At 53.1% G+C, this 115,343-nt stretch carries 108 protein-coding genes and 2 pseudogenes (2 of these 110 only partly in view); 38 read left to right on the top strand and 72 right to left on the bottom strand.

All coding sequences use genetic code 11. The features are described 5' to 3' along the window. The 3 genes in view from OM794_RS04405 to OM794_RS04395 are tightly spaced (at most 58 nt apart) and all read right to left on the bottom strand, a layout consistent with a single transcriptional unit that may run on beyond the window. A protein-coding gene (locus OM794_RS04405; protein WP_226247983.1) for a DUF4401 domain-containing protein crosses the window boundary here: on the bottom strand, nucleotides 1–254 show its 5' end (the start). 829 nt of this gene lie to the left of the window's left edge; the window shows 254 of its 1,083 coding nt (coding positions 1–254); it begins with the start codon at nucleotides 252–254; its stop codon lies off the left edge, out of view. Then, nucleotides 251–1,225: a DUF2157 domain-containing protein gene (locus OM794_RS04400; protein WP_226247981.1), complete on the bottom strand. Its 975-nt coding sequence runs from the start codon at nucleotides 1,223–1,225 to the stop codon at nucleotides 251–253. Before OM794_RS04400 ends, OM794_RS04405 begins: the two co-directional genes overlap by 4 nt. Nucleotides 1,226–1,283: 58 nt before the next feature. Then, on the bottom strand, nucleotides 1,284–2,939 hold the full coding sequence (locus tag OM794_RS04395) for an FMN-binding glutamate synthase family protein (RefSeq protein ID WP_226247979.1): 1,656 nt from the start codon (nucleotides 2,937–2,939) through the stop codon (nucleotides 1,284–1,286). A gap of 173 nt (nucleotides 2,940–3,112) precedes the next feature. On the opposite strand from OM794_RS04395, the gene msrP reads away from it, so the two are divergent. The 3 genes from msrP to OM794_RS04380 all read left to right on the top strand — a co-directional run bounded on the left by msrP (nucleotide 3,113) and on the right by OM794_RS04380 (nucleotide 6,641). Beyond that, the gene (msrP, locus tag OM794_RS04390; protein ID WP_226247977.1) at nucleotides 3,113–4,129 is read left to right on the top strand and encodes a protein-methionine-sulfoxide reductase catalytic subunit MsrP; all 1,017 of its coding nucleotides are present in this window, start codon (nucleotides 3,113–3,115) and stop codon (nucleotides 4,127–4,129) included. Next, nucleotides 4,129–4,746 (top strand): protein-methionine-sulfoxide reductase heme-binding subunit MsrQ, encoded by a 618-nt coding sequence (gene msrQ / locus OM794_RS04385; protein WP_226247974.1) that lies wholly within the window; start codon nucleotides 4,129–4,131, stop codon nucleotides 4,744–4,746. Before msrP ends, msrQ begins: the two co-directional genes overlap by 1 nt. Before the next feature lie 101 nt (nucleotides 4,747–4,847). Then, on the top strand, nucleotides 4,848–6,641 hold the full coding sequence (locus tag OM794_RS04380; protein WP_226247972.1) for a S8/S53 family peptidase: 1,794 nt from the start codon (nucleotides 4,848–4,850) through the stop codon (nucleotides 6,639–6,641). A gap of 10 nt (nucleotides 6,642–6,651) precedes the next feature. Here OM794_RS04380 and OM794_RS04375 read toward each other — a convergent pair whose 3' ends face one another. Continuing rightward, on the bottom strand, nucleotides 6,652–7,230 hold the full coding sequence (locus OM794_RS04375; protein WP_226247970.1) for an NAD(P)H-dependent oxidoreductase: 579 nt from the start codon (nucleotides 7,228–7,230) through the stop codon (nucleotides 6,652–6,654). Between the two features lie 183 nt (nucleotides 7,231–7,413). On the opposite strand from OM794_RS04375, the gene OM794_RS04370 reads away from it, so the two are divergent. Beyond that, nucleotides 7,414–8,316, top strand: coding sequence for a LysR family transcriptional regulator (locus OM794_RS04370; RefSeq protein ID WP_226247968.1), 903 nt, complete (start codon nucleotides 7,414–7,416; stop codon nucleotides 8,314–8,316). Nucleotides 8,317–8,493: 177 nt separating this feature from the next. Here OM794_RS04370 and OM794_RS04365 read toward each other — a convergent pair whose 3' ends face one another. The 4 genes from OM794_RS04365 to OM794_RS04350 all read right to left on the bottom strand — a co-directional run bounded on the left by OM794_RS04365 (nucleotide 8,494) and on the right by OM794_RS04350 (nucleotide 11,591). Beyond that, nucleotides 8,494–8,829: a transcriptional regulator gene (locus OM794_RS04365; protein ID WP_226247966.1), complete on the bottom strand. Its 336-nt coding sequence runs from the start codon at nucleotides 8,827–8,829 to the stop codon at nucleotides 8,494–8,496. A gap of 422 nt (nucleotides 8,830–9,251) precedes the next feature. Continuing rightward, on the bottom strand, nucleotides 9,252–9,941 hold the full coding sequence (locus OM794_RS04360) for a YoaK family protein (RefSeq protein ID WP_226247964.1): 690 nt from the start codon (nucleotides 9,939–9,941) through the stop codon (nucleotides 9,252–9,254). A 158-nt stretch (nucleotides 9,942–10,099) separates the two neighbouring features. Continuing rightward, entirely contained in the window at nucleotides 10,100–10,993 is an 894-nt protein-coding gene (locus OM794_RS04355; protein ID WP_226247962.1) for an NAD(P)/FAD-dependent oxidoreductase, read from the bottom strand. 148 nt (nucleotides 10,994–11,141) lie between these two features. Next, on the bottom strand, nucleotides 11,142–11,591 hold the full coding sequence (locus tag OM794_RS04350; protein WP_264167790.1) for an Rrf2 family transcriptional regulator: 450 nt from the start codon (nucleotides 11,589–11,591) through the stop codon (nucleotides 11,142–11,144). A gap of 221 nt (nucleotides 11,592–11,812) precedes the next feature. Between OM794_RS04350 and OM794_RS04345 the strand changes: the two genes are divergently transcribed. From OM794_RS04345 to OM794_RS04335, 3 genes are read left to right on the top strand one after another with little or no spacing between them, the layout of a single operon-like run. After that, nucleotides 11,813–12,031, top strand: coding sequence for a DUF1656 domain-containing protein (locus tag OM794_RS04345; protein WP_226247960.1), 219 nt, complete (start codon nucleotides 11,813–11,815; stop codon nucleotides 12,029–12,031). A 39-nt stretch (nucleotides 12,032–12,070) separates the two neighbouring features. Next, complete coding sequence (locus OM794_RS04340) at nucleotides 12,071–12,943, top strand: HlyD family secretion protein (RefSeq protein WP_226247958.1); 873 nt, start codon at nucleotides 12,071–12,073, stop codon at nucleotides 12,941–12,943. 3 nt (nucleotides 12,944–12,946) lie between these two features. Beyond that, a complete protein-coding gene (locus OM794_RS04335; protein WP_226247956.1) occupies nucleotides 12,947–15,028 on the top strand; it encodes an FUSC family protein in 2,082 nt (693 codons plus the stop codon). Between the two features lies 1 nt (nucleotide 15,029). On the opposite strand, the gene OM794_RS04330 is transcribed toward OM794_RS04335, so the two are convergent. Together OM794_RS04330 and OM794_RS04325 are read right to left on the bottom strand one after the other, a co-directional pair. Beyond that, nucleotides 15,030–15,812 (bottom strand): potassium channel family protein, encoded by a 783-nt coding sequence (locus OM794_RS04330; protein WP_226247953.1) that lies wholly within the window; start codon nucleotides 15,810–15,812, stop codon nucleotides 15,030–15,032. A 137-nt stretch (nucleotides 15,813–15,949) separates the two neighbouring features. Next, complete coding sequence (locus OM794_RS04325) at nucleotides 15,950–16,882, bottom strand: LysR family transcriptional regulator (RefSeq protein WP_226247951.1); 933 nt, start codon at nucleotides 16,880–16,882, stop codon at nucleotides 15,950–15,952. A gap of 140 nt (nucleotides 16,883–17,022) precedes the next feature. Here OM794_RS04325 and OM794_RS04320 point away from each other — a divergent pair, with 140 nt between their 5' ends. After that, nucleotides 17,023–17,415: a RidA family protein gene (locus OM794_RS04320; protein WP_226247949.1), complete on the top strand. Its 393-nt coding sequence runs from the start codon at nucleotides 17,023–17,025 to the stop codon at nucleotides 17,413–17,415. A 398-nt stretch (nucleotides 17,416–17,813) separates the two neighbouring features. Here the strand turns inward: OM794_RS04320 and OM794_RS04315 are convergent, their stop codons facing one another. The 7 genes from OM794_RS04315 to OM794_RS04285 form a co-directional block, all read right to left on the bottom strand. After that, nucleotides 17,814–18,317 carry a DoxX family protein gene (locus OM794_RS04315; RefSeq protein WP_226247946.1) on the bottom strand — a complete coding sequence of 168 codons (504 nt, stop codon included), beginning with the start codon at nucleotides 18,315–18,317 and terminating at the stop codon, nucleotides 17,814–17,816. 136 nt (nucleotides 18,318–18,453) lie between these two features. Further along, nucleotides 18,454–20,637: a xanthine dehydrogenase family protein molybdopterin-binding subunit gene (locus OM794_RS04310; protein ID WP_226247944.1), complete on the bottom strand. Its 2,184-nt coding sequence runs from the start codon at nucleotides 20,635–20,637 to the stop codon at nucleotides 18,454–18,456. Beyond that, nucleotides 20,637–21,635: an FAD binding domain-containing protein gene (locus OM794_RS04305; protein WP_226247942.1), complete on the bottom strand. Its 999-nt coding sequence runs from the start codon at nucleotides 21,633–21,635 to the stop codon at nucleotides 20,637–20,639. The genes OM794_RS04310 and OM794_RS04305 overlap by 1 nt, the downstream gene beginning before the upstream one ends. Then, complete coding sequence (locus tag OM794_RS04300; protein ID WP_226247939.1) at nucleotides 21,635–22,264, bottom strand: (2Fe-2S)-binding protein; 630 nt, start codon at nucleotides 22,262–22,264, stop codon at nucleotides 21,635–21,637. The genes OM794_RS04305 and OM794_RS04300 overlap by 1 nt, the downstream gene beginning before the upstream one ends. A 630-nt stretch (nucleotides 22,265–22,894) precedes the next feature. Further along, complete coding sequence (locus OM794_RS04295) at nucleotides 22,895–24,403, bottom strand: ATP-binding protein (protein ID WP_226247936.1); 1,509 nt, start codon at nucleotides 24,401–24,403, stop codon at nucleotides 22,895–22,897. Continuing rightward, nucleotides 24,400–25,119 (bottom strand): response regulator, encoded by a 720-nt coding sequence (locus OM794_RS04290; RefSeq protein ID WP_226247934.1) that lies wholly within the window; start codon nucleotides 25,117–25,119, stop codon nucleotides 24,400–24,402. Before OM794_RS04290 ends, OM794_RS04295 begins: the two co-directional genes overlap by 4 nt. Before the next feature lie 290 nt (nucleotides 25,120–25,409). Further along, nucleotides 25,410–25,586 carry a hypothetical protein gene (locus OM794_RS04285; RefSeq protein ID WP_226247931.1) on the bottom strand — a complete coding sequence of 59 codons (177 nt, stop codon included), beginning with the start codon at nucleotides 25,584–25,586 and terminating at the stop codon, nucleotides 25,410–25,412. A gap of 484 nt (nucleotides 25,587–26,070) precedes the next feature. On the opposite strand from OM794_RS04285, the gene OM794_RS04280 reads away from it, so the two are divergent. Beyond that, complete coding sequence (locus tag OM794_RS04280) at nucleotides 26,071–26,934, top strand: XdhC family protein (RefSeq protein ID WP_226247928.1); 864 nt, start codon at nucleotides 26,071–26,073, stop codon at nucleotides 26,932–26,934. Between the two features lie 77 nt (nucleotides 26,935–27,011). Here the strand turns inward: OM794_RS04280 and OM794_RS04275 are convergent, their stop codons facing one another. The 4 genes from OM794_RS04275 to OM794_RS04265 all read right to left on the bottom strand — a co-directional run bounded on the left by OM794_RS04275 (nucleotide 27,012) and on the right by OM794_RS04265 (nucleotide 30,657). Beyond that, a complete protein-coding gene (locus tag OM794_RS04275) occupies nucleotides 27,012–27,602 on the bottom strand; it encodes a class I SAM-dependent methyltransferase (RefSeq protein ID WP_265154291.1) in 591 nt (196 codons plus the stop codon). Beyond that, the gene (locus OM794_RS23300) at nucleotides 27,599–28,291 is read right to left on the bottom strand and encodes a DedA family protein (protein WP_413927726.1); all 693 of its coding nucleotides are present in this window, start codon (nucleotides 28,289–28,291) and stop codon (nucleotides 27,599–27,601) included. Before OM794_RS23300 ends, OM794_RS04275 begins: the two co-directional genes overlap by 4 nt. A 102-nt stretch (nucleotides 28,292–28,393) precedes the next feature. After that, on the bottom strand, nucleotides 28,394–29,368 hold the full coding sequence (locus OM794_RS04270; RefSeq protein WP_265154289.1) for an oxidoreductase: 975 nt from the start codon (nucleotides 29,366–29,368) through the stop codon (nucleotides 28,394–28,396). Nucleotides 29,369–29,763: 395 nt separating this feature from the next. After that, complete coding sequence (locus OM794_RS04265; RefSeq protein WP_226251330.1) at nucleotides 29,764–30,657, bottom strand: LysR family transcriptional regulator; 894 nt, start codon at nucleotides 30,655–30,657, stop codon at nucleotides 29,764–29,766. A 109-nt stretch (nucleotides 30,658–30,766) separates the two neighbouring features. On the opposite strand from OM794_RS04265, the gene OM794_RS04260 reads away from it, so the two are divergent. Next, on the top strand, nucleotides 30,767–31,603 hold the full coding sequence (locus OM794_RS04260) for an SDR family oxidoreductase (RefSeq protein WP_226251331.1): 837 nt from the start codon (nucleotides 30,767–30,769) through the stop codon (nucleotides 31,601–31,603). Nucleotides 31,604–31,634: 31 nt separating this feature from the next. On the opposite strand, the gene OM794_RS04255 is transcribed toward OM794_RS04260, so the two are convergent. Further along, entirely contained in the window at nucleotides 31,635–32,567 is a 933-nt protein-coding gene (locus OM794_RS04255; RefSeq protein WP_226251332.1) for an AraC family transcriptional regulator, read from the bottom strand. A 202-nt stretch (nucleotides 32,568–32,769) separates the two neighbouring features. On the opposite strand from OM794_RS04255, the gene OM794_RS04250 reads away from it, so the two are divergent. Continuing rightward, nucleotides 32,770–33,513 carry an SDR family oxidoreductase gene (locus OM794_RS04250; protein WP_226251333.1) on the top strand — a complete coding sequence of 248 codons (744 nt, stop codon included), beginning with the start codon at nucleotides 32,770–32,772 and terminating at the stop codon, nucleotides 33,511–33,513. Nucleotides 33,514–33,655: 142 nt separating this feature from the next. Here the strand turns inward: OM794_RS04250 and OM794_RS04245 are convergent, their stop codons facing one another. Then, the gene (locus OM794_RS04245) at nucleotides 33,656–34,222 is read right to left on the bottom strand and encodes a sugar O-acetyltransferase (RefSeq protein WP_226251334.1); all 567 of its coding nucleotides are present in this window, start codon (nucleotides 34,220–34,222) and stop codon (nucleotides 33,656–33,658) included. A gap of 29 nt (nucleotides 34,223–34,251) precedes the next feature. Further along, nucleotides 34,252–34,434: a hypothetical protein gene (locus OM794_RS04240; protein ID WP_226251335.1), complete on the bottom strand. Its 183-nt coding sequence runs from the start codon at nucleotides 34,432–34,434 to the stop codon at nucleotides 34,252–34,254. 328 nt (nucleotides 34,435–34,762) lie between these two features. Between OM794_RS04240 and OM794_RS04235 the strand changes: the two genes are divergently transcribed. The 4 genes from OM794_RS04235 (at nucleotide 34,763) to OM794_RS04220 (ending at nucleotide 37,260) form a co-directional block, all read left to right on the top strand. Beyond that, nucleotides 34,763–35,578 (top strand): MipA/OmpV family protein, encoded by an 816-nt coding sequence (locus OM794_RS04235; protein WP_226251336.1) that lies wholly within the window; start codon nucleotides 34,763–34,765, stop codon nucleotides 35,576–35,578. Next, a complete protein-coding gene (locus tag OM794_RS04230; RefSeq protein ID WP_226251337.1) occupies nucleotides 35,578–36,264 on the top strand; it encodes a response regulator transcription factor in 687 nt (228 codons plus the stop codon). Before OM794_RS04235 ends, OM794_RS04230 begins: the two co-directional genes overlap by 1 nt. Before the next feature lie 87 nt (nucleotides 36,265–36,351). Further along, the gene (locus OM794_RS04225) at nucleotides 36,352–36,792 is read left to right on the top strand and encodes a sensor histidine kinase (RefSeq protein WP_265154288.1); all 441 of its coding nucleotides are present in this window, start codon (nucleotides 36,352–36,354) and stop codon (nucleotides 36,790–36,792) included. 42 nt (nucleotides 36,793–36,834) lie between these two features. After that, nucleotides 36,835–37,260, top strand: coding sequence for a Rid family hydrolase (locus tag OM794_RS04220; protein ID WP_226251339.1), 426 nt, complete (start codon nucleotides 36,835–36,837; stop codon nucleotides 37,258–37,260). Between the two features lie 76 nt (nucleotides 37,261–37,336). Here OM794_RS04220 and OM794_RS04215 read toward each other — a convergent pair whose 3' ends face one another. Continuing rightward, the gene (locus OM794_RS04215) at nucleotides 37,337–37,633 is read right to left on the bottom strand and encodes a hypothetical protein (RefSeq protein ID WP_226251340.1); all 297 of its coding nucleotides are present in this window, start codon (nucleotides 37,631–37,633) and stop codon (nucleotides 37,337–37,339) included. Nucleotides 37,634–37,879: 246 nt separating this feature from the next. Here OM794_RS04215 and OM794_RS04210 point away from each other — a divergent pair, with 246 nt between their 5' ends. Further along, a complete protein-coding gene (locus tag OM794_RS04210; protein WP_226251341.1) occupies nucleotides 37,880–38,374 on the top strand; it encodes an AAA family ATPase in 495 nt (164 codons plus the stop codon). Between the two features lie 40 nt (nucleotides 38,375–38,414). Here the strand turns inward: OM794_RS04210 and OM794_RS04205 are convergent, their stop codons facing one another. Together OM794_RS04205 and pip are read right to left on the bottom strand one after the other, a co-directional pair. Then, nucleotides 38,415–39,359 (bottom strand): hypothetical protein, encoded by a 945-nt coding sequence (locus tag OM794_RS04205; protein WP_226251342.1) that lies wholly within the window; start codon nucleotides 39,357–39,359, stop codon nucleotides 38,415–38,417. A 379-nt stretch (nucleotides 39,360–39,738) separates the two neighbouring features. Continuing rightward, nucleotides 39,739–40,689, bottom strand: a complete 951-nt coding sequence (gene pip / locus OM794_RS04200) for a prolyl aminopeptidase (protein ID WP_226251343.1) — start codon at nucleotides 40,687–40,689, stop codon at nucleotides 39,739–39,741. A gap of 185 nt (nucleotides 40,690–40,874) precedes the next feature. Here pip and OM794_RS04195 point away from each other — a divergent pair, with 185 nt between their 5' ends. Together OM794_RS04195 and OM794_RS04190 are read left to right on the top strand one after the other, a co-directional pair. Further along, a complete protein-coding gene (locus OM794_RS04195; RefSeq protein WP_226251344.1) occupies nucleotides 40,875–41,393 on the top strand; it encodes a hypothetical protein in 519 nt (172 codons plus the stop codon). A 93-nt stretch (nucleotides 41,394–41,486) separates the two neighbouring features. Continuing rightward, nucleotides 41,487–41,810: pseudogene (locus tag OM794_RS04190) on the top strand (S-ribosylhomocysteine lyase); the annotation flags it as partial. A gap of 77 nt (nucleotides 41,811–41,887) precedes the next feature. Here the strand turns inward: OM794_RS04190 and OM794_RS04185 are convergent. Further along, nucleotides 41,888–42,325 (bottom strand): VapA/VapB family virulence-associated protein, encoded by a 438-nt coding sequence (locus tag OM794_RS04185; RefSeq protein ID WP_211592874.1) that lies wholly within the window; start codon nucleotides 42,323–42,325, stop codon nucleotides 41,888–41,890. Nucleotides 42,326–42,564: 239 nt separating this feature from the next. On the opposite strand from OM794_RS04185, the gene OM794_RS04180 reads away from it, so the two are divergent. Then, a complete protein-coding gene (locus OM794_RS04180) occupies nucleotides 42,565–44,211 on the top strand; it encodes an FAD-dependent oxidoreductase (RefSeq protein ID WP_226251345.1) in 1,647 nt (548 codons plus the stop codon). 10 nt (nucleotides 44,212–44,221) lie between these two features. Here OM794_RS04180 and OM794_RS04175 read toward each other — a convergent pair whose 3' ends face one another. Further along, the gene (locus OM794_RS04175) at nucleotides 44,222–47,341 is read right to left on the bottom strand and encodes an ATP-binding protein (protein WP_226251346.1); all 3,120 of its coding nucleotides are present in this window, start codon (nucleotides 47,339–47,341) and stop codon (nucleotides 44,222–44,224) included. Between the two features lie 274 nt (nucleotides 47,342–47,615). Between OM794_RS04175 and OM794_RS04170 the strand changes: the two genes are divergently transcribed. Further along, nucleotides 47,616–47,912, top strand: coding sequence for a DUF1330 domain-containing protein (locus tag OM794_RS04170; RefSeq protein ID WP_226251347.1), 297 nt, complete (start codon nucleotides 47,616–47,618; stop codon nucleotides 47,910–47,912). Between the two features lie 80 nt (nucleotides 47,913–47,992). On the opposite strand, the gene OM794_RS04165 is transcribed toward OM794_RS04170, so the two are convergent. Beyond that, the gene (locus tag OM794_RS04165; RefSeq protein WP_226251348.1) at nucleotides 47,993–50,119 is read right to left on the bottom strand and encodes a TonB-dependent siderophore receptor; all 2,127 of its coding nucleotides are present in this window, start codon (nucleotides 50,117–50,119) and stop codon (nucleotides 47,993–47,995) included. Nucleotides 50,120–50,413: 294 nt separating this feature from the next. Next, on the bottom strand, nucleotides 50,414–51,613 hold the full coding sequence (locus OM794_RS04160; protein ID WP_226251349.1) for a Bcr/CflA family efflux MFS transporter: 1,200 nt from the start codon (nucleotides 51,611–51,613) through the stop codon (nucleotides 50,414–50,416). 243 nt (nucleotides 51,614–51,856) lie between these two features. Between OM794_RS04160 and OM794_RS04155 the strand changes: the two genes are divergently transcribed. After that, complete coding sequence (locus OM794_RS04155) at nucleotides 51,857–52,258, top strand: cupin domain-containing protein (RefSeq protein ID WP_265154286.1); 402 nt, start codon at nucleotides 51,857–51,859, stop codon at nucleotides 52,256–52,258. A gap of 237 nt (nucleotides 52,259–52,495) precedes the next feature. Here the strand turns inward: OM794_RS04155 and OM794_RS04150 are convergent, their stop codons facing one another. From OM794_RS04150 to OM794_RS04140, 3 genes are read right to left on the bottom strand one after another with little or no spacing between them, the layout of a single operon-like run. After that, complete coding sequence (locus OM794_RS04150; RefSeq protein WP_226251351.1) at nucleotides 52,496–54,010, bottom strand: MFS transporter; 1,515 nt, start codon at nucleotides 54,008–54,010, stop codon at nucleotides 52,496–52,498. Nucleotides 54,011–54,048: 38 nt separating this feature from the next. Beyond that, nucleotides 54,049–57,153: a multidrug efflux RND transporter permease subunit gene (locus tag OM794_RS04145; protein WP_265154285.1), complete on the bottom strand. Its 3,105-nt coding sequence runs from the start codon at nucleotides 57,151–57,153 to the stop codon at nucleotides 54,049–54,051. Between the two features lie 18 nt (nucleotides 57,154–57,171). After that, complete coding sequence (locus tag OM794_RS04140) at nucleotides 57,172–58,332, bottom strand: efflux RND transporter periplasmic adaptor subunit (RefSeq protein ID WP_265154284.1); 1,161 nt, start codon at nucleotides 58,330–58,332, stop codon at nucleotides 57,172–57,174. Between the two features lie 139 nt (nucleotides 58,333–58,471). On the opposite strand from OM794_RS04140, the gene OM794_RS04135 reads away from it, so the two are divergent. After that, nucleotides 58,472–59,206 (top strand): response regulator, encoded by a 735-nt coding sequence (locus OM794_RS04135; protein WP_226251353.1) that lies wholly within the window; start codon nucleotides 58,472–58,474, stop codon nucleotides 59,204–59,206. Further along, on the top strand, nucleotides 59,191–60,282 hold the full coding sequence (locus tag OM794_RS04130) for an ATP-binding protein (RefSeq protein WP_226251354.1): 1,092 nt from the start codon (nucleotides 59,191–59,193) through the stop codon (nucleotides 60,280–60,282). The genes OM794_RS04135 and OM794_RS04130 overlap by 16 nt, the downstream gene beginning before the upstream one ends. A gap of 133 nt (nucleotides 60,283–60,415) precedes the next feature. Here OM794_RS04130 and OM794_RS04125 read toward each other — a convergent pair whose 3' ends face one another. Next, nucleotides 60,416–61,225 carry a sulfite exporter TauE/SafE family protein gene (locus OM794_RS04125; RefSeq protein ID WP_226251355.1) on the bottom strand — a complete coding sequence of 270 codons (810 nt, stop codon included), beginning with the start codon at nucleotides 61,223–61,225 and terminating at the stop codon, nucleotides 60,416–60,418. Nucleotides 61,226–61,332: 107 nt separating this feature from the next. On the opposite strand from OM794_RS04125, the gene OM794_RS04120 reads away from it, so the two are divergent. Beyond that, complete coding sequence (locus OM794_RS04120) at nucleotides 61,333–62,115, top strand: AraC family transcriptional regulator (RefSeq protein ID WP_226251356.1); 783 nt, start codon at nucleotides 61,333–61,335, stop codon at nucleotides 62,113–62,115. Nucleotides 62,116–62,139: 24 nt separating this feature from the next. On the opposite strand, the pseudogene OM794_RS04115 reads toward OM794_RS04120, so the two are convergent. Then, nucleotides 62,140–62,934, bottom strand: a pseudogene (locus OM794_RS04115) (PhzF family phenazine biosynthesis protein). A 414-nt stretch (nucleotides 62,935–63,348) separates the two neighbouring features. Between OM794_RS04115 and OM794_RS04110 the strand changes: the two are divergent. Then, nucleotides 63,349–65,031, top strand: coding sequence for a hypothetical protein (locus tag OM794_RS04110; RefSeq protein WP_226251357.1), 1,683 nt, complete (start codon nucleotides 63,349–63,351; stop codon nucleotides 65,029–65,031). Between the two features lie 352 nt (nucleotides 65,032–65,383). Here the strand turns inward: OM794_RS04110 and OM794_RS04105 are convergent, their stop codons facing one another. From OM794_RS04105 to OM794_RS04090, 4 genes are all read right to left on the bottom strand, one after another. Further along, nucleotides 65,384–65,602, bottom strand: coding sequence for a hypothetical protein (locus tag OM794_RS04105; protein ID WP_226251358.1), 219 nt, complete (start codon nucleotides 65,600–65,602; stop codon nucleotides 65,384–65,386). A gap of 34 nt (nucleotides 65,603–65,636) precedes the next feature. Continuing rightward, nucleotides 65,637–66,161, bottom strand: coding sequence for a helix-turn-helix transcriptional regulator (locus tag OM794_RS04100; protein ID WP_226251359.1), 525 nt, complete (start codon nucleotides 66,159–66,161; stop codon nucleotides 65,637–65,639). 565 nt (nucleotides 66,162–66,726) lie between these two features. Beyond that, nucleotides 66,727–67,665 (bottom strand): Rpn family recombination-promoting nuclease/putative transposase, encoded by a 939-nt coding sequence (locus tag OM794_RS04095; protein ID WP_226251360.1) that lies wholly within the window; start codon nucleotides 67,663–67,665, stop codon nucleotides 66,727–66,729. A 141-nt stretch (nucleotides 67,666–67,806) separates the two neighbouring features. Further along, nucleotides 67,807–68,715 carry a LysR substrate-binding domain-containing protein gene (locus OM794_RS04090; protein ID WP_226251361.1) on the bottom strand — a complete coding sequence of 303 codons (909 nt, stop codon included), beginning with the start codon at nucleotides 68,713–68,715 and terminating at the stop codon, nucleotides 67,807–67,809. A gap of 93 nt (nucleotides 68,716–68,808) precedes the next feature. Here OM794_RS04090 and OM794_RS04085 point away from each other — a divergent pair, with 93 nt between their 5' ends. After that, the gene (locus tag OM794_RS04085) at nucleotides 68,809–69,729 is read left to right on the top strand and encodes a DMT family transporter (protein ID WP_226251362.1); all 921 of its coding nucleotides are present in this window, start codon (nucleotides 68,809–68,811) and stop codon (nucleotides 69,727–69,729) included. Nucleotides 69,730–69,868: 139 nt separating this feature from the next. Here the strand turns inward: OM794_RS04085 and OM794_RS04080 are convergent, their stop codons facing one another. After that, nucleotides 69,869–69,922 (bottom strand): DUF4172 domain-containing protein, encoded by a 54-nt coding sequence (locus OM794_RS04080; RefSeq protein WP_265154626.1) that lies wholly within the window; start codon nucleotides 69,920–69,922, stop codon nucleotides 69,869–69,871. A gap of 178 nt (nucleotides 69,923–70,100) precedes the next feature. Here OM794_RS04080 and OM794_RS04075 point away from each other — a divergent pair, with 178 nt between their 5' ends. Continuing rightward, a complete protein-coding gene (locus tag OM794_RS04075; protein ID WP_138801342.1) occupies nucleotides 70,101–70,886 on the top strand; it encodes a helix-turn-helix transcriptional regulator in 786 nt (261 codons plus the stop codon). Here OM794_RS04075 and OM794_RS04070 read toward each other — a convergent pair. The 7 genes from OM794_RS04070 to OM794_RS04040 form a co-directional block, all read right to left on the bottom strand. Continuing rightward, entirely contained in the window at nucleotides 70,843–71,556 is a 714-nt protein-coding gene (locus OM794_RS04070; protein WP_226251363.1) for an acyl-homoserine-lactone synthase, read from the bottom strand. The genes OM794_RS04075 and OM794_RS04070 overlap by 44 nt on opposite strands. Nucleotides 71,557–71,889: 333 nt before the next feature. Continuing rightward, on the bottom strand, nucleotides 71,890–72,333 hold the full coding sequence (locus tag OM794_RS04065; protein WP_226251364.1) for a hypothetical protein: 444 nt from the start codon (nucleotides 72,331–72,333) through the stop codon (nucleotides 71,890–71,892). A 634-nt stretch (nucleotides 72,334–72,967) separates the two neighbouring features. Continuing rightward, complete coding sequence (locus OM794_RS04060; RefSeq protein ID WP_265154281.1) at nucleotides 72,968–73,723, bottom strand: SDR family NAD(P)-dependent oxidoreductase; 756 nt, start codon at nucleotides 73,721–73,723, stop codon at nucleotides 72,968–72,970. Further along, complete coding sequence (locus OM794_RS04055; protein ID WP_226251366.1) at nucleotides 73,713–74,417, bottom strand: SDR family oxidoreductase; 705 nt, start codon at nucleotides 74,415–74,417, stop codon at nucleotides 73,713–73,715. Before OM794_RS04055 ends, OM794_RS04060 begins: the two co-directional genes overlap by 11 nt. After that, complete coding sequence (locus tag OM794_RS04050; protein ID WP_226251367.1) at nucleotides 74,418–75,881, bottom strand: AMP-binding protein; 1,464 nt, start codon at nucleotides 75,879–75,881, stop codon at nucleotides 74,418–74,420. Between the two features lie 381 nt (nucleotides 75,882–76,262). Then, nucleotides 76,263–77,027, bottom strand: a complete 765-nt coding sequence (locus tag OM794_RS04045) for an MFS transporter (RefSeq protein WP_265154625.1) — start codon at nucleotides 77,025–77,027, stop codon at nucleotides 76,263–76,265. A 576-nt stretch (nucleotides 77,028–77,603) separates the two neighbouring features. Continuing rightward, nucleotides 77,604–77,912 (bottom strand): polysaccharide deacetylase family protein, encoded by a 309-nt coding sequence (locus tag OM794_RS04040; RefSeq protein ID WP_265154280.1) that lies wholly within the window; start codon nucleotides 77,910–77,912, stop codon nucleotides 77,604–77,606. Nucleotides 77,913–78,539: 627 nt separating this feature from the next. Between OM794_RS04040 and OM794_RS04035 the strand changes: the two genes are divergently transcribed. Further along, a complete protein-coding gene (locus tag OM794_RS04035; RefSeq protein WP_226251370.1) occupies nucleotides 78,540–80,261 on the top strand; it encodes a hypothetical protein in 1,722 nt (573 codons plus the stop codon). A 469-nt stretch (nucleotides 80,262–80,730) separates the two neighbouring features. On the opposite strand, the gene OM794_RS04030 is transcribed toward OM794_RS04035, so the two are convergent. From OM794_RS04030 to guaB, 11 genes are all read right to left on the bottom strand, one after another. Then, nucleotides 80,731–81,681: a DUF808 domain-containing protein gene (locus tag OM794_RS04030; RefSeq protein ID WP_226250369.1), complete on the bottom strand. Its 951-nt coding sequence runs from the start codon at nucleotides 81,679–81,681 to the stop codon at nucleotides 80,731–80,733. 215 nt (nucleotides 81,682–81,896) lie between these two features. Beyond that, entirely contained in the window at nucleotides 81,897–82,661 is a 765-nt protein-coding gene (locus OM794_RS04025) for a PhzF family phenazine biosynthesis protein (RefSeq protein WP_226250370.1), read from the bottom strand. Nucleotides 82,662–82,687: 26 nt separating this feature from the next. After that, nucleotides 82,688–82,897: a LysR substrate-binding domain-containing protein gene (locus OM794_RS04020; RefSeq protein WP_226250371.1), complete on the bottom strand. Its 210-nt coding sequence runs from the start codon at nucleotides 82,895–82,897 to the stop codon at nucleotides 82,688–82,690. An 82-nt stretch (nucleotides 82,898–82,979) separates the two neighbouring features. Then, the gene (locus OM794_RS04015; RefSeq protein WP_265154279.1) at nucleotides 82,980–83,249 is read right to left on the bottom strand and encodes a hypothetical protein; all 270 of its coding nucleotides are present in this window, start codon (nucleotides 83,247–83,249) and stop codon (nucleotides 82,980–82,982) included. An 11-nt stretch (nucleotides 83,250–83,260) separates the two neighbouring features. Next, the gene (locus tag OM794_RS04010; RefSeq protein ID WP_265154278.1) at nucleotides 83,261–84,478 is read right to left on the bottom strand and encodes a class I SAM-dependent DNA methyltransferase; all 1,218 of its coding nucleotides are present in this window, start codon (nucleotides 84,476–84,478) and stop codon (nucleotides 83,261–83,263) included. Between the two features lie 14 nt (nucleotides 84,479–84,492). Next, nucleotides 84,493–85,548, bottom strand: a complete 1,056-nt coding sequence (locus OM794_RS04005; protein ID WP_226250373.1) for a hypothetical protein — start codon at nucleotides 85,546–85,548, stop codon at nucleotides 84,493–84,495. Between the two features lie 3 nt (nucleotides 85,549–85,551). After that, nucleotides 85,552–86,247, bottom strand: coding sequence for an AAA family ATPase (locus OM794_RS04000; RefSeq protein ID WP_265154277.1), 696 nt, complete (start codon nucleotides 86,245–86,247; stop codon nucleotides 85,552–85,554). 29 nt (nucleotides 86,248–86,276) lie between these two features. Continuing rightward, nucleotides 86,277–87,146 (bottom strand): ATP-binding protein, encoded by an 870-nt coding sequence (locus OM794_RS03995; protein ID WP_265154276.1) that lies wholly within the window; start codon nucleotides 87,144–87,146, stop codon nucleotides 86,277–86,279. Then, a complete protein-coding gene (locus OM794_RS03990; RefSeq protein ID WP_226250375.1) occupies nucleotides 87,143–88,894 on the bottom strand; it encodes a restriction endonuclease subunit S in 1,752 nt (583 codons plus the stop codon). Before OM794_RS03990 ends, OM794_RS03995 begins: the two co-directional genes overlap by 4 nt. A 308-nt stretch (nucleotides 88,895–89,202) precedes the next feature. Continuing rightward, entirely contained in the window at nucleotides 89,203–90,780 is a 1,578-nt protein-coding gene (gene guaA, locus OM794_RS03985; RefSeq protein WP_226250376.1) for a glutamine-hydrolyzing GMP synthase, read from the bottom strand. A 96-nt stretch (nucleotides 90,781–90,876) separates the two neighbouring features. Next, nucleotides 90,877–92,346, bottom strand: coding sequence for an IMP dehydrogenase (guaB, locus tag OM794_RS03980; protein ID WP_226250377.1), 1,470 nt, complete (start codon nucleotides 92,344–92,346; stop codon nucleotides 90,877–90,879). A gap of 170 nt (nucleotides 92,347–92,516) precedes the next feature. Between guaB and OM794_RS03975 the strand changes: the two genes are divergently transcribed. Genes OM794_RS03975 through OM794_RS03965 form a run of 3 tightly spaced genes read left to right on the top strand, consistent with a single transcriptional unit; the run spans nucleotide 92,517 to nucleotide 95,500 of the window. After that, complete coding sequence (locus tag OM794_RS03975) at nucleotides 92,517–93,107, top strand: DsbA family protein (protein WP_226250378.1); 591 nt, start codon at nucleotides 92,517–92,519, stop codon at nucleotides 93,105–93,107. Between the two features lie 4 nt (nucleotides 93,108–93,111). Then, nucleotides 93,112–94,461, top strand: a complete 1,350-nt coding sequence (gene xseA, locus OM794_RS03970) for an exodeoxyribonuclease VII large subunit (protein WP_226250379.1) — start codon at nucleotides 93,112–93,114, stop codon at nucleotides 94,459–94,461. A 52-nt stretch (nucleotides 94,462–94,513) separates the two neighbouring features. Continuing rightward, entirely contained in the window at nucleotides 94,514–95,500 is a 987-nt protein-coding gene (locus OM794_RS03965) for a hypothetical protein (RefSeq protein WP_226250380.1), read from the top strand. A gap of 88 nt (nucleotides 95,501–95,588) precedes the next feature. Here the strand turns inward: OM794_RS03965 and OM794_RS03960 are convergent, their stop codons facing one another. The 4 genes from OM794_RS03960 to OM794_RS03945 all read right to left on the bottom strand — a co-directional run bounded on the left by OM794_RS03960 (nucleotide 95,589) and on the right by OM794_RS03945 (nucleotide 97,949). After that, nucleotides 95,589–95,732 carry a hypothetical protein gene (locus OM794_RS03960; protein WP_226250381.1) on the bottom strand — a complete coding sequence of 48 codons (144 nt, stop codon included), beginning with the start codon at nucleotides 95,730–95,732 and terminating at the stop codon, nucleotides 95,589–95,591. Nucleotides 95,733–95,799: 67 nt separating this feature from the next. Further along, complete coding sequence (locus OM794_RS03955) at nucleotides 95,800–96,882, bottom strand: DUF3618 domain-containing protein (protein ID WP_226250382.1); 1,083 nt, start codon at nucleotides 96,880–96,882, stop codon at nucleotides 95,800–95,802. After that, nucleotides 96,879–97,316, bottom strand: a complete 438-nt coding sequence (locus OM794_RS03950; RefSeq protein ID WP_226250383.1) for a phage holin family protein — start codon at nucleotides 97,314–97,316, stop codon at nucleotides 96,879–96,881. Before OM794_RS03950 ends, OM794_RS03955 begins: the two co-directional genes overlap by 4 nt. A gap of 21 nt (nucleotides 97,317–97,337) precedes the next feature. Next, on the bottom strand, nucleotides 97,338–97,949 hold the full coding sequence (locus tag OM794_RS03945; RefSeq protein ID WP_226250384.1) for a hypothetical protein: 612 nt from the start codon (nucleotides 97,947–97,949) through the stop codon (nucleotides 97,338–97,340). Nucleotides 97,950–98,391: 442 nt separating this feature from the next. Between OM794_RS03945 and OM794_RS03940 the strand changes: the two genes are divergently transcribed. After that, on the top strand, nucleotides 98,392–99,246 hold the full coding sequence (locus OM794_RS03940) for an SDR family oxidoreductase (RefSeq protein ID WP_226250385.1): 855 nt from the start codon (nucleotides 98,392–98,394) through the stop codon (nucleotides 99,244–99,246). A gap of 198 nt (nucleotides 99,247–99,444) precedes the next feature. Here OM794_RS03940 and OM794_RS03935 read toward each other — a convergent pair whose 3' ends face one another. Next, nucleotides 99,445–100,332: a MurR/RpiR family transcriptional regulator gene (locus OM794_RS03935; protein ID WP_226250386.1), complete on the bottom strand. Its 888-nt coding sequence runs from the start codon at nucleotides 100,330–100,332 to the stop codon at nucleotides 99,445–99,447. Nucleotides 100,333–100,474: 142 nt separating this feature from the next. Here OM794_RS03935 and OM794_RS03930 point away from each other — a divergent pair, with 142 nt between their 5' ends. Together OM794_RS03930 and OM794_RS03925 are read left to right on the top strand one after the other, a co-directional pair. Next, complete coding sequence (locus OM794_RS03930) at nucleotides 100,475–101,800, top strand: aspartate aminotransferase family protein (RefSeq protein ID WP_226250387.1); 1,326 nt, start codon at nucleotides 100,475–100,477, stop codon at nucleotides 101,798–101,800. 54 nt (nucleotides 101,801–101,854) lie between these two features. Further along, nucleotides 101,855–102,421, top strand: coding sequence for a carboxymuconolactone decarboxylase family protein (locus OM794_RS03925; RefSeq protein ID WP_226250388.1), 567 nt, complete (start codon nucleotides 101,855–101,857; stop codon nucleotides 102,419–102,421). Between the two features lie 41 nt (nucleotides 102,422–102,462). Here the strand turns inward: OM794_RS03925 and argA are convergent, their stop codons facing one another. The 3 genes from argA to OM794_RS03910 all read right to left on the bottom strand — a co-directional run bounded on the left by argA (nucleotide 102,463) and on the right by OM794_RS03910 (nucleotide 105,925). Beyond that, nucleotides 102,463–103,776, bottom strand: a complete 1,314-nt coding sequence (gene argA / locus OM794_RS03920; protein WP_226250389.1) for an amino-acid N-acetyltransferase — start codon at nucleotides 103,774–103,776, stop codon at nucleotides 102,463–102,465. Between the two features lie 192 nt (nucleotides 103,777–103,968). After that, complete coding sequence (locus OM794_RS03915) at nucleotides 103,969–105,234, bottom strand: inorganic phosphate transporter (RefSeq protein WP_226250390.1); 1,266 nt, start codon at nucleotides 105,232–105,234, stop codon at nucleotides 103,969–103,971. A gap of 10 nt (nucleotides 105,235–105,244) precedes the next feature. After that, nucleotides 105,245–105,925 (bottom strand): TIGR00153 family protein, encoded by a 681-nt coding sequence (locus OM794_RS03910; RefSeq protein ID WP_226250391.1) that lies wholly within the window; start codon nucleotides 105,923–105,925, stop codon nucleotides 105,245–105,247. 137 nt (nucleotides 105,926–106,062) lie between these two features. On the opposite strand from OM794_RS03910, the gene OM794_RS03905 reads away from it, so the two are divergent. Both OM794_RS03905 and OM794_RS03900 read left to right on the top strand, forming a co-directional pair. Next, the gene (locus OM794_RS03905; RefSeq protein ID WP_226250392.1) at nucleotides 106,063–106,962 is read left to right on the top strand and encodes a CYTH domain-containing protein; all 900 of its coding nucleotides are present in this window, start codon (nucleotides 106,063–106,065) and stop codon (nucleotides 106,960–106,962) included. Between the two features lie 52 nt (nucleotides 106,963–107,014). Next, entirely contained in the window at nucleotides 107,015–107,947 is a 933-nt protein-coding gene (locus tag OM794_RS03900) for an ion transporter (protein WP_226250393.1), read from the top strand. A gap of 66 nt (nucleotides 107,948–108,013) precedes the next feature. Here the strand turns inward: OM794_RS03900 and OM794_RS03895 are convergent, their stop codons facing one another. The 3 genes from OM794_RS03895 to OM794_RS03885 all read right to left on the bottom strand — a co-directional run bounded on the left by OM794_RS03895 (nucleotide 108,014) and on the right by OM794_RS03885 (nucleotide 110,607). Then, entirely contained in the window at nucleotides 108,014–108,790 is a 777-nt protein-coding gene (locus tag OM794_RS03895; protein WP_226250394.1) for a 5'-nucleotidase, lipoprotein e(P4) family, read from the bottom strand. Between the two features lie 191 nt (nucleotides 108,791–108,981). Then, nucleotides 108,982–109,605: an L-threonylcarbamoyladenylate synthase gene (locus OM794_RS03890; protein WP_226250395.1), complete on the bottom strand. Its 624-nt coding sequence runs from the start codon at nucleotides 109,603–109,605 to the stop codon at nucleotides 108,982–108,984. Nucleotides 109,606–109,692: 87 nt separating this feature from the next. Continuing rightward, nucleotides 109,693–110,607 carry a PHP domain-containing protein gene (locus OM794_RS03885; protein WP_226250396.1) on the bottom strand — a complete coding sequence of 305 codons (915 nt, stop codon included), beginning with the start codon at nucleotides 110,605–110,607 and terminating at the stop codon, nucleotides 109,693–109,695. Nucleotides 110,608–110,755: 148 nt separating this feature from the next. On the opposite strand from OM794_RS03885, the gene OM794_RS03880 reads away from it, so the two are divergent. Further along, nucleotides 110,756–111,055 carry a YciI family protein gene (locus OM794_RS03880; RefSeq protein ID WP_022519945.1) on the top strand — a complete coding sequence of 100 codons (300 nt, stop codon included), beginning with the start codon at nucleotides 110,756–110,758 and terminating at the stop codon, nucleotides 111,053–111,055. Nucleotides 111,056–111,213: 158 nt separating this feature from the next. After that, the gene (gene mnmC / locus OM794_RS03875; protein WP_226250397.1) at nucleotides 111,214–113,223 is read left to right on the top strand and encodes a bifunctional tRNA (5-methylaminomethyl-2-thiouridine)(34)-methyltransferase MnmD/FAD-dependent 5-carboxymethylaminomethyl-2-thiouridine(34) oxidoreductase MnmC; all 2,010 of its coding nucleotides are present in this window, start codon (nucleotides 111,214–111,216) and stop codon (nucleotides 113,221–113,223) included. A 9-nt stretch (nucleotides 113,224–113,232) separates the two neighbouring features. Here mnmC and OM794_RS03870 read toward each other — a convergent pair whose 3' ends face one another. Both OM794_RS03870 and ligA read right to left on the bottom strand, forming a co-directional pair. After that, complete coding sequence (locus tag OM794_RS03870) at nucleotides 113,233–113,508, bottom strand: YheU family protein (RefSeq protein WP_226250398.1); 276 nt, start codon at nucleotides 113,506–113,508, stop codon at nucleotides 113,233–113,235. Next, a protein-coding gene (gene ligA / locus OM794_RS03865) for an NAD-dependent DNA ligase LigA (protein ID WP_226250399.1) crosses the window boundary here: on the bottom strand, nucleotides 113,508–115,343 show its 3' portion. 198 nt of this gene lie beyond the right edge of the window; only the last 1,836 of its 2,034 coding nucleotides appear in the window; its start codon lies off the right edge, out of view — the gene reads right to left on this strand; its stop codon occupies nucleotides 113,508–113,510. Before ligA ends, OM794_RS03870 begins: the two co-directional genes overlap by 1 nt.

Below are 115,343 nucleotides of genomic sequence, written 5' to 3'. Positions count from 1 at the left end.
CGAGCTTTGCGAAATAGCCCATAAGCCGCGCCAATCATCGCTAGTCCCAAGCCTAACGACGCCGCCGGGCTCTCCACCACAAACACCACGCCCATGGCGACAAAACCGAGCAGAAACAGCGCCGCCAACCAGCCAGAAAACGCCTGCAGCACGCGCACAACCCAGGGTGTTTCCAGCGACGCTGGGGTTGCTGGCTCGTTTAACACAATGCCCGCTTGGTTCAGCCTGGCTTTTAAATCGTTAATGCTGTTCATGACTGGGACATCTCCTGATGCAGCCGCTTCAGCCAAACCACCGCTCCGGCGCCCATCGCCAGCACCGCGATGGCGATCAGCATCAGACTTCCCTCCTGCCAATCACCCTCCCAGAGCAACAGCCTGGCAAGCAGTAGCGTGGCCACTGTTAATAGCGAAATACAGCCTCCCGCGATCATAAACAGATCAGGCCGCCAGTAGCGGTAAACGCCATATAGCACTGCCAACCAGAGTGGGTAACTCGCCAGCACTGGCGACCACGAGAGGCCTACCTCGATGATCAACGTCATCATTAACAGCGTTATCGGCACCCCGCTCCCTAGTGCCAGCAGGCGTACCGCCCACTGCTGTGGCCAACCCCGGTCATGAGCGCCCCACTCCCAGACTGCCAAGACCAGGGTGTTGAGTATAAAGAGCCCCCACTGCGCAGCCTCACTACTGGCCAAAACGCCAAACGGCCCTCCCCAGGTACGGAAATAGAGCCCGACGGCCAAATTAAGTAACCCCAGCCACAGCACCCAGAGCAGCTCAAAGCGCGCCACCCATACCCAGGGCAGCGTCAGCACCGCCCAGCTAAAAAACAGCTGCCACGGGTCGGCACCAGTTTGGTAGACCTGCCCAATCAGCGCCAGCAGAACGCCCACCAGCAGCGAAGCAGCCGTTAGCGCTACCCGCTTAACCGTAGGAGTGGCTTTGCTCCAAACAGCGATGCCCACCGCCAGCACCACTGCTGCCTGCACCATCCCAAAGCGCAGCCAGCGCCCCATTTCTGTCCAGTTGTAAGCCACGAAAAACAGCACCGCGAAGGCCAGCGCCAAGCCGCCTAGCCACAGCAGCAGGCGATCAATAAACAGCGCCCAGGCGCGGGGAGAAGGATGTAACCCAGACGCTTGCACTGCGCGCGTCATCTGTTCAGGCGGTATCACGCCCTGCTCTATCAGTGATATCAATTCACGGCGGTTAGAGGCCATGGGGGCTCCCGTCTAAACGGCGCGGTGGAAACACAAGCATCGAGGCTAAGTGCCATGATCACTCCAACTTAGTAAAGCGCAGCCGAGCAATCTGCGCAGGCGGTTGGAAGGAGTCAGCTCGGGCATTTTCCCAATAGTGCTTGAATACCGTGTGTTCGCACTTTGCATTGAGCAGTTCATTGGGTTTTAAGAAAGTGAATATCTGATCGTAGGACTGAATCTCGTTTTCCGAGACACGCCGGATAATGTGCTCAGGCCCCAGTTCACTAGGATGGCTAAGCCCTGCGGCCCCCAGCATTTCCGCCAGCGCTTTTAAGGTATTACGGTGGAAGTGGTAGACCCGCGCTGTTTTATCGGCAATATCCAAGTGGCGGCTGCGCTTAGGGTCTTGAGTAGCCACGCCGCTGGGGCACTTGTCGGAGTGGCAGTTAAGGGCCTGAATACAGCCCAGTGAAAACATAAACCCTCTGGCGGAATTGCACCAATCAGCCCCTAGCGCCAGGGTTCGGGCAATGTGAAAGCCGGACATGATTTTGCCCGCCGCACCAATACGAATCTCCTCGCGTAGCCCGACGCCCACCAGGGTGTTATGCACCAGCGTAACAGCTTCGGTTAACGGCACCCCCATACGATTAATAAACTCCAGCGGCGCCGCGCCGGTTCCCCCTTCGCCGCCGTCCACGACTATAAAATCAGGCCGCTCACCGCTTTCCAGCATGGCTTTTACGATCGCAAACCACTCCCAGGGGTGGCCAATCGCCAGCTTGAAGCCGACCGGTTTACCACCGGAAAGCGAACGCAGGCGGGCAATAAAATCCATCAGCTCCAGCGGTGTAGAAAAGGCTGAATGGGCGGCGGGGGAAATCACGTCCTGCCCCATGGGCACTTCCCGCGCTTCGGCAATTTCTGCGGTGACCTTGGCCGCTGGCAATATGCCGCCATGACCCGGTTTAGCGCCCTGGGAAAGCTTGATTTCGATCATCTTCACCTGATCGTCACTGGCGTTGGCAGCAAAGCGCTCCTCGTTAAACGAGCCATCGTCGTGACGGCAGCCAAAGTAGCCAGAGCCTATTTCCCAGACCAAATCACCACCGTGCCTGCGATGGTAACGGGAAATAGAGCCTTCCCCGGTGTCGTGATAAAAACCGCCCTTACACGCCCCCGCGTTGAGCGCCTCAATGGCATTGCCCGAAAGCGAACCAAAGCTCATCGCAGAAATATTCAGTACGCTTGCCAGGTAAGGTTGACTGCAATGACTGCCGCCAACGCGCACACGGAAGTCCGCGTTTTCAATAGCACAGGGGAGGAGCGAATGGTTGATCCACTCATGCCCCGGCTGATACATATCCAGAAGGGAGCCAAAGGGCTTTTTATCGCTCTCATTTTTAGCACGCTGATATACCACAGCACGCTGCTCGCGGGAAAAAGGCCGTTCATCGAGATCCGATTGAATAAAGTACTGACGTATTTCCGGCCCAATGGACTCTAGAACATAGCGAAAATGGGCCAGAACAGGATAGTTACGGCTCACCGTTCGCTGCGTTTGGCGTAGATCATAAAGCCCCAGCCCAGCGAGCATGCCAAAGATCGCCACGCCCCACAGCCATGCTAAAGAGAACACCACCCCCACCAGCGAAACCAACAGCAGGATCAGGCAGGCAACAAAGACGGCATTACGCAGAGGAATACGGGTCAATCCCCGGGCTTCGATCATCTGAACACGAACTCCTTATCAACAGTTCCCCACGGGGCGACCAGCTACCCCGACAGGCTCAATTTAAAACGTAAGGGTTTTGTGTAAGTTTTGGCGAACTTACGACACCCATTAATATCGAATGCTGCATTCACCACGTATGCTACCCACAAAGGCCTTAGTGGAGACACCCAATGCTAATAAAGATTGCCAAACCGAGTGATTTACACGAATCCGATGTCACGCCGGAATCTATCTACCTCTCCCGACGGCGCTTTATGGGCGGTATCGCAGGCCTAGGAGCAGGGCTCGCCCTATCCGGCCACGTCCGCGCTAACGCCGACTACTCCGATGTACCCGAAGGCGATGCACCAGCATGGCTAAAGGAGAAAATCAGCGAAACCCAGTGGCGAGCCGTCACCCCTAGCGATCCTGACAAAGATAAAATTGCCCCCTTTGATGACGCCAGTGGCTACAACAACTTTTTCGAGTTCGGCACCGACAAGGGCGACCCCGCCCGCCATGCGGGCAGCCTGGAAACCCAGCCCTGGAGCGTGGTGGTCGATGGCGAGGTCAATAACGGCGGACGCTTTGCCCTGGAGGACTTCGCCAAGCCCTCGCAGTTTGAAGAGCGCATTTACCGCCTGCGCTGCGTTGAGGCATGGTCGATGGTCATTCCCTGGCTGGGTATTCCGCTGGCCGATATCATCAAACGCGCCGACCCCACCAGCAAAGCCAAGTACGTACGCTTTGAAACCCTGGTAGACCCTGAGCAGATGCGTGGGCAGCGCTCCTCGTTTTCGATCATTGATTGGCCCTACGTGGAAGGCCTGCGCCTGGATGAAGCCATGCACCCGCTGACGATACTGGCCATGGGTATGTACGGCCGGGAATTGCCCAATCAAAACGGCGCCCCTCTACGGCTGGTCGTGCCGTGGAAATACGGCTTCAAGAGCATCAAGTCGATTGTGCGGATATCGCTGACGGAAGAACAGCCGGTGAATTCCTGGCAGAAGATCGCCGCCGACGAGTACGGCTTTTACGCCAACGTGAATCCCGACGTCGACCACCCCCGCTGGAGCCAGGCCACCGAGCGCCGGCTGCCCAACAGCCTGTTCAACCCCAACACCATTGATACCCTGATGTTTAACGGTTACGCCGATGAAGTCGCCGAGCTCTATGCGGGTATGGATTTAAAGGAAAATTATTAATGGCCAGCCCACGTATATGGTTAGCATGGCGCGTGGGCGTGTTTCTGGCCGCGCTAGCACCGCTGCTGTTTTGGAGCTGGCAGGTGGCGAATAACGCCGCAGGCCCAGAACCGGGGCGCTACCTGCTGCTGAATATCGGCATCGGCGGGCTGTGGATGCTGCTGCTCACGCTCAGCCTTACCCCACTTACCAAGCTCACCCGTTGGAAAGGCTTTGCACTGATCCGGCGCCAGCTGGGCCTATGGACACTCGCCTACGCCACCCTGCATATGCTCAGTTACGCGCTGTTTATTCTGGGGCTTAACTGGGCATTGCTGGGTAGTGAGATCGTCAAGCGCCCGTATATTATCGTCGGTATGATCGCGCTGGTTGGCCTAGCCGTGTTGGGGGCGACGTCTAACAAGTGGGCGATGCGTCGCCTAGGCAAACGCTGGAAGTCGCTGCACAAATTCTCTTACGCCATTTTGGGGCTGGTGCTGCTGCACTTCTTCTGGGTGGTGCGCGCCGATATGCAAGAGTGGGCAATGTATGCCGCTATGGCTGCGCTGATTATGGCCACCCGCCTGCCGCCTGTTGCCCGCTCCCTGCCTAAACTGCGTTATCGTTTTAGCCGTTAAAGCCTCAATAGATACCCTTTCGTACCAAACGGGTTCATGTTCTGTTCAGCTAATGCGTTTATGCTGCGTGCAGTCAATCGGATAGCGTTTGGAGTCGTCATATGGCAGCAACGTATTTGGGCGCTGGTCGGCTGGTTTCAGCGCTGGCATTAATGTTGATTGGAACTGTCGCGGTTGCAGAGCAATCTGCGCAAGCTGAACAGCCGTTGCGAGTCGAACAACTGCAGCGCTGTGGCAATCTACTGACGCTGGATATACAAGAGTTCTGTCTTAGCGTCAGTGGGCTTGAGAACAACGACTTTCAGATAAAGCTGAACGGTACAGCACTTCAGCCAGAGGAGATCACCCGCGACAACGACCGGGTGCGGGTAAGCATCAGCAGCGCCGATGCGCAAAGCGGCCCACTGTGGCTTGAGCAGCGTGAGCAGTCCAGCAACCCGGTTTGGCTCACTCTTAACGGCAGCCACGTAGTAGCCGCCACCGATCAAGAGGTGGCGAAGAACATGGATGGCATCACCACCTACGTGGATCTGATCAGCCTGATTATTGAAGAGAGCCACGACGGCGCCGAGGAAGCCCAGCGTTTGGCAGAGAAGTACGACGCCGAAGTCGTCGGTATGATCCCGCCGCTCAATACCTATCAATTGCGCTTGCCCGCCCGCAACCTGGAAGAGCACGATGCGCTGGTACTTAGGCTAGGCAGTGAAGTGAGCGTGGATGCGGTGGTGGTCGAAGAGTCGGGGGCAGAAGAGAGCATTGAGAGCGAAACGGAAAAACCGCCCGCTGCAGATAATCAGGAGTGGGCGTCGAATCGTTTTCTGGATGCCGTGAACTATTACCAGCGACGCTTATCACGTCAGGGGCACGGCGGGGATATCGAGACGCAGCCCATCCGTATTGGCGTCATCGAGCGGGAGGTGGACTTTGACGCCCCGGATTTTGCCGATTACCTGGATGACTGCCGCACTGATTCCACTAGAACCTGCGTGTACGCCCGCGATGCGGCTAAGCCCGACGGGCATGGCACAACGGTCGCTGGCGTATTTGCCGCGGCCTGGAACGAAGGCGGCAACAGTGGTTTTTTACGCGGGCTGGACGATGTGGGCCCTGGCTTCGATGTAATTGTGGATCGCAACTCAGATGCCGGCATAACGGCTAATGTTGCTGCTTCCGTCAATCTGGTAGAGGACGGAGTACGCGTACTCAACTGGAGTTGGGGCATTCACCGAGTAGGGGCAATCGACATTAACGGGAAGGAGGTCGATTCGCTGGTGCGTTCCGGCATCGCCATGAGCGGTTACGAAGAACTGCTCGAAGAGTTCTTCTTATGGCTGCGCCGCGAACACCCCGACGTAGTAGTCGTGAACTCAGCAGGCAACGCGTCGTCATTTTCAGGAAGTGACGATTATCGCCTGCCCTCTTCTTTTATTACCGACCAACTGTTTGTCGTGGGTGGGCATGAACGCAGCGATGAGGATGTGCAGGTTGAAGATCCCCGCTATGTGGTCAAACGGAATGCATCCAATATCGATATGCGGGTGGATATCACCGCAGCGGCCTGTGTGCGGGGCTCTTCTTTAATCGAAGGTGAGCAAGGCGAAGCCCATTGCGGAACATCCTACGCGACCCCGCTGGTGGCCGGTCTGTTGGCGGCAATGATGTCGATTGACCCCGCACTTACCCCGGCACAGTTACGCATGCTACTTCGCCGCAGCGCCATGACGATCGGGGAAGAGTACGATTTCGAGCCGACAGATGCGGATGACCTGACCGCACCTATATTGCCATCGGAGCGGGCCAATGAGCTGAATCACCCGGATATCGGTCTGTCTGCCCGCCTGGATATGTACAAGGCGCTGGATCTGACGGTGCAAAGCTTGGATCGGGATCGCTAGGTCAGATAAATCAGCCAAGCACTCTGCGAAGATGGGTACGATAAGCCGCTTTATCACGATCGACATCCGGCATCTTCATCACATCGTTGGCGATAAAGGTCGGCAATGCCTCTAGGCCGATAAACTCCTGCGATTTGTGGAATGGGAAATAAACACCGTCCACACCACGCCCCTCAAAGAAATTGTCCGGCTCGTCGAAGGCTTCCAAAGGGGCATTCCATGTCAGCGACAGCATGTAGCGGCGCCCTTGCAGCAAGCCGCCACTGCCATACTGCTTAGTGGGGTCTTGCCGCGAGCGGCCATCGCTGGCGTAGAGTGAACCGTGGCCTTCTGTGAACACTTCATCAATGTAACGTTTAACGATCCATGGCGCGCCCATCCACCAGCCCGGCATCTGATACACAATGGTGTCCGCCCATAGGTAGTTCTGCACTTCGGTCTCAAGATTGTAGCCTTGATCAATCACCGTCTCGCGCACCTCATACCCCATTTCCTGCAACGTACTCACTGCCACGCCATGCAGGGTATTGTTGAGCTCGCCGCCAGAGTGGGCAAACGCCTTGCCACCGTTAATCAGTAGAATCTTCATCTCACGCTTTCTCCCAAAGAGGTTCATCATCAAAGCTAACCGGATAGGTTTGACGTTAATGGCGCGTATTGTGGGAGTAACAGCGCGGAAAAAGAAGCGACGTAACAGCAAGACTCTTTTGATATTAAATCAATAATGTTAAACACTCACTAAGACAAACGGCAGCGCTATGAAAAGCAATTTATGAAAAGCACCCTTGAAGAACAGCAGGCATTTGTGACGGTCGTGGATAGCGGCTCTATCACTGGCGCCGCTGAGCGGCTTGGCATGACCGTTTCCGGGGTTAGTCGTACGCTTAACCGCCTGGAGCAAAAACTTGGCGCCACGCTATTACGTCGCACAACGCGCCGCTTGGAACTTACCGAAGAGGGCGAAACGTTTCTAAACCACTGCCGCCATATTCTGGCTGCCGTTGAAGAAGCCGAAGAGGCAATGCAGGATCGCCATAACCAGCCCCAAGGCAGGCTGCGAGTTAACGCCGCCCCCAGTTTTATGCAGTTCGTGATTGTGCCGGTGATTGGCGAGTTCCGTACCCGCTACCCTGGCATTACGCTGGAGCTGGATACCCATGATCGCTTTGTCGACCTGCTCGAACAGCGGGTTGATCTGGCCATTCGCATCGGCAGCCTGGAGGACTCATCCCTGCACGCACGCTTACTCGGCCATAGCCCGCTGCGCCTTCTTGCCAGCCCCACCTATCTTGAACGCAACGGCGTACCGCAAAATATTGAAGACCTTCAACAGCACAGCTTGCTGGGATTTAACCAGCTAGATCATCTCAATCAATGGCCCCTACTCCGCGCCGACGGCAAACTATTACATATCACGCCATCGCTGGCGGCCTCCAGCGGCAGCACGCTAATAGAGCTGGCCATTGCAGGTGAAGGTATTGTTTGCCTGGCCGACTTCATGACCATCTCTCCCCGTCGGCACGGCATACTGGTAGATGTATTACCCGACTGCACACAACTGCAGACTCAAGCCGTCAATGCTGTGTACTACCGCCAAACCACGCTTTCCCAGCGCACACGACTGTTTATGGAGTTTTTAGTAGAACAGCTACCAGGGAAGTATTTGCAGGGGTGAAGGGCGATCTAAGCTAAGCCATCGCATGCCACAAGAGCACTAGCGTCAACGGTAAACATTTCTCCTTCTTTAGATTTCAATGCAAAGCCAATTTTCACCTTGTTTGTCTTTTACTCACGCCATGATCCTTCGGGCAGATCGGTGCCCACCTTACATTGCACTCTTAGACAACATTGTTTAACCCACCACCCACTCATTAAAAGCCTGCTTCTCGGTATCGCTCCCCTTGTGGGCATAATAAACCAGCCTCAGGTGACGCTCTTCATCAACGGTGAGCGTCGTGTGTTCAAGCGCCACAGTACCAAGCGCTTCAATATAAAGATGACGCACTCCCTGACAGGGCGCGTTGACCTCCTGATTTTTCCACCATGCCTTAAACTCCGGTGCCACTTTGGTGAGCTCTTCAACCAATGCCTCGATGGCGGGATCTTTGGTCGCCCGGGCAAAGTCGCGTCGGAAGCTGGATAGCATTTGGCAAACCTGCTCCTCCCAGGGTGATAACCGCTGGCGCATGGCAGGGCAGCTTTTTGGTTGGCCCATTGGTCGACAAATTTAACGGCCCGGTAATGACCTTGGCGATCATGCTGCTGCTCTTTATAGCGCTCATCGCGCTACCTTTTTCGGCATCGGTTCATCCTCTGCTAACGTTTTGGCGGTCGCGCTCAATGAATCGGCGCTCTATTTAGGCAGTGCGATAGGGGCGGCGAGTGGCGGCATTTTGCTTGCCTTCCACCTTCCCGTTTCGACATTAGCGGTGGGCGCGGGGGCAATCGCCGCAACAGGGGCATTAGTACAGTTAGCGCTTGTGGTAAATGCCAAACAGTAGTGTCACAGGATATCTATTAGCGGAGGGCACTCGGGTAAACAGCAGGCCTGATGCCACTGCAATTTAGTAAGTCATAACCCTGTGTTCAGCGAAGGGACGCCACTACCCGTTAGGCTCTTTTGGCGTCCATCAACTTACTTGCGGTACGCACTGTGATAACAATGGCGCTCAAGGGAACGATCATCAAAACGGCCCCTAGCCCCAGCATTGCCTTGAAACCAAACAAATTGAACAACACAAATCCGATGACACACCCAGTCAGAAATGAAAAAATCGTCGTCAAATGTGTATAGAGTTGCTTTCGGCAAGAACGGCGGTCGGTCGTCTCACCGCGTGCCGCCAAGGATGATAAGAACGAGCCTAACGCGATGCCAGCATCCGTTAGTGTACCGGTTACGTGAGTCGACCTCACCCGACCGTTGGAGAGTTGCGTTGACGTCGCGTTATGAACTCCCATCAAGAAGCCCAGTGCTATCAGCACTTCCTCGTTGAAGCGTGTCGAGTAAAACAGCAGTTCGAACACCGACACCGCAGTCAATGCCACGCCTTCCGCCAAGAGAATCAGGCAAAAGATGGTTCTGAGTTTCTGCCCCACGACCACGGCAACGCGTGCGAGCGTACTTCCTATCACAAATGCCAAGAGCAGGGCTGCCAGAAACAACAAGCCATAGGTATCGGGGCTGACTACTTCAGTCGACATTTGTGAGGCGTTGCCACTCATATGCGAAGGGAGAAACCCAAAAGCCCCCAACGCCATGGCATTGAGAATACCGGCAGCTGTCGCCAGTACCAGTGCCAAGCAGCGATCCTCGGTATGAGACCGAGCTTTCTTCTTTTTGATCAACAAACGCCTTCTCCAACGACCTAAGAGTTGGCAAGTACGACACTAATACTAAAGCATAGTTCTAATTTAACTAATTGAGAGTTAGCTGACATATTAACGCCTGAATCCAAGCGTTAAATGCCAAACATCAACGACCGGTGTGTAGAAAGCCCGGCCATGGCGCCATCGGCCACGGCAAAGGTGACCGACCCGGCGGCGCGGGCCACATCACCGCAGGCGAACACGCCAGGAATTGAAGTAGCCTGCATTGCATCTGTTTTGACGATACTCCCCATGGGAGACTCTTCAAGCTCGCAGCCCAACTGTGCTGCCAGTGGGCTAAGGTGAATGCGTGGCGCGACAAACAATCCCACCAGCGGAAACACCCGACCATCCTGCATTACCAGCTCAACGCCATTTGCCTGCTCATTAAGGCGTTCCGCTGCGCCATACTCAACGCGAGTGCCACGTGCCTTTAGCTGCGCCAACTGATCGGCACTGGGTTCAAAGGCATCGTTAAGAAACAGCGTGGTGGCGCCCCAGTCGGGCAGCATTAAACCGTGGTGCATCGCGAGTTCTAAGGTTGCCAGCACACCGATCCCCTCTTTGCCCAGCTCATAGCCGTGACAGTACGGGCAGTGGAAAACGTGTTTGCCCCAAAGCTCGGCGAGCCCCGGTAAGCCTGGCAGCTCATCGGCAACACCCGCGGCCAGAATAATGCGCCGTGCTTGATAGCTGCTGCCATCGGCTAGCGCCACCAAGAAATTATCAGCCTCCCCCGTTACCGCTTCCACCCGCCCCGTGCGCCACTCAACCGTTGGGTACTCCATCAGTTGACTACGGGCCTCTGCTGCTATCTCTACGGGCGGCGCACCATCCTGAGTTAAAAAACCATGGGAGTGAGAGGCAAAACGGTTGCGAGGTTGGTCTGCATCTACCAGCAATATTTTCCTCCTTGCTCGGGCCAGATGTAGCCCTGCCGCCATGCCTGCGTAGCTGCCACCGATAATCACTGCATCAAAGCTCATTGCCCTTCCTCCGTTCACGCCTTGCGATCTAAAGCCGATTTTAATTGGTCAACTTCATGTATCTTTTATTGATACATTAAAAAGCGCACAGAGGTCAATCACAATGTTGCGGGCACTCGTTAGAGTTAATCAGGCAGGTAATGAAGTATTAAGGCGTGGGCAGTTGGTAGCCTTTGCGGGTGGCAATATCATCAAACTGTTCAGCAAGCTCTGCCAGCGTGACCGCTCCTAAGCGTTCGATCAGCAGCGCTTCCGCTTCGCGCATGGCGTCAAACAGCGCAGCATTAACCACCTGCTCTACTGCGCAGTCCGGGTTATCGCGATCGGTGCCGATAGCGAAAATACGCGGTCCGCCTACGGCGTTGTGGATATCCACCAGCGTTACCTTGTGCAAATCGCAAGCGATACGCCAGCCACCGTTGTGGCCTTTTTCAGACTTTACATAGCCCGCTTTACGCAGCCCCGCCATGGTGCGCCGCACCACGGCAGCGTTGGTGCCTAGCATGGTGCCAATCTGCTCAGAGGTAATCGGCTGGGATTCTCGGGCAATGTGCAGCAGCACATGCAGCATGCGAGAGAGACGGCTATCGGTTCTCAAAGGGAATGATCAACTATTCAGCGAAAATAAAGGAAAATCGACGTCATAGCACTTTAACACAGCCGCAACTGTGCTAAACACGCACCCCATCAGTGTCACCCCTAACGCGATGGCACCTGGTTCCCCTTTCCAGGCAATCTATGTTTATTCTCACTATACTGTCGACTTATTTGTTCCCGGCTGGGGTTAAATTTCGTACTGCTAGTCCACTTAAGGTTGTTATGGGTCTTCAAGAAATCGCCGTTGGTGGCATCTACTTAAGCCCGCTGCTGATCTACGCGCTCATTGGCTTTATTGCTACGCTGACTATTCGCTCGCTGCTGCACTGGGTGGTCGGCGAGTACGCGCTCTGGTACGAGGCGTGGTTCGACATCTCACTGTTTGTCATTTTCACAGCAGCCACTACCTTCCTGTTTACCGTGTTGCTTCAAAGCGCTTGATATAACCCATTTTGAGATAGCCCCTTGAGAGAATCGCTGATGCGCCCTTCGCTTCGTATTGTGCTCACTTTAATTATTGTCGCTATCGCCATTGCTGCCGGAGCTTGGCTTTGGCGCTACTACCTTTACACCCCCTGGACCCGCGACGCCCGAGTACATGCTGAGGTTGTTACCATTGCCCCGGATGTTTCAGGCTGGGTACACACGCTTGAAGTGGTCGATACCGATTATGTTGCCCAGGGCGATACGCTGTTTACGATCGACGATACTCGCTACCAAGCGGCGGTTGATAGCGCTCAGGCCATGGTTGAGCACCGTCAGGCCACTCTGGAACTCAGTCGCGCAGAGGAGAGTCGGCGTAACCAGTTGAGCAATAATCGTGCGATTAGCGCGGAAAATCATCAGATCGCCCAGATCAACTCGCGGATTGCCGAAGCCGATTTACAGCAGGCCCAGGCGGAGCTGACCAGTGCCCAGCTTGATTTAGCGCGCACCCAAATAACCGCTCCCGTCAGTGGCCACATACTCAACGTACAGCTTAGCGTGGGTACGTACGTCAACCGCGGCTCTCCCGTCATGGCGCTGATTGCGGATAACTCCTTCTATGTAGTGGGCTATTTTGAAGAGACCAAAATGGACTCAATCAAGGTTGGTGACCCGGTAGAGGTGATTCTGATGAACGGCGACACTCACCTGGATGGACGAGTGGCAGGTATTGGCCGGGGCATCGCCGACAGCAACACAACCCTTAACCAGCAGTTGTTGCCCCAAGTGGAACCCACCTTTAACTGGGTGCGCTTGGCGCAGCGCATTCCGGTGCGTATTTCACTCGCTGAGGTTCCTGATGACACGCTGCTGAGTGTCGGCATGACAGCGACAGTGCGTGTCCGCCCTGCCGAACAGCCTGAATGACCTATGTCACCCTTTATTAGCACCTACCTGACGCCCAACGCCACAGCGGTCAAGTTTGCCATCAAGACCACCCTGGCGATGATGCTCGCCCTTTATGTTGCGCTCTGGCTTGACGTTGAACGCCCCTACTGGGCGCTGATGTCGGCGGCGTTTCTGCAGATTCGTCCCATGAGCGGCATGGTGGTAGAGAAAGGCATCTGCCAGCTTGTCGGCACTTTGATTGGCGCCGTGGCGGGTATCGCGATCATGGCACTCTTCGCCCAGGCCCGCGTACCGGCACTTATCGTACTGACCATCTGGATTATGCTATGCACTTACGTGGGCTCGCTGTGGCGTAATAACTACACTTACGGCTGCCTGATGGCCTCCGTCACGGCCATGCTGATCGTGGTCATCTCCAGCGGCAGCGCGCCCGCTGGGATCTTCGATATCGCCGTGGCGCGCCTTACCGAGCTCGGGCTGGGCGCCATCTGCGCCATGCTGGTCAGCTCGCTGCTCTGGCCATCCCATGTGGGCACCCACCTTGCCACCCAGGCCGACAACGTCATCAACCAAGCCTTCGAGCATGCCGCACTGCGCTTGGAAGCCAGCGACGATATCCCAGCGATGCAGAAAGCCCTGCGTAGTAGCCTCGGGCCGTTAACCCTACTGGAAACCGATAGCCAGGCCGCCCGTTTTGAAGGCCCGGCAGGCCCTGGCCGGGTGCGCGCCACCCACGTACTAACCCGCCGCACGCTGCGCTTTTTCGCCAATCTTCAGGCGCTTCATCAACTGATGCACGACCACGCCGACCGCCTCGCCCCGCAAAGTATCAAACTGGCGGGGCAGATCGCGCAAGGCTTTCGCAATGCTGAACACGTTAAAGGCGTGGTTGAGGCCAGAAAAGCTCTTCAGGCGTTACGCCAGCAGGTTCACGAAAACGAAGAGGAGAGGCGCTTGGCCCCGCTTGACCGGCGCTTGCGATTGGGCCTTCGGGAATCGATCGGGCACGCCATGATCATGCTCGATGCCCGGGAAGCGATTGCCTCTCCGGAGAGCCATAAACTGCGTTCATCACCGCTGGCCTGGCACCGCGACCACCTCGCCGCGAGTATCAACGCTATACGCTCGGGCTTGGTATTCTCGCTACTGGCGGCTTTTTGGATTGTCACCGCCTGGCAGAGCGCCATGATTGCGATGATGCTCGGCACGCTGTTTTCCGCCTTCTTCGCCAGCCGTGACAACCCTATCGCGATCACCATGATGTTCTACAAAGGCATGCTGGCGGCGATTCCCAGCGCCTTTTTATTCGGCCATGTGCTGCTTTCCCAGGCCAATGGTTTTCCCCTGCTAGCATTGATTTTCGGTACGCCGCTGTTTTTGGGATTATTGGGTGCCACCAATCCAGCCACGATGGGGTACTGCCTGGCGTTTACGATTTTCAATATTCTGCTGACCATGCCCGGCAACGGCATGGATTTCTCATTCGATAGTTTCGCCAACCGCGTGGTGGCCGTGGTCATTGGGCTTAGCTGCGTGGTAATGGGCTTTCGTCTGCTGCCGGGGCTAGGTACGCGCCTTAGACGGCGGCGACTGATCAGCGCCATTTCCACAGACATTCATGAGCTAACGCGGCGCTCGATTCGCGACGCCGAAACCCGCTTCAGCGGCCATATGGCGGATCGGATTCTTCAGTTGGCCCAGCACGACGACATGCTGCCTGAAGACCAGCGCCACCTGTTTATTCTTGGTTTGACCGGGCTGGATGTGGGCACCGCGACGCTGCGCCTGCGTGACCGGCTTGATGATGCACCGCATCCTCGAATCCGCGAGGCGCACCACCACCTGCTGCGCACGCTGGCGAGCGGATTTGAAGAGAGCGCCAACGGGCGCCAACCCCAAGGGATTCGTGAAGCGGGCCAGCAGTTGGAAGAAGCGATAGAGGCTTACGGCGACGTGCCCGCTGATCGCCGAGTACTGCTGGAAGGCTTGGTCGAGCGGCTCGAACTGGCTCTGGAGCGCCTAGCGCGCATTATGTCGGAGCGGCCACATCATAAGCCCGCCGCAGATAGAGGGACAGAGACATCAGCGACGCTCCAGAAATAAGCTATTTTTCATCGCTTTCTGGCAACTTATGTGCTTTCTGAAATGCATCACTAAACGCCGCAGCCAAAATGCCGGTAGGCATGGCGATAATCCCAATGCCCGCCACCGCCGTTAGGCCTGCAAAAAATTTACCCAAAGCGGTAATAGGCGTCACATCACCATAGCCCACCGTAGTGAGCGTAGCGATACTCCACCATAGTGCCCGCGGCACGCTTCCAAATGCCTCCGGCTGGGCTGACGCTTCAACGACATAAAGACAGCAGGATGAAAATAGCAACAATAGCCCAGCCACACCCGCGCTTAACCAAAGCTCATAAGAACGCGAGCGGAGCGCAACAGCTAACCCCGCCCAAGCTTGGCTAAATCGCCCTAAACGAGCCAGTCGCAACATACGCAGCAAACGCAATAGCCGTACCAAAAAGGCATTATCATGAGCCAGGAAACCCAGAAAATAGGGCAAAATAGCGACCAGATCGACTAACGCCCAAAACGAAAAGATGTAGCGAAGACGGCCACTCAACCCACGATACCGCGGGTCTTCCCCTATCGAATAAAGCCGCAGTAGATACTCAATAATGAACACCACCACGAATATTGTTTCGAGCGTAGGGAAAAGCCATGGCACGCTTGCGCGCAGGGTAGGCTCCGTCTCCAAAATAGCCGTTAGCGATGCCAGCAAAATAAGCACACCAATCACTTGATTGAGTATTGAAAGCCCAATCTGCTGACGCGCTTCCGGCGCTAACTGCCGATAGAGCGCAGCTTTATGCCTTGTTAGATTCACGCCTCCCCTACCCATTTTTTCAATTCCATTTATGGCCTAACACTTTTAAGAAAATGTAGACATGTTAACTCAAGCTTAGATGACTAAACGGCGTCAATGCGGCCACATATCAGCCGCCCCCCTGAAAGACGTGAATATCAGCGTTTATAGCCCGTTCGACCACCGCCAAGCGTATTTTGAGCCATCAATTCCACGACCCAATCGATAAATACGCGCAGCTTGGCACTAACGTGCCTATTCGGTGGAAAGGCGACGTACATCGGCATTGGATCAAGGTGCCAATCAGCAAACAGACGCACCAGTTCCCCACGCGTTACATGCTCCCTGGCCATGTAATCCGGGAGCCAAATTACCCCTAACCCCGCCAGGCCAGCTGCAAGCCCAGCGTTCCCATCGTCGACCGATATCACATAGCGCCCCTGTACGGTGACACGCTCTGCATTGCGATGCAGAGCGTAGGGGAAAGCCAAACCAGAACGTGCCCAACTAAAACCAACGATGTAGTGAGGCGGGAGCGACAGCTCTTGTGGGTGTGAAGGAACACCAGTTCTCTCCAGATAGCCCGGTGCAGCGTAAACACCGAGGCTTAGATCGCCCACGCGACGCGCTATCAACGATAGGTCGGTAAGCTCTCCGCCGCGCACCACACAGTCCACGCTTTCACCGATCAAATCCACCATGCGATCACTCACCCCCATATCGAGTTGAATATCAGGATAGCGGGTGTGGAACGCGGGCAGGGCTGGAATCAGGATCATGCGCGCAAAAGGGCTGGGAACGTCTACTCTTAGTCGACCGCGAGGCAGCACCGAGGCGTTGGACAAGCTGGTTTCAGCATCATCCATATCGGCCAGAAGCTTGATAACGCGCTCGTAATAGGCGGCGCCGTCAGCCGTTACGTTCACCTTGCGCGTGGTACGGTTGAGCAGCTTTACCCGTAGCCGTGCCTCTAGTTGTTGCACGAGTTGCGTCACGCTGGTTTTGCTCATGTGAAGCGTCTCGGCTGCCTTGGTAAAGCTGCCCGTCTCCACGACCCGAGCAAAGGCCTGCATTGCGTTAAAACGATCCATGAGGGTACCAAACACCTTTGATTGTTTGAAATATACAAACAATGTTGAACAGAATTCGCCGTTTATCCACCTCTAATGACGCCTTAAAGTGACGCCATCGTAGATAAAGGGTCGGCTTCGACCTATTGATGGAGATTCACATGACTAAACGTGACGTTGTTTTCCCCCCAGGCCGCCAAGCGCTTTATGAACAGAACGCCTACTCCGCAGCCGTTCGCTCCGGCGATCTACTGTTCGTGTCGGGCCAGGTCGGCAGCCGTGAAGACGGCTCGCCCGAGCCAGACTTCGCCGCCCAGGTACAGCTCGCTTTCGACAACCTGCAGAGTGTCCTGAAAGCGGCGGGCGCAAGCTTCGAGGATATCGTCGACGTAACGACCTTCCATACGGATCCGGAAGCCCAATTCCCTATCTGGCTAGAAGCCAAGGCGCGCGCGTTCCCGGAAAAACCCTACCCGAACTGGACGGCGGTCGGTGTGACCTGGCTGGCGGGGTTCGACTTTGAAATCAAGGTCATTGCTAGGCTTCCCGAGTAATCAAACCGTACTGCTCAGCGCCGATTTTTTGCTCCCCCGCAGGATCAGGAAAGTTTGGCGCCAGGATTGGTAAGCCCACCAAGCAACTCGACCATCTGCTCGCAGGTGCGGAAGTTCAGTTGAGCGATGAAATCCTCGACCAAATCGACGAGATTGTTCCGCCGGGCGTTGACGTGGCACCGCTGGAGAGGGCGGCCTACATACCCCCGGCGATCGCACAGTCCTCCCTGCGTCGTCGTGCACTCACGGAGCGAGCGGTCATTTGACGTTGTGCGGTGAGATATCGGGGCGGAGGTAGTTTCCCAGGCAGCACCCTTTGGAAACGGCACTCTTTAGCTTCAATAGAATGGTTTCATCAAAGGGTGCTGCGTTCAGCATCACCGCTGGCAATCGAGTGTTTAGAGTTCGAAGCCTAGTCGCCTATCAACGGAGTATCTGCCCCCGCCACGAATGGCGAACAGGAGCGACACGAAGCCCAGCATAATCGGATACTCGATACCGCGATCGATCCAAGGATAAGTCGGCCCGATCGCAAAGCAGATAACGATCATCTGCACCGTAAACACCAGCCCAAGAAGACGCGTGCCGAAGCCGATAGCAATGGCGATGGCGCCAAAGGTCTCAAGTAGCGCAACAAATATCGCCAACTGCGGAGCAAAAGGTAGCCCTAGAACGTTGCCTATCAGGTTCGTCGTCCCTGCCATCGGATCGGCCATTGACCCATGCGGCATACCGAATAGCTTAGGGATACCATGCGTCAAGATCGAAAGTCCGAATGCTACACGCAGCAGTGCGTAAGTGATCGGCTCTCCTCGCGTGTAAAACTGTGCCAAAAAAGGAAATAGCAGCCGAGGGCGTCCATTCCTGGATTGCTCAAATACATTGCGATTTGTGGTAGACATCATTGACTCCATTGGCGTGAGGTTTTACGACCAAAAGGCCGTGATGGTCGTGGCATCCCCACTTTTTTGACGTAGCAATGAGGAGGTTCGGATTCAGGTTCAGCAGTACATGACACGGCAGTAGTCACGATCGCCTTCAAGTCTCTTGCAGCAGGTCTTCGATCCGAATCGGCAGATGCCGGATACGCTTGCCGGTCGCGTGAAAAACGGCGTTGGCGACCGCGGCCGAGGCACCGACCATAGCGACCTCGCCGATCCCTTTAACCCCAGAGGCGTTAAGCTGTGGATCCGGAATATCGAGCAGCTCGACGGTAATGTCGCCGATATCAGCGTTCACCGGCACGACATAGTCAGCGAGGTCGTTATTTTGGATAAAGCCATACCGGGGATCGATTTCGGCAGTTTCTTGTAACGCTGCCCCGATTCCCCACACCACGCCGCCCTGAACCTGGCTGGTCGCTGTACGGTGGTTCATCACTCGCCCACAGTCGGCGACAGAGACGACGCGCGGCACTCGCACGCGCATCGTTGTTGGGTCAACATGCACTTCAACGAAATGGGCGATCCAACTAAACGCAACGAGCTCATCATAAATGGGCCCAGCCGTTGCCGGTGCGCCCTGGCGCATCCGGTCTAGAGCGGCCTGAGTCTGATCCAGGCCCAACTGTTCAATCTCTACCTCGAGCATGGGACGCTTGGTGGACATCAGCTTGCGATGCACGTCATCCCCTGCGCGTAGCTCTCCGACAAGTTCCGTCAGCGCCGCCTTCATCTTTTCTGCCACTGCACGAGTCGCGGGCACCGCACTCCCCGTGCCCCAGGAACCTGCGGTGAGGTGCTGGTCAGCGGCGGTCGTGTCACCCATCTGGATATCCAGCTTGTCTAGGTTGACGGGGAGCACCTCCATCAACTCGGCGGCGATAGCGCTACGCATTCCCTGCCCCATCTCATGCCCGGTAATGAACAGACGTGTTACGCCGTTTGCCTGGATGCGCAACCGGGCGATGGCCGGGCACATGGATCCTTTATACGCACCGGCGGCAACGCCCCAACCAATCAGAGTTCCGTCCTCAGTTGTCATTGTGCGCGGTGCCGAGCTGCGTCGATCCCAACCGAAAAGTTCGGCACCCCGCTCCAGGCAGCGGGCCAGTGTCCGGCTGGAGAAAGGCTTTCCGGTTATCGGATCGCGATCAGTGTCATTGATAAGACGCAGCGCAACAGGATCCATTTCGAGGGAATAAGCCAGTTCATCAATGGCACTTTCGAAGGCAAAGCTCGCCGGGTGCTCATGTGGAGCTCGCATATAGCCTGGAGGGGACGTATCAACGCGAATCAACCGTTCACGGCCAAGCCAGTTGGCAATGCCATAAAGATGGCTCACCATTTCATTGTGAGAGGTTCCATAAAAATGGTCGTAACGAGCATTTTGCTGATCACTTTCGTAGATCGTCGCCACTAGCCGTCCATCTCTTGAGGCGCCAAGCTGTATGCGGTGATTGCTGCGTGGGCGATAGGCGGCAGTATGGAAGAGTTGGGCGCGGGGCATTACCAACTTCACCGGTCTGCCGAGTAAAACAGCTGCCCGTGAGACCAATGCTGACTGAAGTTGGAGAACAGTTTTCTGACCGAAAGCGCCCCCTACATAGGGGCTAATCGCATCGACTGTGGAGGGGTCAAACCCAAGAGCCCCGGCGGTGCCGAACTTAATCGCGCTGGTATTCTGGGTGCCTTCAAGGATGGTCAGTTTACCGGCCCGCCAATACGCCGTCGTGGAAATGAGCTCTATCGGGTTGTGATGATTCTGCGCCTGGGCGTAGGCAACATCAACCGTCACCTCTGCCGCCTGAAGCGCAGCGTGGGCATCACCTACCTCAGCCGTTATCTCGTAGGGTTCTGCGTCGGCGCCCAGCTCGTCCATTGTGGCGGTGAACGCTTCCACGCGATAGCTGACGCGTACCAAACGCGCCGCTTCACAGGCCGCCTCCAGCGTCTCGGCAACCACGAGCGCCACGGGTTGGCCGCGAAAGCGGATCAGTGTGTCCGCCATCGGCTGTAGACCGGGCTGATGGCCGCCTAACGTGGCAGGCGTCACTGCTATATCATTAGCGAAATCCTCATGGGTATAGACTCGCACAACGCCCGGCTCTGCGATGGCTAACGCGGTGTCGATAGCGGTCACGCGCCCCTTGGCAATAGTGGCCGGTACTGTTATGGCGTGTAGCAGCCCATCGAGCGCTATATCGGCAGCATACAGGGCACGTCCTAATACTTTTTCACGGGCGTCGACACGTGGGCGATCGGGGGTGGATTGTAGTGTCATTATGCATTCCTCTGGGCGGCGATCATTAGAGCATCGGCGATTACTTCAGGCCCGAGCGTAAGCTTGAAAGCGTTGTGCTGCCCCGGGCGCGCGTTGGCGAAGGCTGCTTGTCCCGCGGCGAGCGCGCGAGCGCGGGTGAGAGGATGGCCGATCAGCGCCGTCTCAGCTTCAGTGGCACGCCAAGGTATGGACGCCACGCCGCCCAAGGCGATGCGTGCTTGGCGTACGTTATTTCCCTGCATTTCAAGCACAACCGCGGCGGACACTAATGCAAACGCATAAGACTCACGATCGCGGATTTTGTGATAGGTCGAACGCCGGGCAGGCCGCTTGGGAACGGTGATGGCGGTAACGATCTCATCCGATGTGAGGGAGAACTCGATATGAGGCGTATCCCCCGGTAAGCGATAAAGTTCGGCGACGGGAATCGTTCGGTGTCCATTAGGCCCTAAGACGTCCACCGCAGCGCCGAGCGCTAAAAGAGCAATCGGCCAATCGCCGGGGAAAACAGCTGTGCATACATTTGAGGCACCGAACAAGGCCTGACCACGATCCAGGCCCCCAATAGCGGCACACCCTGAGCCCGGCTCGCGTTTATTGCACGGCGAAATACCACCTGCACCATTACGGAAGTAGATGCATCGGGTGCGTTGGAGCAAATTGCCGCCCACCGTCGCCATGTTACGAAGCTGTTGCGAGGCGGCCTTCAAAAGTGACTCCGCCAGTACCGGGTACTCATCCCGAATAACCGGATGCGCAGCGACATCCGCCATTCGGGCCATGGCACCAATGCGCAGTGTGTCGCCCTCTGTCTCAATAGCATCAAATCCGTCGATATCGCTGACATCGATGATATGCGCTGGCGTTTCAATACCCAGCTTCATCAAATCGTAGAGTGTGGTTCCCCCGGCGATGAAACGTGCCCCTTCTCCGGCATTGGAGAAAGCGGCCAAGGCGGCTTCAGGCGTGGTTGCACGCGTATAGCTAATCGACTGCATCAGCTCTCTCCCATCTCTTTAGCGGCATCCTCAATCGCTCTCACAATGCCGACATAAGCGCCACAGCGGCAGATATTGCCGCTCATATACTCACGTATTCGCTCAGGGCTCGTCGCATTCCCTTCATTAACGCACGCGATACCCGCCATGATTTGCCCTGGTGTGCAATAGCCACACTGCAAGGCATCGTGATCGATAAAGGCCTGCTGCATCGGGTGCAGGGTATCCCCATCAGACAGGCCCTCGATCGTCGTTACCTCATGCCCATCAACCTTGGCGGCGAGTGTTAGGCAGGACACTACCCGGCGACCATCGACATGAACGGTGCAGGCACCGCACTGGCCGTGATCGCACCCCTTCTTCGCGCCCACCAGTGCCAACCGTTCGCGCAACATGTCGAGCAATGAGGCACGGGTGTCGATGGTGAGATTGACCGGGACGCCGTTCACCCTTGTTGCAATAGCGGTAGTGGTACCAGGCTCCCATTGAGCAGGAGACGTCCCAAGGGCTGTGTTCTGCTGCGCCCAACTGGGCATGGGCAGAAACGCGCTGGCCGTTAAGAAAGTCCCAAGCCCTAGGGTTTCGCGGCGAGTCATAGGCAGGAAGGATGCGCGTTGATCATCGTTCATACCCTCACTCGCCTGTATATCACCGGGCTGAGTTGGTTTTTGCTGGAACTCTTTGCTCATTGGAAGCCTCGACGTATCGATAATTAGACAAACCCGCAACCACCTAGCCTCAAGTTTCAATACAACAAACTGACGTTGATGGAGGCCAATACATTAATCTATGCAAATCCTATCAATAGGGCGCTCATTCATATCAATTACCGCTTCAGCGAAGAGGCGCCCCTGTTTGTTTTAACCAGCACCGCAGAAAAAGGCATGTGCTTCATCAACAAGCTAATTTATCTGCTAATAGCTAGGTCTCAATGCATTGATGAACCGACCAGCCACGATTACGGTGTTGCCAATTACAAGTATTTTAGGCCAGAGATGTGCCCACGATATGCCGAAGTTTTCGACACTTTGTCGCAAAATGTACCAATCAAACTAAAGCGCAATAAAAGATGGGAGTGAAGCGGATTAAAGCAGATCTATAGGGGTAACTAGCGTCAATAAGAAGGGAAAGGCAACGGTACATAACGAGCCAACATTGACACTTTAAATCTCAGCGTCAACATACAAACTAAAACAACTCAGTCTTGGCCATTATCGATTTGGCCAAGACTGGCGTTGGATAAAGCATGTGGGGCAGAGCTATTTTGGTAAGTGGGTGCTGTGTGCAGAGTTTAATGTTTTCTTGAGCCTCCAGGGGCGCTCTTTTTTCACCGGCGTTGCGTTTGTGCTGCTTTCTCTTGGGAGTGAGATGATGGCTTGCATACCGGTTTCGGTGTTGCACAGTGAGATATCTCCCCCATGCTGCCGGGCGACCGCGCGCACTATTGAGAGACCGAGGCCGCTGCCGCCTGTCTCCCTGCTTCGAGACGTTTCAAGTCGCACAAAGGGTGCGAAAACCTTCTCTACCATGCTGTCAGGAATTCCGGGGCCACGGTCTTCAACGACGATATCAACAGTGGACACGGTGTATCGAAGCGACACCTTTGCCTCTCCCCCATAACGCACCGCGTTCTCAATCAGATTTCTGATTGCGCGGCGCAGGCTATCAGGCCGACAAAGGTATTTCATCTTCATCCCCTCGACATGAGTGACCGGATACCCTAAATCAGATTGGTCATCACAAATACTTCCCACCAGCGCTTCGAGATCTATATTGCGCGTTTCTTCTCTGACAGCTTCTCCATGGGCGAATGAAATCGCGCCTTCTGTCATCGACTGAAGCTCATCAATCGTCGCTATCATCTTGCGCTGGATCTCTTCATCGGTGACGAATTCTGCTCTTAGTCGAAGCGAGGTTAGTGGCGTACGTAGATCATGGCTAATGGCCGCCAGCATCTTCGTGCGATCCTCCACGAAACGATGTAACCGACTCTGCATGTTATTAAAGGATTGAGCCGTCCGCTTGATCTCCTCAGGCCCATCTTCCAATAGTGGAGGCAAATTTTGTCCTCGACCTAATGCTTCAGCGGCGGTCGCCAGATTTCTCAGTGGTCGTGCTATACGGCTGGCGATAAACATGCTGATCAAAGCAAGCATAAGTGCGGTAAGCCCAAGCGACATCAATGCCCTGGACGTCCACAAGTTTTTTGTATCGTGCTGATAATAGGCCGCGTTCAACCAACGTCCATCATCAAGCTGCACTCTGAACCCATACCCCTGGCTGCCCGAAAATTGGAGCACCTTCGCTGGCTGCGGCATCATCCATAAATAGGGCTTTGGCGTCATCCACGGGTCAGCCGCATTGGAAGCGAGCATTTTATTAGCACTCGGCAATTGCGGCGAGGCAGATCCGGCCCATCCTAATGTTCCGCTTGGATCGACGGAGCGATCCAGCGGCTGGGAAAGCCGTTCGAGGGCCTGCAATCTCCAGTCATTTGGATCAATAACATCGCTGTCGTTTAACCAGTACCGCAAGTAGCTGCCTTCACTTGCGCTTAGCGCCTGCTCTCTCAATTCCGGTGATAGCGATTCCATCAAGCGGGTCACTGATGATGCCCGGCTAATAAACTCAGCTTTCGCTCCCGCATCGAATTTCTTGGTGTATTCATCCAATGATATAAGAAAGGTGAGTGCCTGAGAGACGATTAGCGCCACGAGCGTCAGACCGATGATTTGGGTAGCGAGGCGCCTTCGCCAAAGACGAGTCATCCGGGCGTGACCTCGGCACATAGGCTGTAGCCACCCCCCCAATGCGTTTTAATGATCGTCGGGTTTTTAGGGTTCTCCTCAATTTTCTTACGGAGACGGCTAACTTGGTTGTCAATGCTGCGATCAAAAATATCGGCTGTCCTACCCGCGGTAAGATCAAGGAGCTGCTCCCGGCTAAGTATCAAACCAGGCCGCTCGATGAAAACCTTGAGCAAGCGGAACTCCGCTGTGCTCAAGGGAATACCAACGCCATCTTCGCCGACGATTTCCTGGCGCCCCAAATCGAGCTTCCAGTGATCGATGCGCACAACCCTGCGATCTAGCGTTGTGCGGGCTGGAGCGGCGCTAGTGGCACGGCGAAGCACGGCTCTAATCCGCGCCAAAAGCTCTCGCGGGTTAAATGGCTTCACCAGATAATCATCCGCGCCAAGCTCCAGGCCAATAATACGATCAGCATCGTCGGCCATCGCTGTCAGAAATATGATAGGGGTGTTGCTGGACGTTCGGATCTCCTTGCAAAGCGAGATGCCGTCCTCGCCAGGCATCATGACATCCAGAATAATCAAGTCGACGGTATTGAGCTCAAGGATGTGTCGTAAGGCCTCACCACTCTCTGCCACGCTCACCTTGTAGCCCTGTTGCTCAAGATACTCCCGAACCAACTCCCGAATATCGTTATGATCGTCAACCACTACCACGTGGGTGGCATTTTTCATTGCCCTACCCTCTCATGGATATTTTAAAGAGGAGCAAAGAGTTCTCCCTAAAAATGCGCTCAGTGCTATGTGTTGCCTGAGACTCACCGCCTCTTGAGGATTAAGCCTCAGAAGCGGCGAATACGCTACTATTGCTTATATTGCACAAATTCTGCAACCATCATAAGCGGCATACCAGCGAAGTAAAACGCTCATAGGCAGAATGGGTTGATTGACGCCGGGCGAGCCTAAAACCATCTAAAAATCCCAGGCCCGCCCAACGATTAGGTGTCACAAGCTGCCAGAACCTTTTAAGGGTTTCTTTCGGTCAGATCAGACGGTGAAATTGCCCGGGTCTCATGGTCTTGATGCATGGCTATCGCATCGACATAAGTCACTCTGTTATCTTTCGCCGCCCCCCGCTCAGCAAGTGCTGCGCTAGAGACAAGCATTAATGTAATCACTAACGTTGCATTTAACATTTTCATGATTTACTCCTCGTGCCTAAACCGTGGTTTAAGCATCCATAAGTTTTGAGTTAAACCAAACAGTTAAAGTGACCTTCTAGATTAAGAGCACCACTCCTGCTTGGCATTAACAACTACCTTATATCCGTTCAGAACCGTTCAAGGGTTTCAGCTCTACAGCGGATAGGAGAATATTAAGGGGTAGATATACCCACGATATGCCAAGTTTTTCGTTATTTTGTCGCCAGATGTGACAGCCAATCTAAATACAATTAATTAGATATGTTTTCATTTAAACATTCGAGGACATGTGCTGTTTTAGCGCTGAGACAAACTGATACAAGTACGACACACTATAAAAACTCAGCCATAGTAAGGTGCTCTCATGGCGTATCAATCAGGGAGAACCAACTATGTATCTTGAACATGCACAGGATGTTCTTGGGCAGTGGCTCGCTTGGTCTCGGAAAAGCAAGGTGGCGCTTGAGAAGGCGGCGCTGTGCGTATGCCGGGCGCCCTGATGGCCGTGTACGTCACTGGCGAAAGTTGCGGCTATATCTCAGGCGGATGTATTGATGCTGATGTCGTCAACCATGCGCAAGCAGCGCTTCGCTCTGGCCAAGCAGCATGGCTGAGATACGGCAATGGCTCGCCGTTTATGGATTTGCCCCTTCCTTGTGGAGGAGCCATTGAGATTTGTGTCCTTCCAGATGTAGAGGCAGATATCCTATGTGTGTGCCATTATCGGCTGGCCTCGCGCCTGACAGTGACACTCAGCCTCTCGGAAACTGGTGATCTCAGGTTGGGACAATCGATAGACGCTAGCGAATTGTCTTTTCCATATACACCCAAGCTCCGCCTGCGCATCGCCGAACGCGGTGCCGACAGTTTAGCGCTTGCCCGACTGGCAATGGCCAGTGGTATTCAAACCGAGCTGCAACTCCGTGATGGAATCGACATCCAAGATGCCCAGCAACGGGGAATCGACCAAGTTACCAAGTTGACGGTTCCAACATCGCTTCCGGAACTGAATGACGATCCATGGACAGCCTTTCTCCTCGCCTTCCATGATGTCGATTGGGAGCAGCAGCTCCTGGCCCAGGCCCTAAACGGCCCAGCCTTCTATATCGGTGCGATTGGCAGCAAAGCAACTCATGCTCGCCGCTGTGAGGGACTTCATGTGGTCGGCTTTACCGAGCATCAGATCAGTCGGATCCACGGCCCCGTTGGGCTGATCCCATCAATGCGTGACGCGTCGATGCTAGCCGTGTCTATACTCGCCGAGATCGTGGAAGCCTATCAGCATGAAGTAAAACGCTCATCTAACTCGACAGCGCTATCCCCCAGTTTATCTCTGTATCCCAACTAACATCCTCTGCTGACAACACGGTTAAAGCGGGTAGTCACTCAACCATAGTCAATATGCCCACAGAGCACCGTTTATCGCTAATGTATGGAAGATACCCGACGGAAACGATAGACCGTCGCCGGGGGAAAATTGGCTAACGTGCGGCCTAGCCGTTCCGCTTTGATTCCAAGATGATGCTGGATCCGCTGTGAAACGGGGCATCGAGCGCCATAGGTGAACTGATAGAACACGCCCTCTGGCCCCATCTTACGAAACGCCCCCGACAGAACCGCGACCACTTTACGTGGCGACATGGAAAGTAACGGCAGGCCGCTAATGACCGCACCGGCAAGCTTCCCATTAAAAAGGTCGACCATCCGAAGACGAGTGGCGTCCATTCTCAGTATCTGGGCCTGCGGATAGAGAATACTGAGTGCAACCGCAAACTCAGGCATCGATTCAATCAGCGTAAGATCCTCTTGTTTAACACCACGTTCAATCAATGCGCGCGTAAATACCCCGGTTCCCGGCCCAAGCTCTATCACGGGCCCCGTTGCGTGCGAGATTTCAGAAGTGATAAGTCCTGCTAGGGCGCTTCCGGAGGGTATAACGGAAGCGACAAGTAGAGGGTTCCGGGCCCATGCCAAGAAAAAACTCAATGATTCATTCGTAGCCGTGCACTGCTTCATAACCGATGCTCCTGAGCGCAAGTTATAGACGGAAGCAAGTCGGTTGCATGCGCGCTTTTGGTGCTCCTAATGACACTCCTCCGACCTGATACCCTTCGCATAAGCCAAAACAGGACAATTTCTAAACACAACAGAAAACCGAGTGCCACCAGCATGAGAGCCGTCGTATTTTCAGCAGCTGACCAATAGGAAGCAGAGTAACCGATGCTAATAAATAGGCCGTTCCAAATTACGATGCCAGCAGCCGAGGCCATCAGGAAACTCCCTGAGTGACTGCGTAGAAGAGCCGCAAAGGCAGGAGCGAATAGCCTGATGGTAGGCACGAGTTGAAGCGCAAAGGCCAGTACGGTCTGGTTTCGCCGAAAAGATGCAATCCATTGAGTGATGCGATCAGCAGACATGCCGAAGAGGCGCCCTAACCTGCAGAGAAACCTCATAGAGCGTGGTTCACCAAGCCCTCTAAAAACGTAAAAGCAGAGAGTGGCCCCTAAGGTATTACCCGTAACAGTCACAAGGAAGGCAATTGACGGTGACCAAGTTCCTTCCGCTGCGGCAATCCCAACAGTAAGCAGTAATCCATAGGAAGGTATTACCGGCACGAAACGCTCCGCAAACGTGATAGCGAAAAGTGCGATCAAGCCATAGGCACTGAGCCATGCGGTAGCGGTACTAACTGGATCGAAGTTCATAGGCTGTGCTCTCCCGTCACAAACTACTGCGAGCCCCTCTTCACACCGCAGAGGTAGATAGAACGTTTCGCGTACGGCGCACAGCTATCGTTTCAGTAGTGATCAGTGGTAGGTAAGACTTATACTTCGATTATCAGCGACGCTTGAATGCTGAACTTTCTCCAGGGAAAAAAGCACTCCCGTCAATCGTTCCGACGCCTCCCATAGCCTGCTTGCAACCTCTATATCCAGTGATTGTGGAGGAAGTTTTGCCGCGGAAGGATAGCCTCTGGTTTCACCCAGTCTATTAGGGCCGTAATAGGCACCACCCTGCGCGTGCGGTGACGTGGCGGAAAAAAGTGTCGGTAACGCTCCCTGCGCTGCTGGCTGAAACAGGAACCAAAGGTAACGACGGACGATACCCACGGCACTTTTTGCACCAGCGCCATTGGGCAACAGGTCGGTGCGTGAAACACCGGGGTGTGCAGCGATACTCTGGATACCCCAACCTGCGGCGTCACTGCGTCGTTGCAATTCGAGAGCAAACATCAGGCAAGCCAGTTTTGACTGACCGTAGGCAACCATTGGTTTATAGCTACGCTCGGACTGCAAATCGTCGAAGTCAATTGTACCGCTACGAGCGGCGACGCTTGAAAGAGTGACGACACGTGGTTGATTTCCCTTGCACAGCAGCGGCAATAGCTGAGCCGTCAAAGCGAAGTGGCCAAGATAGTTCGTGCCAAACTGGAGTTCGAACTGATCGGCCGTCATTTTCCGATCTGGGGGCGCCATAACCCCTGCGTTATTGATAAGGAGATCGATGCTGTCAAATGAGGCATGTAGATGTTCACCAAATGCTGCAATGGAATCGAGATTAGCGAGATCTAACGCCTCAAACCACACATTCGCGTTGGCAACATCGTGACGAATCCGATCAATGGCCGTCGCCCCTTTCGATGCGTTTCGCCCTGCAAGAATGACGTTTGCGCCAGCGCGAGCAAGCGCCAATGTGGCTTCAAACCCAAGTCCACCTGTACCAGTAACGACCACGGTTCGGCCACGTTGAGGGGGAATGTCAGAAGCAGTCCAGTTGGTCATGGGCCGAGCCTCGCATTAAATAGAAGTAAGATCAGTGAAGTGCCTAACTCAGTTCATAGGCAGTGCCGTATGGAGCAGTATTGAATGGCGAGATTAATTTGTGTTTAAGGCGATGAGTTAGAAGGTGCTACCGCTTTATGTGACGCAGCCCTGCTATCGCAGTGCACCTAATAATCTTTAAGTGCAGGGCAGCGGCGAGACGCTGTCCGCGGAAGGCAAGTTCGGCGCGCTCGGTTTCCAAGCCTGGGAGCATGGCACGGGGCGACGATTGATGTCGTCGCGTCCGGCACCAGCGTTGCTTTACCTTGTTCGGTAAACACAGACCAATGCGATTCACGGCTCTGCGGCTTTGATGGTATGAGTTGTTTTATGAATTAAGTCACAACAAGCGCAAACTAACCCTGCAACTCTCGTAGCAGATTAATAAAAGCCCGTAGGCTGGGCGGCACATGCCTGTTATTGGGGTAGTAAAGACACAGCCCGGGGATGTGGGGGCACCAAGCTTCCAACACGGTGACCAGCCTTCCATCGCGCAAATAGTCGTGCGCATAGGACTCTGGTACATAGGCTATGCCTAAACCATCCGCGGCGGCCTCCACCATCAGTTGGCTGCTGTCCAAGGTCAGCGCACCGGGTACGTCTACCGCCACCTCCTGGTCGTGCTGCTGAAACTCCCAGCGGTAGAGCTTACCGCTCGGCAGCCTTTGTCTTATGCAGTGATGAAAAGACAGGTCGTCCGGGCTCTTTGGTGCCACTCGGCCACGCAGATAGTCAGGGGAGGCAACGGCAAGAAAACGCAGCTCATGACCCACAGGGATGGCGATCATATCCTGGGGAACCGCCTCTCTCAGCCTTACGCCCGCATCAAATCCCTGCTCGACAATATCAACCAGCCTCCCTTCGGCCACGAGATCAAGTTCGACGCCATCATGGAGAGCAAGAAAACGCGGCACCACGGTTTGCAGTAACAGCCGCACGGCCCCTTCACTGCCATTGATACGCAGCCGCCCCGTGATCTTTCCTTCGGCGCTGGAAGCCTCCTCCAGGATTGATTCCAAGTCGCTCAATAGCGGGCTCAGCCTCGATAACAGCCGCTCGCCGCTCTCGGTCAGCGAGACACTACGTGTGGTTCGGTGCAGCAGCCGGGTACCCAACCGTTGCTCAAGCGTGCGCATGGTATGGCTGAGCGAAGAGCGGCTGACTCCCATCAGGTCGGCTGCTTGGCGAAAACTGCGGTGCTCCGCCACGGCCTGGAACGCCTTGAGGTCGGTTAACGTTGGCTTACTCATTGGTGAATTACTTTCACCTCCCCATGCCAATTGATGAGTATTCTCTTACTAGTGTTACTGCCCTAGCCTTTGTCTTGCAACTCTTGATGAATGACTTAGGAGCTATCTCATGTCTAAAACCTGGCTTATCACAGGGACATCCACCGGCCTTGGCCGCCTGCTTACTGAACGACTGCTTGAACGCGGCGATCGTGTTATAGCGACGCTCCGCCGCAAGGGTTCGCTGGACGACTTGCTCGCCTTGCATGGTGATCGCTTACAGATATTGACCTTCGATGTGACGGATACGCCGGCAATGAGAGCCGCTGTTTCACAAGCATTCGCCAAACTCGGTCGAATCGATGTGGTGGTCAGCAACGCGGGGTATGGACTTTTTGGCGCTGCCGAAGAGGCCAGCGATGAACAAATTGAGCGACAAATCGCGACCAACCTCACAGGTTCTATCCAGTTCCTGCGTGCCGTACTGCCGTATCTACGCGAACAAGGTGGCGGCCGCATCGTTCAGGTATCGTCAGAAGGCGGCCAGATCGCCTATCCAAGTTTCAGCCTTTATCACGCCACGAAGTGGGGCATCGAGGGGTTCGTCGAGTCCGTGGCGAAGGAGGTCGCGCCTTTTGGTATTGATTTCATTATCGCCGAGCCGGGCCCCACTGCTACAAACTTTGCTGAGGGGCTGGATCGCACACCCACGATGCCGATCTACGAAAATACCCCTGCAGGAGAGCTGCGTAGAGCACTGGCTTCAGGCACCTTGGCTATTAAAGGCGATGCAGGCAATACCGTTGATGCCATCGTTAAAATAACCGACATGCCGAACCCACCACTGCGTATTACGTTAGGCAGCACCGCCTATGACTCCATAAGCCATGCGCTAAAAGAGCGGAGTGAGTCACTCGAAGCGTATAAAGACATAGCCTTGTCTGCCGACCTGGATGAAATGACTTAATAAGCCGTTCTCTCTATGTACTACCTCTCTCTTAAGCGCCTACTCGCTGCGATACCACTGCGGCGCCGGTAGTGACCTCGATAGCTTTCTGCAAGCGCAGCGCGTCACGCTTCGGTGGCACCTTGAAAAGGCGACCGTATTCGCGAGTGAATTGAGAGACACTTTCATAGCCCACTTCAAAGGCGGCGTTGCTCGCGGTAACACCTTCGTCAAGCATCAGGCGGCGCGCTTCGATCAAGCGCAGCCGCTGCTGGTATTGGCCCGGTGTTAGCGACGTCATGTGCTTGAAGTGCTTATGAAAAGAGCTAAGACTCATGCCTGCCTCAGTCGCCAGCTGTTCCACCGGCACGCGTGACGTGTAGTTCGCTCTGAGGATCTCGATAGCGGCGGCGAGGCGGCTCGCGTAGCTATCCGGATCGGCGATGTCGCGCAGCGCATTGCCATGAGGCCCCGAGAGCAGCCAATAATGCAGCTCCTGCAGGATACCGGGGTGCAGAAGCGGCGCGGAATCAGGGCGATCCAGGAGTTTCATCAGCCGGGATGCGCAGTCAATCAACTCGGCTTCGGTGTCTTCGGCGAATAGCGTCTGCATCTCGGATGGGCGCTGGGCGCGAGCGCTTCCCATGTGTGCGGTAAGCTCGCGCAGGATCCTTCGATCCAGTTCAATCGCAACAGCCAGATACGGCTCGTCCTGGCTGGCTTGGATAATCCGCCCGACGACCGGCATATCGGCGCTCACGATCGCCGACTCTCCGGCCGCTACCACTCGGCTCTGGCGCCCGACCGCCATTCGTTTTGCCCCTTGCAATACCAAGCAAACCAACGGCTTGTATATCGATTGCAAATCACCGGCAGGGGTTTCGACGCACATCATGCTAAGCCCTGACACTGGGGTTGCCACCAAGCCATCCTGATTGGCGTGGTATGTGGCATAGGTTTGAACCGCCTGTTTGAGTGAGTTCATATGCATTCCTCCATATCCCATCTCAACGTTAGCATGGTTGATTAAGGCGTTCTCCACGCCTGCAGGATCAGGCAAGTTTTGCGCAAGGCTTGGCAAGCCCCGCTATCACCGAATGGTTAACACTAGGATGACTCAGCCATTACCGTAAACGCCTCAATGGCTGGGCCCTACAGAGTTATTTCGTTAGATGGAGGGTTTAAAAGTGAAAACATCAGGCAATACTATGCTCATCACCGGTGGTGGATCAGGCATTGGCCGTGAACTTGCCCAACGCTTCAACGCGCTGGGCAACACTGTGATCGTTGCCGGTCGCCACATAGAGACGCTGCAGGAAACCATTGCGGGCCAGCAAAATATGCACGCGATGGTCGTCGACGTCGAAGACCCGAATTCCATCAGTGCCTTTGCTGAGCGGGTCATCGCCGAACATCCCAGCCTCAATGTATTGATCAATAATGCCGGCATCATGCGCCGCGAGGACTTGACCCGTACCCATGACCTCATGGATGCCGAACAGACGGTCGTCACCAACCTGCTCGGGCCAATCCGGCTGACCAATGCACTGACCGACCACCTGGTGAGCCAGCCCGACGCGGCGATCGTCAACGTATCCTCCGGCTTGGCGTTTGTGCCGTTGAGCGGCACGCCTACCTACAACGCCACCAAGGCGGCCATTCACTCCTATACGATTTCGCTTCGCGAGCAGCTCAAGGGCAAGGTCGAGCTTATCGAGCTGGCGCCTCCCGCCGTGCAGACCGAGCTGACCCCCGGCCAGTCGACCCGCGAAGGCTATATGCCGCTCGATGAATTTATCGACGAAGTCATGACGCTGTTCCAAGAAAAGCCCACGCCCAGGGAAATCCTGGTGGAAAACGTCAACTTCCTGCGCTGGGCGGAGCGTGACGGCCACTTCGATCAGGCGGTCGAGTTGCTCAGCAAGATGTGAGTTCCCCCATCCTCTAACCTTCTCACTCGCACATGCACTGTTTGCTGATGGCCGCAGTGCATGTGCCCATTTACATCTGCCAACCATGCTCAGAGCGAATAAAGGATAGAAGATAAGCCCTTACTTCAACACAAGCTAACGATTACTCACCCTTAATTGCAATATTTTTAATTATGCGAGCAGGATTACCGCCTACCACCACATTATCGGGTACATCCTTGGTTACAACGGCGCCCGACGCTATGACCACGTTATTGCCTACTCTAACGCCTGGGTTAATGATGGCGCCGCCACCAATCCAGACGTTATCGCCAAAAAAAATCGGTTTTGCGTACTCTCTACCCGCATTGCGTTCATGGGGGTCAAGGGGATGCGTGGCCGTATAAATCTGCACATTCGGCCCAAGCATGCAGTTATCACCAAAGCGTATTTCACAAACATCCAGCAGAGTGCAGTCGAAGTTGGCGAAAAAGTTTTCGCCCACATGTAGGTTATACCCATAATCCACGCGTAAGTTGGGTTCGACATAGAGGTGTTCTCCCGTCGATCCAAACAACGCTTTTAAAGCTGCCAATCTCTGAGCGTCAGTTTCCAAAATTTGATTATATAATCTCACTTTTCGCCTTGTCTCTTCACGCTCTTTTAGCAAGGTCGGATCAGCAGGGTTATAGAGCTCGCCTGCTATCATTTTGTCTTTTTCTGATCGCATTATTGGCCCTCCTCGATTGAGCCTCAATGTTAATTAATCCCGGCCACTGCTATCACTCCCCGGTTAGTCGTCAAGCGTCTAGGCCAATTCAAAAAATCGTCAATGCCACTGTAAATAACCGGAATCACCAACAGGCTTAAAAGCGTCGACGACATCAATTCACCAGCCTGCAATCCCGCGAGCGCAGACTGTACGCTATCGGTTACATCCACCTCACCGCATCCTCGACACGGGGCATCTCGAAGCCGACCACGGGCTCACCATTACGACAGCGCCCGCGCCCAAGGCACTAATTTACGAGACATATCTTTCCGGTTGGAGATGACATAATCATGGCCTGTCTCAAATTGTTCATCTTATTGATGAAAAAGTGACATCATGAATGTTTGTTAAACAACTATCGACCTACCTCCCTCTCTCGTTTCTTACTGATAAAACGTTTTAAATTAATCTGGTACCAGTAAGAAACGCGTAAGATAAGTCTCCTGATGATGCCACTGTCCTATCACTTTTCCTTATAAACATGCTAGGAGTGCCACCATGGGTTCTCATCAGACGCTATTACTGAACGGCCACCTAACCACCAGAAAGCTGGTAGCCGCCGCATTGCTCAGTGGTGCTGTTTTTGCATCTCCATTGGTAATCGCTGATGAATCGAATTTAAACGGCACTTCTTGGGGGCTAGGCCTCGGCGTAATGAGCCAGCAGAAGCCCTATGCCGGTATTGATCGTGACAACACTCCAGTGCCCTTACTGCTGGTCGAGAACCGATACATTCGTGTTTTTGGGCCTGAAGTCGAATTCAAACTACCGAAGCTTGATATCAGTACCTCTCAACAGCTCAATTTTGGTATCGTCGCCCAGTACGATGGTAGCGGCTACGAACAAGGAGACGCCGCGATTCTCAACGGCATGAGTGAGCGCAAGGGGGGCTTCTGGGCGGGGGCAACGGTGGAGTGGAGCAGCGATATCGTTAATGTTAGTGCCAAGTGGCTCACCGATGTATCGGACAACAGCGATGGGCATCGCATCAATGTCGGCTTGGAGAGGACGTGGCAATTCGGTGAGCATGTGCTGCTGACCCCGCGCTTAGGAGCATCCTGGCAGGATAAGGAGAGCGTCGATTACTATTTCGGCGTTCGCAACAGCGAGGTTCGCTTTGACCGCCCTGCCTATGCAGGGGAATCGGCTATCAGTATCGAGGCGGGGGTGAGCGGCGTCTACCGCTTCAATCAGCATCACTCCGTACTTATGGGGGTTGAGGTAACGAGTCTGGCAGACGAAATCAAGGATAGTCCGCTGGTAGATCGCTCAACCGAAAATAGTGTGTTTCTTGGTTATCTTTACCACTTCTAATGAGCCGAGTACTGCTGATTGAGGATCATGACCGCCTAGCCCAGCTAATGCACCAAGGGCTAGTGAACGCTGGCATCGCCGTTGATATGGTTGATCGCATTGACCTAGCGTGGGCTGCCATTCAGCAAATATCCTATCAAGCACTGGTGCTCGATCGCGGCTTGCCGGATGGTGATGGGCTGCTATTGCTCAAGAAGTTGCGCAACGCGGGCCTTAGCGTGCCCTGTCTGGTGTTAACGGCACGCGATGCGCTGCATGACAGGCTAGAAGGCCTCGAAGCCGGTGCCGACGACTATCTTCCCAAGCCGTTTGCCATGGATGAGATGGTGGCACGAGTCCGTGCTTTGCTACGCCGCCCTGCGGAATTCCACTCAATCGACCCCATTCACGGCGACCTGAGACTGCATACGGAAAGCGGCGTCCTGTTTAGCGGAGACAAGAGCATTACTCTTGCCCCGGCGGAGCTGCATATTATGCAACTACTCCTCTACAAGCACGATGAAGTAGTCCGCCGCAGCGCGCTGGAGGCGGCGGCCTGGGGGCTAAGTGAGGCAGTAACACCGAATGCACTGGATGTCGCCCTGCACCGTTTACGCCGTAAGCTGCTGGCTATCGGCTCGCGCCAGCGAATTGCCAACGTCAGGGGGATGGGGTATGCGCTTCGTCAAGCGGATGACGCTAAATAGCCTGAGGCTGAAAGTGCTATTAGCCTATGTGGCGGGCATGGTGCTGAGTATCACACTGCTGGTAATTGCCGCAACGGTTCGGCCGACGTGCATTTAACAGTACTTTCCGCGAATCAAGAAGTGACATGGAAGGCTGATCGCGGTGCGTGTTTCACCCTGCTCAAGAATTTGCTGGAGAACGCTATCCAGCATGCCCCTGAGCAGACTCTCGTCAGCATGGAGATCCAGGGAAATACGATTACCGTGCTAGACCGGGGGCCTAGCGTCGAGCCAGAACAGCTATCCCTGCTGTTCTCGCGTTTTTGGCGAGGTGCCCATCGGCGCGACCACGGCGCTGGTTTGGGGCTGGCCATCTGCCAGGAAATCGCTTTGGCACACGGTTGGACGTTGACCGCCCATAACGCCCATCCCGGCTTGACCATGACGCTATGCAGAGAAAACGGTGTCCTTAAAAACAGTAACGGAAACGACAGCGCCCGTGAAAACAGCCCCCATAAAAACAGTCAGCACCGTATTCAGCACAGTTAATAGAGGGATCGTCATCGTACGCAACTTACCAATGAGGTGGTCATGCAAATATTAAGGCGCAAGCCCCTAAATCCGCCCAACCTGCCAGACACCCTCGCTGAAGGGCACAGTCAGGCTGTTTTGGTACAAGGTGGCACCCGGGTGCTGATGTCTAGCCAGGTGGGCGTCGACACCGAGGGTCATTTAGCCGGCCCAGATTTGCCCGAGCAAACCCAGGCAGCACTTGGCAATGTCGAACGGTTACTAACAAGTCTTGGGGGCGATCTCACGCGGGTGGTAATGCTACGAATCTACTTAGCTGAATCCGTGCGGTATGAACAGCAGGTGGTGATGGAGGCGTTGAAGCACCGATTCCCTATCGCACCACCCGCGGCCACCTGGTTAATAGTGTACGGTCTTGCCGAACCGGAGTGGCTAATCGCTATCGAGGCCGAGGCAGTGCTGCCGGGGTTTGCCTTAAACAGCTAAATGATTGCAATACTTGGAATAATAGTGCAACTCGTTATACACCGCACAGCCTGCCCGATCATTAAAAGGTAAGGTGTTATGCCAAATGTTTGGCTACCGGAAACGCCGTGGACGTTAAGTCATGCACAGCGTTTTGCGTTACGCATGATAATAAGGTTAACTGTTTTTTAGCTTTACCCATGATCTCTCTTACTACAGAAACAGTTGAAAACGTCATTGCCGTTTTCAGCACTGAAGCTAGCACTAACTCCTTAATTTTCTCCAAAATAAAATCAAAAAGTACGACTGCTTGACTACTGAGTGATATCGAGAATGAGATAGTAGAGTTCACCAATATCATGGGAGTTGCAGGCGGAGGGGCATTAGTCGTCATATATTTTTCAACCTGACCTAATGAGAAGAAGTAACCCCTTAAAAACACTCTCTTCAGAAAATTCGTATGGGAAGAAGGCAAATATCCGCAGGTTAGGCGCGCCATCGATTCGATACGCAATTTTATTGATGAGCCACTGTCCACCACCTCGCGGACAATAGTGATCTTTCCATACGGGGTGTACTGAAGGTTAAACTGACATCTTCAAGCTGCTCGAAGCGGCTCGCCCTCAACCACTTAGAGCTTATGATCAACGCCTTTGCCGTTTTCAACTACCGGAGTCTGAAAAACGTTGTCTCTCCTCTGTCGGGCCTCAATGTGGTGACCGGGCCAAACGGGTGTGGCAAATCCAATCTGTACAAATCGCTGCGGTTACTGGCAGACACCGCCAAAGGCAACCTGATCGCGTCAATTGCTCAGGAAGGCGGGCTTGATTACACCTTCTGGGCGGGCCCGGAAAAGCTCACCAACAGCATTAGGGATGGATCTGCCCCCATTGAGGGCACCGCCAGGAAAAGCAATACCCGTCTTGGGCTGGGGTTTGTTGGTGAGGAGTTTGGTTACGCCATTTCATTGGGGATGCCAGCACCTCAGGGGTTTGCGGGCCACGGGGATCCGTCCATGTTTCAGTTCGATCCCGAGATAAAGCGTTTGGCGAGACGACCATCCTGGGCCAGGGGTGGCTGGACGCACCGCCCTGGCAGTGGTTGGATTAAACAAAGCACCCAAAGCGCCCCCTGATTGTGAATCTCTCTTGATAGCCTAAGACTCGTTTTTTTGATCAGCGCCTACTGTTGGACTGTTGCGCCCAATCGGCGAGTTCGACCAAAGCTTGCCGTTGTTCCAGACTGGGCTCTTGCTTGGGTATTAGGTCATAGTTGATCATGTAATTTCCGATGGTCAGTTGGACGTTGGCCCTAGGTTGACCGCTACTACATGAGTAGCTCAAGCTTGCATGATCACCTAATTGGTCAAGTTTCTCGATTGTACAATCATCAGTAGAGGGGTGTTGGAACGCTTCAGAGGCGGGCTGGATAGAAACAGTCAGAAGGGCATTGTCAGAGTCAGTGGCAAAGCAACTGTTTTCCCCCATAACATTCTGTGTGACATCACCGGCTGGTAGCATGCGGTTAAGCAACGGGTCATTAAACCAACGACAATCTGAGGCGGCTGCCAGTATTTCAGGATTATCGGCAACGGCCAGCGCGGCCTGGATCAGAGAATCTCCGGCTTCGCGAGCCTGTGAAGAAACCGCATCTTGCAGAGCCAAGTTGCCCAAAGCAGTGACCCGACCTTTATGGCCGGCGAACCCCACGTTTCGGCTAGCTGCTTCGCTGGCGCGCTCAGTGGGCAGATAGTGAAAGCCCTGGACACCGATAGCCGGTGCATCCATCACATCATATGAAGCCGCCATTTCTGGTCGTAGAGTAGCAATGAAGTCGGCAGCTGCTTGTTCGGATTCATGGATCATCTGGTTGGCGGTAAACACGTTTGGAGCGCGATCACTGCGGCTGAGGAACCGGCAGCTTCCAATTTGTCCACCAGTCATGACATGCCACGGTGCATACTGTGGAAAAGCTTGGTCAAGCTGATTCGTTTCCAGCCAACCGCATTCGGTGGCATGCGCCGAAAGCGGCAATATGATAGCAGTAAGGAATAGCAGCAGGGAACTACGACAACCAAAATGAAAGAATGAAGCAGCTGGCCGTTTTTTTGCTGAATTCATCAGCAGATCTCCTATGGTTCAAGTTCATATAAAGCGTAATATTGAGCGACTTATAATACATTCAAAAGAAGAGTGGCCGAGCCAAGCTGCGACCAGAGATTAAGCTAGCATCTTTCGAAAGGGGCTCCATCTTGAATTAATTTAACTTTATTTTCAATAAATGGCTTAAAAAAATATACCTATAAACTTAATAAAAGCATTCAGGGCATCTGAAAAATCATCCAAAACAATATTCAAACTCCCATCTCTAGGTTTTTTATGAGCTTCACACCCGACATTGCCTTGCATGAATCGTCTAAAGAAAACTGAGCAGTTCACTAAACCAGCTGACCCACTCTTAGCTTCGATCCCATTAGTGCTCTCTGCCGTATATATTAACTTAAAAAGCAAAACGCTCTGTCGCGCGTATCAACTGGTCGAGAATGCCGGGTTCGCTCCAGGCGTGCCCTGCACCTTCAATCAAATGGAACTCGGAATCTGGCCAAGCGTTATGCAGCGCCAGCGCATAACGAACGGGGCATGGCATATCATAACGACCATGAACGATAACGCCGGGAATACCTTTTAGCCTATCGGCGTTAGCAAGCAGTTGCCCCTCCTCCAGCCAGGCGCGATGAGTGAAATAGTGGTTCTCTAACCGCGCAAAGGCTAACGCAAAATGCCCCTCTCTGTAGGGTGCCGATAAGGCAGGGTCAGGTAGCAGGGTGATGGTTTCACCTTCCCATATCGTCCATGCCTTCGCCGCCTCAAGCTGAGCGATAGGATCGTCCCCCATCAAACGACGATGGTAGGCGGCCACCATATCGTGTCGCTCTGCCTCAGGAATAGGCCCCTGAAACGCCGCCCACTTATCGGGAAACATTTCAGATACACCAAACTGATAGTACCAGTCGATCTCCGCTTGGGTGACCGTATAGACGCCTCGCAAAATCAACTCACTAACACGGTCTGGATGCGTCTGGGTGTAGGCAAGGCCCAGGGTAGACCCCCAAGAGCCGCCAAAAACCATCCACTGGGTCACGCCAATATGCTCACGCAGCCTCTCGATGTCTTCCACTAAATGCCACGTCGTATTGGCTTCGATACTGGCATGGGGCTCTGAACGACCACAGCCACGCTGGTCAAAGAGAAGAACGTCGTAGCGTTCAGGGTTAAACAGGCGTCGATGATCAGGCGAAATTCCACCGCCGGGGCCACCATGCAGAAACACCGCAGGCTTACCTCCCGGTTTGCCCACACGCTCAAAATAGACCGTATGGCCATCCCCCACATTGATCATGCCTGTTTCATAGGGTTCGACCGGTGGGTATAGGGTTCTCAAGTTCGTCATTCAAGCCTCCCGCTTCAGTTGCGCCTTCCCAAATACCGTTTGACACTTTTATCTTCGCCGACGACTTTACTACAGGCTACTCTCGAATAACGTCGAAGAGCGGTCAGTAATGTTAGAAGGAAGTTAACCAGGACGTGGTACAGCCGGGACTGGATCAATTAGGCAGCAAATGAAAGGATCTCATTATGATTGAATCAATAGAAGAACTCGAAGCCATTAAACAGTCATGCCGTTCGATGGTAACGAAAAGCTCAAGCCTCTCTGCTGGCACTGCGGTTATACCCATACCGGGCTTAGATATTGGCTCAGACGTGGCCATTTTGATGCGGTTAATTCCCAAAATTAATGAAAAGTTTGGGTTAACGCCTGAACAGATCGAGAGCCTGGATACAGAGTCCAAGCTATTTGTTATGACGGTGATATCCAATACCGGCAGCAAAATGGCCGGTAAATACATCACGAAAAAACTTATCGTCATGCTTTTAAGCAAGATGGGCGTCAAAGTAGCGTCCAAAGGTGTGGCTAAGTTCGTTCCTTTTGTAGGTAGTGCCGTCGCAGGGGGTATTAGCTTCAGCGCGATGAAGTACATGGGCAACCGCCACATCGAAGATTGTTACCAAATTGCCTTGGCAGCACTGGAAAATGAGCGGCGGAAGCACGAAATCATCATCGAGCCAGCGCCCGAACAAGGAGGCCAAGTTTAATTAGCCCCTTCGCATCCATCTTTTCCCCCGACGCGCCTGAGCACCTAAACAATCCCCCTCTTATTTCCACGATGGGATGGGGCATTCACGTGTTTTGCAGGCTTTATGCGCAATCACTTGAATAGCGACGGCGTCGAAATTATTGATATTTCGCCCATGGGCTGCCGCACCGGGTTTTATATGAGCCTATTGGGCAGCCCAACGGAAGAGCGCGTCGGTGAAGCGTGGCTCGCGGCCATGTGCGATGTAATGGCGGTTAATCGTATGGAAGAGATTCCAGAGTTCAATGAGTTTCAGTACGGCACCTACGTGATGCACTCACTAGACGACGTCAAACACATTGTCCAAGGCATCCTTGATCAAGGTATTGGAGTCAACAAAAATGAGGAGATCGCTAGGCGCTGGGTAACGGCGTGAAATAGGCGCAGGATGGCCTACTCATAGTAAATGGGGGTGCCAATGGCACCCCCGGCGTTCGCAGACAAAAGCATGTCTCAGTCCCAACTACCTTTACCTCCACCAACACCGATCACGGTAGATACGGCTCCCGACTGGAAGTGTCCCAATAGGTTACTGTGGCTGTCGAAAAACAGGATGCTCAAATAAACCGGCGTGCCCTGAAACTCGAAACTTACCGTATCGCGATAGAGCCGATCCAGGTCGTCGGTATAGACATCCCCAAATAGGGCACCGCCTCCGGGGGAGGAAGCGCCTCCGGCATCGCCGTTAAAAGACTTGCCATCGGTGATATTGACCTGGAACTTGAGATAGAAAATCAGACTGGCCACGCTACCGGTAGCAGGATAGGACTTCGTGGAACTCACCAATGCCTCAGCGACGCCTTCAATGTGTTCTGGTTCGAGCTTGTCATGCATGGCAACACGAAAGTCGTGGGCGATCAGTTGTTTATCAATGATTTGAGGAGCATTCATTGGTAGATACCTCGTGTGGATACTGTGGAATCGCGGTCATCAATCGACCGCGGCTTACTTGCCCTAAGCATTTCAGCTTAGAAATCGCGTACCCACAGCATCAGCTCGGTATCACAGTGAAAGCACAAACGTCTGTCCGAAGCACAACGGATCACTTTAGTATCAGCTTCTCTCGTGTACTTGGCAGCGACGTGCTCTTGAAAGATTCTAGAGCAAACAACTGCATAAGGAACACTGCCATGGACACTAAACCACTTCGGATCGCCATTATTGGCGGTGGCGTCTCCGGCCTATCACTAGCCTATTATCTACAGAAGTTCGGCAGTCGGGCGACCCAGCAGATAGAGGTCACCATCTTTGAGCGCAAGGCCACTCTAGGCGGCAACGCAGAGACGGTGTGGGTCGACCTGGGGAGTCGTCGTCAACCGGGAAGGCCCGAATTGCCTTATCGGCGCTGGGCCGACCTTGGGGTTAATGATGTTAACTTGGCCACCTATCATCACCTTCGTGCCGTTCTAAGCGAGATCGGCGAGCTAGAGCGCATGAAGCCGTTAGAGAATACTGAGAGCTATTTCAACCGTGACGGGACAATTGCTCTAACCGATGACAGCGACTTGGTTCGCGGCGTGAGCGACCCAGCCCACGAGCTAAGCCGGGTAGAGGGAGGCAATCTAGCGCCGCTGATCGACGTAGTGCACCAGAGCGCGATCGACTTGGTGGAAAGTCGACGCATTATGCCGCGTTATACGGTAGATGACTTTTTCGACAGCTGCATTGCCACGCCCGCCGAGATGCTGGCAGCCGCGGCGGATCATTTGAAAATCACCATCGACTGGCAGGATCCTGCACTGCCTGCCCGACTGGAGCGCATACGCCGCACTATCTACTACCCCCGCATTTCAGCAATGTACTTCGCTGATGACCGGGGCCCGGGGGGAATGCCGCTCCAGGCGCCCTTTGAGTATTACCGCATTCAGGAGGGAGGCTCGCCCCCAGATCGACGCTACTTCCAGCACGGCTCCCAACACTGGCTGGAAGCCCTGGCTGCCCATATTTCCACCCCCAAGGCGACTGGCCCCCGGGTCAAAATCCTGCGCGGCATTGACGTTGAGGCCAATCTCTCGCCACAAGGTGTGGTGCTGAACGAGCGTAGCGCTACCAATGAGCGCTATTGGGAGGCCGACCTCCTAATCATGGCCACCCATGCAGAAGATGCGTTACCGATGCTGACATTCGGTGACGGCCTGTCCGACACTCAACGTAGCCTGCAGCATATCCTTGGCAAGGTTCGTTACACACGCAGCTATAGCGTCTGTCACACCGCTGCCGTTCGCATGCCACCGAATCGCAACCTGTGGCGCACCTACAACATTGAAGTACGTAACCCCGAAGACACCTTCTTCCCCTACCGTATCGACTATGTAGCGAACCGCCACCAGAATGATGCGGAGAACCCGGAATACAATCAGTCGGGCCTGCCGCAGTTCTTCGTTTCGCTGGTAGATGACCTCAACCAGATTCCTCGTAGCGAGATGCTCGACCGACGCCCTTCCCCCCTTAACGAACCGACAGCGCTGGCGACCCCCTCTCCTAGAGAAGCAGGCTACCGGAAGCAGTTGCCACCATTGGACAACGCACTGGAGGCCAAGGCCTGGACTCTGTTCAAGCACAACGTGCTGGATGCCAACTGCCTTGAGGCTCAAGCGGAAATAGAGTGTTATAACCAAACCACCGCCCGGGAACACTTTGAAGGTCGTCAGAACGTATGCCCGCTGCTATTTGCCGGTGGCTGGACTCGCGGTGCCGGCCTGCAGGAACAGTGTCTGGAACAATCGGCGCACCTCGTTGCCCTGCTACTGAGGAGCACTGGCTCAACGGAAAGGTAAAACTACGCGGCTAGCGCCGACTGGCAGCCAGGCATGGCATTGTCATCAGCAAACCAGCGGCTTCGCCCCTAAGCCAGCAAGCGCGCAAGGTCTCAAGGGCGCTCGCATCGCCGCTCTCCAACCAGTCGGCGTGAGCCTTGATCAGCGCTCGGTGGTGCTCACCCCAAGCGCAGGGCTCCTCCGCCATCAATTGGCTCAAGCGCTGGGCATAATGGATAGCTGCGGACGGACGGCTATCAAGCAGGCTGACCTCTGCAGCCGTGATCAGAAAGCGGTAACCATTATGCCCCACGCAGCCAGCATCCAGCAGCGCTTCACCCTCTTGTAGCATCGCCAAGCGAGCCTCAGAGTTTTCTTCAAGCAGCGCCCGAGTGCCCAGCACCCAAGGGCCGATAAAAGCCTTCAACTTATGTTGTTCCACCAATTGCCAGGCACGCTCAATGCTGGCGCGAGCCTCTGCTTGTCGTCCGGTCATTAGCTCGATTCGGGCACGACTCTCCAACAGAAAGGCTTCGAAACGCCCTGACCCCAGGCCAAGCGCTACCGTCAGCGCCTGAGAGACTTGCTCGCCAGCCTGATGGGGATCTCCCTGGGAAATTAGAATCCAGGCTGCCGTCAGCCGTGCCACCACTTCAGCACGTCGATTGCCGACTCGCTTGCCTAGCTCGGCAGCATCGAAACAGTCACTCAACGCCTCCCCAGTTTCGTTAGCATAGATACGGGCCGTACCCAGCATGAACAGGTTGGAAGCCTCCAAATCGGCGTGGCCATGCGTTCGGCAGAGCGTCACGCAATGGTCGAAAAGCTTATGAGTACTGCGCATCTGCCCCTCGGCATAGTGGGCATCGCCCAGCCCGCTCAGCGCCTGGATTTCGGTGCGCACATCGCCAGCCTGGCGCGCCTGTAGGAGAGCTTGGGAATGATAGTAGCGGCTGGTGGCAAAATCGCCCCGGGGGAAATAGAGGCTGCCCTTAAGATAGAGCGTTTCTGCAAGGGGCAAAGGATCATCGAGCGCCTCGGCCAGGGGCAGCAAGCCATCCAAAATCGTCTCCTCCGCCTCCAGAGCATCGAGCATATTCAGCACCCGAGCCAACCAAAGGTCTGCGGCAATACGCTGAGACTCCTCCCGAGCAAACGTACGAGACGCCTCGAAGTGCTCTCTAGCCAACTGGATACGCCCTGTCGCCACCGCTACCTGGCCTTGCAGCAGTACAAGTTGATACTCATCCTTCGGTGCATAATCGATGGCGCGGCATTGACTCAGAAGCTCGAGGGCCTGCTCATACCGATAGCGGGCCATTTCCACCGAGACCGCTTGCAGGAAGGCACTCGGCGCCTCCAGGGAACGCGCACGGTGAAGATGGCGTGCGCGTAGCCCCGGCTCTAAATCGTTATACAGCCCGGCCAAGCGAAGATGCAGTCGATCACGCTGTACCTTGGGAATCCCTTCGTAGATGCCCTGCAGGATCAAGTCATGCACAAAGCGGTAGCTCCCCTCTTCTAGAGGGCGCACAAGACTATAGCGCTGGGGGAGCTCGGGCCGATAATCACTCTGCCCTAACACTTCCTGCAATAAGGCCAGAGAGAAGCGCTGCCCCATGACGGCGGCGATACACATGGCACGACGATCCAAGTCGGTGAGCTGATCCAACTTGGTTTGCACCAAATTGGAGAGACTTGCTGGCAGGCTGGAGTGGGGATGAAATAACAGCAGCTGAGTCAGAAACAGCGGGTTGCCCTGGGCCTGAGAGACACAGCGAGCAGCATGCTCGGAGTGAACCGTACCGACGCTGGCCACCAGGGCCTCGGCCTCCTGAGGGCGCAGCGGCGGAAGCTCAATCAGTGTCAGCGGCAGTTCGGGCAACTGTGGCCTCAAGCGGCTTTCCAGTGGATCCTGCTCCAGGCGTGAAGTAAATAACCAGATCACTGGCGCTTCCAGCGTCTCCTGCAGAAGCCCGGTGAGCGTCCCTAGCAGCGCCTCATCGGCCCAGTGCAGATCCTCAACTACCAGCAACTGGAGACGGTGAATGGATCGCGCCAGGAGAATATCGCGTAGTACCAGTATCAATCGCTGACTGCGGGTTTGGGGAGTCATGGCCGCATAGAGGCGTTGAGCTCCCTCCGGCTGAACCAGCCCCAGCAATGGACGTAGCATCATGGCATGATCGACGGGTAGGCGCAGCGAAGAGAGACGTGCAAGCAGATACGTTTCGTCCACCACCTCATCCGATGTTCTTAGCAGCGAACGTGCCAGTTGCATCAACGGGCCTTCATCGGCGCGTGTACCGAAGTCCAATACCTCGGCCTGGTGGTGATCGGCATAGGCCGTGGCCATCTCGGCAAATTCAGCGCTGAGACGGGTTTTGCCAATGCCGGCCACGCCGCGGATATAGATTAGATGGCCGGCCTGATAGGCCTGGGTACTCTCCAGAATGGCTCGCAACTGCCCCAACTCTACCCTGCGCCCCACCAGGTCGAAGCGGGCCTCCTGAGCCCCGCCCCGGAAATGACAATAGCGCAGCCAATCCCCACCTTCGTCGTCGAAAACAAAGCGCTCGGCCAACTGCACCGCTACTCCACGCTCGACCCAGACGCCGCTTCGTTCCGCCTTCATTGAAGGGGGCGTAGCCGTCGGCCAGTGGCCAGCCTGGAGGTATACGCTCTTTGCTCCCCCCTGCTCCACCAGGGTAGTCGCGCATAACAGCCCACGCTGAGCATCACTACGGTAAGCCCGGGGCAGCCCGAAGAGAGCCACGCCAGCTTCTGATAAGCTCCCCCCAAAATGCTCTACCCAAGTCGCCAGGGCCCTGTTGTCGGCAGCCACGGTGTAAAGCTGTATTAGCATACGTGAGCTTTCCACCTCATCCATACCGGAGGTAGCCACAATGGTTTCCTCGGCATCCGCGGCCAGGGTCTTGACCTCGACTCCATATATCTCAGCCAAGTGGCGGGCAGTTCGATAGAGCACTGCTCGACCACTCTCGGCCCGTTTTATGGAAGCGATGGAGACGCATAGGCGCTGGTCAAAGCAGTACTCGGCCAGGGCTTCCTGACTCAAACCAAGCCGTTTGCGGTGCTGCTTCAAGCACTGACGATCCAGGCGCAAACGCCCATCTTGGGGAGCTATCATTATTAGCGGCTTCCTTTCTCGAACACTCGGGAAATCAAGACTGTCGCGCTTTATGACGCTTTATATGAAAAACTGGCAAGCGAAGGTCACGTTTTTTTAGCATTAGATGTAAACAGGACTCAAACAATAACGTGAAGCGCCACGAACACCAAATTATACTGGGCTACTGGTTGATACTAGACAGTGAAGCCTACACACCAGCAAGGGCTTCACCGAACTCCTTGCCTATGTTCAGCTCCAACAGCTTTCTTAATAGATAAATAAGGAGAATTTAATGCCCGCTTACGTCGTCCTAACCCGTGAACATACTCACGACGCCCAGGAAATGGAGCGCTACGGCGAGAAGGCAAAAGCCGCCCGTGAAGGTCACGACCTGCAACCGCTCGCCTTCTACGGCGATTTCGAAGTACTCGAAGGTAGCGCCATGGAAGGTGCGGTGATTCTGCGCTTCCCCGATATGGCTGCCGCCCGCGCCTGGTACCAAAGCCCCGCCTACCAGGAAGCCCGCAAGCACCGTTTCCAAGGTGCCGACTACCGCGTCTTTATCGTTGATGGCCTAACAGAAGCCTAAATACCAAAACGCCCCGCCTTTAATGATCAAGTCGGGGCGTTTTGCCGTTACTTTACCTCTGGGATATAGGCGGAATTACATTACCAGCGATAGCTCACTTTGGCACTGATTTCACGCCCCGGATTATAGTAATCAGCCGTGCTTGAGCCGACCACGTGCTGCTCGTCGAGCAAGTTGCTGACATTAACGGCTAGGTCAGCATCTTTGGTGAGCTGGTAGCTGAAGGCTGCGTCAAACAGCGTTGCTGCACTGCTCTTGGACGTATTGGCGGCATCAAAGTAGTAGGAGCCGATGTAACGGGCACCGAGACCAACACTCAACTCCTGGCTAGGTAAGGTATAGTAGCCCCACAGCGACGCCGTATGTTTAGGTGCTGCAGTGAACTCGTTACCCTCTCTGGCTGCGTTACTGTCGCGTACCACTTCCGACTCCATATAGGAGTAACCACCGGCCACGCTAAAGCTATCGGTCAACTCAGCCTTCGCTTCCAGATCAAGACCCCGTACGCGGGATTCACCCACGGTTTCCCGCTCGATAACGCCATTATCCTGTACCACCGAGATAGTCACATCATCCCGGGTCAGGTCATAGATGGCTGCCGAAAACAGCGCATTGGTACCAAAGGGGGAGTATTTAGCACCAATTTCGTACTGCTCACCCCGTTCGGGATCGACGCCAATAGTGGGCGGTGCGACCGACTCCACCATGCTGATATAGGTCGAAATTTCGTCGGTGACGCGATAGGTCAGCGCACCGCGAAGTGAGGTCTCAGAGAAGTCATCGGAATCGCGAACGCCATCCATATTGGTGCTGGAGACATCCATTGAGTCGTTACGCACGCCCGCGGTCACAATGAATCGGTCATAGAAGGACAAATTCTGGGTCAGGAAAACCGACTCGGTGGTGAAGTCCTGCTTGTTGCTGCTATAGACGTTGAGACTACTCGGCGCACCGCTAAAGACGGGATTTGCGATATCAATGGAGGTCGCATCACCGTAAAACGAACTGTCTTCGGTTGAGGCATCGCGATACTCGACACCCACAAGCGTGCTGCTATCGACCTGATCAAAGCGGGCGTCGTATTGCAGGATAGCGTTGCCGATCAGCTCCTGAGCTTCGTTGTCGGTACCAAAATAATCGCGATCCACCACGCTGCCTACTCGCGCCGCAGAGTCAGTGATATAAACGTAGCCGAAGTCGTCGGTCAGGTCGCTGTAGCGCAGATTGCCGCGCAACGTCAGCCCGTTGTTGAAATCATGGGTGAGCTGACCGGTAAGGCTGGTACGCTCAACGTCGTGATAGTTGAAACCAGGCTCGCCAAAGAAGTCGCTGCGGTCGTACTCCCGGTCGAGTGGATAACCACCGCTATTGGGGGTGTCGTCGCGCTTCAGGTAATCGAAGATAACGCTCGCTGACGTGTACTCTGTGGGTTCCCAGGCTAAGCCTCCCATCAAGAAACCGTTGTTGTCTTTGGAGTGATCATATTCCCGATCGCTGTCCCGGATGGTGCCGGTGAAACGGTAGGCCACTGTCTCATCGGCGTTCAGGGTGTCGCCCACATCTAAGCCAGCCTCTTTTGCATCGAATGAGCCGTAGGAGAGATAGCCCTCCCCAAACCGCTCAAATCGTGGCCGCTTGCTCACGAAATTGACCGAACCACCTGGATCCGCCGGGCCAAACAGGGTCGAGTTGGCCCCCCGCAATACCTCGACACGCTCGAAAGCGTATGGCTCCTCACGTACTCCGCGCATCGAGCCAAGCGTCAGCCCATCACGGTAGGTGGTGGCCTCGAACCCGCGGATCTTGAAATAGTCGTTACGGTCATCGGTGCCGTAATAATCGGTGAGAACCCCAGGGGTATATTGCAGCACTTCCTCGGTGGTGGAGGCGTTGCGCTGCTCGATCTCTTTCTCAGTAATGACTGACACGGAGGCGGGGGTGTCGAGAAGACTGGTGGCGACCTTGCCGCCCACCCACAGCTCCTGGGCCACTATCGAATTGGCATCATCATCAGCGTAGGCCTGGGCATTGACGATAATGGGGGCAAGGCGATATCCCTCGTTATCGTCACTGCCTTCGCCGGTTTCCTGTGCATTCCCGAGCATGGGGATAGTCACAAGCGTGGTGCCGCACAGAATGGCGGTAGTGGTCTGCTGCCACCGTACCCGACTTGCGTTGCGCCGTACTGTGCTACTGCTATCAGTCATGTTGAAGATCCCTTGAAATGGATAAACCTACCCTGCTCGCCTTGTGGTTTTCTTTTGAAAGGCCGGGAGAGTATCTAAAGCTATCACCTCTTAGTCAATAGTGGTAATACCAATCATAATCATTTATTTTTTAGCTTTTCCTTATGATTTCAATAGACCAATGAGTCCATTCAACAGCCGAGCGACAAGTCATATATCCGCAACGCCCGTATACCAGCGGCCTTTGATCTAGAAATAAAAAAAGCCCCGCGTTTTGGTTAACACGGAGCTTTTGATAAGAGAGCGTAAACCGATTCAGGGTGCCTCGACAGCGGCGCGCCCCTTGATGATTGAGCGGGCAAGCATTAGATACGCCACCGAACCACAGGCGGCCATGGCCAGGATGATCGCTTCAAGCGTATGCGGCAGCAGTGCAGACAATCCACTCAGAATCCCAGCGATGCCGAACTGGGCGGCACCCAGCAGCGCTGCGGCCGTACCACTGCTGGTGGGAAAGAACTCCAAAAAGCAGGCCTGAATATTCGGCGAGATCGCCCCCACCGCGCCGATGGTCAGCATCATGGCGGCGAGGAAGGCGTAAAGCGACCAATCCATAAAGGCAGCCATCACCAGCAATAGTATGCCGACAGCCTGACAGCCCGTTGCCAACTGTAGGATACGTAGTGACGGTAGCCTGGAAAGCAAGACTCGATTGAGAATGTTGAAGATAAGCATCGCGACGATATTCGCGGCAAACAGCATCGAAAAGCTTGAAGGCGACTGGCTGAAATGCCCCTGATAGATAAATGACGCATAGGTGATGAACATCATCAGGGTAGAAAACGAGGCAGCCTGCCAAACGATGAACGGCAGGGCCGGTTTTGTCGACAGTACCAGTTTGTAACGCGCCAGCAGGCTCATCTTAGGGCTCTTCGCGCGCGACACCTTGCCTTTGCCGGTAAACAGCACCCGCACCAGCAACGGCACCAGCAGCACCGCGTACACCGCCAAGGCGAAAAAGATAGTGTGCCAGGAACCCAGCAACAAAATCGCGCTGCCTACGCTTGGCGCAATGCCAGGCGCCAGCACCATGATAAAGCCCATCATGGAGAACAGTTTCGCAGCATCGCGGCCCGCCACCCGGTCGCGCACTAACGCCGGTACCGACACCAGAGTCAAACCAGCGCCAATAGCCTGAATTGCCCGCCCGCCGAGCAGGGTGTTCAAGGAGTCCGCCATACCGATGACAATGCTTGAGAACGCAAAAATCGCCAGCCCGCTCATCAACACCCGCTGGCGCCCGAAGCGGTCTGAAAGCGCACCGCCGATCAACTGACCCAACGCCAACGCAAATACATACACCGAAACACTCAACGATACCGCCTGCTGAGAAATCCCCAGCGATTCACCGATAACCGGGAAGGCAGGCAGGTACGTGTCCATGGAAAACGGGCCCAGCATCATGGTCATTGCCAGGCTCAGCACCACAATGAAGGGCGTTTTAGATTGGGTCATAGAAGCTCGCGGTAAAAGGGCGTAATGATGGACAACACCCACGATATGATACCGACTGATGTTATCAAGGCAATCGAATAGAAATGAAGGGATGGGCCGCGGGGCGGTAATCGGCTAAACCCTAGCCAGTTTGTTATCGGTTTGCTCGGCCATGCATTAAAAACTATTCTTAAAAACATGCTTAAAACCAAGCTTTAAAACCATGCTGAAAGCACACCCCCAACGAGAAATGAGGAGGCAAGGATGTCTACCCACCAGCCAGAGCGGCTTCATCTCGACAGCGATGCAGCGACCGGCTACCCCAACTCCCCTCTACCAGTGCTGATTTATCGCCAGGTTCTCGATATCAGCAATGCAGAGGAGCGGGCCGATGCCTTTGAAAGCATGTTCAAGCGCCACGGTTGGCCGCCTGCGTGGCGCTACCACCTGTATGACTTTGACCACTTTCACTCCACCGCCCATGAAGTACTGGGCATCTTCCGCGGACGGGCACGGGCACGGCTGGGTGGCCCTAACGGCCAGGAGCTGTTGCTTTACCCAGGCGATGTGCTGGTGCTACCCGCCGGGGTTGGGCATGCCAGCCTGGAGGCGGACGACGATTTCTGCATGGTAGGCGCCTACCACCCGGCCAAAAGCCGGAAATAGAGCGCGGTGATCCCGCATTGCTTGCGGCGGCACAAGAACGAGTGGCTGCCGTGGCCTTACCCGAGGATTCTCCGGTAGGCGGGTCTCTGGCAGGGCTGTGGGGGTAAAGCGACTGTTGATCAACTGTTCGATGGAGGGGGCAGATAGATAAGGCTGCAACAGCACCCCACAACATTCACTTTGGCAGCTAACGCCGGAGCTAGTACCGCATGGATGTACACCAGTGCCCAACCAACATCACTCGTGCGCACCCACCTTGTCTGGGTGGCTACCCAGCATCAGAAAAACCACCACCGACAGCAAGGCGATGAGAACCGCAGCAGCTGTTAGCAGGATCGAGTGCGTGGTGGAGAACGCTGCCTTCGCGGCCATGATGAGTGCATCCGCCTGATTTGCGGCCAGCCCTTGTGCCACAACGATGCTGTCGCTGATCGAGCGCGCAGCCTGTGCACCGAGTGCTGGCTCCAAGTGTGACGGCAGCACGATGGTATTGGTGTACACGCTGGCCATGAAAACCCCGAACAGGGTGATGCCTAGCCCACTACCCAATTCATAGCCAGTGGCTTCCAAAGAACCTGCAGCCCCTCCTTTACTGGCGTCCACGGCCCCCATAATAGCAATTGAGGAAGCGGTCAGGCCGATGCTCAGGGTTAGCCCCAGTACGGCCAAAGCTGTTGGCACTGTCCAGTCAGGCGTGTGGAAGTCAGCCTGCGCCAAGTAGCCCAACGCTGCTGCCGCTAACGCCATCGACATACTGGCCACCAGCCGTAAGCCAAACCGGTTGGACAGGTAACCTGCAACGGGCCCACCGACTGCAGCGGCCGCCATGATCGGCACCATGAACAGACCGGCCTGCAGCGGTGTCTTGCCCAGCACATATTGCAGCTCTTGCGCCAGCGTCAGCTCGACACCTGCCAGTGCGCCGGCAGCCACTAGCGCCATCACCATGCCAGCGACGATGGCCGGATGACGAAATAGCGATAAGTCCAGCATCGGCACCGCCGAACGCAACTGGATACGTGTAAACCAGGCCAGCATCGCTAACCCACAGAAGAGCACCAACCCTGCACGCCATAGTGGCTGCCCCGCTCCCACCGCAGACTTGATGCCGTAGACCACCGAGATAATGCCAACAAGCAAAATCAACGCCTGGCCGAAAGACCACTTGCCGGGTGTCGTTGCCTCGCGGCGCGGCAGCAGACCATAGACGACCGCCACCACCACTAGCATGATCGGTACATTAATGAGAAATACCGAGCCCCACCAGTAATGTTCCAGCAAAGCCCCACCAACCAATGGGCCCACAGCCGCACCTGCGGCCCCCACCGTTCCCCATAAGCCAAGCGCCATCGCACGCTCGCGCTCGTCTTCGAAGGTTTTGCGGATGACACCTAGCACACAAGGCATAATCATCGATCCGCCAATAGCTAGCAGCACTCGAGCACCGATCAACATGGCGGGTGTCGTCGAGAATGCCGCCAGTAGTGACGCCACCCCGAATACAACGAGCCCGGTCAGCAGCACACGGCGCGTTCCGATTCGGTCAGCCAGCGTGCCCATCGGCACCAGCAGGCCCGCCATCAACAACGGGTAGATGTCGATGATCCATAGCACCTCAGTACCCGTGGCACCCAGCGCTGGCGTCAGCACCGGCACCGCGACGTGCAGAATCGTCATATCGATAACAACAGGCAAGAACGCCAGCATGACGGCAAACAGAACCAGCCACCGTTGTGGGATAGCAGCAAGCATTAGCCACTTAACTCCTGAATAATGGTTATAACTTCTCGTTATGGGGCTCGCCGGCCATTAACGCGCTCCTGAAGGCCCATCACGAAAACGAAGAACACCGGGACGAAGAGAATCACCAGAAGCGTTCCGCTAACCATGCCGCCGAACACCCCCGTGCCTATCGCATGCTGGGTTTTGGCACTGGCGCCAAACGCAACCATCAACGGCACCACTCCCAAGCCGAAAGCGAGTGAGGTCATAAGGATCGGACGCAGGCGCAGGCTGGCGGCTTCCACCGCGGCCTCCATCAGCCCCTTACCTTGCTCACGCAACTGTTTTGCGAACTCAACGATCAGGATCGCGTTTTTCGCCGACAACCCGATCACGGTGACCATACCGACTTTGAAGAAAACATCGTTAGGCAGGTCACGCAGCAACATGGCGGCCACCGCCCCCAGCAACCCCAACGGCACAACCAGGATGACCGACAGCGGAATCGTCCAGCTCTCATAAAGAGCGGCTAACACCAGAAATACCGCCAGGATTGACAGTGCCACCAGCATGGGTGCCTGAGCAGCGGACTGGCGTTCCTGAAGGGACTGCCCCGTCCAGGCCACGGCGAACCCGGGCGGAAGTTGCTGCGCCAGACGCTCCATTTCAGCCATGGCGTCACCCGTGGAAGCCCCCTTCGCCGCACTGCCGGAAATGCTGGTGGCGGGGTAGCCCAGGTAGCGCACCATTTGTAGCGGTGTTTCGTCCCACACCGGAGTAACCACCTCTGACAGGGACACCATGCCCCCCCTGCTATTACGCACGTGCAGCTTGAGCACGTCGTCGACCTGCATGCGTGCCGACGCATCCGCTTGCATGATGACCTGCTGCATCCGCCCCTCATTCGGGAAATCGTTGATGTAGGACGACCCCATCGCGGTAGACAGGATTTCGCTAATGTTGGCGAACGACACGCCAAGCGCTTCGGCTTTCTGGCGATCAATATCAAGGCGAATGCTCGCCCCTTCCGGAAGGCCGTCGGAATAGACGTCGCTGACTACCTTGCTCTGCGCCGCCAGTTCAAGCAGCGTCATCTCAGCAGCCTTAAGGGCGGCCGCCCCCTGGTTGCGTCGATCCTGCAAGAACATCGTAAAGCCGGACTTGGTGCCCAACTCATCAATGGCCGGCGGCAACATACTCATCACCGTCCCTTCGTTCAGTTGACTCATGGCTGCCTGAGCCCCTTCCGCTTCACTTGCCGCCGTGGCGCCGTCGCGCTTCCCCCACTCCTTTAGCGTGGTGAACGTCAGCGCTGTATTCGCGCCGGATCCTGAGAACCCGAAGCCCAAAATAGACATATTGCCGTCTACGGCAGGGCGCGCCATGACGTACGCCTCATACGCTTTGACCACATCCAAGGTACGCTCGGTGGTCGCATTGGCGGGTAACTGGATACTGGTCATAAAATAGCCTTGATCCTCTTCCGGCAGAAAAGCCGAAGGCAACTGGCGGAAGGCGAACACCAGCACACCTGCGATGACCACAAACACCAGCATGACCCGACCGCTGCGAGCGACCAGTCTCCCCACACGCGATTCGTAACGGGCGGTCATACGTTTAAGCATCCGGTTAAACCAGCCGAAGAAACCGCCTTTGTCGTGGTGCCCCGGTTTAATGGGCTTGAGAAGGGTGGCGCATAGCGCCGGTGTCAGCGTCAACGCCAGAAACGCCGAGAACAGAATCGAGACCACCATCGCCAGCGCGAATTGCTTGTAAATCACGCCTACCGAGCCACTCGAGAAGGCCATCGGGATAAACACCACCGTCAACACCAGGGTGATGCCCACCACCGCGCCAGTAATTTCCTTCATCGCCTTGATGGTGGCGTCCTTTGGCGACAATCCCTCTTTGGCCATGATGCGCTCAACGTTCTCGACCACCACGATAGCGTCATCGACGATGATGCCAATCGCCAACACCATGCCAAACATCGTCAACACGTTGATTGAGAAACCTGCCAGCAGCATCACCGTGAAGGTTCCCAACAACGCAATCGGCGCGACCAGTGCGTGAATCAGCGTGTAACGGAGGTGCTGTAGAAACAGCAACATCACTAGGAAGACCAGTACCATCGCCTCGATAAGGGTATGGATAACCTTCTCGATAGACACCTTAACGAACGGAGCCGTATTAAAGGGGATCGATGAGCTCATACCCGCGGGTAGCGCCTGGTTTAACTCAGCCAAACGCGCCTGCACACTTTCCGACGTGCGGACAGCATTGGCGCCGGGTGCCAGCTGTATGGCTGCCGCCGTCGCTGGCTGGCCATTCTCACGATTGGAGAAGCCGTAGGATTGGGCGCCCAACTCAACTCGCGCCACATCGCCCAACACCACTTTGGAGCCGTCGACATTAGCGCGAAGTACGATAGCGGCGAACTCTTCCGGCGTGCTCAATTGCCCCTGTGCGGTCAACAGTGAGGACACCTTTTGGCCGGGTAAAGCCGGAGACGCGCCGATGCTACCCGGCACAATCGGTGCGTTCTGCTCCATGATCGCGGTCGAGAGATCATTCACCGACAAGTCGAAAGCAATCAGCTTCTCCGGCTCTATCCAGATTCGCATTGCCTGCTCAGCACCGAACAACTGCACACGACCAACACCGTCAATGCGGCGCAGCTCCTCAACGATATTGCGCGCCATATAGTCGTTCAGGGCGATCTCATCAAAGCGCCCATCCTCGGAGTTCAGACCCACGATCATCAGAAAGCTGGATGACGCTGACTCTACGCTCAGCCCATCCTGCCGAACCGCCTGGGGTAACCGAGGCTCGACTGCCTTGAGTCTATTCTGCACATCCACTTGGGCCAGTTCCGGATTTGTCCCTGGTTTGAAGGTGGCGGTGACAGACGCCGACCCCGAAGAGTCCGCCGACGACTCGAAGTACAGCAGGTTCTTGACGCTGGACAGTTCTCGTTCGATGAGACTGAGCACGGCGTCATTCATAGTCTGCGGTGTGGCGCCGGGGTAAGTCGCCGTGATGGTCACCGAAGGGGGCGCGACCGAGGGGTAGTGAGAGACCGGCAACTGCGGAATGGCGATCACGCCTAGCAGGATGATAAACAGCGCGACCACCCACGCGAAGACCGGGCGCTGGATGAAGAACTGGGGCATTGCGGAGACTCCTGAAGCTTAATAAGAAGATGCCACTGAAGCCTCAAGAGGCGATGACCTATGCCAATCAGTCGCGCTGACGTCGACACCATCCGCCAGTCGCTCTATACCCTCGACGACGACCCTCTGCCCCTCTGTCACCCCCGCTTGCACCCGATAACTGCCGTTCGCCAATTCACCAAGCTCCACTGAGACCATCACCGCCTTGTCGCTGTCACCAATCAACCAAACGTAGGGCTTCCCGCCGATGCGCACCACGGACTGTTGCGGCACCGTCAAGGCATTGTCATAGTGTGCATAGGGCACGCGGGCGCGCACAAACATACCGGGCAGCAGGCGCCGATGGGGATTGTCCACGAGTACACGCAGTAAAAGATCACCCGTGCTGGCATCCACATTGATGCCCGAAAAAAGAATGCGTCCGGTGACATCGTAGGGTGTACCGTTGCTGCCGAGGATGGTGACCGGTAAGCCACTGTCTAGCGAAGGTTGTGCCGCCATCGCATCTTGAAGCGATTCGAGCGAGGAAGCCGAGCGCCGAACATCGACATAGACCTTATCGATCTGCTGAACACGGGCCATGGGCGTGCTATCGCTGCTGCCGACAAGCGCTCCCTCCGTTACCAACGCCTGATCAATTCGGCCTGCAATGGGGGACACCACCGTGGAAAATTCCAAGTCAAGGCGGCGGCGTGACAGCGTGGCACGCGCTTGGGCTACCTCAGCGGCAGCTTGCTGGCTGCTGGAGACGGCATCGTCATACGCTTGGCGGCTCACCGACTGCCCTCTGACCAGCGACTCCAACCGAGCCGCCTGCGAACGGGCATGCGCAAGCTCAGCTTCGGCCTTCAGCAAAGCGGCTTCTGCCGTTTCCACTTCCGCTCGAAACGGCGCTGGGTTGATTTCGAATAATGGCTGCCCCGCACTCACGTCGGTTCCCTGTTCAAAAAGTCGACGTTGGACAATCCCGCTGACCTGCGGACGAATTTCCGCCACTTGAAAAGGCACGACCCGGGCTGGCAAGTCTTCGGTCAGCTCCAATCTAACGGGTTCCAAGGTAACAACAGACACTCGGGCAGGCGGCGGCGCTACTTCTTGCTCAACTGGCCCGCAGGCGGTTAACACGCTTAGCAGCAAGGCGCAGAAGCCACCATGGCGGTAAATATGTCGGATCGTCATGCATCGTCCCTTCAGATATAGGCAAACATTTGCCTACTCATAGAATTGAAGGGGACTATATCCCTGTAGCGTGGTATTAACGTCGACGGTATGTGTAGATATGATGGAGAACACTATTAATGTTTCATTAGGCGCTTACATGTCCAAGACTCATCAGTCGCCAAGTTCTTATTCTGGTCAGCAAGCACTGATTCTCATCGCCGAAGACGAGCCTGAGATCGCTGATATTCTGCAGGCTTACCTGAAACGTGCGGGCCTCCGCACCATCTACGCAGAAGATGGACGCAAAGCATTAGATATGCATTTGTCGATGAAACCCGATCTCGTCTTACTTGATGTAAAGATGCCTAAAATGGATGGTTGGCAGGTGCTGTCAGAGGTTCGCCATCGGGGTAAGACGCCCGTCATCATGCTGACCGCGATGGATCAGGATATTGATAAACTGATGGGGTTGCGTTTTGGTGCCGACGACTATGTCGTCAAGCCGTTTAACCCTGCCGAGGTCGTCGCACGCACTCAGGCGGTGTTAAGACGCACCATGGCTGATGCTAGCCATCAACCTCTTGTGCTCAGGGTTCCGCCTTTTGAGATCGACTTGGAACAACACGAAGCCTTTGTTCAGTCGGAAGGAGGCTCACGCAGCCTTGCGTTAACGCTCACCGAATTCAGATTGTTGACGCACCTTGCACGCGCGCCCAAAAAAGTTTGCACCCGTGCAGAGTTGTTGGCCGCCTGCCTACCCGAGGGCGAGGCGCTTGAGCGCACTGTCGACAGCCATATAAGCAAGCTGCGTAAAAAACTGGAAGACGTCGATGTGAGAGGCATACCCGTTGGCATACGCGGCGTTGGGTATCGGCTATGGGGAACAGAATGAAACTCATTGGATTGAGCCGGACAATCGCGTTAACAATGGCAGCGATGGCGTTTGGGATAACACTGCTAGTCGTGGTGACCTCTTATGTGTTCTATTTCATTACCTTCCATTTTTGGCAGGGGTCGATTAGCGAACCAAACATGTTCCCGTCGGGGCTCGAGTGGGCTTGGCTCGTTAGCACTACGTTGGTTGGGCTGGCGTTCGCCGTGATAGTGGGCATTCACTTGGCACGTCGCATTCTGGTACCCCTAAATTCCGTAACAGAAAGCATGCGTCGCGTCGCACAAGGCGACCTGGACGCACGCGCCACGACAGGTGATCGCTCGTTAGGCGAGGCTGCCGTTTTGGCAAACGACTTCAATGCCCTGGCAGACCAATTACAGCGTATGTCCAAGGAAATGACGTTCTGGAATGCGGCGATTGCCCATGAGCTGCGTACGCCCGTTACTATTTTACGCGGACGCCTGCAAGGCTTGGCAGAAGGCGTATTCCCCCCCGAAAAACCCCAGTTTCAAAGCCTCCTTACCCAAATCGACGGCATGGCACAACTGATTGAAGACCTTCGCGCCGTAAGCTTGGCCGAAAGCGGCCATCTGAACCTTGAGATCAAGCAATGTGATCTTTCTGCTGAAATTGAATCAGGCGTTGAATTTTGTAGACATGCCCTAAATGCATCAAATCATTATCCAACCCTTGATCTGCAATCTGGCGCCGCGTATTGCGATCCTGTCCGTATTCGCCAGGCATTGCTTGCGTTGCTGGAAAACGCTCGCCAGCATGCATCACCAGGGTCACTCATCATCCAAACGCGCCAGAACGACGGCTGGTGTGTTTTACGTGTTAGAGATGCTGGCCCAGGCATTCCTCAGGAATATGCTTCGCAGATTTTCACGGCATTCCGGCATGCGCGGGATGCTGGCAGTAATATGCCAGGAGACAAGCAAGGAAGTGGGCTCGGATTGGCGGTGGTGGCGGCGATTGCAAGAGCCCATGGTGGCGAGGCTAAATGCTACCCCTCTGATGAGGGTGGCTCTTGTTTCGAGTTGCGCTGGCCTTCTCAATCACATAGGGCGTGATGACATAGTACGTGATGATATAGTACGTGATCACATAGCGCGTGATTGCTGAATGAATCAACTTTACGTCTTTAAACCCTGCACCCCATAAAGAGCCGCTCTACAAAACAGGCATCTCCCAAGCAAGCAACACTCAATGAACAAAAACCATCACCACAAGCACCATGGTCAGCAATAGCAAGTACACCCTGGCATGAAGACGGTCAGGGATGCGCCCGATCCAGGTCGATGCCAGGCGGATTCCGAGCCATGAGCCCACTGCGAGTACCAGCAAGGCGCGCAGATCCACATAACCGGCATACCAGTCCCCCAACGCTGGGTGATTTGCCGACCACAACACATACGTCGCGGTGCCACTCACCGCCATGGGCAACGACAACGGATTGGCCATGGCAGTGGCTGCCGTCATACTCGCGCCTCTACGGCGCATGAGCGGTACGGTCATCACACTGCCGCCAACGCCCAGCAAGGCGGCCACCGCACCAATCAATGTCCCCGTCATCGCCGTTACCCCACGCCCCATAGGACGCACATCACTCCCCGCCTGATGCAGAAAACCGGGTCGCAGCACGGCATCCGTAATCGTAATGCTCAGATAGCCGATAAACGCCCAGCGCACCCACTCACCACTTAACGACACGGCAGTCGCCGCGCCCAGCACAGCGCCCACGGCGATATAGCCCACCAGCGGACGCACCAAGTGCCACTGCACGGTTTGCCGTAGATGGTGGCGCCATGTGGACAGGGAAGCAGCAAATGCCATCAACGCCGTCGAGGTGGCCACCGCGATATGCATGGCCGTCTGCCCGATACCACTATCCGACCCATGGACGGAAATCAGCAGGGTATACAGCAAGGGAACCACCACGAACCCGCCACCGAAACCGAACAATACGGTGGTCACTCCCGCCAACCCGCCACAAAGCAGCAATACGCTATACACCGGCACTCTCCTGATGAAACCAAACAGCAGGCACTATATGCTGGCGATGATTGGCCGACATTCGTCGTTTGGACAACCATCAACGCGTTTCAGCCAGGTTAACGCTAATGCTCAATACGCCTCTTTCAGATGTGGATCATGTGGCACGGCCCGTGGTGGCCATCGGCACTGACTACCGCCCCGGCACCCTCCTCGACTTTCATACCCATCGCCGTGCCCAGTTTCTCTATGGCATGACCGGCGTGATGGAAGTCAACACGGATGACGGCACCTGGATGGTGCCGCCCTATAGCGGCGTATGGCTACCTGCGGGCAAGCGCCACCAAGTGCGTATGAACGGGGTGAGCACCCGAAGCCTGTATATCGAGCCCCACGTCGCGCCACGCGCTTCGCCCAACTGCGAGGTGCTGGTCGTGACGCCTCTCCTGCATCACCTGCTGCTGGCTTCCGCCCACATCCCCGCGCTCTATGACGAAAACGGCCGCGACGGTGCCCTGGCTCAAATACTCCTATACGAACTGGAACATGCTCAGGCCCTGCCGCTATTTGCACCCCTGCCCCATGGCCTCCCACTCGCTAGCCTGTGCAGAGAGTTTCTCGGCCAACCAAACATTCACACTCTTCCGGAGGAGTGGGCGCGGCAGTTGCATTGCAGTCAGCGCACCTTCAATCGCCAGTTCCGTCAGCAGACCGGACTCTCCTTTGGCGTATGGCGCCAACAGGCTTGCCTGATGGCGGCTATTCCCAGGCTACTCTCGGGCAGTTCCGTTACCCAAACCGCGCTGGAACTCGGCTACGATAGCCCGGCCGCTTTCTCTAGCATGTTTCGCAAGGTACTCGGTCAGTCTCCCAGCGCTTTTGTTCGGGCGGCTAGTCGCCAAAAGGAATAACTGCCTCAACATACCTAGCTTTTTTCACTTACTCTTCGGCAAGGTGATAACCCCTTTCAGATAAGGGGCCACGCGGCCTTTGATAATCACGCGCTCGCCTTCCACGACGCAGTTGAGCGCGCCTTTTCGGGCGCCTCCCTGGCGTGCGGTTAGCGTTTGCTTGCCTAACCGCTTAGACCAGTAAGGTGCAAGCGACGTATGGGCCGAGCCTGTCACTGGATCTTCTTCAACGCCTACCTTGGGGCCAAACCAACGGGAAACAAAGTCCACATCATGGCCTTTAGCGGTGACCGCCATCCCCCGCCCCGGTAGCTGTTTAAGATGCTGCATATCCGGCGCTAACGACTCAATCAATCGCGCATCATTAACCACCACCACGATATCGTCAGAGATCAGCAGTTCCTCAATGTCGATACCGCCGAACGCCGCCGCTACCTCAGCGTGCATTGCCAAGGGTTCTAGCGTTTTCGCGGGAAAATCCATCGCCAGCTCGTCACCCTCACGCTTTACCAATAACTGCCCACTGCGGGTCTGAAATTGCAGAGTTTCTGAGCTATCACCTAGGGCATTAAAAATTACCCACGCAGCAGCTAAGGTGGCGTGACCGCACAGATCCACTTCTACCGAAGGGGTAAACCAGCGCAGATGGTAGCCTGCCTCCGTAGGTACAAAAAACGCGGTCTCGGAAAGGTTATTCTACGACGCAATGGCTTGCAGCAGCGCATCATCCAGCCATACTTTCAGGGGACAAACGGCCGCGGGATTACCTTCAAAGGGCTGAGTGGCAAAAGCATCTACTTGGTACAGGTCAATTTGCATGGCATTAGCTTCGAGAAAAAAGTTGAGTGGACATAAGGTTTATCAAAAAGCGATATAGCACACTATGAGTGAGCGCATTTAAAAATGTTTAAACTCTACAGCCAATAGGCCGAGCTCTTAACTACGGGGTAATACTCTACCTGTGTGTTTGCCATTCGTATTTTCCAGACGAGCCGACCATTCGCGGCTCCACCAACCAACACGTATTTCCCCCAGTCCCCCACCTGCCCTAGCATCATTTCCAGCTCATGACGTTGTTCAGCATGTTCGGTGGTGTTTTCGTTTTTCAGCTTTTTCGGATTGATGAGCTACTCTTCACCGTCAACACGAGATGCTAAATTATAATTTATCTAATATATTACGTCACTCTAATAACGTAATCCCTTAAACCCCAACATTAATTTAAGAAATTTTATGAACAAAGAACATATAAGATATACGGCGAGGTTATTTTCAGCGGCTTTCACAGTGATACTACTAGTGGCGGGCAAACCAAGTTATGCGACCAGTTTAGAGCCGGAAAATGGTTCACAGCGTCAGTACTATATTGGTATGCGCTCTGGCACAGGGGCCTCGGATACTATCACCGATAAGCTAGCTATCGAAAATATCGCTCGCTACGGCCTCAGGACACGAAACAACCATGCGCTTACCCTAAACATCGAGCCACGTTTTCTACGAATCACCTCGGGTGTCAGTGACGTGCTGTATGAAAGTAACCGATCTAAAGAGCGCGAGCTTACCAGCGCAAGCACAATGGAAACTGATTTTGGTCTTGAAGTAACCAGCGATGGTAACGCCACACCCAATACAGAAAACAGCGCGTTCTGGAAGACAATAAATTCGCGGCAAGACGCATTCACTTCTGAGCAAGTGGGACAGGCACTCAGCATTCCTGGCCTAATAACTTCACTACCGTTGGAGGTGGGTGCAACGGCCGCTTTAAATGGTTTGCCGTCGCTTCCTGAAATGACACTGACGGTAACTGAGATAACTGACGAATGGATCACTGCCAATATCAGCGCGTCGGAGCATACGCAACCGGTGGTTTTACCCATTGGAGCCGATGAAAATGAAGTAACGGCAAACCTTGTCGAATCACATGGCCGCATACGCATTAACCGCGATACCGGCTGGCTCGAGTCGCTGGCGCTTTTTATTGAGCAAGCCGTTCATCATGGCGAGCGGACGGTGCCAAGACATTTACTCCTATATGTAACGGCCCTACCCGACGATACCGCTACCGGCGAGAACTTCCTCGACCTTTTGCGCTTCAGTTCTTCCGGACTGCCTACTAGTCTCAAGGACGATCCCACAACTTATGAGTTCGAGTACACGCTGCCTGAGGTCGAGACTAAAGCGCCCCTAAATAATACCCAGCCGACTGATGATATCGAAACACTCTTTCCTGATCGCGACCAAGCGATCTATAGAATCGATGAAGGAGACAATGTGCTGATACTCAGGGTGCCTTTTAATATCGAAGATCATCAAACGCCAGGCTACGCAAGCTTAAGCGAGCTAACGCTGACGGATGCTCAAGGAGAGAAAATCGAGTTCCCTCTGTTGACCACCGATGTCCTCCAAGGAGTAAGAAATACCGACGGCGTGACCATCGAGATAAGACTGAAGCCATTGGGGTGGAATGAAGTCGACTGGAGTGCTATCCACGGCGTATCGGCAACGCTTGCTTACCGTACTTATACGGTGGAAGAGCAGCTTTTTATCGAACTAGCCGATACGCCCCAAGAAATAACCAGGGGCGAGGCAACAGCAAAAACAATTCCGCTCGAAAGTGAGCCCAACCAATGGCGCTTGGTGCTTGAAAATCAACAGGATCAACTCATGATTGATCGCAGTGCGGGTTATAAAGACATCAATGCGTTCTCTACCTCCCGACTATACGATTCACCGCTGTCACTGACCGAAAAGAGCTTTTTGTATGGCATAACGGATCCTTTGTCTTGGGTTATGCAATTAAGGCTTGAAGGTGATCCCCAGCGCTTTCCCTTAATCCACGTGAAGTACGCAGACGTGCCAGAATACGTTGATGTCACATTTGAGCCAGGGCTATCCGCGAGGCGTTTGATGGATTGAAGGAGCGCAAGGCCGTCACGCTGGCAGCCGATATGAAGAATTTATCGACAAGCGTGCTTCATGCCTGCAGAGCAGAAAATGAGCCTATCACGGTGCCTATTCGGCTCAAGGGCTAGTCATGATGTGTTCCACACCTCGGCAGAACACAAAAGCAAATTGGAGGCACTACGGTGGAGCCTAACCCAAGATGCCGTAGAAACTAGAGCCGGTGTATTCGCAGACGTTTTTTCGACGGATGCCTTAATAAACGGTTTAGATAGCGAAATGCGATGCTTCAGAAAGGGCAGCCAATTGGACAGCCCTTTCTTTCGATGCGCTATGCACGAAAACCAGATACGTAATAAAAGCCAGATCAGCGCTTACCTTCAACACGCAGCTTAGCCACTTCATCTAGCGCCAGGCCTGTCGCTTCAGAAATCTGCTCATCACTCAGCACCCCCAGCTTGAGCAGATTACGAGCTGTTTTCTCAATACCCAGCTTTTCGCCCTTCTCGATGCCCAGCTTTTCGCCTTCCTGAATGCCTACTTGGCGCTCTTGCTGAGCCCAGTTTTCCAAATTTTCTGCCAACATGTCTTTATTCTCCAACAAACTATTGAACTGTTGGCTACGCGGTCAGCAACTCCATTTCCTCGCGGCTACGAACCGGATGGCGGATCGCCTCTTTGGCTATATTCACTTCTAATGCTACTTTCGCAATATCCAGCACGCCAACATCAACTTGGTAACCCCCTCGGGTCATCAACCAGTCAAGCACCTCCGCCAGGTGCCAGATGGAGGCACTGCCTTCGTGAACCGGCACAGGAAACGTCGCTCGGTGGGTGAGCATCAGCTTTCGCATTGCCTGTCGCGAAACGCCCACAACGTCTGCTACATCCGTCAGGCCAACAAGATCCGGCGAAGCCTCGATCAGCCGCGCGGAAGGGATCGCTTTTTTTACGTCAACCAGGGCAGTGTGAACCGCTTCCTCGGCGCTGCCCGCTTCACGAGAGAATTCCAGCGCCAAGCGGCCCGGCTGCCCCACGCCCACCAGAGCATCATCGCAACCGGCAGCACCCAAACGCTCCACTAGCGCATCTAGGTCAGAGTCACTATCAGCCAGTTGGTATTTCAGCGTAAAAACATATTCCATTCTTCAATCCTCTGGCTCCGCTTAGTCTCGACGCTTGTGGGTCGAGCACTTGTCCACCACTCTCCGAATTGCCCGGGCGTGGCTGCCGGGATTTTTCGGTGTACTCCACACGCTCGCGATACAAAACTCACCGCAGCGGCATTCATCATCATTATAGGGACAGTAAATCTTGCCCCAGGCGTGACTACCGCCGACTTCAACTCGCCAGCCCTCCGCTTCCGCATGTTTGAGGGCAGTTTCGATCTCTTTTTTCGGATGTGCTGTACGAGTCATTATTTGCCTCTGAGTATGAAGCCCCCTTCAATGGTTGTCAATTGACAACCATTGAAGCAGCAATTCATATGCTTGCCGACGTTCATCTAAATAGATAGACCCAAGTGTCTCTTTTAACTCCCTAATTAAAATTTAAGAAAGAATATCAGTAGGTGCAACACTTAACCTGACGCAGGGGACTTTCATGGCATGGGGATGCCTGCCATCCTCAGCACCCAAATACAGAAAGGGCAGTCATTTGGACTGCCCTTTCGTTCGATGTATGAAGTGGGAATACGTAAATAAAAGCAGGTCAGCGCTTACCTTCAGTGCGCAGCTTAGCCACTTCATCTAGCGCCAGGCCTGTCGCTTCAGCAATCTGCTCATCACTCAGCACCCCCAGCTTGAGCAGATTACGGGCTGTTTTCTCAATACCCAGCTTTTCGCCCTCCTGAATGCCTACTTGGCGTTCTTGCTGAGCCCAGTTTTCCAAATTTTCTGCCAACATGTCTTTATCCTCCACCAAACTGTTGAGCTGATTGAGGTCGACCTCAGCCCCGAGCCGCTGCAAGTGGCGTTTCAGCCAGCGGGTAATAATCTTGTCGATACGCTCTTTGTCAGGATCGGCCTGAATAATCGCCACAATCCGATCCACGGCTTTTTGCAGCCCCTGGCGATTTGTGGAGGCCTTCTCGATACTGAACACCCCGCTTAACGGCGACCGCACCAAGCCTAACTGTTCATCAGTATAGCGCCCTTCATCGACTAAATAATAACGCATGCGTGGCTGGTAGACCTGTAGCAGACCCGGCGGTTCCGGCATGATCATGTCATATAGGTCTAACGATGCCGTCCAGCGCTCTGAACCATTATAAAGCACTACTGGAAACACCGGCGGTAAGCCCTGGCCGGGTGTGATGACCTTCTGCTTGAGCAACTCACTGTAGAAGCAAGCGGCGTAGTGCATCAGCCGAACCGGCATGGTGCGATCCACCGAGGACTGAAACTCCAACAAGATGTACAGGTACACCTCTTGCGTCACCCCTTGCCAGTTAACGTTGACTGACCACACCACGTCCTCAATTTTTTCTTCGAACAGTGGCGTAATGTAGTTGCCGCTCTGGCTCTTCAGGGTAGAAAAATCCATTAACCGGGCAATCTCGGCGGGCGCAAAGCCTTCGATGAGTTGCTGAACAAATTCAGGATAACTAAACAGCTCTTTGTAGCCGGTATCGTGATGGTTGCTGACCATGGAGACCTCTGACAATCGATCCAAGCCAGAATAGCATGCTCGGCTACCTGGAAAACATTCACACGATGTGATGAAGAGGCGTAATAATCGCTCTGCCCTCCATCTGGTTAACGGCGACCATATGCAAACCAAGCCCTAGCGTCACTTCTCACCCAACACCTCACGCAGCCAGCCCAATAACGCTTCGCTGCCAGGGCGTTGGGGCGCGCCCTGGCGTGTGTATAGGGCGATGGCATCGTGCTGGGGCAAGCTCTCGGCCACCGGGCGGATCAGTTCGCCACTTTCAATTAAGCGTTGCGTCGTGCGCCGCCATCCCAAGGCGATACCGTGCCCCGCGACAGCCGCTTGCAGTAGCAGTGGATAGCTATCGAACACAGCACTCTCCGCTGATGAGAGTTCAAAGTGCCCCATGGCACGAAACCAGTCATCCCACTCCAACCAATCCGCCGGGTCAGCGTGGTGGTGCAGTAGCCGCTGGTTCAGCAAAGTGTTGAGGCTCAACGGCGTAGTGACCCCTTTCAGGTAAGCTGGGCTGCAGACTGGAAAGATCTCGTCCTCGGCGGTAAACACCAATCGATGGCTCCCGCTAGGCCTACCGTTGGTTTGCAGCGCGATGTCGAAGTTGCCACTAAATTCGGTAATCGGCCTTGTCGAGGTCGCCAGTTGAATCTCAATGTCAGGATAGCGACGATTGAAGTCAGCCAGCTGTGGCATCAGCCAATAGAACGCTTCGCATAACTGGCAGAACAACACGACGCGCTTATCATTTGGGTCGCCGCGCAGCGCCTGAGCCCCCGTGGCGACACTTTCCAGCGCCTGGGAGACCGTACGGCCAAACTCACGCCCTTCGCGGGTAAGAAACACACGGCGATGACGGCGCTCGAAAAGCATCACGCCAAGGTCTTCCTCCAGCGCACGGATCTGTCGGCTGATAGCTGCCTGGGTCAGGTGGAGCTCATCCGCCGCGCGCGAAAAGCTTTCCAGTCTGGCGGCTGCCTCAAAGGGGCGCAGCGTCGCCAGCGGTGGAAGGGACTTGATGAAGTTATCCATAATCTGAGCTCATGCATTGTGACGCAGAAGTCGTTTGAAGCACTGCAAGAGGCAGCGGCATTCTAGAGCGGAATCCATACCTGGAACGCTGCAATGAAGGCCACCGCTGAACCACAAGATAATATCCTACAGGGCATAAGCCTTATCGTGGGGGCTGTCTTTCTGCTGGCGTTGACCGACGCCCTGGTTAAGTATCTAAGTGCCAGTATGTCGCTATGGCAACTCTATGTCATCGCCTCAACACTATCGCTGCCGATACTCTTTGGATTGATCATTGGCCATTCAGGCCCCCTCCCCAAGGTAAAATCACACCGCTGGGTGGCGATAAGAAGCCTGCTTCTGTTACTGATGTGGATAGCCTACTACGCAGCACTGCCGCTGATTCCGCTTTCGGTGGCAGCGGTCGCCATTTACACCACACCGCTGTTTATTGCCGTGCTGGCTGCTTTTGGGGCGGGCGAGCATCTTTCACGCCAAGCCTGGCTAGGCATTCTCTGCGGTTTCCTGGGCGTGGTGGTGGTGTTGCGCCCTGGCGGCGACACCTTCACACCTGCCACACTGCTACCCGTGCTTGCCGCCCTCTTTTATGCGCTAGCGATGCTGGTCACTCGCCACCACTGCCAAAGAGAACACCCCCTACTTCTCACCCTGGGATTAAATCTAGCCTTCCTGGCAGCAGGCAGTCTTTTCAGCGTGCTGGTGGCAATCAACAGCACAGCATCGCTCGCTGAACGCGCGCCTTTCCTGTTCGCCGGTTGGCAACCGCTAGACGCCACAGCGTTATTGATCGTGGGCGCCTACGCGTTACTGCTGATCATTGTGAATACCGGGGTGGCAAGGGCCTATCAAATTGCCCCTTCGGTGTTGATCGGCACCTTTGATTACGCCTACCTCATCTTTGCCAGCCTTTGGGGCTACCTGCTATTCAGCGAAGTGCCTGATGCCATGACTTGGCTGGGTATGGGCATGATCTTAATCGCGGGGGTGATGGTGTTACGGCAACAGCGGGGCTGACGCCTATATTCTCAATGAACTACCGAGACGTCCTCGGTAGTTGCTTAACCAAACATCACCGAATAGCACGAGCTGCGTCCACCGGCTCAGACTCTGGTACTGTTATGTGTGTGGTTAAACCGACCTGCTCTAATCCCAGCTATCGGGCAAAGGAAGATCTTACTGAACCAACATTCGGGCGCTCACCTTCGATTTCGCTGGTACGAATAGCAATATGAATAGTACATTGATCTCAACATCCAGATCGGCCTGACTGTAGCCTCGTTTTTACACAACACCGCTCCTATCCTGCATATGATGAAAACAAAGCATGCTACTATATTGGTAAGTTCAAGTAGCCATAACAACGCGCTGGCCTTGGAGGATACAACGTGACAGGAACTAGACAGGTTGAATCTGCTGAGATAATTAGAGGATCTATGTTTCAAGCTGACGAGCGATCAATACGTGATCTTGGACATTACATTCTGACTGAAATCCAGCACAACATTGGCAAAGGAGCACCAGAATATGTAGAAGTACTTTCGTGGGCCTTTGAAAAAATAGGGATCGCTAACTTCAGCTATGTCTATGTGGGTTATCTACCACCCGAGGCTGATAAGGCTGTCATTTTAGGTAACTATCCAAAAGATTGGGTAAAACTCTATGAATCGCATGCTTTATACCGCAATGATCCTATAATCAATCACTCTTCAACAACTTCCGCAGCTTTCTTTTGGAAAGGTAGCCTAAGGAAAGACAATAAATCAAAACACATATTTGACATGTCGGCTCAATATGGCATTGAGCAGGGTTTTACTGTCCCAGTACACGAGCCAGGCTGTGCTTTTGGGTCAATGCACTTAGCAAGCAGTAAAGAAAATTTAGAATTCAAAAAAATTGTGCAAAATCATTCATATCTAATATCTACTATTAGTTACATAGCACACCAGCAACGCCCATCCCTTGCTAGGCTTAAGCCTTACCGACGTCTCACAGAACGGGAAGCGGAATGTCTACACTGGGTTGCAATGGGCAAGTCTTACGGAGAAATTGCTTTAATACTGAGCATATCCGAAAGAACTGTTAAGTTTCACGCACAGAATATAATTAAAAAATTAGATTCAGTTAATATTAAGCAAGCAATGACAAAGGCATTGCGCATGAACTTGATTTGACAAAACCACCATGTATATTGCAACTTTCATTATTCTTATTAGCAATAAACATAATATCTTTAACTGCCTTCTGACAACAAGGAAGATTTCCATAATAAACTTTTTCACTTAATGACCCAAATCCCGAATTGAGAACATTGAGGGGCCACCCGCACATTCTTAACACACGCCTCATCATTTCATCAACAACGACTTCATAGTTTATAACCCCTCTATTCAAACCAAAATCAATCATACTTATAAACAGAGCATATATTCTTACATCAAAACTCTTCTTAGCTCCAAAATTAATCTTATCCGGAGTAATAAAAAATCGTGAGGCTTCCCAGCTATTCTCAAGCTGACTTTCGTCAAACTGACTTGACTCTTTTAACCACTTCAGAGCTCCGGTCATAAGTGTTGGGGATGTTGATGGACGAAGCCTTACACAACCAGAAATACAGTTATTAATTAACAGATAGATGTAGTAAGCTTCATCATTATCATATTCATCATATTCTAAACCCCCTCCAGTGTAGCTCTCTATATCCCATTTCCTTCTATCAATAAATACTTTCTTTCTAAGTTCAAAAATTTTATCAAGACTAGATTTAGGTAGATCAGTGTAATTAGAAGCCACAACTTCTATACCATGAAACATTTGATTTTTATTCAATGAAGATAAAATCATAACCTTTCCTCTGAATCAACTCCTTAAAATAGTAATACTAGTTAATTCATTAATACACCTGTCCCATAGTACAGTAGACTTTTCATGTTATTGAACTGATTGTACAACCCAGAAACTATGCAACCGATACCACCATTCAAGATATATCTTCATGTCTCGAATAATCGCTTACTATAAAATCAACCTTTGCTAGATAATACCTATCCGATATCAATGGATTTATAGAGACAAAACAAAAGTAGAAATATTTTTTTCAAAGTCAGCTTCAAAATTGATAAATCATAAATTTCGAGGCAGTATGTAAAAGTACCTAACATTACCAGAAAAAAGGATTTAAATAATAACGCCATCTTTAGGCTGCCAGCAAGGAGGGGCACAAATCCACTCCGTATTAAATCCTTCAAGAGACATTGATGATGAAGCATAAACAAATGTAGGTTTTGTAGAAACAATATTGTAACCTATTTTTTTAAGCGATTTTGAAACCATTGAACCTGTTACTGAATTAGGATTATACATATACTCACATGACAAAACCCCTAATGATCTAATATAGAGGTCTAGTTCAATCATCAATGAACAACAATCATCTAACTCTTGCAGTGCGATATGATCAATTATTGCAGTCATATATTTGGTTATACTTATCATCCCCCACATTTTAATTTCGTTATCAACAATAACTTCAAACAACTTCCTTTCTCTAAACTTAGTTGGATGCATATACCATTTTAAATATTCTTTGGAAAAGTAAGGTTTTAAATCATCAACTGTCACACGATTATATATTTCCTTGTCAAACTCATCATAATTAACCATCGATACATGAGAGCTTCCTATATAGCATTTCGCTTTAGTTAACACAGAACACTCAGATATATATTTATCAATTTTGTAGCTATTATAATTAAACAAATTTAACCTTGGCCTAACATAATAAGAACGCAACGTCTCTGGCTTAATTTTAAAAAAACCACGTTTAATAAAAAAATTGGTGACTCCTGTTAGCGCCCATAAAACATCTCCTTGATAATCATCTCTAATTTCTTCAAATAAATATGAAAAAAACTTGCTTCCTCTTATTTTTTTATGAGCTAAAAACCTTTCTAATAAATAGCTATTGTATATGCATTCTTTTTCTTTTGAATGTATTGGAATAAATACATATCCTAAGCAAGCAATGAGTTCTTTTTTATCAAAAAGTGAAAAAAAGATGATTTTTCATTTGAATACTCATGACTTAGGTACTCTGAGGAGATAAATCTATTTCCTGCTTGTTCATGAAAGAAATTAGCAATCTCTTCAAATTCAATAGTTTTAAATATTTTCATGTCAAACCTCAAAAATTTTAAAATATGCAATTAATCACAAACATAAGGAATCATATTTCGCCCCAAAAATGGATATTGTTCTAGTTCGTATACAACCCCATTTGCCGGATATGACGAATCTGAAATCCAAAAAAAGCATGTCTTGCAACTTCTACGGGTGTTAATAAACTCCCTCTTGGGCTAATAGATTTAGGAACTTTATTATTTGATTCAGATAATATCTTAGATCTACTAACCCTTTCTACCTCACCACTAGTTGCTGTCCATCCGACGTTAATAAGATTTACTCTTATATTATATGATATTAAATCTTGAGCCATCGCTTTAGTGAGTGTCATTAAGCCACCTTTTGAGGTGGCATACGCAATCATCTCATCCTCACCACAATACGCATTAATAGATCCAATATTCAAAATAACCCCTGATGATTTTCTAGACTTAATATGAAAAGAAAATTCCCTAGCAAGAATATAAGGAGAAATTAAATTTACGTTCAGTGAATTGGACAACTTCGCAGCTGTGGTTTTTTCTACGTCCCCACGTTCTCCCGTAGCTGCATTGTTAACGATTCCAGAAATATGCCCAAACCTTTTTACAGAGTATTTAAACAACTTCTCAGGAATACTTAAATCGGAAAAATCTCCTTGATACAACTCAAACGAAGATCTATCGAACTTATTTTTTAATTCTTTTTCGATTGATGAGTCATGGAGGTAATGAATAACAACATTACCTCCATGACTCAATATCATTTTAGCTATTGAAAGACCAATTCCACTTTCAGCACCTGTAATTATATAAGACTTTCCAGTCATGTCGCTTTTATTAACTTCCATATTTCACCTTTATCATGCCTGATGTAAACTCTTTGTCACTCATATTTGAAACAGCATCAATGATACTTATTGCTAACTCATCCGGAGATTTCAATAAACCGATCTTATATATCTGTTGAAATTTTTTAGATTGCGGAAAAACATCACTAGTTGCATTTCTTAACTTACTTTGCATACTAGTATTTATCATTCCGGGGTCAAGACAACCATAGCAAATATTATACTCACTGCTGCCAACATTAAGACTTTCTTTTAAAGATATAATTGCAGATTTTGTTATTGAATAAGCGATTAAATTTGGTATAGGGTCTACACCAGCAGAGGATGAGATAAACAAAACTCGTCCATAATTTACATTATTCAACAATTTTTTTGTTAAGAAAAAAGGTGCAAAAAGGTTTAGCATAAATGTATCATTCCAGCTACTTTCGGTGATTGATTCCACATCACCTATCTCCCCTAATGCAGAGGCATTATGTATAATCAAGTTAAACTTTACCTCTGAAAGACTTGAGGCTATTCTATTAATATCAGAATGTTTTACTAGGTCACCCGTCAAATGATGATGCCTATCGTTTATTTCATTAATTGTTGATCTTCCTATTGTAAAAACCTCCCTGCCCTCTTTTAAGAGAACATCTCTTAAAGAAGCCCCAAGTCCGTAAGTTGCTCCAGTAATTAGAACCTTTTTCATTTATTTATCCTCAAAATATTTTGACATTTCAGATCGTTTTACTTTCCCACTAGTTGTAACTAGAAACATTTTATTTTCTACACTGATGATTTTACGGATAGTAACGCCTGCCTCCTCTTTAATCTTATTTACAATATCTTTATCAACAACGTTATGTCTTTCTCCTTCTACAACGATCCCAATATCATTAGAGCCTTTACCACTATTAAAAATAGGTACGCAGGCTGTTCTTAGGCCGTAAAAATTATTAATCATCTCTTCAATTATATGTGGGTATATTTTTTCTGCTTTAGCAATAATAACTTCTTTCTCTCTACCGCAGATATAAAGCTCTCCACTTTTCATGAAAGCTAGATCGCCCGTTTTAAACCAACCACTTTTTCTATCGTATGATTCATGGTTACTATTTTCATCCAGGTAGTAACGCTCTCCATTAAGCAAATCTTTACTCTTAAAGTAAAGCTCACCTACTCCAAACATATCTTTGTTAGTGATTTTAACATCCAGACCATTAAGCAAAGATCCACAAGAAACAAAATTATCATGCCTATTACTGTAATACCATTGTGAATTACTTACTATAGTAGATAGCTCAGCCATTCCAAAAGAAGAAAATAACGATTGAGGATTTAACGCATGCCGCTTCCCAGATTTAACCATATGCTTCATAGCTTCATGTGTTACTTGCTCACCAGCATTTAGATAAATATTTAAAGAGCTTAAATCAAAATCATAATTACTTCTTTCCAAAAATTTTGATAGCATTTTAACTCCAAAATTTGGAGACCAAGTTCTTTTTACTTTATAGTACTCAATAGCCTTACATATTGCTTCCGGATGTTTTAAAGCATGAGAAGTTTCTACAATTACTTGATCGTTTCCTAAAGCGATATCGTAGATATGCATTGTAACTATAGGTACAACATGATCAAGCCTTAGCCAGTTAAGAGATACACCTTGGATATCGATTCCAAGCTTAGAAAAATAATCTTTGTTTATTGCTATATTATTTTCTATGCTACTCCAATACATTTTAATTGCTTTAGGAGTACCCGTGCTTCCAGAACTGAGTTGAATGAAATCGAAATCTAAATTTTTGTGCTGATATAAATCAGACTTAGACTCTTTCAAGACAAAACTACCATTCAATAGTATTATATAATAATTAGACTTACAGCTTTTAATAGCAGATAAGAATTTTGTTGATGGACTACTCAATAATTCATCCTCATATTGCACCAAAACAGGTACTCCTCCTGCAAGAATTGTTCCCCAAAATGCAACTAATTGACTAAATATATCACTTATATATATGCAACATATCTCTCCTTCTAAAATACTAAATTTTTGAGAAAACTCCTTTGCCATCTCAAGCAAAGTTCCATTACTAAATACCTTTTTATCATTTTTATCTATAACAATTATTCTTTTTTCCCTTTTTACCGACTCAATAATTTTTTTCATATCACAGTACATATTCAGACCTCTTTTTTACTAAACATATAATAATCAACAATGCCAACAGAGAGCATAAAATCTGTATAACTAAGTATTCATCTAACATACTTATTCCTAATTTTGTATTGGCTACAATTAAGACAAGCGCCCCTTGAAAAATAGACAATAAAGAGCTTGCCACGCCAGAAAACTTTGCCACTTCCGATATGGCAAGAAGTGACGCATTAATATAAACCAACCCTGCACCAAACATATACAGACTCATAGTGAAAAATATTACTATTGAAGTGTTTATTGGTATGGATTTATACCCAAAGCCTAAAACACTTGATAATAAACATATCAAAACTCCTGAATGTATTATTTTAATTATGTTTTTATTAGTTACTATCTTTTTGATAACTGAGCCCCTATAAAAAATCCGAATATAGTAAAAGTAACAATACTTCCAGCCACAACTGGTGTTTCCAGCAATTCTTTTTGCAGTATTGTTTGCGATCTACTAATAAAGACTATTTCTCCAGAATAGATCAAGCCAGAAACAACAGTTAGCCCTAGAAATGTCTTATTTTTAATTATTGAGAAATACTGACACCTTGTTTTATAGTTAGCTTCAAGCCTATCTTTCCTTTCTGTAAATAAAAACTCCCTCCTATTTATTAATAACAATAAAATTACCACCAATGTAATAAGAGAGAGTAAGTATGGTGCAGAATTAACACCAAAATAAACGTATATGAATGCTCCTATCACAGGTGATACTGCAGGTATTAAAGCATTATATGAATACAACTTAGATCCTGTCATCAAATACTGTTTACCGCTAAAAAAATCTTTCAGCAAAGCCCTTACTAAAACTGTAGAAGAACCCACGCCCACTCCCTGTATAGCTCTACCTAGTAGAAAAACATTTCCTGAGCAAGGAGATATTGTCAAAGTTGATCCAAAAAGGAATATAGTCAACCCTAAAATAATTAATTTAAACTTACTGAGCCTTGAAAAAAGAAAACCAACAAACACTTGAGAAATAAAAATCCCGCATAAAAAATACAGCGTATAATTAGCTTCGTCTATTTCATTGAAGTGCAAAAGTTCAGATATTTCAGGTAAAGAAGGTAGACTTAACCCTAAGCTAAGCTGAGCTATTGCTATTATTAAAAAAACAGAAACGTAATCATAATTATTTTTTATAGCCTATTTCATTTATCAGCGACCTAGGCACTTGGGGATAACTCGACAAATCTTCTTCATGTATAAATGCTGTTTTCATTAGATGGTTTCGTCCTTTTTTACTAACAATTAAAGGAGAAATCATATAACAAGGATCTTGCATTGAATCTTGTACATTTACTATGTTTACACCTTCATTCTTTATTTCATCAATCAAATCATTGAAAAAATAGCTGTTGCTATTCCCGCATGTAACAACATAACATGGTTAATATTTCTCTTATAATATTTCAAGGATATCTCTTTAGCTGACTTGATTTTACATAATGCTGTTTTTATATAAAGTTCTTTCAACTTCTCAATGTTAGAATATTTATTATTTTTGATACACCATGCAACTGGCTCATTCCAGAGAAAGTCAAGAAAATCAACTGAGACAGGACAAACTTTGTACCCATTACTATCCAAGTAATTTTTAATATAAACTAACTTCTCGTAACTATCCCCTTCAAGTAAATATGGATACCGAAAAAATTTGTGTTGTTTTTTTATCCACTATTAATTCTTGGTTTTTCTGATATCACAAACAAATTCTTGCGCACTTACCTCTCTTAAATCTAAGTGTGAATACGTATGATTCCCCAGCATGCCTCCTTGTGATACCCATTCGTCCACTACCTCCTCATGGTTTTTTTCTCCTTCTTTTAATTTACCCATATTCACGAATCCCACCATAGATGGCAAATCATGCTTTTTTGTGGCACTAAGTATAAAATCAACTATATCTTTTCTAGATATTTCTCCAGCGACTGAACCATGAACAGGAATATCATCAAATGTTATCGACATATTATAATTTTTATCCATATATCCCCCTTATTTAAGAGTGACTTAATTGCGGATTAAAAATCATTGGCTACATGATAATTGCACCTAATTATTCCAAACAAATATCTCCCTAAATTATCGAGCTGACAACCTGTCCTTTAGGACAGCCTCACAGTACAAGCACAGAGACCTCAGCTTCTGATATTATTTTCTTAATACTCATCTAAAAAATGAAGGAGAAAGTTATACGATTCTATTTAGATAGACGTCACTGTTCGCATCCGAAAGAAGTTCGAATGCCGCACGATGGCAATGAGCCTGACCGCGAATTAATTTCACCGCTAAAAAAACTTCTGGTTTAAATGAGTGTTTAATTCAATTACGTAAGTGTCGCCAAGAGATAGGCCAACTTTCCCAAGAGTAAGAGTCGGCCGTGAGCAGAAGGAATAAAGTGAGCTGACGATTTAAGACGTGGAGAGTAAGGGGCGGCTCCTTCGCCGCTCGGTGGATAAATTACCGCTATAGCCCGTGAATAGTGACTGACTGGGCTTCTGATATTTTTCAGTCAGCCCTCCATCACAGAGATAGGTTTTCTGTACCCTATCTGAGTGGCACTTTGGCTTGAATGTTGAAAGCACTTTTGTCAACTAATCATTATTAGCAATCATGCAAGTTAAATTTTTGAACAATAAGCAGAGCACACCATCCATGGAAGCCCCAGAACGCAAAATGCTTAAAACTACCAGCCATAGACTCACATCATTTCTTGGTAGCGCCACCCAGAACCTCGAGCAAAAAATACGGGTGACTGAGCAAGTAATCCGCGAAATTGATAGCTTGGCCTTACGTAAAGAGGCTCAAGAGCGCGAAGACAATCTAAAGCCTACTTATTCTCAAATGAAAATATGCAGAAAGCGCTTCCTGAACGCCAAACGCAAGGATAGATTAGGTTGGCTTTTCAACCCAGCACTCACTTTTCACACTTGGCGCGAATGGAAGCATGCTCAAGAGGAGCATGCCTTAGCGGCCAGCAAGTTCGATGCTCCAACAAACCGAACGCTGCGAGCTGTTGCTATTGATGCGCATAATCATAAGGTAGAAGTAGAACGCAGCAGGCGACCCGAACAGAGTGCGGCACTAAAGTCCTATCGCTCCCAATATAAAGCTCTCACTGATTTTCAAAAGGGCGCCGCATCACCGATAGCAGCCGCGGGCGGCGAAGGTTGGCTGGCTGGTGATTTTGCTGGGCATTTCGAAAAGATTACTGCATTGATACAAAATGGCCACATCGCAGATGCTACTACACTGCTCCCAAAGCTCGTCTTCCAAGCGCGCCCCTCAAAGGATAGATACGCAGATTGGCAGCAAGAAGCAGAAGACATACTTAATGCAGCATATCGTAGCCATAATGGCTTACTCGTCACAGGTGGCTTCAGCGACATTGCTAGGGCATCAGCCAAGCTCGCCATTACTAGTATGTGTAGCGCTTCCGCCGAGAAAATAGCTTCCTGCTCCCACCCTGCAGACCAGTGGCAATTGCTCTCTTTGCAGGCTGCATCGCCTCTGAACTTCAACATCGATGTGCTCTGGACTATTTACTGGGCTATGTTGCAGTGTGAGCAGCAGATGGCGGGGGTAACTGCACATGAGGACATGCTGAATGGGCGCTTCAGTGCCAATGTTGAAAACTGGCTTACGAGATGGGCTGCCAAGCGGATTCAGGCTTTCGGCTACCCATCATCTTACTCTTACTTGGGAACTCTTCAGCTAGCTAACACACGCGAAGAAGCCCGTACTGGCGCCGATATCGGTGTAATCATTACATTAAATGTGGGTGGAATGAGATGTCGAAAAGCAGTGCTCTTGCAAGCTAAGCGAGCGAAACAGGGTATTGCCAATATAGGTAGCACTAAGGGCCAGCTTCCTAAGCTTTCCAAACTTCCACGCGCTGGCTACTACCTGTTCTATCACGAGTCCCAGACCACACCATTTTGCCCCGTACCTACCGTAAGTTCAGCGGAGCTTCTGCAACAACGCGTACTGGATATGCAAAAATCACCTGAAGCACGCAACCTTCCACTCGATGTTCGAACCAGTGGCTGGGACTGGGCTAGTTTTGTTAGTTTTGGCTTATGTAATGCGCAATCTGATATAGGCGAGACATTCGACACGTTCCAGGACGCACTGAGCATCCTCGGTAGCGGTACAACCGGTCATCTCCCCCAATATGTTTATGTGGTCGCTATTGAGAACGAACCCTATGTGCTTGAATTAAAGAAAATGCTACGGGAGCACTACCACAGCATGCCGGATAAGGAACGCCAGAAAACGATCAGCAAACGCCAACGCAAACAACGTAGCTACGATGGGCCAGAGTTAGGTATGTAGCCTTAAATACAGTAGCAATGCCAAGTTGATGACAACTAATTCAGAAATATTTCAGGTTCGGAATTCGAGATAGGGAGTTTGGCAGCAACAGATAACCTCACCTTCGCAGCCACCGGGACTAGTACACTGATATCTTCAGAAACCGTCGCTGCACGCACATATAGTCATGAGTAGATACCGCTCCATCTGCGCGAGCGAGGGATCATTTAATCACCACGAAGCCATCGACCATGTCTCTGTCGGCATCTCTAGTTCCACATTCATGTAGATAAAGCGTGAACGGTGGTGCTGTTGGTGCTGTTGGTGCTGTTGGTGCTGTTAGTGCTGTTAGTGCTGTTAGTGCTGTTAGTGCTGTTAGTGCTGTTAGTGCTGTTAGTGCTGTTAGTGCTGTTAGTGCTGTAGTGTCTTGACTGCACACAGATGCATCAATGTTCAGCAGTGGAAAAATCATCAGCGTCTCAGCTAAAAATTATTCAGCATGCGCTTTCTTGGTGGGCATGAGGTTCAGCAGCCCCACCACAACCGAGCCCACTAAAAAGCCAATCACCGCAGAGCACAGCGTATTGAAGCTCCAGCCCAGCGTGCCACCCAAGGCACCGGTTGCCTCGCTAATGCCTTGCTCAATATGGTGTACCCACTCATAGGGAGCGTTGAACCAACCCGTACCGTCGGCACCAAGATTGGCCATCAGGATATGCCCACCCACCCAGAGCATGGCGACGGTTCCCACGACCGAGATGGTCGCTAGCACCTTGGGCATAGCAGTCACCAAACCACGGCCCAGGGTCTGCACTCCCGAACTATCCCGCTGGGCGAGCTTTAGGCCGATATCATCCATCCTGATCAACAGCGCGACCACGCCATACACCAGAATAGTGATGAAAAACGCGACCACCACCAGGCTAACCATCTGCGACCAGAATCCTTGATGGGACACTGTTGAAAGCGCGATCACCATGATTTCGGCGGACAGAATCAGATCGGTACGAATGGCGCCACCCACGATCTGTTTCTCGGCCTCCGGCCCCTTCTCTACCGCTGGCTTATCGTCGTCATGCTGACCAGAGAGCTTGTGCCAGACTTTCTCCGCGCCTTCAAAAGCCAGGTAGGTGCCGCCTATCATCAGGATGATCGGCAATAGTGCGGGCAAAAAGTGATTCAGCAGCAGCGCCACCGGCAGGATAAAAATCAGCTTGTTGCGAATCGAGCCCAGCGCGATCTTCTTCACAATCGCCAGTTCACGCTCCGCAGCCACCCCCTGCAAATATTGCGGCGTCACCGCCGTATCATCCACCACCACTCCGGCCGCCTTCGCCGTCGCACGCCCAGCGGCGGCACTCACATCGTCCAATGATGCTGCAGTCAACTTCGCCAATGCGGCAATGTCATCCAGTAATCCTATCAAGCCGCCTATAGCCATGGGTGCTTCCTCCGTGAATAACAGTTGCAGATAGTAACGTATACAGCGGCTGGGGCCGATGCCCTCTTTTGCGCCAAGGGCAGTGTTGTTTCACTCCCTCTCAATTCATTACCTACCCCCACTGCGTCTCTTTAAAGAGTGGCATTCAAGGGAGCGTCTTATTGAGCGGGGGACTAATCTAGGGAGGGAATTTTCAGGCAGAGTAATTTGCCCCATTAGATAAAAGGCGCAACACGGCCTTTGATCTTTACGCGCTCGCCTTCCACAACGCAGCTCAGCGCACCTTGGCGTGCGCCACCCTGGCGGGTAGTCAGCGCCTGCTTATCTAAACGTGCTGCCCAGTAAGGTGCAAGCGAGGTGTGGGCCGAGCCGGTGACGGGGTCTTCTTCCACGCCGACCTTGGGGCCAAACCAGCGAGGCACAAAATCCACATCATCGCCTTTCGCGGTGACGGCCACACCCCGCCCCGGTAGCTGTTTAAGCTGCTGCATATCCGGCGCAAGGCGTTCAATCACGCTGGCCTCTTCAACCACCACCACAATGTCACCCGAGATAAGCAGTTCCTCGATCTCGATACCGCTCAGGGCAGCCGCTACCTCCGCGTGCATGTCTAGAGGCGCTAGCGTTTTCGCGGGGAAATCCATGGCCAGCGCATAGCCATCACGCCGAATGGTCAGCGCACCGCTGCGGGTTTCAAAGGCCACCGCCTCTGCCACAACGCCCAAGATATGAAGCGCCACCCACGCCGCCGCTAACGTGGCGTGGCCGCACAGATCCACCTCCACCGAAGGCGTAAACCAGCGCAGGTGGTAGCCCGCTTCCGTGGGTACGAAAAATGCGGTTTCGGAAAGGTTATTTTTCGCTGTAATGGCCTGCAGCAGCGCATCATCCAACCACGCATCCAGCGGGCACACCGCCGCTGGGTTGCCTTCAAAGGGCTTTGAGGCAAAGGCATCTACTTGGTATAGATCGATTTTCATGACTTATCTCTTAACGACAAAAATAATCAAGAACAGCACTCTCTTAGCAACTGCCGCCCTACTGGAATAAGCGGTTTCTTTTTGGGCCAGAAAGCAATTAGATGCCGCGTTCTATTAGGAGAAAAGGGGCGGGTTACGATATCGGCGTTGAGTTTATTCACTAACGCCAGCGTGGGCACTAAGCTAACGCCAACCCCGCTGGCCATCATTTGCAGCAGGGTGCGAGTATCGCGCACCCAAAAATCGAATATGACTAGTAGATAGCGATCTTTAATTAAACAGCAGCACCTCCTTATATAGAAAACATAGCCTTAGAACCTAAGACTTTAATCCAGACTCAACATCTTTGAACGCAAACAATGCTGCTTCAATATGCTCAATAATCTCCTGCTGAAGCACATACGGGGGCGGTAAATCATCGATATTCTCAAGACTATCGTCCTTCAACCAAAAAATATCCAGATTCGCCTTATCACGAATGATCAAATCTTCGTAACGATAGTATTTGAAACGCTCAGTCTCACGTCGTTCGCTCCGGTTTCCCGGATTGAAACAAGTGATAAAATCATGAAGATCATCTAGCTTCAAGGTGCGGCTCTTCAGAGTAAAGTGTTTATTCGTACGTAAATCGTAGTACCACACCCCCTTAGTATTTGCATTCTCGCCATTAGAAGCATTATCAAAAAAACTACATTCGCTTTTACACCATTTGCGTAGAAGATGCCGGTAGGCAAACGCAAAATCGTATGCACGTCACAAGTTTCCAACAATTTGCGGCGAATCTTCTCACCTGCACCACCTTCAAACAGTACATTATCTGGCAGCACTACCGCCGCCTTACCGCCTTTTTTGAGCATGCTTACGATGTGCTGCAGGAAATTGAGCTGTTTGTTAGAAGTACTTTCCCAGAAATCCTGGCGCTCTATGGTCAATGCACTCTTGTCTTCTTCACTCTCCTCGTTGGTGATGGTTATGCTGCTTTTCCTACCAAAAGGGGGATTGGCCAGCACGTAATCCACTTTTTTATCGGGTTCAACAGCCAGCGCATCGGCTCTGTCGATGCGCGGCTCACCATCCACTTCGCCTATGCCATGCAGGAAGAGATTCATCAGACATAGTCGTCGGGTGCTAGCCACGATCTCGTTTCCATGGAAGGTCTTATCACGTAGGAAATTGGCTTGCGTACTATTGAGCTTAGGCAGATCGCGCTTTAGCCATTCGGCATTAACCTTAAGCCACTCACCAGTTCCGGTGAGCCATTCATTGGCTGCTAGAAAGAAACCACCAGTGCCACATGCTGGATCAGCAATAGTCTTTTTAGGCTGTAGCTGCATACAGGCCACAATGGCCTGGATAATAGGGCGTGGAGTAAAGTACTGGCCGGCACCACTTTTTGTATCCTCAGCGTTTTTTTGGAGCAAACCTTCGTACAAGTCTCCCTTAGTATCGATATTCATGCCGATCCAGCTTTGCTCGTCGATCATCTGCACCAACCGCGAGAGCTTGGCGGGATCGTGGATCTTGTTCTGTGCCTTGCAAAAAATAGCGCCCAACATGCCGCATTGATTTCCAAGCTTGTTCAGTGTCTCAACGTAATGAACTTCAAGAGGTACTCCAGTTTTATTGCGCAAGCTAGCCCAGTCATACTCTGGGGGGATGTGTGATTTTCGCAAATGCGGCGGCTGCGCATATTCATGCGCCATTTTCAGGAACAGTAAATAAGTAAGCTGTTCCAGATAGTCGCCATAGCCCACGCCATCATCACGCAGAGTGTTACAAAAGTTCCAGACTTTATGGATGAGAGATGAGGTATTCATTCATGACTTCTATTTTACGCAATGACTTTAGTCGGCAACGCAGCCCGAATCATTGCTAGCAGTTGTAAATTTCCTTGCTTACAATGAACAAGCAAGAACTCATATACTTTATCTTTGAAAAATTCTTGGCCTTGCCCGCGATGCTTTCGGCTATATTCCATCAGTTGCTCTAGCTGATAAATAACATCATCATTGCTCGCGCTTTCATCAAGCTTGGAATGAGAAAACCAGTCAGGCAACGCGGACAGCCAATTATCAAAATTGGGATCAAAGACGCTATTCTCCAATCTACTCTTTATGGAAAATATACTTTCCCATGTACGTATCTCTTCGATATCTGGGTTAACATCAATAATCCACTGTGGGTTCCCAAGCCCATTTGACATAGGAATAGAGTTCTCAAGCGAAATATCAGCAACAACAGTGCCATAAGGATAAATAGCTTTTCTACGATCTCCATTAGAATATAATACATCCTCTTGCCCTTTATATCTTTGATTGCACTTCCCCCCCATTGGGACAAGATTTTCAAAATTCGCAGCTGCTAGCGGGTAGTGGCTTCTAGCAAGGTAGTGATCTTCATCTTCACTGGCTTGCCCAGGTGCATCGAAAGGCTCCATTCCGCAAAAAGGGCAAGTTTTGTGACTAATTTTTTCGTAAATAATTTTATAATGTTCTGCACGGATCTCCATTTTCGACAGTAATGAAAAACCCTCGTCAAAAATAGCTTTTGCTGATTCAAGCACAAACTGAAGCCCATCTCCGAATACTGGAACATCAACAGTTCCATCTAACAGTCCGGCAACATTATTTTGCTGCTTCAATTTTAAAACGAAAACCTTTCGATTTTCAGAAGAAACAGCAGACGCACTTCTGCTAAACTCAATAAACAATTCTTTTACTTTTCTTTTCTTCTTGAGCCTCTCAAAATATTCCTGAGGAATAACACTAGAGCAATCTTTAATTTCTTCGCCTTGATCCAGCGATTGACAGATATTCTCGATAGTCAAAACAATACAGTTGTGAATCCAATTGTTCTGAATTGCCTCTGATGGGTAATTAAAAAACACAGCTTATTCCTTACCTTCTTGCAGTGCAGCGAGGCGAGCTGCAAGCCTCATTCGAGCCGTAGAATCTCCAAGATTACTTAGTGCAGTTTGAATTTCCTCTGCGCTTCCTTTGACCAACAGATTGTCAATTTCATCTCTTGGCAACGCTGAAATAGGTGGTTGAATTTCAAAGCATTCCGCTAAAATCGCGTCAAATTTGCTTCCATAAGTCTGAATTTCAGGGAGACGAACCTTAATGGAGGTCGTTTCTAAATCTTTCTTAAAGATTAACACGTTCTCCCTCTGCATATCCGAAGGCACAAAAGGAGAATGGGTAGTCAACAAACATTCTTGCTGAGCAGCCTCTGTATTAGAAGCCCTGCTTCCTACATCAGTAGGAAAATTACGAATCATTTTAATAAATTCAACACGCCATCTCGGATTGAAATGGCTTTCCGGTTCATCTAGCAAAAATAATACATTACGGCCAGATGCCATTCCAATCATCCCGAGGATCTGGGCCAACTGGTGCTCACCGTCAGAAAGGGAAACGTAATCGACAGGCTTATTCTTTCCTGTTAATAGAAATTCAAGCTTTTCGAAGCGAAATACCTTGTGCTCATCAACTGGTTCAGGCAAACGGGATGCAAACCGACGGTCTTTTATTCCTGTATCAAATTTTTTCCTAGAAGTCTTTGGAATAATCAAGTCATTCAACATTGCCAACTTGTGGAAGCAGGAATACAGCTCTAATGTACCGTCAGGCCAGTAATGAGAAAAAGCTTGGTGCACAGATTCATCAATAAAAAAATCGAAAATGTAAGTATTTTTCTTAATATTATGCTCGAAACATGTGGAACATTTTTCATGAAACCGATGTAATTTTGGAGTTCTTGGGTCAGTTTCACTCCTCCCGATGGTGCAGCAGGGTGGTTGAGCTGAACCACGCATCGGAAAGACCTGAATTTCTCAAGCCTTTGCGTCTCGATGAGTCTTTGTTTAACATCTTCTGAGCCGAGTAGTAGATTTGCTACCAAGACCTCAAGGTTAGTACTGTAATCAATTAGCATCAATCGAGGGTCTTTGATTGGCTTATCTTTTTTATCTTTATTTTTGGCATTCTTAGCTACTTCATCAGCGTAACCTGCCCTACTTGCAAAGAAAGGCAGACTCAGGGTTTCATTATCACCCGATGTGTAGCCAATGACTTTGGCAGGCAATAGCTCTGAAATTCTTCGCGGATCGTTTAATTCTTCCCAGTCTTCATCAACCAGTACTTCTACTTTAATTTTTTTCTTCCGCGTTCCGTCTCGTTTTCGGCTAATACGAACCCGTGAAAATTTCTCATATAAATCTGAAATAAGGTATTCAAGCTCAAAAAAAAGTTCATCGTTTGAAGTACCACGTTCTTCCTCCGGTGAAAATTCGCAAAGTACTGAGTGAAATATTTCCGCAACCACTTGCAGCAGTTGTGATTTACCAGTGCCATTCGGGCCGACCAAGCATATTGGGTCAAACAAGTTGGTATTAGCATTCGGCCCTCTAAATGGTACATTTATCCCGTCAAGCAGACCACCACAAGTATCTGCTCCTGTAATCGTTAGAGAAACAAGCTTCATTTTTTCAAACTCCTGAAGCGGATTTGCCCATAGTAGGAGTCAAAATATTGCTCGACAATTGGTTTCTCATCCGAAAGCAAACCGAATAGCTCACTTTTTATTTGTTCGTAATCACCTGCAACAGCATTCCTAATATTTTCAAAAGAGAAATCTGTTTCCGCCTGCGAAGAGATCCACTCTATGAGAGTTATAGACTTGGAGGATGGCATTTTCGAAGTCCTGACTTTTTTTTCTTTGGGAGCTGTTTTAGTCTGAAAAGCGCGTTTTTCACGAATATTTTCTAACAAAACTTTAGCAGGTTCGTCGTTCCGATCTTGTGGTACCAACTGACCAGAGAAAGCAGCACGTAAGATATTTTGGCGTTGGGCAGAGGATTGCTTCAGGCTCAACTCTATTGCCCGTTCCTGTTGTAAAATAATTTCCAATTGAGTACGAATCTGACTCAATATTTCTACTTGTTCTTCGGCTGAGGCTACTGGGATAGGAAATGTTCTTAAGACAGTCATATTAATGGATGCCAAATTAGTGGTTTGTTTGCCAGCATTTTGAAACCACTGCTTTCCAAAAATATTTCCGTGATGAGATATCAACTCAGACTGTTGCTCTGAGAGAAAAGGCCGCATACGAAATACATGATTCTGGTGAATACATTCAGCAATTTCATTACGCCATACCCAGCCACGCCCCAGCTTATCGCGATCCCCTCCCTCGTTGAACAAAATGTCGCCATTTTGAAGACTTAACGCAGCGATATCACGCTCCGTTGCAAGGATCGTTTTCAGCTCGGTCAGATCTAAATATCCGCGCTGAACGTTAGCAACTCGTAGATAGGGCACCTCTCGTAAGGCTATCTCACTCGAGCGTTTAGTTCCTTTTGCTACTCCTGAAGTAATATCACCCAGCATATCCAAGCTCGCCCACACCCATCCTCGCGGTAGCTGTGGCAAATCGGTGGTGTTGGGCTGCACCGGTTCTGGGTATTTTTTTTGCCAGCCTCGAGGGGGCTTTTTGCCTTCTTCAGCGAACCTAGCCAGTTGTCTCTTTTCCCAGCGAAGGCGGCGCTCATACAGGATACGTTCAAGCAATTGCGAGCCAGATTCGTCAATCGAATGATTTTTTTTACGCCACTCAACCGTTAGTTTACCCTCCAGGGCTTCCTTTAGCAGCGTCTGGCGGTATTGCGAGAGCTTGGACTGCGCCATCTTCAACTCAGCCACGCCTGCATCAAGACTGGATAGAAGTTCATCAAGCTTCTTTACAATGCGTATTTGCTCTGCGGTAGGCGCTATAGGAAATGGAACTAGCGCAGCCTTCGCCCCAGAGATTTCGAGGAAGGTAGTCCCACTAGCCAAACTTTCAGCATATTGTTTCGCTGAGGTAAGCCAGTGATAGACATAGTCCGAGCTCACACCTTCGAAAGGAACATAGCTCTTAAAGCCTTGACTGGTTGTCAATGGGTTTGAGGCGATAGCCACATACCCAATCGGTGCACGTGAGCTAAACAGCACTGCCCCTTCAGGAAGCCACCTTGCCCCTGAATTTTGAAACCCTGTTTCCGTGATATTCCGTGCTCCACGTACTATGAATTTCTGATTGTAACCGGAGAGATCTGATGGGGTTACCCAAGGGATTTGCCCACCAAAGTTGCTTGAATCTTTTGTAGGCGGCGTTCCACCACCTACAACTTCTGCAACGTCTCCCATCGTTGCCCAACACCACGTTTTAGGAAGCTTCCATAAATCACTCACGCTGCAAACTCCCGAATCATGTCAACCAACATGGCATCCAAGCTCCACCCCAATAATACCAAACCTTCTGCATACCACCTTTAGTGGAGAACTGGGCACATGCAACCATACAGTTCACTCCAAATAAATGAAGCCTCACAAATCACAATGAGTTGAAGCCGCAAGATCCAAGCCCAGAAACACCGGTGTACTACGGAGGTAAAGGTTTTGAGATCCGATCCTAATCCCAGAACGGCAATATCCTTAGCAAAAAACTATTTAACATCATACATTCAAAATACTCGCTAACAGTTTGGATGGAAGTTTCATCACTCCCACTCAATAGTAGCAGGCGGCTTGCTGGAGACATCATAAGTCACCCGAGACACCCCTTCCAACTCATTGATAATCCGGTTAGAAACCTTCTCCAGCAGCTCATAGGGCAGGTGCGCCCAGCGGGCGGTCATGAAGTCGATGGTTTCGACCGCGCGTAGCGCGATGACCCATTCGTAGCGGCGGCCGTCGCCGACTACGCCTACGGATTTCACCGGCAGGAACACGGCAAACGCTTGGCTGGTTTTTTCGTACCATCCAGAGGCGCGTAGCTCTTCGATGAAGATAGCGTCGGCATCGCGGAGGATGTCGGCGTACTCTTTCTTCACTTCGCCCAGGATACGCACGCCCAGGCCGGGGCCGGGGAACGGGTGGCGGTAAACCATATCGTAGGGCAGGCCGAGTTCGAGGCCGAGTTTGCGCACTTCGTCTTTAAACAGTTCGCGCAGCGGCTCGACTAGCTTGAGCTTCATGGTTTCCGGCAGCCCACCCACGTTGTGGTGGGATTTGATCACGTGCGCTTTGCCTGTTTTAGAGGCAGCGGATTCGATCACGTCCGGGTAGATGGTGCCCTGGGCCAGGAAGTCGACGCCTTCAATTTTGCTGGCTTCTTCATCGAATACGTCGATAAAGGTGTTGCCGATGATTTTACGCTTGGCTTCTGGGTCTTTTTCGCCCTTCAGCTTGCCGAGGAACAGGTCTTCGGCGTCTACGCGAATCACCTTCACGCCCATGTGCTTGGCGAAGGTTTCCATGACCTGGTCACCCTCTGCTTTACGCAGCAGGCCGTTGTCGACGAAGACGCAGGTCAGTTGGGTGCCAATGGCTTTGTGCAGCAATGCGGCAACCACAGAGGAATCTACACCGCCGGAGAGGCCGAGCAGTACGTGGCGGTCACCCACTTGCTCGCGTACGCGCTGAACCTGGTCTTCGATGATTTGTGCGGGCGTCCAGAGCTTTTCGGCTTTACAGATATCCAGCACGAAGTGCTCAAGAATGCGCTGGCCCTGCAGGGTGTGAGTTACTTCCGGGTGGAACTGAACGCCGTAAAACTGTTTCTCTTCCCAGGCCATGGCGGCAATCGGGCAGCTCGGCGTAGAGGCAGTCACGGTGAACTCGGCGGGCGCTTGGGCGACCTTGTCGCCGTGGCTCATCCATACGTCCAGCAGGGTTTTGCCGCTTTTAGCGTCCACATGGTCTTTGATGTCTTTGAACAGCGCGTTGTCTTCGTCGATTTGAATCTGTGCGTAGCCGAATTCCCGCTGGTTGGAGCCTTCTACCTTACCGCCCAACTGCTCGGCCATGGTTTGCATGCCGTAGCAGATACCAAACACCGGCAGGCCCATTTCAAACACGCACTGCGGCGCACGCGGGGAGTCCAGTTCCGTCACGGATTCCGGCCCACCAGCCATGATAATGCCGTTGGGGTTGTACTCGCGGATCTCTTCTTCGGTGATATCAAACGCGCGGACTTCGGAATAGACGCCAATTTCGCGTACGCGGCGGGCGATCAGTTGGGTGTACTGGGAGCCGAAGTCGAGAATCAAAATCTTATGGGCGTGAATGTCACTCATGGCGGGGTCTCGGTTAAGCGGTGTGGGTGCCGCTGGTAAGGCCAAAAAGCAAGCGGCGGGGCAATGCCCGCCGCGCCATATAACTCATTTTGCTGGTTAGCTCACCCGGTAGTTGGGAGCTTCTTTGGTGATCTGCACGTTGTGGACGTGGGATTCGTTAAAGCCAGCGCCGGTAATCTGTACAAACTCCGGTTTGGTGCGCATTTCCTGAATATCGCGGCAGCCGGTGTAGCCCATGGAGGCGCGCAGCCCGCCCATTAGCTGGTGAACGATGGCGCTCATCATGCCTTTATAGGGAACGCGGCCTTCGATGCCTTCCGGCACCAGCTTCTCGGCGCCTTCACTCTTATCCTGGAAGTAGCGGTCGGCGCTGCCCTGGCTCTGCGACATGGCACCCATGGAGCCCATGCCACGGTAGGCCTTGTAGGTACGGCCCTGGTAAAGCTCGACTTCGCCGGGGGCTTCTTCGGTACCGGCCAGCAGGCCACCGACCATCACGGCGCTGGCGCCAGCGGCAATCGCCTTGGCCAAATCACCGGAGTAGCGCACGCCGCCATCGGCAATCAGCGGAATGTCATACTCTTTGAGCGCTTCGGCGACGTTGGAAACCGCGGTAATTTGCGGTACGCCAACGCCAGCTACAATGCGCGTGGTGCAGATCGAGCCAGGGCCGATACCGACTTTCACGGCATCCGCGCCTGCTTCGGCCAGCGCCCGGGCAGCACCGGCGGTGGCGATGTTGCCGCCAATCACTTGAATCTGTGGGAAGTGCTCTTTGATCCAGCGAACGCGGTCAAGAACGCCTTGGGAGTGGCCGTGAGCGGTATCGACAATGATCACGTCAACCCCTGCTTCAGCCAGGGCGGCCACGCGATCCGGGGTTTCCGGGCCGGTGCCTACCGCTGCGCCGACTAACAAACGGCCATCGCTGTCTTTGGCGGCCATTGGGTAAGTGCGGGCTTTTTCGATATCCTGGAAGGTGACTAGGCCACGCAGGTGGAACTCGTCATCAACGATCAGCATTTTCTCTATGCGGTGTTCGCGCATTTTAGCTTTACTGACTTCAAGCTCGGTGCCTTCCGGCACGGTGATCAGCCGGTCGCGGGGGGTCATGATCGCTTCAACGCTGTCGCCGTGATTAGGCTGGAAACGCATATCGCGTTCGGTCACGATACCCACCAGGGTTTCGCCTTCTACCACCGGGAAACCGGAGAAGCCGTATTCACGCGCCATGGTGAGCAGGTCTTCGAGCTTGGCTTTGGGGCTAACGGTGACAGGGTCTTTTACAATCACGCTTTCGTGCTTTTTGACCTTGCGCACCTCAGCCGCTTGCTGGGTCATGGCCATGCTCTTATGGATGATGCCGATGCCGCCTTCCTGGGCCATCGCAATCGCTAGACGCGCTTCGGTAACGGTGTCCATCGCAGCAGAGAGTAGCGGAATATTGAGCGAAAGATTGCGGGTCAGGCGGGTTTTGAGGCTGACATCCTTGGGAAGAACATCGGAGAAGCCGGGAACGAGGAGAACGTCATCGAACGTTAGTGCTTCTTGGGCCATACGTAGCATAGCGGCAACACCCTGATTGAGAGGAAGTGGGGCGTGAAAGGTTAATCGCCTATTATAGCGTTTTGAGGGCCTTTCCAGCAATGCAGTCAGGCTGTTGTGCTTATACCAAATGCTAATGACGTATGCTGTTAGGCTGATAGCTGGCGATTTTTTCTGTTCAAGGAGGCTTTTTGTCTCAACAAATTATTGTTTACACCGATTACGTTTGCCCCTTCTGCCTGCTGGCGGAAGAGGCGATTGCCCAGGCGACCGAAGGCCTAGACGTGGAAATCCGCTGGCGGCCCTTCGAGCTGCGCCCTGCCCCGGTGCCCACGCTGAAGGTGGAGGATCCTTACTTGCCTAAGATATGGCAGGATTCGGTTTACCCCATGGCCAAAAAGCTCGGCGTGCCCATTACGCTGCCCAATATTTCCCCCCAGCCGCGCACCGACAAAGCCTTTGAAGTGTTCGCCATGGCCGAAGAGCAGGGCTTGGGCCACGCCTACTCCATGGCCGCGCTGAAAGCGTTCTTCCAGCAGGAGCGCGATATCGGCGACCCGGAAGTGCTGGCGGATATTGGTGAGTCGGTGGGCCTTGAGCGCCAGGCGGTACTCGATGCGCTGGCCCAGGGCAGCTACCGCGAGCAGCACCAGATGGCCCAGCGGCATGCGGTGGAAGAGGCACTTATTCAGTCGGTGCCTACCTTGGTCATCGATGGCGAAATGATTCAGGGCGTGCCTGACCCTGACGCTCTCAAACGTTTTCTGATCGAGCGCGGGTAATTCTATGGCCCCCACTACTCCCCAGGCCCTCACCGTCAGCCAACTCAACCAGCGCGCCAAGCAAACCCTTGAGCGCGATGTGGGCGAAGTGTGGGTGGAGGGCGAGCTCTCTAACGTTTCCCGCCCTGCGTCCGGGCATGTCTATTTCACGTTGAAGGATGACCGGGCGCAGATCCGCTGTGCGCTGTTTCGTCAGCGGGCGCGGTTTGTCTCAGCGCCGATGCGCGATGGTGATCAGGTCAAACTGCGTGGGCGGGTGTCGCTGTTTGAGCCCCGCGGCGATTATCAACTGATTGCCGAGGCCGTTCAGGCGGCAGGCCTGGGCGAGCTGCTGGCGGCCTTTGAACGTTTAAAAGCGCAGTTGGAAGGCGAAGGCGTGTTTGCCAACGCCCGACCGCTGCCCTTTCCGCCGCGCAAGCTGCTGATTTTAAGCTCGGCCACCGGCGCCGCCATTCGCGATGTGCTGGCGGTGCTGGAAGCGCGCTGGCCGCTGGCGGATGTGACGCTGATTCCGGTGCCGGTGCAGGGTGCAGAAGCGGCCCCGGCGATGATCTCCGCCTTGGGCCTGCTTAACCGTCAGGCGCGGCTAGACCCTGAGCGGGATGTGATTCTGATTACCCGCGGTGGCGGTAGCCTGGAAGACCTCTGGGCGTTTAACAACGAACACCTGGCAAGGGCGATTTTTCACTCCCGGTTACCGGTGATGTCGGCGGTAGGCCACGAGGTGGATGTCACCCTGGCGGACTTTGCCGCGGATATGCGCGCGCCTACCCCATCGGCTGCCGCCGAGCGCTTGGTTCCCGACCAAAACACCCTCAAGCGCCAGCTGGAGCATCAGCACAGCCGCCTGCAGCGGGCCATGCAGGCACGGTTAGAGCGCGACAGCCAGCGGCTGGATACCCTACGCGCCAAGCTGCGCCACCCCGGCGAACAACTCAACCGCCAGCGCCAGCACTTAACCGCCCTCAATCAGCGCTTGAATCGCGCCATGCAGCAAACGCTTAGTCAACAAAAAGCCCAGGTGACACAGCTGAGCAGGCGCTTGGCCAGCCAGGATATGGGACGATTACATCGCGCAGAAAGCGAACGCGTGAGCCAGTTACAGCGCCGTTTGGGGAGTGCGATGCAGCGCCAGCTGGAGAGCCGACAGGCACGCTTGAAAGCCGCCGCGCGGGAGTTAAACGCGGTCAGCCCGCTGGCGGTGCTGGGGCGCGGCTATGCGATTGCCCAGGATGAGCAGGGGCAGATCATTCGCCGCGCGGAAGATACCCAGCCCGGCCAGAAGCTGAAACTGAAGCTTGGCGAAGGCAGGCTAAGCGTGGAAGTTAAGCGGCGTCTAAAGTCCGGGGGTTAAAGTCCTAAGTTAAATGGTCGATATCTTCTAACAATGAGGAGAGGATACCGCCATGAAGATTGGATTTTCGTCTTTTACACTGATTAATCAGCGCCAGGATAAGCCGCAGTTTTTAACGCCTACCCGCGTCGCCCCCCAAAAGAGCGAGCCTGCTGAAGACGACCCGTTCACAAAGCGCCTTAAAAAGCAGCAGGAAGCCTTGGAGAGCTTGGCGTCGCTACCTACGCCAAAGGAAGCCTCCCAGCAGCAGGCCACCGATAAAGTGGGTTTCCTGCGCCAGCGGATTGAAATGCTGAAAGCCATGATGGCTTTCGCCTCTCCTGAACAGCTTAAAAACATGGCCAAGGAGCTCAAGAGCATCGCCCGTGAGCTTGCCGGTGCGGCTAAGCTACTGAACAATCAAGGTGGCGGTGGTGCTGGCATGACCGCGATTCCGTCCGTGGTTGCAACGACCGCAGTTCCCACGCCAGGAATCCCCACGACAGCAGCTCAACCGGCCGTCGCTCAAACCAGCGGAGCCGAATCAGCCGGAGCCCAGGCGGGTGGTGATGAGAGCGCCCAGGCAAGTGTGTCGAGCGACGCACAGCAAGCCGAAAACAGCGCACAAACAACCGAGGAAGACGCTGAGAAAAGTACTGAAGAAAAGGCGGGGCAAGAGGCCGAAAAAGCAGCGGGCGAGTCTGACGGTGATGAATCCACCGAACTCAGCGTATTACCTAGCCTGCCCACTCTCACTCAGAATGAAGACAATCGCTCAAAATCCAATGGCCCCAGCGCTAGTGAACACGCACTCCGCGGCGTACTGACTGACGCCCAAAAAGCGCTGCGCGAAGCGGTTAACGAACTGAAGATTCGGCTGAGAGAAGAAGACAAGGAAGCCCGTAGGGAGCTCAAGAAAGCAGAAGACATAATGGAAAAGACTGATCACGCGGTTGCAGCATCCACTTCTGAGGCCCTCTACTCCTCACTGGGGCAGTTGCTGCCTGCCTCGCTAGGTGACATTTCCGTTTCAACGACCTCTATCAACATAGAGGTTTAGCGCTAATAGAAAAGGCGCTACCGGAAGTAGCGCCTTTGTTGTTTAGCGTTGGCCTAAACAATTCTGCATAGAAACAATGTTGCATAGCTTATTTCTTGGAATCCTTACCTGACTTTTTATTATCATCGGATTCCGGGTTCACATGGTGGGTATCCGGCATCGGATTGGCCTCATCGTGGTGATCGTCACGATCTTTGGGGGCCTTTTTGTCGTTCTCGGGAACTTGAGTCATCGCTTACTCCTTACCTTATGTGGTCTTGGTTTCTTCGGCCGCTAGGATTAGCAGCCAAATAGGCACCTTAGGGGGTGCGGTTAGTGCCCGACCCCTGGGTGTTACCAGAGGGGGTACTCGAGCCCGCAAGGCCCGGGCTGTGCCTTTCAGGGCTGTTTTGCTCAGAACGGTTTTTCTCGGCATCAAACCACTCTGACCCCCGGCGTTCAGCAAAAGGGGTAGGGTCGCTGGGTAGGCCCGTCGCCCGATTCTGCGGCGCATTGAAGCTTGTGTCATGGGTGTTTGGGTCACTGCTACTCGTGTCATGTGCGTAAGCACTTGAAGGCTGCGATCCGCCTTTAAACGACTCGGCCTTCTCGTGAATGACGTGTTGAGCTTTATCCGCCTGCGCCTGCCCTGTGTCAGCAGCCTTATGAAGCACGCGGTCACGATACTCGCCCATATACTCGTCCTCTTTCTTGGTGGCGGGGAAAATACCGCCCAAGGCGGCGCCCAGCGCAAAGCCTAGCGCGCCAACCACCAGCGGATGCTCCTGAATAAAATCGGAAGCCTGGCGCTCAGCACGGTGCGCACGCTGCCCCATGTCGTGTAGGTTATCGTGAGCGCCATGCTGTAGGTGAGACGTGGAATCGCGCATGCTATCCCCCATGTGGTGCGCCTTATCGCCCCACTGTTGCGCCGTTTGCTTGGCTTTCTGGCCTAGGTGGTGAGCAGAATCTTTGGCCTTATGGGTCATTTCACTCATACGGCCTTGGCCATTACTGGTGTGCTCCGTTACACCGGCATTGCCTGTTGATTGAGCATGCATAGCGGCATTCGGAGGGGTGCCCTCATGCACGGGAATACCCGGTGCACCGCTGTGCCCATAGCGATGCTGGCCTTGATGCGGCTGACGCTGTGACAGCATCATCCAGCCTAGCCCCGCAGTGGTCACCAGAAAAGGCAGCGGGTTCTGCTTAATCGTGGTGCCCAAATTAGCCACGAATTCGTTGGCACCGCCATGGCGCAAATAGTCGTAGGATGTATTCAGCAACTGCTGTGGAGAGAAGCGCTCTTCGATCTCGTTTAGCGTGGAATCGAGGCGTTCACGGGATTGATGGATGTCCTTTTCAATCTCTTCTGAGCTTCGCTGGTTGTCATGATCCGTCATTTCAACTCCTCCTTGAGGTTGTGCTGATGCTTCTGGGCCACCGCCTTGTCACTATGCAAACTGCTCATCGTCCGAGTAGGCATTAAACTGCGCGCCTGCAGCTTCTTTTGGCCCGCTTTGAGCATGATGATGCCAATCACCGTTACCACCCCACCCACAATCAGTGCCGACAGCCAAGGGGTAGTGTCAGGTGGCAGTATTTCATTGAGCAGAAATACTGCGGCGGCCAGCAGGGTTAAAAAACCGCCGAGCAGCACCGCACCGGCAATGGCGATTGAAGCAATGCCCGCCATGGCCTGGTGGGTTTTCTCTGATATCTCGGTCTTGGCAAGCTCAGCTTCGTTGCGCACCAGGGAGCTAATCTCGTGCATCACCGTGGAGAGTAGCGAGCCTACCGAAGAGCCTTGCGACGTAGGTTTGTTTTCAGAATCCATTCTTTGCCTCCCGGCCCCTGGTTAGGGCATTCCATTTTCTCGACCCGCTGAACCTATTGCCCCACCACTCGGAACGGGGCTGCCTGAAAGGCTTGATGCCTGGCTAGCCGATGATGCCTGCCCGACAGGAACATTTTCCTGCATTGGAAGACCCGTAGAGCGCTCATCTGGCGTATTTGAATAACGTGAGTTCGAATCGTTACTGTGCGAGTGCTGGCCTGAACTGCGCAGGAACCGTGCAGCTAAAAAACCGGCGGCTATTACACCCCCGACAAACAGCGCAGGTTCGCGGCGACTAAAACTCTGCGCCTCATTACAAACAGTGCGTAAATCCTTATCACGCAAGTTATGGGAAAAACGCTCGGTAGTATCAGCAAACTTTTTCGCTTGTTTTGAGAAAAAAGGCTGCTGCTGGTTATCAAACTCATCGGCCATTTTTTGCAGAACGCCCGTTAGTTTATGGGACTGTTCCGCCGCATTATCACGCTGTTGATTAAAATAGCCTTCGGCTTGGTGTTGGGCCGCCTCGCCTACATCGTGGGCGGTGTCGCGTCCTTGCTGCTTGAGCGACTCCTTCGAGGGATTTGGCTGGCTGGGCGCGCCGGGACTAGGCTGATTTCCTTGATCGATCATCTGTCACTTCCTCCTTGTCGTCTCACATGTCAGCATCCGTGGTGAAACAAAATCAACGTCAGTGCACATCTACAAGATGCAATTAATCAGTACAATTATGCACTTAAATAAAACAGGTACTAATACTTAACCAATTACACTGATTTATTTAACAGATGCGCCACCTTCAAAACATAGCGGCCATTCTACTATTGTCAATTTATAAACAATTAATTCTCTGAGAACTTTTATCTTATTAACATAGGTTATTAAATTAACCTTCAACAAATGAAATAACGTTAGCTATAGCCATTAAGTTAAACAGCTGAAAAGGCATCCTCCTTGCGGTAGGTTTGCTAGTTTCTTCGCCTTTGGTCTACGTTTAGGGGAACGCTCGCCCGAGGAGTGGGTAGGCGTTAGATGGCAAACGACATTTTCTGTGCCAACAATGGAGTGACCGCACATGAGTGATCAACACCAACCACCCCAGCACCAGGATAAACAGCCGGGCGATGAACACGCCATGCGCCCTGAGCCTGAATATATCCGTGACAGCTACCGCGGTACCGAGAAGCTGTTGGATAAAGTGGCGATTATTACCGGTGGCGACAGCGGCATAGGACGTTCAGTGGCCGTGCACTATGCCCGTGAAGGCGCCGACAGTGTGATCGTCCATCTTAAAGAAACCAAAGATGCGGAAGAGACCAAGCGGCTGGTGGAAGCTGAAGGCCGGCGCTGTTTGGTTTTGAAAGGCGATGTGGCAGCGCCAGCGTTTTGCCGTGAGATCGTGAAGCGCACCCTCGACCACTTCGGCAAGATCAATATCGTCATCAATAACGCCGCCGAGCAGTATGACTGGGACGACATTACCGAGATCCCCGATGATCAACTGCTGCGCACCTTTCAGACCAATATCTTCAGCCACTTCTATCTCACCAAGTCTGCCCTGCCGCATCTCAGCGAAGGTGACACTATTATTGCCACCTCCTCAATCAATGCCTTTAAGGGCAACGATACGCTGATCGATTACACCGCTACCAAAGGCGCTATTCAGGGCCTGGTACGCTCGCTGGCGATGTCGCTGATGGATCGGGGCATTCGCGTTAACGCCGTAGCGCCAGGGCCGGTGTGGACGCCGCTGATTCCGGCCAGCTTTGAGGATGAGAAGGTGGCGTCATTCGGCGGCCAGGTGCCCATGAAGCGCGCAGGCCAGCCCAGCGAAATGGGGCCGGCGTATGTCTACTTGGCCAGCGAGGAGTCCTCCTACATGAGTGGCCAGACCATGCACCTGAATGGTGGCGTTATCTTAAATACTTAAGCATTTGTTATTAAGATACAGTGCACTTTAACGGGGCGGCCTTGGGCCGCCTTTTTGCCAGAAGATGTTTGCTCCAAAATATGCCCGCTCGGTAATATTTAATCCTAATAAACCGACGAGACGACTGATAATTACCGCTCGGTAATTATCGAAGGATTTACCTGACAATGAGGCTGGGTTACCAAGCCTCGCCTCTCCTCACTGCCGCCTGGGAATAGCGGTTGCATAGGTATTGAGATCCGAGAGGTGTTCATCCGCTTGCTGCAAAGCGTCTAGCGTCTTAGGCCGGTCGAATTCCGCCAATAAGCTGCACAGCACTTCGGAAATGGCTAATGCCGGGGTTAGCGTGTGGAAAAAGCTATCGGTTTCCGTGGGGCATAGAATCGTCTGCGCTGACATCCCCACCAGCGGCGACACTTCACTATCGGTGATGGAAACAATCCCCACCCCCTTATCTTTTGCCAGTTGGGCCAGTTCCAGCGTCCCTGTTGCATAAGGTTTGATGGAGATAACGAGCAATACATCCTCAGATGTGGCACGAATTAGCCCATCTCCGCCGGTACCCCCAGGCCCATCCAGATGCACCGAGCGCTCGCCCAGTAGGGTCATCACGTAATGGAAATGCCAGGCAACGGCATGGCAGGAACGTAAACCCAGCACGTACACTTTTCTTGCAGATCTTAACCTATCGGCTGTGGCTTCCAGCCGCCGGAGCGAATCGGGCTCGCCCAGCTTAGTAAGCTGGGCACTTAGCCCCTGAAGCATATGCGAGGCGGTATCGCAGGCTCCCCTTTCACTGCCTTTATCGACCCGCTGGCGAACCTTGGCCGCAAAACCATCGCTCCCCTGACGTAACGCTGCCGCATGCTGGGCCCGAAGTTCGTCGTAGCCTGGCAATCCCAAGAACTTGGCAAGCCGTGTCATGGTGGCGGGCTGCACACCCGCTAGGCGCGCCACCTCGCGCATTGAAACCAGCGCCACTTCCTCCGGATGTTCAAGCACGTAGCGAGCGGCCTGTTGCAACTGCGCAGACATGGCATCGTACTGGGCAATCATCCGCTCTCTCAGTGGATCGCTCGGCTGCATCGTAGTGGGCTCTTTTAGAAAAAAATGATCCATATGTTTCATACTATATTTTAATGATTTATTTGTTGCAAATATCTTTGTGAGTGTGCCAATCTTCTTGCTATGTGAATTTCTCACTGTTTGTTAATGAGGAGCAGGGGCTATGACGCGTATTCTTCACCGCGGTATCGGCGGGGCACTGCCTCATGCTGCATCGGCACAGGGTGTCTATATCACCGATTCCACGGGGCGGCGCTATCTGGATGGATCGGGCGGCGCTGCGGTCACCAGCGTAGGACACGCCCATCCGGAAGTGCTGGCCGCCATGCGCTCGCAGATCGATAGCCTCTGTTACGCCCACACCTCATTTTTTACTACCGATGCCGCCGAAGCGCTTGCCGAGAAGCTCGTGGATTTAGCCCCTGAAGGGCTGGATTACGTCTACCTGGTGTCGGGTGGGTCAGAAGCCGTCGAAGCGGCGCTTAAAATGGCCCGGCAGTACTTTGTAGAGATTAATCAGCCCCAGCGGCGGCATATCATTGCCAGACGCCAGAGCTACCACGGTAATACCATTGGCGCGTTGGCAACCGGTGGCAATGCCATGCGGCGCCAGCAGTTTCAGCCCATTCTGCCAGAAACCCACCATGTATCGCCCTGCTATGCCTATCGCGACAAGGGCACCGACGAGACGCCCGAGGCCTACGCTGCACGGCTTGCCGAGGAGCTTGAGGCAAAGATTCTGGAGCTTGGCCCTGAAGAGGTCATGGCCTTCGTTGCCGAACCCGTCGTCGGTGCCACCTTAGGGGCGGTCGCCTCTGAGGCGGATTACTTCAAACGCGTGCGTGCCATTTGCGATAAATACGGCGTACTGCTGATCCTCGACGAAGTGATGTGCGGCATGGGCAGAACCGGCACCGTCTTCGCCTGCGAACAGGATGGGGCGACAGCGGATATCGTCACCATCGCCAAAGGGCTGGGCGGCGGCTACCAGCCTATCGGCGCGGTGATGCTATCGGCCAATATCTACGCCAGTTTCGCCAATGGGTCTGGGCTGTTTCAGCATGGCCATACCTATCTTGGTCACCCTGTTGCCGCCGCGGCCGCCAATAAAGTGGTCGAAATTATTGCACGGCCAGAGACGCTGGCGAACGTAAACGCCATGGGCGCGAGACTGCAAAGCGGCCTGGAAGCGGCGCTCGGCGCATCGCCCCATGTGGGCGATATTCGCGGCAGGGGCTTGTTTCGCGGTATCGAGCTGGTGGCGGATAGGGAAAGCAAAACGCCTTTCGATCCGGCGCGCAAGCTTCACGCCAAGATCAAGCGTCAAGCCATGGCCCGTGGCCTGATCAGCTACCCGATGGGCGGCACTATTGATGGCATTCACGGCGACCATATCTTGCTGGCTCCGCCCTATATCATTGCGCCTGACGAAGTCGATCTGATGATTGAGCGTATTGCCGAGGCCATCGGCGCGGCCATCGCAGAGTAATCAAACAACGATCTCAAATAACTATCTCAATAACCCCCTGACTGGAGTCCACCCATGACAACATCCCCCTGCCCGCCGGTTTCCGACGCCGATTGGCCTGAGGAGATCGCAGATTTACGCGAGGGCTTTGCTGGCGCACTCAACGTTTATCGCACCATGGCCCATCACCCGGCCTTGCTTAGAGCGTGGGCGCCCTTGCGCCAACACGTTGTTAAGGAGAATGCGTTAGGCCCGGAGCTGACCGAAGTGGTGATTTTACGCGCAGGTTTGCGTATGGGCTCAGCCTACGAGTGGGCCCATCATGTTAGTCGTGCACTCGCCCTGGGATTCTCCGAACACCGGATCACGGCTATTCGCGGTACTCCCGAAGGCGTTGATGGTCTTATCGTCAACGCCGTGGATGCGTTATTCGATGAGCGCATGCTGGCCAAGGAGCAGGAAGCAGAACTTGCCGAGGCGATCGGACGCAAGGCAGTGATCGACCTGATCGCCATGGTGGGTTTCTATTCGGTGCTGGGCTATCTGCTCAAAACCTACGACACACCGATTGATGAGAGTATTCAACAAGAAGCGCAAAAACAGCCGGAGCTGTTTTCGCTAATGCCAAGTTCGACCCGCTAAACCAGGTCTGCTAATTAGCCACCCAATTTTCAAGAAGCGAATTACGCTAATTGCTTAACCAACACCTTCGATTTACGGGCGTGATTGTAGGTTTCGCGTTTCAGCGGGGGTAGGTCTTCCAGGCTGGCGGCGCGGAAGCCGTGTTCCACAAACCAGTGGGCGGTGTGGGTGGTCAGCACGAACACTTCAGTTAAGCCGCGCTGGCGGGCGCGGCGCTCCATGGCCTCCACCAGGCGCTCGCCCCGCTCGCCACCGCGGTAGCTGTCGTGTACCGCCACGCAGGCCAACTCGGCAATGCTGGTATCCGTAAATACATGCAGCGCGGCGCAGCCAATCACCATACCGTCGCGCTCGATCACCATGTAGTCATCGATTTCGTGCTCCAGGCGCTCTCTTGAACGCGCCACCAGCATACCTCGGCGCTCTAGCGGTTCCAGCAGTTCCAGCAAGCCCGCTAAATCGTTGAGCGTGGCCGGGCGCAGCTGTTCGTAGCGGTGCTGGGTAATCATGGTGCCCACGCCGTCCCGGGTGAATAGCTCACCCAGCAGAGCATCGTGGTTGCGCCAGGAGAGCAGGTGCGTGCGCGCCACGCCTTCCCGTGCGGCGGTGCAGGCGGCCTGTAAGTGGCGGGCTAGCTCGCTACCTGGCACTGCGGCGCTTAAACGCGGCTCGGCCTCCGCTGGCGAAAGCTGGCGCAGCAGCGCGCCCTGCTCATCTTCCAAGCCTTCGGATTCCCCTAGCAAGATCAGCTTATCGGCTTTCAGCGCCACGGCAGCGTGTTGAGCAACTTCAGAGGCGTCTAAATCGAACACCTCACCGGTACTGGAGAACCCCAGCGGCGGCAGCAGCACCAGTGAGCCTTTTTCCAGCAGGCCTTCAATAGCGCTGGCACGCACCCGGCGCACTTCACCGCTGTGGTCGAAATCGACCCCTTCCCTAACACCCAGGGGCTTGGCGGTGACCAGGTTGCCAGAAATCACGCTGAGCTCTACGCCGTGCAGCGGCGTGCTGGGCAGGCCCAGCGAAAGCCGCGCTTCCAGCCATAGCCGCTGGTGGGCGGCGACCTGCTCCACATGAGCCATCACCGCACGGTCGGCGACCCATCGGCCATCGATACGCGTGGGCTCTACGCCTGCGGCCGTTAGCGCCTCATGCACCTGGGGGCGAATACCGAACACCACGACCAGGCGAACCCCCAGGGTATGCAGCAGCGCTAAATCCTGAATCAGCTGCTCCCCTCGGCCAGACGCCATGGCTTCGCCTTCAATTAAGATGACAAAGGTTCGTCCCCGGTGGGCATTAATGTAGGGGGAAGCGTTACGGAACCAATCAACAAAGGGGAAGCGCGTATCCAAGGGCCGCTCTCCGGCAGCAGGTGAAAGAAAAATCCGACGTTTAACATAGCCAACCGGGTTACTTTACCAGAGCACAAAAAACAGCGGCACCTTCTAATGCAAATCTGCTCAATCTAATGCAGATAAACATGAAGATGCCGCTGTGATGGTATCGCTTGGCTACTTCTCAGCTAAGCGCATGAGAGCCTGTGTTTAGCCAAACATGCCCTTGAACATAAAGAAGAACAGAATCGCGAGACCTGCCCCTGCGGGCAGCGTAATCAGCCAGGACGCCGCAATAGTGCCGATAACCCGCAGGTTGAGGGCCGCCATACCGCGCGCCAAACCCACCCCAAGCACTGCACCGACCAGGGTATGCGTGGTCGAAATGGGCAGGCCGGTACCTGAGGCCAGAACGACCGTGGTAGCAGCAGCCAGCGTGGCGGCGAAACCACGACTAGGCGTCAATTCAGTAATGCCGGTTCCTACCGTAGCGATCACTTTATGGCCGTAAGTGACAAGGCCGACAACGATACCGCCGCCGCCCAGCACCAGCACCCACCAAGGCACCAGCGCAGCACTGTCGATTAAGCCATCGCTTTGCACAACGCTAATCACCGCAGCGAGCGGGCCTACCGCGTTGGCCACATCGTTAGAGCCGTGGGCAAAGGCCATGGCACAGGCGGTGAAGATCATCAGCACGCCGAACACGCGCTCAACGTTGACATAGCCAAAGTGATCACTAGCGTTCTGTTCAAACTTAATCCGCCGCTGCATGACAACACCGAGTGCCATAACAGCAATACCAATCACAATAGAGAGCAAAAGGCTTTGACCAAAGGTTAGGCTCAAGCCTACGTGTGTCAGGCCCTTGGTCAGTGTCACCATCGAGACAATAAAGCCCACCAGGAATACGTAGCCCGGCACGTAGCGCTTGGCAGCGGCAAAGGGATCGTCGCTTTCAAAAATCAGGTGATGCACAGATTTAAACAGCACAAACCCAATCGTGCCGGCGAGTAGTGGCGATATTACCCAACTGGAGGCAATTTGACCGACTTTACCCCACGCTACCGCCTCAACACCTAACCCCACGGCACCAAACCCGACGATGGCACCCACAATCGAGTGAGTGGTTGAAACAGGCCAACCACGGGCAGAGGCGATCAATAACCAAATAGCGGCGGCTAACAGCGCAGAGAGCATGCCGTAAACCAACAGCTGGGGATTGTCTTCCAATAATACAGGGTCAAGTATTCCGCCACGGATCGTTGCCGTGACTTCGCCACCAGCAAGCCACGCACCAAGAAACTCAAACACAACCGCAATGAGAATCGCTTGTTTGATGGTGATCGCTTTCGACCCCACCGAGGTGCCCATGGCATTGGCTACGTCGTTCGCACCAACGCCCCAGGCCATAAAGAAGCCAAACAAGCAGGCCAGAATAATGAAGATTTCACCGTGCTGGGCAATAATCAGCATGAGAGTCCCCTTAGCGGGCAGTCAGGATCTGCAGACGGCTACCCACTCGCTCAGCGCGATCGGATAGTTCGCCAACCCATTCGATGATCTTGTAAAGAAAGATCACATCCACTGGCGGTAGCTGGCTTTCAAGCGCGAACAGCTGGCGACGAATGGTGATCTGTTGGTCATCGGCTTGGTGTTCGAGGGTGTGTAGCTCACGGATCATTTTCTGCATCACGTCAGAAACGTTTTTGCCAAAGCCGGACTCAAGCAGATCCTTGAGCTCTTCCAGCGCTTGGCGCGCTTGCGCCACACAGGCAACGCTGGTGCTGATGTAGTTGCGCATTGGCTCAGCCAGTTCATCCGGCACGCGCATTTTACGCCCCAGCATAATGCCGGTAATGTCACGCACCTTATTGGCGATTTTGTCCTGTACGCTGATCAGGTCGAGCAGGTCAGAGCGCGACACTGGCAAAAACAGGGTGTTGGGTAGATTCAACCGCAGCTCTGTTTTCAGCGTATCGGCGTCATGCTCTAAACGGGTGACGTTTTCGCGCAGCTCAGCCGCTTTGTCCCAGTCATCTGCCAGGGTTGCTTCAAAAAACGGCAACAGCTGATCGGCGCACTCATTCGCCTTGACGATATGGGCCAATAGCGGCTGGAATGGCGAGCGGCCAAACATCGAAGAAAAAGGATTGGAGGTAACCATAATGCCTTTTAGCCTATTTTCGGGGAGCCGGGAAATGGCGGCGCCAGTATAAAGAGTGCGCCCGCCGCCGTCATGAAAAGTTCACAAATGTAATCAAATATTCATTTAAATGTCACGATAACGAGGTGGCTAGTGTCATGAAAAGTCTAACCCCCATGGAAGTGGAACTGAAACTAGCCCTTGCCCCTCAAGGGCCTGCGGCGCTGGCTCAACACCCTCATCTCGCTTCTCATCCCGTACGTAAGCAAGCGCTGACCAACACCTACTTTGATACACCCCAGGGCGATTTGGCCAAGGCACGCATTGCGCTGCGCCTGCGCCAGGTAGATAGCCAGGTGCTGCAAACAGTGAAAACCGCAGGGCAAGGTGGTGGTGGACTCTCGCAACGCCAAGAGTGGGAGTGGCAGGTGGCAGGCCCCCAGTTGGATCTCGCCTCGCTTGCCGAGCTACCTCCTTTTCAAGGTGAGCTTAGCGGTGTGTTAGATGCCCTCGTTCCCCAGCTCAGCACCGATTTCACACGGCGTAGCTGGCAGCTAAAAGAGAGCGCGCACGGCCAGGAGAGCCATATCGAGCTGGTGTTGGATGAGGGCGAGATTATTAGCGGAGAGTACCGGACGCCAATTCGCGAAGCAGAGCTGGAATTAAAAGTCGGTGAGCCGGAAGCACTGTGGGAGGTGGCCTTAACGCTGGCTGAGCGAGTGCCGCTGCGGCCTTCGGACAGCAGCAAAGCATCCCGTGGCAATGCGCTTAGCGCCCAACACTGGCCGCTACCCGAAGCCCACTCCCCGGCAGAGTGGCTGCACCGTGCCACGCTGGCGCTGGACGCCTACCATGACAGCCAACAGGCCAGCTTTCTTAGCGATGCCCAGCAGGCGCTGAGCACTCTCGCCGATCACCCGGAACTGGATGACACCGCGCGGGGCTATGCCCAGGCGCTTTCCGGCGGGCTCGATAAGGATGGCCAGCCCAATACGATTTACGGTAAAGCGGCATTAGCACTTGCCCATCGCCTGGCGTACCAAACCGCGCTACGCTAGCGGTTTAACACTCTATTTAGAACGGCATTGAGACCATCTTCAGGATGAAGCGATGAATTTACACTTAACCCCCGGAGCGGAAGGCCTGCGCGCCCGCCTGTTCCATATCATATTTGAGTCTGACACGCCGGGGGCTAAAGCCTTTGACATCGCCTTGATCGTGGCGATTTTGATGAGCGTCGCGGTCATCATGCTGGACAGCATTGAGATTTATGCTGAACGCTACGGAGAACTCTTCTTCTATCTGGAGTGGGTTTTCACTCTGCTATTTAGCATTGAGCTCATCCTACGAATTTACTGCCTGGAAAAACCGACCCTTTATTTAAAAAGCTTTTATGGCATCGTCGACTTAATCGCCATTTTGCCCATTTGGCTGGTACTACTGGTGCCAGGTGCACATGGTCTGGTGATTGTGCGCTTGCTGCGGGTGCTGCGCATTTTCCGCATTCTGCGGCTCATGGAGTTTGTCGGCGAGGCGCGCTTGCTAATGGACGCCCTCAAACGCAGTTTGCGTCAGATTTTGCTGTTTTTTAGCGCCATTTTAATGGTGATCACCCTGTTCGCGGCGTTGATGTACACCATCGAATCCGCTGAGGCGGGCTTCACCAGTATTCCAATGTCGATGTACTGGGCCATTGTCAGCATGACCACCGTTGGCTATGGCGACATCGTTCCCGCTACAGCGCTGGGTAAGTCGATTACGGTGGTACTCATGCTGCTCGGCTACTCAATCATTGCCGTGCCCACCGGGGTGTTTTCTGCCCAAGTGATTCGCTCGATTCGTGAAGAGCGTTACTCCGAAGAAGCCTGCCCCGGTTGCGGGCACGAACGCCATGAAAAACGCGCCCGTTACTGCCTTCGCTGCGGCACCTGGCTAGACGAACACAGCGAAGACCCGCGCAAGAAAGACGACGACAAAAAAGCAGAAGCTCAACACAATAGCCACGATGGGGACGCAGACAACAACGCGCCCCAGGACAGCTAAACCAGATAGCCAAACCGGGGGCGCGCAACGTTTATTCAGTGCGGGAGGGAGTGATTATTTAACCCATCACTCCACTTCGTGCGGAGCTTCCCAGGCGTCTAACTCAGCCTCGCTCCAGGCACCGTAGGTAGCGTTGGGGAATACGATCCAGTCATTGCCGAAACGCTCGGCATTCTCCTCAACAAGCGCATGCTGCTGGTCAAGGTCGGCGCCCGCGAAGTCTCCTGCGAAATCGTGAAGGGAATCACCTAGCTGCATCACCAGCGTGTAGTTATCCACCACTTCTGCGCGGCGCTCGGCCTTAGCAGGCCCCAGCAACATCACGCTCTGCTCAGAGACTTGAGGCAGTTCTAACGCTTCTAGGGTGGCGATGGTATCGGCCTCGTTCTCCTGGTAGCGGTCAGAGACGTAAAAAATGGCCACGCCCTGCTCGTCCGCGTAATCCAGGAAGTCCTTGGCACCTGGCATTAAACGCGGCTCGCCTTCACGCTCCCAATGCTTCCATGTATCCCAGGTGGTGTAGTCGTGGCACGCCTGCATATCGCGAACCAACAGCGCGCTGTTGTCCAGTACCGTTTCATCCAGATCGGTAATGATCGCCAAGCCGTCGCTGCTACTATGCGCCTCAATCTGATCCTCAAGCCGGTAGGTGGCGAGGGCAAAACCCTGACGCTGTAAGGCGGCTGCTTCGGCAGACTGCTGTTGATAGCGCAAGCCCATTTTATAGGCTTCCTGGGCACACAGCTCTGCGTCATCGCTATCCGCGTGGCTGGCCAGCGGAAAAGCGCTAAGACTGACTAAAGCGGCAAGGGTGCAAAGGCGAGAAGGGAAAGACATCGTCATTGAATGATCTCCTGGGATAGGCGATCTCAAAAAGGCGGGGCGGCTCCTCGCCTTAAAGGATCACGATTTATTATCGAAAAGAACCATTAGGATCATATTTTATTTTTATTGAACATTCAAACAATGATAAAAATAGAGCAAATCCCTGCGCGATACGCCTAAGCGCCAGGGATTTGCTTTACAGAGTGCTGTTAGCCGACGAAAGGAGAAATATCGCCACGTCCTTCGCGAATGATTTTCGGCGGCAGTTCACGCAGGTCAATAACGCTGGTGGGATCCAAGTGGCAGGCGCCACCGTCGATTATGGCGTCCAGGTGGGCACCAAAACGCTCACGAATCTCTTCCGGGTCGTTCATGGGCAGGTCAGCGTCTACCGGGATCAGCGTGACGCTCATCAATGGCTCGCCCAGTGCGGCCAGCAGCGCGTGGGTAATGCGGTGATCCGGCACACGCACACCAATAGAGCGGCGCTTGGGGTGGAGCAATAGGCGGGGCACTTCGGATGTAGCATCCAGAATATAGGTGTAAGGCCCTGGAGTATGGGCTTTCAGCAGCCGGAACACATCGTTATCCACCTTGGCGTAGGTGCCAATTTCCGAGAGATCCGAGCACACCAGGGTGAAGTTGTGTTTATCATCCAGCGAACGCAGCCATTTGATCTTCTCGATGGCTTTTTTCTCACCCAGGTGGCAGCCAAGCGCGTAGCCCGAGTCAGTGGGATAGGCGACCACACCGCCTTTACGAATGATCGCAATGGCCTGATCAATCAAACGTTTCTGCGGATTTTCCGGGTGAATCTGAAAATATTGGCTCATAGGTATCTCCTATCCGTAGGCCCTGCATATACAGCATAGCTGACTTACCTTTGCACTGACCGTGCTGTGAAATGAGCGGGCAGTGATTTAACCAACCGCCAGCAGCCCGGGCGACGCATCGCGCAAGTGCACTAGCCGCGGGTGCTGCCATATGGGCGGCGCTGCGGTGCGCGGCACTAAACTCATACTGCCGGGAGCCGCATGGCTTCCGGGAAAGTGAAAATCACTGCCCATGGAGGCGTAAAGGTCGCGCTCCACTAGCTGGCGCGCCAGATCGCGGGTGCTGTCTGGGTTCTGCTGGCCGCTGACCAGTTCGACCGCTTGGCCGCCCGCGGCCTGGAAGGTATCCATCAACAGGCCACGCTTGCGCCGGGTTAGGCCGTGGCGCAGTGGATGGGCAATCACGGCGACGCCGCCAGAACCGACAATCCAGCCCACCGCTTCGCTGATTTCCGGCCAGTGGGCTTTTACATCGCCCTTTTTGCCGCTGCCCAAATAGCGCTTAAAAGCGCTGGCCCAGTCCGGCACCACGCCTTCCGCTACCAGCGCGCGGGCAAAGTCCGGGCGGCCCAAGGGGCGGTCGCTGCCTGCGTGCATGCGAGCTTTTTCCAGCGCGTTAGATAAGCCGACTTTTTCCAGCCTTTCAGCAATGACTTCAGCACGCTGAATCCGCGCTTCACGCTGCTGAATCAGGCCATCCACCATCGGCCCCTGTAAGCCACCAGGCAGCAGCGCTACCACATGGATATTGATGCCTTGCCAGCGTGTGGATAACTCACAGCCGGGGATAAGGCACAGCCCTGCTTGCTCCGCCGCGCGGCCCGCTTCTTCAATGCCGTCCATGGTATCGTGATCAGTAAGCGATATGTGCGTTAAACCACGTTCGGCACACAGGGTTACCAGCTCGGTGGGCGATAATGCGCCATCGGAAGCTGTTGAGTGCATGTGCAAATCAACCGGGTAGCGCTGATCGGCATCAAAGGTAGTGGGAAGTCGGGACATAAATGACGCCGTGTGGCCAGTTTGTCAGAATGCGCTTTTCAGCTGTGTATAAAATCTTCGCAATGGGTAAGATATGGTGCGCGCTTATGCCAGTGCGGTCAATTAACGGTCACTTTGCATCCTCGTTTAATCAAGGAGTTATCCCCAAATGCTATATGCCATTATGAGTGAAGATGTGCCCAATAGCTTAGAGCGTCGCTTGGCGGCTCGGCCCGACCACTTGGCGCGCCTGGAAGCGCTGCGTGATGAAGGCCGCTTGGTACTGGCAGGCCCTCACCCTGCCATCGACGCTGAAAACCCCGGCGATGCAGGCTTCTCCGGCAGCTTGGTAGTGGCAGAGTTCGACAGCCTGGAAGACGCCAAGGCCTGGGCTGATGCCGACCCATACATTATTGCTGGGGTCTATGCCAAGGTAATTGTTAAGCCGTTCAAGAAAGTTATGCCTTGACGCCAATAGGCGAGTGTGGAGGGTTCGTCGGCTTTTTCACAGAGCCTGTGGAAAACTCTGTGCAAACCCGGCGGACGCTTTTCGCTAAGCCAGAGATTACGCCAGCGCTGACAAATTGATCATTTTTTAACCACCTCTACACCAATACGGATAACTGTGTGACCCAACGCTCAAACGCCTTGCCTCCGCTGGCGGCATTAACGACGCCTGCGCTTACCTGGAACAAGGGAGCCCCCCACGCAACCGCCTTTGATGACATCTATTTCACCCGTGGCGATGGGCGCGCAGAGACCGAGCATGTTTTTCTGGGCGCCAACCACCTTCCCAAACGCTTTGCCGCCTGGAAAGCCGCACGGCCTTTTGTAATTGGCGAAACCGGCTTTGGTACCGGGCTCAATATGCTCTGCGCCTGGGCCTGTTTTGAGCAACACGCGCCACCCAGTGCACGACTGCATCTGTTATCCACAGAGAAGTTTCCCCTTGCGCTTGGCGCCCTTGAACAAGCCTTAGCGAGCTGGCCCTCGCTTGCCACTTATGCACAGACGCTTTGCGCCCAGTGGCCCGCCGCGGTTAGCGGTATTCACCGTCTGCACTTAACCGAGCGCGTCACCCTGGATCTGCATTTTGGCGATACCACTGAGCGCCTGGAACAGCTGGATGGCCAGGTCGACGCCTGGTTTTTAGACGGTTTTGCCCCCTCCAAAAACCCCGACATGTGGCAGCCTGAGCTGTTTAACGCCATGGCCGCCCGTTCACGCCCTGGCGCTACGTTTGCCACTTTTACCTGCGCGGGTATCGTCAAGCGGGGCCTGAAAGCGGCGGGCTTTAACTGGCAGAAAGTGCCGGGTTATGGCCGCAAGCGGGAAATGCTGGCAGGCAGCATCGAAACTCCGCCAGCGGATCACCGCCGCCAGGCAACGCCCTGGTTTACCCCACCGCCGGTGGCCTCAGTCAAACACGTTGTCGTCGTCGGCGCGGGGCTTGCGGGCAGCTGCGTGGCCGCAGCGATGGCGCGAAGAGGCGTGAAGATAACCGTGGTCGAGCGCGAGGCCCCCGGTGCCGGTGGTTCGGGTAATCGCCAGGGCGCGCTATATGTAAAGCTGGCCGCGGAGACCAATCACCAAAGCCGGGTTTATCTTGCTGGGCTGCTGTATAGCCAGCGCTGGCTGGCGCAGCACCACGCTAAGCAAGTCTTATGGCAGCCCTGCGGCGTGGTTCAGTTGGCCAGCAGCGATAGAGAGGCCCGACGCCAGCAGCGTTTTATTGAGCAGCACCCGCTGCCCAGCGAGGTCGTCACCCCAATGGAGAACCCGGCGCTAACCGAAACAGCAGAGATCAACATTGACGCTTCCCACGGACTCTATTATTCACAAGCGGGATGGGTAAGGCCTAAGGCGCTGTGTGAGCACTTGCTTAGCCAGCCAGGCATTAGCTTGCGGCAAGGTGTGGTTAGCTCCCTTACCCAGCGAGAGACCGGCTGGCAGCTCAATTTGACCGATGGCAGCACGCTGGAGGCGGATCAGGTGGTGATTGCCAGCGCCCACTTGGCTAACCGCTTTGCGCAAACGGCGGAGTTACCGCTGCAATCGGTTCGCGGTCAGATTAGTGAATTACGGCTACCCAATGAAGTAGCAGGCCCTAAGCGGGTGGTGTGTGCTGGCGGCTATGTAGCACCTGCGTTGGATGGCGTCCTGACCTTCGGCGCTAGCTTTGTACCTAACAATGCGACAACTGATGTGACGGACGATGACCATCAGCGCAATATCGATGAGCTGCGCCAGACGCTGCCCGCCTTGGTAGAAGCGTTGGAACAGGCAGGAATTGAGTTGAGCCCTGAGCACCTTAAGGGTCGTGCCGCCGTGCGGGCAGCAAGCCCCGACAAGACCCCTTACGCAGGGCCTGTGCCGGTGGCAGCGGCGTGGCGGGTCGACTACTCGCTGCTGAGTAAAGATGCCACCCGTGTGGCAGAGATACCTGGCAAACACTACCCAGGCCTGTGGATATCCACCGCCCACGGCTCGCGAGGGTTAGCCAGTGCGCCCCTCTGTGCAGAGGTGATCGCCTCACGAATATGCGATGAGCCAATGCCGCTAGAAGCGCCGCTGGTGGATCATCTTCACCCAGGGCGGCGGATTATTAGCGCGATTATTCGTGGTGGGAACGCTTAGCGGGAGGGCTTAGATATCGCCCTCCTCCTCGTCGTCGGCGATATCGCGGCCAAAAGAACGCCACTGGGCCAGGGTCATCACTTCGGTCATCTCCAGCTCTAGATCATGGGCGATGATCAGCTCATTGCGCTCTAGCTGCTGTTTCAGCTCGGCTACCCATCCATGCATGCCCTCGCCCGTGGTATCGGTGGTGTCGTAGCCCTGACGGGTCACAAACGCCTCTAGCAGGGCATTAAGGGTATCCGGCGGCAGCATTCTGGCGGGGACTTCAATAAAACGGCTCATTAGCGATGCTCCCACTCTGCCAAACGTTCAATAAAGGTAGCTTCGTCGATGACGTCTACGCCCATCTGCTCGGCTTTGGTGAGTTTGCTGCCCGCCGCTTCGCCAGCGACCAGGCAAGTGGTCTTTTTCGATACGCTGCCCGCCACCTTGGCACCCAGCGCCTGCAAACGCGCCTTGCCTTCATCCCGGGTCATGCTCTCCATCGAGCCAGTGAGCACCCAGGTCTGGCCTTCCAGCGGCGTCGGGCCTTGGGTGACTTCCGCCTCCTGCCAGGTAATGCCCGCTTCAATCAGCGCGGCAATGGTTTCCTGGTTGTGCGGTTGGCGAAAGAAAGTGTGCACATGGGCGGCGACGATCGGGCCGACATCGTTGACCGCTTCCAGCGCTTCCAACTCAGCGGCTTGAATGGCGTCTAGGGTACCAAAGTGGTTGGCAAGATTCGCCGCCGTGGCCTCGCCTACTTCACGGATACCTAAAGCGTAAATAAACCGCGCCAAGGTGGTCGACTTAGCGGCTTCAAGTGCGTTGACCAGGTTAGTAGCCGACTTTTCGCCCATACGCGGAAGGCTTTGCAACTGCTCGACGGTTAAGTGAAACAGCGCCGCCGGCGTTTCTACCCAGCCTAAATCGACTAACTGCACAATCAGCTTTTCGCCCAGGCCGTCAATATCCAGCGCCTTGCGGCTGGCGAAGTGCTTGAGCGCCTCTTTGCGCTGCGCCGCGCAGTACAGGCCACCGGAGCAGCGCGCCACCGCTTCGCCTTCAAGACGCTCGATATCGGAACCGCACACCGGGCAGTGTTCAGGAAAAACGATCGCTCTTGCATCCTTTGGCCGCAGCTCGGTATGCACGCTCACCACTTGGGGAATCACATCACCGGCCCGGCGAATCGAGACTGTATCGCCGATCATCACATCCAGGCGTTTGATCTCATCGGCGTTGTGCAGTGTCGCGTTAGACACCGTCACACCGGCTACGGTGACCGGCTCCAAGCGCGCCACGGGGGTAATCGCTCCGGTGCGGCCCACCTGGAATTCCACATCGTTAAGCGTGGTGACCTCTTCCTGAGCGGGATACTTAAATGCCACCGCCCAGCGCGGCGCGCGGGCCACAAAGCCAAGCTCTCGCTGGTGGCGCAGGGCATTCACCTTGATCACTACGCCATCAATATCGAACCCGAGACCGTCGCGCTTCTCGCCCAACTGCTCGCAGTAGTCAGCAACGGCTTGGGGGCCTTTGACGACTTTAAGCTCTGCACTGGCACGAAAGCCAAGCGTGGCTAACCGCTTCATTAATTCACTGTGCGTCGCATCCCCCAGATCAGGCTCCAAGCGTGCAGCCTGGTAGGCGTGAAACTCCAGCGGCCGTTTTGCCGTAATGCGGGGATCCAACTGACGCAGGCTGCCCGCCGCGGCATTACGCGGATTGGCAAAAACCTTGCTGCCCTCTTCCCGGGCACGCTCGTTCAACGCTTCAAAGCCCGCGTGGCGCATAATGACTTCGCCACGCACTTCCAACAGGGCGGGCACATGTTTACCCATCAGCTTTAGCGGCACCGAACGCAGCGTGCGCAGGTTAGAGGTAATGCCTTCACCGGTACGGCCATCGCCTCGTGTTGCTCCGCTTACCAGTACGCCCTGCTCGTAAACTAGCGAGACAGCGGCGCCATCCAGTTTCGGCTCGCAGGTGAACTCAACGTCGTCTGCGGCGCACTCAAGGCGTTCGGCCACCCGCTCGGCGAAGGCGTGGATATCGTCACGGCTAAAGGCATTATCCAGCGATAGCATGGGGATCGCATGGGCCACCGTGGGAAAGCCATCCGCAGGGGCGGCGCC

Origin of the sequence: Halomonas sp. BDJS001 (assembly GCF_026104355.1) — a bacterium.
Taxonomy (GTDB): domain Bacteria; phylum Pseudomonadota; class Gammaproteobacteria; order Pseudomonadales; family Halomonadaceae; genus Vreelandella.
This window is presented reverse-complemented; position numbering and strand designations above follow the sequence as displayed.

Bases quoted from the DNA above. Each gene is read 5' to 3' on its own strand.
- OM794_RS04400 (WP_226247981.1), bottom strand. From the start codon at position 1,225: ATGGCCTCTAACCGCCGTGAATTGATATCACTGATAGAGCAGGGCGTG.
- OM794_RS04395 (WP_226247979.1), bottom strand. From the start codon at position 2,939: ATGATCGAAGCCCGGGGATTGACCCGTATTCCTCTGCGTAATGCCGTC.
- msrP (WP_226247977.1), top strand. From the start codon at position 3,113: ATGCTAATAAAGATTGCCAAACCGAGTGATTTACACGAATCCGATGTC.
- msrQ (WP_226247974.1), top strand. From the start codon at position 4,129: ATGGCCAGCCCACGTATATGGTTAGCATGGCGCGTGGGCGTGTTTCTG.
- OM794_RS04380 (WP_226247972.1), top strand. From the start codon at position 4,848: ATGGCAGCAACGTATTTGGGCGCTGGTCGGCTGGTTTCAGCGCTGGCA.
- OM794_RS04375 (WP_226247970.1), bottom strand. From the start codon at position 7,230: ATGAAGATTCTACTGATTAACGGTGGCAAGGCGTTTGCCCACTCTGGC.
- OM794_RS04370 (WP_226247968.1), top strand. From the start codon at position 7,414: ATGAAAAGCACCCTTGAAGAACAGCAGGCATTTGTGACGGTCGTGGAT.
- OM794_RS04365 (WP_226247966.1), bottom strand. From the start codon at position 8,829: ATGCGCCAGCGGTTATCACCCTGGGAGGAGCAGGTTTGCCAAATGCTA.
- OM794_RS04355 (WP_226247962.1), bottom strand. From the start codon at position 10,993: ATGAGCTTTGATGCAGTGATTATCGGTGGCAGCTACGCAGGCATGGCG.
- OM794_RS04345 (WP_226247960.1), top strand. From the start codon at position 11,813: ATGGGTCTTCAAGAAATCGCCGTTGGTGGCATCTACTTAAGCCCGCTG.
- OM794_RS04340 (WP_226247958.1), top strand. From the start codon at position 12,071: ATGCGCCCTTCGCTTCGTATTGTGCTCACTTTAATTATTGTCGCTATC.
- OM794_RS04335 (WP_226247956.1), top strand. From the start codon at position 12,947: ATGTCACCCTTTATTAGCACCTACCTGACGCCCAACGCCACAGCGGTC.
- OM794_RS04325 (WP_226247951.1), bottom strand. From the start codon at position 16,882: ATGGATCGTTTTAACGCAATGCAGGCCTTTGCTCGGGTCGTGGAGACG.
- OM794_RS04320 (WP_226247949.1), top strand. From the start codon at position 17,023: ATGACTAAACGTGACGTTGTTTTCCCCCCAGGCCGCCAAGCGCTTTAT.
- OM794_RS04315 (WP_226247946.1), bottom strand. From the start codon at position 18,317: ATGTCTACCACAAATCGCAATGTATTTGAGCAATCCAGGAATGGACGC.
- OM794_RS04310 (WP_226247944.1), bottom strand. From the start codon at position 20,637: ATGACACTACAATCCACCCCCGATCGCCCACGTGTCGACGCCCGTGAA.
- OM794_RS04305 (WP_226247942.1), bottom strand. From the start codon at position 21,635: ATGCAGTCGATTAGCTATACGCGTGCAACCACGCCTGAAGCCGCCTTG.
- OM794_RS04300 (WP_226247939.1), bottom strand. From the start codon at position 22,264: ATGAACGATGATCAACGCGCATCCTTCCTGCCTATGACTCGCCGCGAA.
- OM794_RS04295 (WP_226247936.1), bottom strand. From the start codon at position 24,403: ATGACTCGTCTTTGGCGAAGGCGCCTCGCTACCCAAATCATCGGTCTG.
- OM794_RS04290 (WP_226247934.1), bottom strand. From the start codon at position 25,119: ATGAAAAATGCCACCCACGTGGTAGTGGTTGACGATCATAACGATATT.
- OM794_RS04285 (WP_226247931.1), bottom strand. From the start codon at position 25,586: ATGAAAATGTTAAATGCAACGTTAGTGATTACATTAATGCTTGTCTCT.
- OM794_RS04280 (WP_226247928.1), top strand. From the start codon at position 26,071: ATGCCGGGCGCCCTGATGGCCGTGTACGTCACTGGCGAAAGTTGCGGC.
- OM794_RS04275 (WP_265154291.1), bottom strand. From the start codon at position 27,602: ATGAAGCAGTGCACGGCTACGAATGAATCATTGAGTTTTTTCTTGGCA.
- OM794_RS23300 (WP_413927726.1), bottom strand. From the start codon at position 28,291: ATGAACTTCGATCCAGTTAGTACCGCTACCGCATGGCTCAGTGCCTAT.
- OM794_RS04270 (WP_265154289.1), bottom strand. From the start codon at position 29,368: ATGACCAACTGGACTGCTTCTGACATTCCCCCTCAACGTGGCCGAACC.
- OM794_RS04265 (WP_226251330.1), bottom strand. From the start codon at position 30,657: ATGAGTAAGCCAACGTTAACCGACCTCAAGGCGTTCCAGGCCGTGGCG.
- OM794_RS04260 (WP_226251331.1), top strand. From the start codon at position 30,767: ATGTCTAAAACCTGGCTTATCACAGGGACATCCACCGGCCTTGGCCGC.
- OM794_RS04255 (WP_226251332.1), bottom strand. From the start codon at position 32,567: ATGAACTCACTCAAACAGGCGGTTCAAACCTATGCCACATACCACGCC.
- OM794_RS04245 (WP_226251334.1), bottom strand. From the start codon at position 34,222: ATGCGATCAGAAAAAGACAAAATGATAGCAGGCGAGCTCTATAACCCT.
- OM794_RS04235 (WP_226251336.1), top strand. From the start codon at position 34,763: ATGGGTTCTCATCAGACGCTATTACTGAACGGCCACCTAACCACCAGA.
- OM794_RS04230 (WP_226251337.1), top strand. From the start codon at position 35,578: ATGAGCCGAGTACTGCTGATTGAGGATCATGACCGCCTAGCCCAGCTA.
- OM794_RS04220 (WP_226251339.1), top strand. From the start codon at position 36,835: ATGCAAATATTAAGGCGCAAGCCCCTAAATCCGCCCAACCTGCCAGAC.
- OM794_RS04215 (WP_226251340.1), bottom strand. From the start codon at position 37,633: ATGACGACTAATGCCCCTCCGCCTGCAACTCCCATGATATTGGTGAAC.
- OM794_RS04210 (WP_226251341.1), top strand. From the start codon at position 37,880: ATGATCAACGCCTTTGCCGTTTTCAACTACCGGAGTCTGAAAAACGTT.
- OM794_RS04205 (WP_226251342.1), bottom strand. From the start codon at position 39,359: ATGAATTCAGCAAAAAAACGGCCAGCTGCTTCATTCTTTCATTTTGGT.
- pip (WP_226251343.1), bottom strand. From the start codon at position 40,689: ATGACGAACTTGAGAACCCTATACCCACCGGTCGAACCCTATGAAACA.
- OM794_RS04195 (WP_226251344.1), top strand. From the start codon at position 40,875: ATGATTGAATCAATAGAAGAACTCGAAGCCATTAAACAGTCATGCCGT.
- OM794_RS04185 (WP_211592874.1), bottom strand. From the start codon at position 42,325: ATGAATGCTCCTCAAATCATTGATAAACAACTGATCGCCCACGACTTT.
- OM794_RS04180 (WP_226251345.1), top strand. From the start codon at position 42,565: ATGGACACTAAACCACTTCGGATCGCCATTATTGGCGGTGGCGTCTCC.
- OM794_RS04175 (WP_226251346.1), bottom strand. From the start codon at position 47,341: ATGATAGCTCCCCAAGATGGGCGTTTGCGCCTGGATCGTCAGTGCTTG.
- OM794_RS04170 (WP_226251347.1), top strand. From the start codon at position 47,616: ATGCCCGCTTACGTCGTCCTAACCCGTGAACATACTCACGACGCCCAG.
- OM794_RS04165 (WP_226251348.1), bottom strand. From the start codon at position 50,119: ATGACTGATAGCAGTAGCACAGTACGGCGCAACGCAAGTCGGGTACGG.
- OM794_RS04160 (WP_226251349.1), bottom strand. From the start codon at position 51,613: ATGACCCAATCTAAAACGCCCTTCATTGTGGTGCTGAGCCTGGCAATG.
- OM794_RS04155 (WP_265154286.1), top strand. From the start codon at position 51,857: ATGTCTACCCACCAGCCAGAGCGGCTTCATCTCGACAGCGATGCAGCG.
- OM794_RS04150 (WP_226251351.1), bottom strand. From the start codon at position 54,010: ATGCTTGCTGCTATCCCACAACGGTGGCTGGTTCTGTTTGCCGTCATG.
- OM794_RS04145 (WP_265154285.1), bottom strand. From the start codon at position 57,153: ATGCCCCAGTTCTTCATCCAGCGCCCGGTCTTCGCGTGGGTGGTCGCG.
- OM794_RS04140 (WP_265154284.1), bottom strand. From the start codon at position 58,332: ATGACGATCCGACATATTTACCGCCATGGTGGCTTCTGCGCCTTGCTG.
- OM794_RS04135 (WP_226251353.1), top strand. From the start codon at position 58,472: ATGTCCAAGACTCATCAGTCGCCAAGTTCTTATTCTGGTCAGCAAGCA.
- OM794_RS04130 (WP_226251354.1), top strand. From the start codon at position 59,191: ATGGGGAACAGAATGAAACTCATTGGATTGAGCCGGACAATCGCGTTA.
- OM794_RS04120 (WP_226251356.1), top strand. From the start codon at position 61,333: ATGCTCAATACGCCTCTTTCAGATGTGGATCATGTGGCACGGCCCGTG.
- OM794_RS04110 (WP_226251357.1), top strand. From the start codon at position 63,349: ATGAACAAAGAACATATAAGATATACGGCGAGGTTATTTTCAGCGGCT.
- OM794_RS04105 (WP_226251358.1), bottom strand. From the start codon at position 65,602: ATGTTGGCAGAAAATTTGGAAAACTGGGCTCAGCAAGAGCGCCAAGTA.
- OM794_RS04100 (WP_226251359.1), bottom strand. From the start codon at position 66,161: ATGGAATATGTTTTTACGCTGAAATACCAACTGGCTGATAGTGACTCT.
- OM794_RS04095 (WP_226251360.1), bottom strand. From the start codon at position 67,665: ATGGTCAGCAACCATCACGATACCGGCTACAAAGAGCTGTTTAGTTAT.
- OM794_RS04090 (WP_226251361.1), bottom strand. From the start codon at position 68,715: ATGGATAACTTCATCAAGTCCCTTCCACCGCTGGCGACGCTGCGCCCC.
- OM794_RS04085 (WP_226251362.1), top strand. From the start codon at position 68,809: ATGAAGGCCACCGCTGAACCACAAGATAATATCCTACAGGGCATAAGC.
- OM794_RS04070 (WP_226251363.1), bottom strand. From the start codon at position 71,556: ATGATTTTATCTTCATTGAATAAAAATCAAATGTTTCATGGTATAGAA.
- OM794_RS04060 (WP_265154281.1), bottom strand. From the start codon at position 73,723: ATGGAAGTTAATAAAAGCGACATGACTGGAAAGTCTTATATAATTACA.
- OM794_RS04055 (WP_226251366.1), bottom strand. From the start codon at position 74,417: ATGAAAAAGGTTCTAATTACTGGAGCAACTTACGGACTTGGGGCTTCT.
- OM794_RS04050 (WP_226251367.1), bottom strand. From the start codon at position 75,881: ATGAAAAAAATTATTGAGTCGGTAAAAAGGGAAAAAAGAATAATTGTT.
- OM794_RS04040 (WP_265154280.1), bottom strand. From the start codon at position 77,912: ATGGATAAAAATTATAATATGTCGATAACATTTGATGATATTCCTGTT.
- OM794_RS04035 (WP_226251370.1), top strand. From the start codon at position 78,540: ATGCAAGTTAAATTTTTGAACAATAAGCAGAGCACACCATCCATGGAA.
- OM794_RS04030 (WP_226250369.1), bottom strand. From the start codon at position 81,681: ATGGCTATAGGCGGCTTGATAGGATTACTGGATGACATTGCCGCATTG.
- OM794_RS04025 (WP_226250370.1), bottom strand. From the start codon at position 82,661: ATGAAAATCGATCTATACCAAGTAGATGCCTTTGCCTCAAAGCCCTTT.
- OM794_RS04010 (WP_265154278.1), bottom strand. From the start codon at position 84,478: ATGAATACCTCATCTCTCATCCATAAAGTCTGGAACTTTTGTAACACT.
- OM794_RS04000 (WP_265154277.1), bottom strand. From the start codon at position 86,247: ATGTTGAATGACTTGATTATTCCAAAGACTTCTAGGAAAAAATTTGAT.
- OM794_RS03995 (WP_265154276.1), bottom strand. From the start codon at position 87,146: ATGAAGCTTGTTTCTCTAACGATTACAGGAGCAGATACTTGTGGTGGT.
- guaA (WP_226250376.1), bottom strand. From the start codon at position 90,780: ATGAGTGACATTCACGCCCATAAGATTTTGATTCTCGACTTCGGCTCC.
- guaB (WP_226250377.1), bottom strand. From the start codon at position 92,346: ATGCTACGTATGGCCCAAGAAGCACTAACGTTCGATGACGTTCTCCTC.
- xseA (WP_226250379.1), top strand. From the start codon at position 93,112: ATGGCCCCCACTACTCCCCAGGCCCTCACCGTCAGCCAACTCAACCAG.
- OM794_RS03965 (WP_226250380.1), top strand. From the start codon at position 94,514: ATGAAGATTGGATTTTCGTCTTTTACACTGATTAATCAGCGCCAGGAT.
- OM794_RS03960 (WP_226250381.1), bottom strand. From the start codon at position 95,732: ATGACTCAAGTTCCCGAGAACGACAAAAAGGCCCCCAAAGATCGTGAC.
- OM794_RS03955 (WP_226250382.1), bottom strand. From the start codon at position 96,882: ATGACGGATCATGACAACCAGCGAAGCTCAGAAGAGATTGAAAAGGAC.
- OM794_RS03950 (WP_226250383.1), bottom strand. From the start codon at position 97,316: ATGGATTCTGAAAACAAACCTACGTCGCAAGGCTCTTCGGTAGGCTCG.
- OM794_RS03945 (WP_226250384.1), bottom strand. From the start codon at position 97,949: ATGATCGATCAAGGAAATCAGCCTAGTCCCGGCGCGCCCAGCCAGCCA.
- OM794_RS03940 (WP_226250385.1), top strand. From the start codon at position 98,392: ATGAGTGATCAACACCAACCACCCCAGCACCAGGATAAACAGCCGGGC.
- OM794_RS03935 (WP_226250386.1), bottom strand. From the start codon at position 100,332: ATGCAGCCGAGCGATCCACTGAGAGAGCGGATGATTGCCCAGTACGAT.
- OM794_RS03930 (WP_226250387.1), top strand. From the start codon at position 100,475: ATGACGCGTATTCTTCACCGCGGTATCGGCGGGGCACTGCCTCATGCT.
- OM794_RS03925 (WP_226250388.1), top strand. From the start codon at position 101,855: ATGACAACATCCCCCTGCCCGCCGGTTTCCGACGCCGATTGGCCTGAG.
- OM794_RS03915 (WP_226250390.1), bottom strand. From the start codon at position 105,234: ATGCTGATTATTGCCCAGCACGGTGAAATCTTCATTATTCTGGCCTGC.
- OM794_RS03910 (WP_226250391.1), bottom strand. From the start codon at position 105,925: ATGGTTACCTCCAATCCTTTTTCTTCGATGTTTGGCCGCTCGCCATTC.
- OM794_RS03905 (WP_226250392.1), top strand. From the start codon at position 106,063: ATGAAAAGTCTAACCCCCATGGAAGTGGAACTGAAACTAGCCCTTGCC.
- OM794_RS03900 (WP_226250393.1), top strand. From the start codon at position 107,015: ATGAATTTACACTTAACCCCCGGAGCGGAAGGCCTGCGCGCCCGCCTG.
- OM794_RS03895 (WP_226250394.1), bottom strand. From the start codon at position 108,790: ATGACGATGTCTTTCCCTTCTCGCCTTTGCACCCTTGCCGCTTTAGTC.
- OM794_RS03890 (WP_226250395.1), bottom strand. From the start codon at position 109,605: ATGAGCCAATATTTTCAGATTCACCCGGAAAATCCGCAGAAACGTTTG.
- OM794_RS03885 (WP_226250396.1), bottom strand. From the start codon at position 110,607: ATGTCCCGACTTCCCACTACCTTTGATGCCGATCAGCGCTACCCGGTT.
- OM794_RS03880 (WP_022519945.1), top strand. From the start codon at position 110,756: ATGCTATATGCCATTATGAGTGAAGATGTGCCCAATAGCTTAGAGCGT.
- OM794_RS03870 (WP_226250398.1), bottom strand. From the start codon at position 113,508: ATGAGCCGTTTTATTGAAGTCCCCGCCAGAATGCTGCCGCCGGATACC.